We start from the raw sequence: 115,343 nt of genomic DNA on the forward strand, positions 1-115,343 counted from the left end.
GCATGCTGTGGTCGGCGTCGTGAACCAGCGACGCGACATCTGTTTCGACGAGCAGGGAGAACGCCAAGCCGATACTGAGGCTGGGGGTGATGATGTCGGCGCCCACGGCGAGCGGCGCAACGGAAGCCGCCAGGACCGTCTCGGCGATGGCTTGGGCTTCGGCCAGGGTCGACAAGCGGGTGAGGACGATGACGAATTCGTCGCCGCCGACCCGCGCGACGACGTCGTGCGGTCGCACCGATTGGCGCAGTCGCTGACCGAGAACCCGCAGCACCTCGTCGCCTGCCTGGTGCCCGTAGGTGTCGTTGAGGCGTTTGAACCCATCGAGGTCCATGAAGAGCACCGCAATAGCCTCCGCGTTAATGCGGGTGCTGTTGATGGTGTCGAGGGCCTCCTGAAACGCGCCGTAATTGGGCAGGCCGGTGAGCGGATCGGTATTGGCCCGTATGGTGAGGCCGGCCAGATTCTGCCGGACCTGCAGGGCCAGTTCGGCGGTGGCCGCCAGGGCTTGCAGCGCGCGCCGGTCGACGCCGGAGAAGGCGCCGTCCATCGCGTCGCGACGGGCGACGAGAAACCGCAGCTCTCCAGGCTCTAACATGACCGGCACCCCGATCGCTCCGGCCTCGGCGGGGCCGGTCTGCACGGTGATGGATTGCACGCCGACCGCGCTGGCCGCCGCTTCGCACAATACCGCGGAGATGCAGATGTCGGAGTCGGCGTTGCGCGTGGCGCTGAGGATGCTGCTGCCGGCCACGAGGCCGATCAGCCGACGCCGCATGTCCCGAATCGAGCGCACAACGATGATGATCAGCGCGACCGTGAAACTGCCCACGAGCGTGCCAATGGCAGTTTGAATGGCAGTACGGCCCGTTCCAGGTGTGGGAAGGCCGATCTGGGCCCAGTAGGTCGAGAACACGGTCAACACCGCGACTCCGACCAGCAGTGCACTCAGGCGCACGGGCGAGAAAAGTGGTCGGCCGCCCCTGTCGGCGGGGGCATTGATCAGGTGCATCCGCACTACTTCAAGCGTCAGTACGAGCAGCACATATCCGACGGATGCCGCGGCGACCGCTGGCAGCTCGGCCAGACCAGCCAGGCCCAATAGCCAAACGATGAGGAAGTAGACCATGCAGCCCATGCCCGCGAGGCCCGCGCTGTAGACGGACACACTGACCCGGCCGGATTCCACCAGCAACGCCACGATAATTCCGAACATGACCACGCCGATGATCGCTTGGCCGGGCAGCACCGGGGCCAGCGCCGGAACGACCAGAACAGGCAGGCTGATGGCGGGCGTGCGATGGGGCACACTGCCCACTCGAATCCAAGCTATTTCAAGTGCGGCCGCGCACAGTACACCGAAGAGCGCTGCCGCGACTCCGGCGCCCGGATGCACAAGAACAATGGCGACTGCCCCCGAAATGAACACCAGGACCACGGCCGTGAACATGCCAAAAGACACGCGCTGCAATACGCCCGACACCCCAATTAGGCTCACACGATCAGATCTTACGCGACTTGCCGGTCACGACGGAACTCTAGTTCGCGGCGAGATCGGCGGCGATGATCTCAGCGATCTGCACGGCGTTCAACGCGGCACCCTTGCGCAGGTTGTCGTTACTGATGAAGAGGGCCAGACCACGCCCATCCGCTACGCCTTCATCTTGCCGAATACGACCGACAAAGCTGGCGTCCTGCCCGGCCGCCTGCAGCGGTGTGGGGATATCGGTCAGTTCGACGCCGGGGGCGGTTGTGAGCAGTTGCCGGGCACGCGCGACGCTGATCGGCTGCGCGAACTCGACATTGATCGAGAGGGAATGGCCGGTGAAAACCGGAACGCGCACGCAGGTTCCCGAGACCAGCAGCTCGGGCAGGCCGAGAATCTTACGGCTCTCATTGCGCAGCTTCTTCTCTTCATCGGTTTCGAATTGGCCGTCGTCGACGATGGAACCAGCCAGCGGGATCACATTGAACGCGATCGGGCGGGCGTAGATGGTGGGTTCGGGCAGGGCAACGGAACTGCCGTCATGCACGAGCTGCAGGAGATTCTCGTCTTGCGCAGCGACGCGCACCTGGCTGGCCAGTTCGAACGCGCCGGCCAAACCACTGCCAGAGACCGCCTGGTAGGTGCTGACGATGAGACGCGTCAGTCCGGCCTCATCGTGCAATACCTTGAGCACGGGCATGGCGGCCATCGTGGTGCAGTTCGGGTTGGCGATGATGCCCTTGACGGCCTGTTTGATGGCTTCGGGGTTGACCTCGCTGACGACGAGGGGAACGTCCGGATCCATGCGCCAGCCCGATGAGTTGTCGACGACGAGCACGCCGGCCGCGGCGAAGCGGGGAGCCTGCGTCTTGGAGAGCGTGGCTCCGGCCGAAAAGATGGCCACGTCGAGCCCGGTCGGGTCGGCAACCGAGGCGTCTTCCACCGTGATCTGCTCGCCCTTGAAGGTGAGGCTCGTGCCTGCCGAGCGTGCCGAGGCGAAAAACCGAATGTTTTTGACTGGAAAATCGCGCTCCTCGAGCAGTCGACGCACCACGGCGCCGACCTGTCCGGTGGCTCCGACGACGCCGATGTTGATGCCGGCTGTGCTGGCTGAGGTGGTCACGTATGTTTCCTAACGTCGTTCGCCCTCACGGGCATTTCATGCTGCCAAGGATCTGTGCCGGCATAACTTCTGCACTTTGCCAGCCCGAACAAGCACGCCCACGAAATTACGTGGGAGTTGAAAACCATCCGGACAAATTGCAGGAGCTACGAGACGGGAGTGTCGGTGAGGCCGGGCTCCGGGGCCGGCATCTGTTCGGGTGGAGTGCGCCCTAGCGGCCGGAGCCGCCGTGCACGACGGCTTCGATTTCGCCGTCGAGCCCGAACGCGCTGTGCACCACGCGGAGCGCTTCGTTGATGGTGTCGGCGCGGGTGACGACCGAGATGCGAATCTCGCTCGTGGAGATCATCTCGATGTTGATCCCGGCCTCGTAGAGCGCCTCGAACAGTTTCGCCGAGACGCCGGTGTTGGTGCGCATACCGCCGCCGACCAGCGCGAGCTTGGCGATCTGGTCGTCGTACTGCAAGCTCGTGAACCCGATGAGGTCCTTCTCATTGGTCAGCGCGGTGAGCACTTGCTGGCCTTCCGACTTGGGCAGAGTGAACGAGATGTCGGTGAGCCCGGTGGAAGCAGCGGACACGTTCTGCACGATCATGTCCACGTTGGCGTTGGTGCGGGCGACGATCTTGAAGATGAGCGCGGCCTTGCCGGGGATGTCGGGCACGCCGACCACGGTGACCTTCGCCTCACTCAGGTCAGCGGCGATTCCGGCGATGATTGGCTCTTCCACGATTTCTCCATTTTCTCGCGCGGTCGCGGCGTTGTAGACGATGGTGCCGGTGTTGTTGTTGAACGAGGAGCGCACGTGCAGCGTGACGCCGTGGCGGCGGGCATATTCCACAGCACGAATATACAGAACCTTGGCCCCAGAGGCTGCCAGCTCGAGCATCTCCTCGCTGGTGACCCGCTCCAGTTTGCGGGCGCGGGGAACGACGCGCGGATCGGCGGTGAAGACGCCGTCGACATCCGTGTAGATCTCGCAAATATCGGCGCCGAGGGCGGCGGCAAGGGCGACGGCGGTGGTGTCTGAGCCGCCGCGGCCGAGGGTGGTGATGTCTTTGGTATCGCGGTTGAAACCCTGGAAGCCCGCGACGATGGCGACGGCGCCCTCGTCGAGGGCCGATCGGATGCGGCCGGGAGTGACGTCGACGATTCGCGCGGAGCCGTGGCGGGCATCCGTGATCATGCCGGCCTGGCTGCCGGTGAAGGAACGGGCGTCGTAGCCGAGGCTCTTGATGGCCATCGCGAGCAGCGCCATCGAGATACGTTCACCGGCCGTGAGCAGCATGTCCAGCTCGCGCGGGGCGGGCAGCGGGGTGACCTGGTGGGCGAGGTCGAGCAGTTCGTCGGTGCTGTCGCCCATTGCTGACACGGCGACGACGACCTCATTGCCGGCCTTGCGGGTGTCGACGATGCGCTTGGCGACCCGCTTGATACTTTCAGCATCGGCGACGGACGACCCGCCGAACTTCTGCACGATCAAGCTCATGTCACTCCTGAGATGGGGGGTGCGGGCCTGTCGTTCGGGCCGCGTCCAAGTTTCCATCCTAAATGCTGGTGCTCGCGGGCCGCGCCATGTGACGCCGTGCGGCAGTGGGATGGACGGGTTCGCTGAGCGGTGAAGCGGACGCGCATTACTTGGCTGATGCCGGTCACCGCTGCTAGCGCGCTAGTGGGTGACCTCACGACGGCCCTCAAAGGCGCGGCCGAGGGTGACCTCGTCGGCGTATTCGAGGTCTCCGCCGACGGGCAGTCCGGAGGCGAGGCGCGTGACCTTGATCTCGAGGGTCGTGAGCAGGCGCGAGAGGTAGGTGGCGGTGGCCTCCCCCTCGAGGTTCGGGTCGGTTGCGATGATCACCTCTTGCACGGTGTTGTCGGCGAGGCGTTGCATCAACTGGCGGATGCGCAGATCATCGGGGCCGACGCCATCGATGGGACTGATGGCTCCGCCCAGCACATGATAGAGACCCTTGAACTCGCGCGTGCGCTCGATCGCGACGACGTCCTTGGCCTCTTCGACCACGCAGATCGAGGCGGGGCTGCGGCGCGGATCGCGGCAGATCAGGCAGGTGGGCTGCTCGGACACGTTGCCGCAGATGTCGCAGAACCGCACCTTGTCGCGCACCTCGAGCAGCACGTTGGCGAGCCGGGTCACGTCGAATTTCTCGGTCTGCAGAATGTGGAACGCGATGCGCTGGGCTGACTTGGGGCCGATACCGGGAAGCTGACCGAGTTCGTCGATCAGTTCCTGGACGATGCCTTCATACATGGTTTAGTAGTCGTTTCTGGTTCGGGGCGCCGCGGTGTACGGCTGTTCTTCGATGAAAGTGGCACCGAGAATCTCGCGCACGACGGCCTCGCCGTAGCGCTGCTTTTCGGCGAAGGACGGAGCGCGAGACGGCTCTTTCGTGGTTGCGCGCTGACCGGAGGCGTTCGGATGCTGGCGCTGGGTCGGCGCACTCTGCTCGCCGGTGTTCTGGCGGCTGGCGCCGGGCTGCCGACCCTGCGACGGGGTCGGCAGCACGGCGGATGCCTCGGCGCGCGCTGCGTAGTGCGGCACGCGTTCCTCGGCGGGTGCGTCTAGCTCGGGCGGTAGATCGTCTTCGAAGGGTGGCGGCACATCGTCGAACGGCGGCTCGTCGTCGTCCTGCGGCACGGCGGACGGCGCGACGGACGGCACTGCGGGCGGCACGGCTGACGGCCCGGCTGACGGCACGACTGACGGCACGACGGCAGCGTTCGGGAGTGGAGCCGCGAGAATAGCGGCGGGTGGCACATCCGTTGTGTCGTCGGCCACAGCGGGTACCGCCGGACCGTCGGGCGAGCCGGGAATAGCCACGGTGGCCCATCCACTGGTTGAGACCGCCACGGGAGACGCGCCGGCCGTTGATTCCGCTGGGTCGGGGGCGCCCGCGGGCGATGAGGTCGAAACGGGCTCAGCCACGAAGGGCGCCGGCTCAGCTGATGCTGCTGCTGCTGCTGCTGCTGCTGCTGCTGCTGCTGCTGCTGCTGCTGCTGCTGCTGCTGGCGATTTTGCTGCCGGGGCCGCTGGCGCAGGCTCCGCGGCGACGGTCGGCGANGACGGTCGGCGAGTCGGACGAGGATGAGGCGCCGGGCGAGGAGGCCTCACGGCCGGCATCGACGCGGGCGATGAACTTCACCCTTAGGCCGAGCACAGCGACGATCGCCGTGCGCAAGAAATCGCTCGTTCCCATTCCGGGAACCTTCTGCTGCTTGAAGCTGTCGACGTCGGCTTGGCTCGGGAAGGAGAGGGCCAGCACGTCACCGTTCAACCCGAGTACGTGCGCGGTATAAACAACGAGCCACGCCGTGGTCTTCTCGGTGCGCACGGCTTCGAGAATCTCCGGCCAGGCGTCTTTCAGCTGCTGCAGCGAGACCGGGGCCCCGGGAATCACGGCGGGGCGCGCAGCCGAGGTTCCCGCAGTGGCGGTCTCGACCAGCGGCGAGGGCAACGTCGCGGCGGTCGCTCCCGCTGCGGACGAGGCATCCGCTGCAGATGAGGCATGCGGTGCGGATGAAGCACCCGCTGTGGACGAGGCATCCGCTGCGGACGAGGCCTGCGCTGTAGACGACGCAGCGGAGGCGCTCCGCGCAGGGGACAGCGTCGCAGTGGTGGAGCCCGAGCCGGATGGCGATGCTGGGCGCGCAGCCGGCGTTCCCGCAGTGGCGGTCACGACCAGCGCAGAGGGTGCGCCCGCCGCGGCAGCGGCGAAGCCCCCGGACGGCCCGGTGGGCGCAACCGACCGCGCGGCAGGAGCAGTGGCGGCGACGGGCGCCGCTGCAACGCCGTCGACACCGATGCGACGCTCGAGGCGCTCGACCCGGGCGAGTGCACCGCGCGTCGTGTCGTCGGTCGCGGGGATCAGGGCGCGCGCGATCATGAGTTCGAGGTGCAGGCGCGGCGAGGTGGCCCCGCTCATCTCGGTGAGCGCGGCGTTCAGAATGTCGGCGGTACGGGAGAGTTCAGCCGGCCCGAAAGCGGCGGCCTGACCGTTCATGCGCTCCAGTTCGTCTTGCGGTACTCCGCGCAGCACGGCCGCGGCCCCGGCGACGCTCGTGGCCGAAACGATGATCAGGTCACGCATGCGCTCCAGCAGGTCTTCGACGAACCGGCGCGGATCTTGCCCGGTCTGGATGACCCGGTCAACCGCGTCGAACGCGGCGGCGGGATCGCGGGAACCGATGGCCTCAACGGCCTCGTCGAGCAGGGACGCGCTCGTGTAACCCAGCAGCGCCACGGCGCGCTCGTACTCAATGGACTGCCCGTCGGACCCGGCCATGAGCTGGTCGAGCAACGAGAGGGTGTCGCGCGGTGAGCCACCGCCGGCGCGCACCACGAGCGGCAGCACACCGGGGGCAACGACCATCTTTTCGGTGTCGCACATCTGCTGCACGTATTCGAGCATCGGCCCCGGCGGCACCAGCCGGAACGGATAGTGATGGGTGCGCGAGCGGATGGTGCCGATCACCTTTTCGGGTTCGGTGGTCGCGAAGATGAACTTCACGTGTTCCGGCGGTTCTTCGACGATCTTGAGCAGCGCGTTGAAGCCCTGCGGCGTGACCATGTGCGCCTCGTCGAGGATGAAGATTTTGTAGCGGTCGCGGGCCGGCGCGAAAATGGCGCGCTCACGAATGTCGCGGGCATCGTCGACACCGTTGTGGCTGGCCGCATCGATCTCGACGACGTCGAGGGAACCCCCGCCGTCGCGGGCGAGTTCGACACAGCTCGGGCAGACACCGCACGGGGTGTCGGTGGGGCCCTCGGCGCAGTTCAGGCAGCGGGCCAGGATGCGCGCCGACGTGGTCTTGCCGCAGCCGCGCGGGCCGCTGAACAGGTAAGCGTGATTCACCCGGTTCGTGCGAAGCGCCGTCATCAGCGGATCGGTCACTTGGGACTGGCCGATCATCTCGGCAAAGGTCTCTGGCCGGTAGCGGCGATACAGGGCGGTAACCACGTAGTCCATGGTACTTGCCCGCACCGACACTCGCCCGCGCTCGCGCCGCTTTACTGTTCTGTGCCTGCGCGTAAATCAGCTCGATCCACGACCGGCCGTTCGAACGAGCTAGCGCACGGTCGCCAGGGTCTGGCGGGCAATCTCCAGTTCCTCGTTGGTGGGAATCACGAGCACGGTAACGGCCGAGTCGTCGGCGCTGATCACGCGCGCGCCCCGTTCGGCGGCAGCGTTGCGCCCGGGATCGATGCAGATGCCCAGTGCCTCCAGGCCGGCGAGGGACCGTTCGCGCACGAGCGGTGCGTTCTCGCCGACACCGGCCGTGAACGCGATCACGTCGACTCGGCCGAGCTGCGCATAGTACGCCCCGATATAGCCCTTGATTCGATGCACATACACGTCGATGGCCAGCTGCGAGGGCCCGTCGCTGGCAGTGGCGGCCTCCATGACGTCGCGCAGGTCGCCGCGTCCGGTGAGGCCGAGCAGCCCACTACCGCGGTTGAGCAGGGTGTCGAGGTCATCGAAGTCGAGTCCGGCCCTGCGGTGCAGGTGAAAAAGCACGCCGGGGTCGATGTCACCGGAGCGGGTGCCCATGACGAGCCCCTCCAGCGGCGTCATGCCCATGCTGGTCTCGACCGAACGGCCGCCGGCGACCGCGCAGACCGAGCCTCCGTTGCCGAGGTGCAGCACGATCTGGTTGAGCTCCGTCACCGGGCGCGCAAGAAAGTTGGCGGCCTCGCGGGCCACGAATCCGTGGCTCGTGCCGTGAAAGCCATAGCGACGAATGCGAAACCGCTCCGCGAGGTCGGCATTGATCGCGTAGGTGAACGCCTCCGGCGGCAACGTCTGGTGAAACGCAGTGTCGAAGATGGCCACGTGCGGCACGTCGGAGAAGGCTTCACCGGCCGCGACGATGCCCTGCAGCGCGCCCGGGTTGTGCAGCGGTGCGAGCCCGGACAACTCATCGATGTCGCGCTCGACCTGCGGCGTCACCAGGGTCGGTTGGTGAAATCGCGCTCCGCCGTGCACGACGCGGTGCCCGACGGCAATCGGCGCGTGTTTGGTGAGCGACGGCCCGTGGCTCGCGAAGGCCGCGAGCATGACCGCGAATCCGGCCGTGTGGTCGGCAATAGGCAGCTCACGCTGCCATTTCTGATCAGCGGATGTCGAAACCGGCGTTTTCGACGCGGCGTCCGCCTCCGCGGTAGTCGCCGCCGCCGCGGCGACAGAGTGTGAGGCCGCGCCCATGAGCTCGCCGATGCGCTCGACCAGACCGCTCGCCAACGTGGTCTCGGTGTTCATTTCGATCAGCTGGTATTTGAACGAGCTCGAGCCGGAGTTGACGACGAGAACCGCAGTCACCGAGTTGCCCCGGCGGGTGTGGCGTCCACGACAGGAATGCTCTGCGCGCCGCTGTCCGCAGCGGAGGCAAGCCCGGCCGCCTGGATGGCCGTGATCGCCACGGTGTTGACGATGTCCTGCACGAGGGCACCGCGCGACAGATCGTTGATCGCCTTGCGCAGGCCCTGCAACACGGGGCCGATCGCGACCGCGCCAGCGCTGCGCTGAACGGCCTTATACGTGTTGTTGCCGGTGTTCAGGTCGGGAAAGATGAACACGGTGGCGCGGCCAGCCACGCTGGAACCGGGCATCTTGGTGGCGGCGACCGCGGCATCCGCTGCTGCATCGTACTGAATGGGACCTTCGACCAGCAGGTCGGGACGTCGCTCCCGCACGAGGGCGGTCGCGGCGCGCACCTTCTCGACGTCGACGCCCTCGCCGGAAGTTCCGGTGGAGTAGGACAGCATGGCGATGCGCGGCTCGATGCCGAACTGCACCGCCGTCGCCGCCGCCGAGATGGCGATGTCGGCGAGCTGCTCGGCCGTGGGCACTGGGATGACGGCGCAGTCGCCGTAGACGAGCACGCGATCGGCGAGCGCCATGAGGAACACGCTCGACACGACGCCGACGCCGACCTGGGTCTTGATGATCTCGAAGCTGGGCCGAATGGTGTGCGCGGTGGTGTGGGTGGCGCCGGAGACCATGCCGTCGGCCAAACCAAGCTGCACCATCATGGTGCCGAAGTAGCTCACGTCGGTGACGGTTTCGTTGGCTTGCTCGAGGGTGATGCCCTTGTGGGCACGCAGCTGTTTGTACTCCCGCGCGAACTTCAGGCGCAACAGGTCATCGAACGGGCTCAGGACGCGGGCCTTGGAGATGTCGAGGCCGAGGCCAATGGCGCGCGAGCGCACCTCGAATTCCTCACCGAGAATGGTCAGCTCCACCACGTCGCGGGCGAGGAGGGTAGCGGCGGCCCGCAGTACGCGGTCGTCCTCCCCCTCCGGCAGCACGATGTGCTGGCGGTTCTGCCGCGCCCGTTCGAGCAGCGCGTACTCGAACATGAGCGGAGTGACGACCTCGGCCCGACTCACATCGAGCCGGTCGAGCAGCGCCGCCGCGTCGACGTGCGTCTCGAACAGGGCCAGCGCGGTGTCGTGCTTGCGCTGCGAATCGGCGGCGAGGCGCCCGCGGGTGCGGGTGATGCGCAGGGCCGTGTCGTAGGAGCCGAGCGGTGTCATGATGATCGGCAGCGAGGGCGCAAGACCCTCCATCAGGCGCTGGATCGAGTCGGGCAGCTCAAAACCGCCGTTGAGCACGATGCCGGCGATCGACGGGAATGTTGCGGAGGCGTTGGCGAGCAGCACGGCCAACAGCACGTCCTCGCGGTCACCCGGCACGACGACGACGGCGCCCTCGATCAGGCGCGGCAGCACGTTGACCATGGACATGGCGGCCACGACGACACCGAGCGCCTCGCGGGCCAGCAGCGCCGGGTCGCCCTTGATCAGGGTTCCAGCGGTCGCTTCCATGATGCTCTGCATGCTCGGAGCGACGAGGTAAGGGTCTTCGGGAATGGCCCAGATCGGCACCCCGAAGGCTCCGCCCGAGCGCGCCGGCTGGGCGTTGGTCGTGGCGCGCACCGACTCGATGATCTCGGCCAGGGCCGTTTCGTCGGCGCGGTTGACGATGATCGCCAAAATGGATGCGTGTTCATCGCGCAATTCCGCCAGCGCCACGTCGGTCTGCTGGCCGATGTCCACGGCGGAGCGGGCGTCACTCTGGCCGAGGCGTTCACCCTCGCCGGGGCCGACACGGCCACCGAGCACGAGCAGCACGGGAGCACCGAGGTTCGCGGCGATGCGGGCGTTGAAGGCGAGTTCGGTGGGGCTGCCCACGTCGGTGTAGTCGCTGCCGATGACGACGACAGTGTCGCAGTTGGCTTCGACCGCTTTGTACCGCGCAACGATGCGGGCCAGGGCGGCATCGGGATCGGTGTTGACGTCGTCGTAACTGACCCCGATGCTCTGCTCGTAGGTTTGGCTGGCCGCAGCGCCGGGGCCGGCGTTGGCCTGCAGGTGTCGCAGCAGCAACTCGACGACGTAGTCCGGTTCGGTCGCGGTCCGGGCGACCGGACGGAAGACGCCGATCCGCTCCACCAGGTGGGTGAGCGTGTCGAGCACCCCGAGCGCGATCGACGATTTTCCGGTATTGCCTTCTGCGCTGGTGATATAGATGCTTCGAGCCACGTTGTCCATTCAAGCGTATGTAGGGTGTGAGTTTTTCCTAGACGTTGTCGCTGCCGGTCTGGTCGACGCGCGGCGCGGCATCCGCTTGCGACCAGGACCAGTCGGTGACCGCTGGCAGGTCCTCGCCGTGGTCTCGGGTGTATTGGCGCGCGGCCAGGCGGGCGTCCTGCATCCGCTGCCGGAGCAGGCCGGCGCGGGCGGCGAGCCCGGGGGTGCGATCGATGACGTCCATGACGAGGTGATACCGGTCGAGGTCGTTGAGCATGACCATGTCGAACGGGGTCGTGGTGGTACCGATCTCCTTGTAGCCGCGGCAATGCAGGTTCTGGTGGCCGTGGCGCTTGTAGGTGAGCCGATGAATCAGCCACGGGTAGCCGTGATAGGCGAAGATGATGGGCTTGTCGGGCGTGAAGACGGCGTCGAAGGCACTGTCGCTCAGGCCGTGCGGGTGGTCGTCCTCGGACTGCAGGCGCATCAGGTCGACGACGTTGACGACGCGCACCTGGAGATCTGGCAGGTTCTCCCGCAGAATTTTGGCGGCGGCGAGCACCTCGAGTGTCGGCACCTCACCGGCGGCGGCCAGCACGACGTCGGGAGAGTGACCCGCAATTTCGGTGCCGGCCCAGTCGAAGATGCCGAGCCCACGGGTACAGTGCGCGACGGCCTCGGCCATGGTGAGCAGGTTCGGCGCGGGCTGCTTGCCGGCCACGACCACGTTGACATAGTCGACACTGCGCAGGCAGTGGTCGTAGGTGCTCAGCAGCGTATTCGCGTCAAAAGGCAGGTAGACCCGCACGACGTCGGCACTTTTATTGACCACGTGGTCGATGAAACCGGGGTCCTGATGGCTGAACCCATTGTGGTCCTGGCGCCAGACGTGCGAACTCAGCAGGTAGTTCAGGCTCGCAATCGGCGCCCGCCACGGGATGTCGGCGGTCACCTTGAGCCACTTGGCGTGCTGGTTGAACATGGAATCGACGATGTGAATGAACGCTTCGTAGCAGTTGAACAGCCCGTGTCGCCCGGTGAGCAGGTAGCCCTCGAGCCAACCCTGGCACTGGTGCTCGCTCAGCACTTCTATGACGCGGCCGGCGCGCGCCAGGTTCGTGTCACCGGGCCGGATCTCGGCGTCCCACTGTTTGCTGGTCACCTCGTAGACCGGCGGGGCCAGCCGGTTGGAGGCGGTTTCATCCGGCCCGAAGATGCGAAAGTTGTCAGGATTCAAGCGGATGACCTCGGCCAGGTACACGCCGAGCACGCGCGTCGCCTCGGCTTGCGTTGCCCCCGGGGTGGGCACATCGACGGCGAAATCACGAAAGTCGGGCAGGTGCAGGTCGCGGCGAAGGAGTCCGCCGTTGGCGATCGGGTTGGCGCTCATGCGCAGGGGGCCGACCGGGGCGAGGCTGGATATTTCTTTGACCGGGGCACCCTGTTCGTCGAACAGCTCGGCGGGGCGGTAGGAGAGCATCCACTGTTCGAGCAGGGCCGTGTGCTCCGGGGTATCGCGGGCGTTGGCGAGCGGAACTTGGTGGGCGCGCCAGGTGTTCTCGACCTGCACCCCGTCGATGACGGCGGGGCAGGTCCAGCCCTTGGGAGTGCGCAGGATGATCATGGGCCAACGCGGGCGGGCGAAATCTTCTTTTTGGGCTGCGGCTTCGGCGGCTGCAGCCTTGATCGCGGCGACCTGGTTGAGCACCAGGTCGAGCGTTTCGGCCATGCGTGCGTGCACGAGCAGCGGATCTTCGCCGTCGAAGCCGCCGGAGACGATATACGGGGTGTGACCGTAGCCGCGCATGAGGTCGAGCAGCTCGTCTTCGGGGATGCGCGCGAGCACGGTGGGGTTGGCGATCTTGTACCCGTTGAGGTGCAAAATGGGCAGCACGACGCCGTCGTGAATCGGGTCGATGAACTTGTTCGAGTGCCAGCTGGTGGCGAGCGGGCCGGTTTCGGCTTCGCCGTCGCCGACCACAGCGGCCACGAGCAGGTTGGGGTTGTCGAACGCGGCACCGTAGGCGTGGCTGAGGGCGTAGCCGAGCTCGCCGCCCTCATGGATGGAGCCGGGCAGCTCGGGCGAGGCGTGACTCGGGATGCCGCCGGGAAAGGAGAACTGGCGAAACAGCTTCTGCACGCCGTGCGCATTCTGCTCGATGTCGGCGTAGACCTCGGTGTAGGTTCCGTCGAGGTAGGCGTTGGCGACCATGCCCGGACCGCCGTGGCCGGGGCCGGTGATGTAGATGGTGCTCTGGTTGCGCTCCTGGATCGCGCGGTTCAGGTGCGCATAGAGAAAGTTGAGGCCGGGCGTGGTACCCCAGTGACCGAGCGGGCGCGGTTTGACGTGGTCGAGGGTGAGCGGCTCCGTCAACAGTGCGTTGCCGAGCAGGTAGATCTGGCCGACGGCCAGATAATTCGCGGCACGCCACCAGGCGTCGATGCTGGCGAGGGCCGCGGGGCTGAGCGGTGCGGGTGCACGCGTAGGCCAGGTAATGGTGCCGGAATCGTGGATCATCGGTCCTCCGCATCGTCTCGCGGCCACGCAGCCGCACTTCTTCCATCCTATTCAGCTCAGATAATGTCACCAGTGCCAAAAGTCCCGTCGGTCGCGGGTCCGCTGGCTGCAATTGCGTAGATCTATGCCGCGGTCGCCGTCACCCCTTGAGCCGAAACGCTCATCCTGGTACCTATACCCGCGTCCTTGCCGCGTCAATGAGTGCGTCGAAGCTGAGCTCGAGGTGCTCATCTCTGACTTGCGCGTCGGGGTGTGCATCGAACCAGCGGATGGTGTCGCGCGCGCCGAGCGCGAGCGGGGTGGTGCAGACAAAATCGGGCACGAGGGCCTTCACCTTGCTGTTGTCGAAGATGACGGAATGCGCCTTGTCGCCGAGCAGTGCCGGGCCGAGATGCGGCACCGCGGCCGCGATAGTCTCCGATGCCACGTGCACCAGCTCGGGCAGTGGCGCGCCCGCTGCCGCGGCGTAGAGCTCGTAGATCATGTTCCACGGCAGAAATTCGTCGGAGGTGATGGTGAAAGTGTCTCCGATGGCCTGCGGCAGGCCGAACAGCCCAACAAAGGCTTTGGCGAAGTCCGTGCTGTGCGTGAGGGTCCAGAGCGAGGTACCGTCACCGTGCACCAGCACGGGGCGGCCGGCCCGCATGCTGACGATGTCACTCCACCCGCCGGTGAGCGGAATCGCAGTCTGGTCGTAGGTATGCGAGGGGCGCACGATCGTGACCGGGAATCCCCGCTCGCGGTAGGCCGCGACCAACAGGTCTTCAGAGGCAATCTTGTCTCTCGAATACTGCGAGTACGGGTTGCGAAGCGGCGTGGATTCCAGGACCGGCAGTCGAGCCGGCGGCTTCTGGTAGGCCGACGCCGAACTGATGAACACGAACTGGCCCGTGCGTCCCGTGAACAGCTCGATATCGGCCGCCACATGCTCGGCCGTGAAGGCAACGAAGTCTACGACCACATCGAAGGTTCGCCTGCCCACAGCAGCCCGGATCGAGGCCGGGTTGCGTCCGTCCGCGGTGAGCACCTCCACACCGACCGGAACCGGGCGCTGGGTTGTCGTCGCCCGGTTCAGCACCGTGAGGCGGTGCCCGGTCGCGACCGCACGTGCGGCGGCGGCAGCGCTGATCACGCCGGTGCCGCCGATGAACAACACGTCGAGCCCGCGCATCACCATGCGTACTGTTCCGGAGCGGTCTTCTTGCCGGGGAAGATCGCGTCGAGGCGAGCCAGTGCCGACGCATCGAGTTTCACGTCGAGCGCACGGATGCCCGCTGCCAGCTGACCCTGCGTGCGCGGACCGATGATCGGTGCGGTGACGCCGTCTTGGTGCAGCAGCCACGCGAGCGCCACGTCGCCGGGTTCGTGGCCGAGTTCGGCGGCGAAGTCTTCGTACTTTTCGATGGCGTCTCGGTGCGTCGCGAGTGCTTGCACGGCATGGCCGGCGAGGCGACGCTTTCCGTCTCGCTGCTGGCGCAGAACACCGCCGAGCAGCCCGCCCTGCAGCGGGGACCAGGCGATGACACCCAGACCATTGGCCTGTGCGGCCGGCAACACTTCAAGCTCGATATCACGGGTGATCAGGTTATAGATGGACTGCTCACTGACCAGTCCGGTGAAATTACGTCGACGAGCCTCGGCCTGGGCCGTGGCAATGTGCCAGCCGGCGAAGTTGCTGCTGCCGGAGTAGAGAATCTTTCCCTGCGTGACGGCTGTCTCCATGGCCTGCCAGATTTCGTCCCATGGTGTGTTGCGGTCGATGTGGTGAAACTGGTACACGTCGATGTAGTCGGTCTGCAACCGGGTGAGGCTTGCGTCAAGAGCCCGGCGGATGTTCAGGGCCGAGAGCCGGCTGTCGTTCGGCCAGTCGGTCATGTTGCCATAGAGCTTGGTGGCGAGCACGGTCTTCTCGCGGCGCTCGCCGCCCTGGGCGAACCAGTCGCCGACGATTTTCTCCGTCGCGCCGTGGCCGAGTCTGCCACCGTAGACGTTGGCGGTGTCGACGTAGTTGATTCCCGCAGCTTGGGCGGCGTCCATGATGGCGAACGATTCAGTCGGGTCTGTTTCCGGGCCGAAGTTCATGGTGCCGAGGCAAAGCCGAGAAACCGTGAGGCCGGAACGGCCAAGTTGGGTGTATTCCATAGCCTTAGGCTGGTCCCGCAGCGGTCAACTGTCAAACAGCAACCGCGGATACCGCTGTTTACCTGCGCTTTTGCATCGAAACCGGCACAGAAAAGACTCCTCCCGCACCTCGGCACACGGGCGCGGTCCCGGTACAGAAAAGACTCCTCGCGCACCCGCCAGAGCCCGGTTACCCTTGCTACGTTTCCGTCCTGGGGGAATTGGCCAAGGTGGCGCCACGCGAGGAGCCAAACATCAGTTTAGGGCACGACGCCGGGTGGCACCAACCGAGCGCGGTCCGCGTGGGTGGCGGCAGCATCCCCTGGAAACAGGTAAGATTTGGGCTGTCGTTGTTTTATTGAACGGCGACCAGGAGAATTCGCCTAGTGGCCTATGGCGCACGCTTGGAAAGCGTGTTGGGTGAAAGCCCTCGGGGGTTCGAATCCCCCATTCTCCGCCAAACTAGTAGTGCGCAGCGTCGCATCCCCATTCTCCGCCAAACCAGCAGTACAGCGTGTTGGGTGACGCATAGGTCAGACGCCCGCGCGATCGGCGAGACCGCGCACGAAGGCGGCCTGACCGGCGTGCTGCAGGTCGTCGGAGAGTACGCTCGCCAGGCGCACGCCCACCGTGACGGCCGGGGTCCAGGAGTCGTCGACGACCCGGTCGAGATCGGCGTCGGCCAGGGTATTCAGGTAGGCGACGGTCCCGGTGTGCACCGCCTCGTAGTAGCCGCGGAGCAGGTCGGCGTCGGCGCGCACGGCCGCGACGTCGGCGGATTTATGCCCGTAGCCGATGGTCGCCGGCCCGAATGGCAGGTCGAATCGTTCCGCCCACCCCTGGCTGGTGTACACCTGCGGTCTGCCCGCCAGGTCGGCGATATGGTCGTCCTGCAGGCGGGACAGGTGCCAGATGAGCCAGGCAATGGTGTTGGCGTCGGCATCCGCTCGAAAGGTGAGGGTGGCGAGGGTCGCGTTCTTGAGAACCCTGGCGACGACGCTGTGGATGCGGGAAAACTCTTCGAGGAGCAGTTCGGTCGGGGTCATGGGTCTCCTTGGTCGTTCTGCCACCGTACCCCCGTGCTACGCCGCGATCCTGCTGGGACTAAAACGCATCCGAGGGATGCTGCCCCTCCGCCAGCTCGAAACACGGGGAGAAGGAGGTGATTTTTAGTTCGGTGCCGGGAGCCCAGATCGATGCGCTGTAGAAGTCTCCCTGCGTACCCGTCATATCCACCCGCGGTGCCCCCTGCCGGGTGCTGCGTCTCTCCACGACCACTCCGTCTTTCTGCTCCCACGCAGCAGCAATGACGTCGATCATCGCCTCCGCATCGACATCTCCCAGCAGAGTGACCGTCGTTCGACCGGACCACTTCAACTGGTCATCCGCGCACCCCAACAGATGCGCAGTCTTCAGCTGCGTCTGGTCGCCGACGTTCTCGGGTGGAACGAGAGCGGCAGCCTCATCCTCCATCGCCATCGCGATGCCCTTCGCCGTTTGAAGATCCATGGTCTCACTTCCCTGATTCGTCGACGCGCACGAGGCCAGCACTACTGCGAGAGCGATCATTCCGACGAGAGCCGCCAGTTTTCCCTGGGGATTCATCCGTAGATCAGCTCCTCGAGGTCGACGAGCACGTCGTCATTGTTCACATCATCGGTGGCGACGCGGTTGTGATTGTCCATGAGCACCTTGAAGTCCAATATTGGTGCTCCCTGCCAATCCTTCGTGTAGGTGGGCTCAGGGCCCTGATAGAACGCACCATAGTCGAAGGCGTCGCTGAACCGCGGATTGTTGCCTCCTCCGACGACACCGGAGCCCTGGGCGATCTGCAAGATATCTTCATAGGAGAAGTCTGTGTAGTTCGTCTCCGGGTTGGGTGTCCACTCTTTGGGCATCCACGCGCCCGAGAGTGAGACTACCGAGTGGTACTGGGCCCCGGACACTTCCGCCGCGGTGATGTTGGCGAGCCCCCAACTATGGCCGATGGCCGTCGACGTGGCATCGGTGAGCAGCGGATCCAACGCCAGGCCCGCCTCGAAGTCAGCCAGTACCGGACCGGACCGTTGGGCGAATTCTGCCGAATTCGCATCCACTATCCCGGCCGCCAACCCACTCCGGGTGCCGCCCGAGTCTCCGGGAAAAAGGCCATCCTTGTAGACAAACGCCACCGAGTCAGGATGCCATCCGACGAACAAGGTCGGTAATCCTTGCAGTGAGCCGTCATAGAACATGTCCATATTGCTCATCGTGCCTGGCACGTACGTGATGCGCTGCCGCGTCTCACTCGACGGCGTTCCGAACATCTCGACGATGCGGGCGTTCTCACGGTCATAGAGATAGAGCTGATTCTTGCCGTCGACCGTTCGCTGCAGATAGGTGAGCTCGGCCTCCAGCACTTCGTGCTCTCTGGCGATTTCGTCAGCCCTGGCATAACTCTGCTCCCATCGCGCTCTCGTCCGGTCCAAACCGGCGATTTCGGCGTTGAGCCTGGCGGATTCGGCGTCGATCTCGGCGATCCGGGTGCTGACATTGAGCCGGTTGGCGGCGACGCGCGCGAGGGCCGGCAGCCCGTTCAACGAACCGAGCAAGGCCGGACTTCCCGCGATGAGGGCGAGTTGCGCCGGTTGCGCCAACTGCTCCCACCGCTCGTGAACGGTCTCCGGGTTTGCCGTGAACAATCGCTTGACCAGTTCGGGATCTGTGGCGATCAATACGGCGAGATCGGTGGATGACAGCGTATTCAATCGAGCGATCAGATCGTCGACAGATGCCCCCGCTGCCCAGGTCGTGGCGAACCAGGCAGTCGCACCGAGCACCTGATCCGACGCCAGGTCGCGCACACATGCGGCATCGGCGGCGCGACGACGCTGCAACAATTCCTCCCACAGCACATCAATAGCGGCAATCCGCGCCGTGACGACTTCGAAGGCTTCCTCCCGACGGGCATTCCGATCGACGGAGGGCATGAAAACGAACGTGTCGTTCGGCAAGGTGAAGTTGGTTTTTCCATACTGAAGGTCGTAGAGATCAGTGTCGGCCGCGTTGCGCCGCGCCTCCAGGATGCGCTGATCACCCTGAATCTCGTCGAGGAGCAGGGCATACGTCTCGAGGGCTTTCGCCTGCGCGTCCAACCCTCGAATCAGCAGGTCGATCTCGGGAGTCAGGGCCACCAGGCGCTCGACGAAGGCCTCGCGCGACACGGCGGTCCACCCGGTCGTTTCGGCGTGGGCTTGCGCGCGGGCCAGCGTCGTCAGCAACGTGCGGAGAGCATCCGCTTTGCCGGAGCGAATTCTGGCCTCGGCCAGGATGCCGTGCGTCTCACCCGAACCCGGATTCGCGATGGTCCACACGATCAGGTCACCTCCCGGCTCAGGAAGGAATCGGTCGCTCGAAACTGTTCGGCCACGGTCGCCGGAAAGTCGCAGAGCGCGGTCAGCGCGAGCGCGGCCAAATCAGCCCGTTCGACCTGTTGTGATGTCGTGTCCCGCAGGGCCGCCGCGACCGTATCGCTCTGCAAAGCCCCCTCGGGCCACCGAAAGGCCCACTGGGAAAAGCTCAGCTGCGCCGCAGTGCCCGACAGCGTCGTCGACAAATCATCGAGGACCGAATCCGTCACCCGTAGAGTCGACATCAGCATCCCCCTGCCACGATCCGTGCCGCCAGTGGCCCCCAGGGAACCGCACTGAGTCGAGACTACAGACGTTAGCGACGGTAGGCACTCACATCGGTGGCCTTGACCGAAAGCCAGACCGCCCCGCCCACCTGCAGGCCGAGGTCGGCAACCGCAGCGGGGGTGAGCTCCGCGATGGCCTCGGCGGTCGTGAAATCCATCGCCCCTTGCCTGTTTTAGAGCCTCTTGACGACGACTCCGTGCTTCTTCTCCTAGGCAGAGGCCATGACTTCGGTCATCGGCGCAGCCCAGCAGATGCACCGTCTTGAACTGCATCGCTACACCGCGGACGCCCGCATTGCCGATTGCATGATCACCGCAGCACCGAGTCGCACCCCACTTCGATCTGCTGGACCTCTCGCAGATTCAACACTGGAGTATGCACAGCTTCGAGCTCTCCGTGCTCGGCGTCAGCGCCCAACAGATATAACCGCGTCGTTGATGATTCCCCCGGGGCCAACTCCACCGCCACCTGACTCACGGGATAGCCCGTATCCGACGCCGGGTGGTAAGGAATCGGCTCCCCCCCTCGCGCGTATCGAGGAACGTAGTCATCTTCGCCCCGGTCGCGTCGTTGAAATACACCCCAAACCTTTCAGCGGATACGTCACTCACTGGCAAATCGCCGGTTAGGGTCGCATCTTCCAGCAATTTCTGGTCATTTTCATGCGCGCTCCAGATCAGAATGCGTCGCTCGTCGCCGGCCTGCACTGAAGTCGAGATGAGCGATGAGGGGTCGGCCAGCGCGGCAAACACCGCGGCGGTCGCAGAAGCAAAGAGTGCATCTTGATCTGCCGGATCGTCGTAGTTCGCGTAGACATCGGTGAGCAGCAGATGCACCGCGTTGTCGCTTGTCAGCACCTCACCCGTCGCCAGCGTTATCGTCCCGGTGGCGCGCAACAGATAGCCCAGGGCAACCGGGTCGAGCGAGATGACGCCGTCGACCTCTGTGCCGTAGGTTCGTTTCCACATCTCGCGCGTCAGCGCACCCGTTACCGGAAACTGCGGAGTGAGCGTTACATCCCCCAGGAACGTACTCACCAAGTCGGAGTAGATGCCGCGGGTCTCTTCCGGCAGGGCAAGAACCGGTTCGTCAAACACGATTCCAGAAGCCGACCCCTGACGAATAATTTGACATTCTCCGTCGAGATTTCCGCGAATGCGCCGGGCAGCCCGCCGGTCGCCCTCACCTCCGGATTGTTTTGAAAAAGCAGGAGATAGCTGCGCTGCCCGTCGGCCCCCAACATGGCCGGCAGCAGTTGTACCGCCCGATTCACGCCAGCTACTTTTTCCTCCGTCGAATCAATTGTCTATGACAGTTGTATAGTCGCGGCGCGCACCTGTTCCAAAACATTGGAAGTATCGATCGCCGCCACATCGGCTGGCGCTCGTGCCAAAGTCGCGTCCACTCCGGCCAGGTCAGGTTGCGCCTGTACGAGGGGGCTAAGTTCGAGAGCGCCGCCGACAGGGCTGAACCCACCAAAATCATTCTTCTCGGTAAGCGAGATCAACGGCGTCACCGCATTCTCGCTGATGTCTTCAACGACCTGCGTGAGCTGCCGGACAGCCGTGTGGTTCGTCCCGAGACACGGAACCTCTTCCATCGCCCGGCGTGCCTCATCGGGGTTGCGGCTTGCAATCGCCGCGCGCACGGGCTTGTGGTGCACGATGGCGTGTTCTTGCACCTCGGTGAAAGCGGATGTCTCCCGCCGCAGCGTATACAACAGCTGTCCAAGCTGACCCATCAGGGCGGGCACGAAGGGATTGCCACTCGCTGTGAGGACAATGTCATGGAATGCGAGGTCGTTGCGGGTGAGACGGTCGAGGTCGCCGTTTTCGTAGGCGGCTTCCATCTCTGCGATCGTCGCATCGAGCGACACCAGGTCGCTGGCGTGGTGGTTGCACGCAGCCAGCTCGGCGGAGCCGGTCTCCACCATGCGACGAACCTTGAGGAGCCGCAGCGGAACCTCGGAACCGCCCAGGTTGTGCGCCGCTGCGCGCAAGATCGTGTCGAGGCTCGACTAGCCCGAGGGCGAATTGACGAAGGTGCCGAGCCCACGCCTGACGGAGACGATCTTTTGAGCCTGGAGGCTCTTGATCGACCCGCGCGCCGTCAGGCGGCTGACTCCAGCTTCCTCGGCCAAAACCGCCTCCGGCGGAAGCATCGCCCGCTTCGCGAACACCCCCGAAGAATTCGGTCGAAGAGGCTCTCCACTAGATCATCGACCAGCGACGTTCGACTCATGAGACCTATTCTCTCGTACCGGCGCGGCGTCGGACGTGCGCGACCACTCAGGTTCGTAGGCGTAAGTTTTGCTAGGCCAGAGGAGTCCCGGCAGGCTCAACCAACCAAAATTAGTCGGTTGGCAAAGCGAGATGGCGAGTATCGGGAAGCATCACTGTCGCACTGGCGGGCGACCGCACCAGGTGCGCAGTCTCTTTTCAAATGAGCAACTGTTGCGTCCGGCGGCGTAGGTGCGATCAGTCCCGCCCGGTCACATTCCGCTTGTTCGGCGGCTGGGCTGGAGCCGTGCCAGCACCGGTAAAGACGGTGCCGAGCGGTGTTCGACTGACGAAATATGCGAGTGCCCACGACACCACCAGAACGACGGGGAATACCAGGACCGCTGGTATGTCAACTGGAAGTTTGCTCAGCAACAAGATGAATGCGCTGTGGGTCAGCACGACCGCGAGCCCAACAGTGGCCGCGCTCGTAACGACTCTGGCAACACCTGGCGTGATGGATGCAAACACCCATTGCACCAGGAGGACGAGACCCGCAGAAATGGCGCTGGCAATCACGACGCTGACCACGGGTGTGCCGAAGTCACTCTGCTTCATGTCTAGTGGCTGCGATACGCCGGTCACGATGAGGGGTGCCGAGCCGGCCAGGAGTACAACGGACAGCCCGACCCGCGACCTGAGTCGCGGGGCGATACGGCAGAAAGAAATGCCAGCGAGGATAAAAATCATTCCTGGGACGGCAACGCCCAGCGAAAAGGGTACAGCGGTCAACAGATCGGGGGCGAGGTAGGCGACAGCCAACCCGGCGACAGCCACGGCCCAGGGTATCCAGTCTGGAAAGCGTTGAAGCGCACGAAGGGACAGGCATGCGGCGAAGAGCGCGGTGACGAACCAGAAGGCGAAAAACGGTGCGCCCATGTAGGAACCGCCGAGCAACACGTTGACGAATTGTAGAGTCTGCCCATTCGCCCACAGGTATGCACCGTAGACGGCACCAATGGATAAGAGCCACGCGGCGTACGGCACGAGCAGGGCGCGTACCCGCTTGGCGAATTCTGCGCCGAGCGACCGTTCATTCGCCCAGAAGTAACCACTTAGAAAAAAGAACACGGGAACGTGCCAGGTATAAAGGCCCATGCGGGCGATGTCATTGCTACGGTCCGACCAGACGTGTCCAGCCACGATGGCCACAATCCCGAAAACGCGCAGGCCATCGATCCCGGCCGAGCGCAGTCTTGTGTTGTCCACGTGGCGAAGCCTACGACTCCGTGCCTCCGGCTCACCTGGGAAACAACGCCCCCGCCCTATTTTTCTGGCCGTCTGCCCGGAGAGCAGGAGGGCGGCGCGGGTTTGCGTGGCCCCTCGAGGGGCAGCTCGCACTCGTCACCGATAGTCGGGTCGCCCTCGCGGCGGCTGGTGCGTTGTTCGGGCTAGTCGCAACGTCGATCAGCGAGGCGAGCCACTGAGCAGGCGCTGCCTCGTGAGGTCGAGCCCGAGGGCAACGACGCGCGCCGAAAGGCCCACGGGCCCTTCGGCGAGCGCCCTCACCTCGAGCGCGTGCTGCAGCACCGACGCACTTCGGACGGGGAGCGCGCGCCAGATGTCAGCAACTGTGTGGCACAACGAGATCGAGCCGGTGGCGCTGGTCACCGACCATCCCGCGGCGAGCGCCGCGATGCGGGGTGCGCCGGGCACGCCGGCACACACGGAGGACACCGTTTGCGCCACCAGAATGCGATTTCTGAGGGTGTGTTCGTTGCCCATCACCGGGTCGGGGTAGACCGTCGTGCCGCATGCTCCGCACATTTTTGGTTCCTGACTGACCTGACGGCCCGAGTTACTGCATCACGTCGCCGGAGTTGGGCCCGAGGGTCTGCCCCACATAGAGGTTTCCTCCCGGCTCACTCGCAAGCAGCAGCGCCGTCGGGGCGACTTCGGCTGCAACGCCGAACCGCCCGAGCGGCAATTCGGCGCGCTTGGCACTCTTCCAATCTTCGGAGATGCCCTGCACGAGCGGAGTCTCGATCGGGCCGGGAGCGATGCTGTTGACGAGCACGTTGTCGCTGGCAATTTCAAGCGCCAGCGACTTAGTCAGAGCCACGACCCCGGCCTTGGCCGCCGAATAGTGGCTCAGGCCGGTGCCACCCTTGATGGCGAGCTGGGAGGCGATATTGATGATGCGGCCCCATTTCTGTTGGCGCATCTCCCCCACCACCTCCCGGCAGCACAGGAACACCCCGGTGAGGTCGACCGAGAGAGTCTCGTTCCACATGGCGAGTGTCATGTCTTGCAGTGGCGACTCGGTGAGCAGGCCAGCACTGTTCACCAGAACGTCAATGGTGCCAAGCCGTTGGCGAGCGGTCGCGAAGGCCGCGCGCACGCTGTCTTCCTGCGACACGTCAACAATGATCGCGCCAATGTCGGTGCCCGCGCGATCGAGTACGACCACGCGGTCGCCGTTGGCGACAAATGCTTCGGCGATCGCTCGCCCGATTCCGCTACTGCCGCCGGTGACGACGACTCCGCGGCCGGTGGACGCGCGATGGTGCGGGGTCATTTCTGTTCCATATCTATGCGCGCATTTTCACGGTGAGTCCGCCGTCAACGATGAGGGACTGCCCGGTGACGTACCCGGCCTGCGACGAAGTGAGAAACGCGATAACACTGGCTACTTCTGCCGGCGTACCCACCCGACCCCAGGGGATGTCCTTGCCGGCTCGGGCGAGTCCGTTTGGTCCCAGCGAATTTACCGGGTCGAGTGACTGCGGAGTTTCGATGAGTCCGGGAATGACCGCATTGGCCCGAATGCCCTGCGGCCCCAGTTCAACAGCCACACTGCGAATCAGACCGAGCACGCCGGCTTTCGCCGCAGCGTAGTGAGCATGACCCTCCCACCCGTAGACCGCGCCGGCGATCGAGGAGACCGCCACCATGGCGCCGCCCTCGGTCATGCGTTCGGCTCCGGCACGCAGTGTGCGCAGCACACCGGTGAGATCGACATCGAGCATGTCGTTCCACCGGGCATCCGTCATGTCGGCGAGCGATGAATGACGCAAAATGCCCGCGTTGGCGACGGCGTAGTCGAGGCGGCCGTACTCGTCGACCGCTCGTTGGGCGAAAGCGTCAACGGATGCCGTGCTGCGCACGTCGACCTCGTGCACGACGGCTTCGCCACCGGCGGCGCGCACCAGCCGCAGTGTTTCCTGCGGGTCGTGCGGGTCGCCCGGAAACGTGCCGATGACGCTGCGCACCCCCTCGCCGGCATAGTGCACGGCGAGGGCCCGACCGATGCCGCTAGCGGCTCCGGTGATGATGGCGACGTGGGATTTAGGCACGCTGGGCTTTCAGCTCGGTTTCCGGTGCGACAGCGAGCGGAGCTTCTGCCATGGGCTTGGCGGCGAACATGAGCACACCCGAGATGAGAATGCCGAGGGCACCGACCCAGAGCGCGGCGGTTCCCGTGTTGGCTCCGGCGGCGACGGCGGTGAACAGCGCGCCGCCGATAACGATGCCGGGCTGGCTCATCGCGCCGATGAACGCCGTGCCGGTGGCGCGGCAGCTCACCGGGTAGCACTCGGCCATGAAGTACTGAATAGCCGCGTACGGGCCCACGAGAAAGAACAGGCCGGCGCCAAAGCTCGCGACGATGGTCACGGGGCTGTTCGCGAGGGGGCTCAACATGATGGTGAAGGCGACCGATGCGAGAATCCAGCCGCTGATGATGGTGCGCTTGCGACCGATCTTGTCGCCGAGCCACCCGTGAAATACGTAGCCGAAGTAGGCCAGGGCGTTGATGACAATGAGCATCCAGAAGGCATCGGAGAGTTCGATGCCCTTGGCGTTCTTGAGAACGGAGCTGCCCAAAATGCTGAAGATCATGATGCCAAAGAAGTTGAAGATCCAGGCGAGCGAGAACACGATCGTGTTACGGCGCAGCTTCGGCTCCCAGATGAGCTTGAGTGGTGCGGTCGAGGAGTGCTCGACGCCATACGACCCGGCGAGCAGGTGGGCTTCTTCGGTGCGCCCGGCCTTCTCGAGGCGGCTGAGTTCACTGTGCAGTTCGAACTGAGGAGTTTCTTTGAGCTTGCGTGCGATGGCCCAGACGATGAGCGCTGCGGGGATGGTGGCCATCAAGTACAGGGCACGCCAGCCGAGGGTCGGAAGAAAGGCCAGGGCGAGCGCACTGGCGAGCAAAAAGCCGAGCGGCCAGCCGCCCTGAATGAAGGAGTAGCTCAGACCCGGGCGCTTGCGCTTCTTCTCGTCTTCGGTGACCTGGTAGACCTCGTTCATGTAGGTCGCGTTGACGGCCTGCTCGGAGAACCCCAGACCGCCAAATGATCGAACGATCACAAGCAACCCACTGCTGAGGAAGGCCATTCCGGTGGGGATGATGGCGGTGAGGCCGGAGACGATGGCCGTGCCACCGACGGTGACCATCATGCCCTTGCGTCGTCCGAGGCGGTCGATGACCGGGCCGACGCCGAAGCAGACGATCGCGGTGCCCACTGCGATCCAGGTGTTGATCGCGTAGGCTTCCGGCGCGGTCCAGCCGAAGGATTCCTGCATGGCGGGAAGAAGCGTGCCGAACAGTCCGTAGTCGAAGACGGCAACGGTCCAGGCCAACAGCGCCAGAATCGTGGCGGTGCGGGTCTGCTTCACGGTGAAGGCGGGAAAGCGACGTTTCTCGTTGACGGTCGCCGCCGTGAGATCGAGGGTGGGAGATTTCAGTTTCATGCGGAGAGAACCTTTCGGGGGGAACGGGCGAGGAACGAATCTGCAATCTGGTCGAAGGTGTTCCAGCTGACGCCTTCGTGGGAGTTGAAATGCTCGATGAGGCGCTCGAGCATGAGGAGCACTTGCGGGCGTCCGGAGACGTCGGGGTGGATCGTCATCGTGAAGACGGCCTGATCCATTTCGCGGTAGACCCAGTCGAACTGGTCTTTCCACATCTGCTCGATATCGCGCGGATTCACGAAACCGTGCGAGTTCGGGGCGGCCTTGATGAACATCATCGGCGGCAGGTCATCGAGGTACCAGTTGGCGGGAATCTCCACGAGGTCGGTCTCGATGCCGCGCACGAGCGGCTCCATCCAGGTCTGGGCGTTCTGGGCGTAGTCGATCTTTTTCCAGCTGTCACCGACACGCACGTAGTACGGCTCGAAGTCATTGTGCATGAGCGAGTGGTCGTACTTGATGCCGCGTTCGAGCAGAATTTCGTTCGTCACCGGCGAGAATTCCCACCACGGGGCGACATACCCGGTGGGGCGGCGTCCGGAGACATTTTCGATCAGTTCGATGGATCGGTCCAGGATCGTGGTCTCCTGTTCGCGGGTCATCGCGATCGGGTTCTCGTGGGAGTAGCCGTGCACGCCCATCTCGTGGCCCGCGGCAACAATCATGCGGGTAAGCTCGGGAAAGGTCTCGATGGAGTGCCCTGGAACGAACCAGGTGGCGGGTAAGTCGTACTTGTCGAACAGGCGGATAAGACGCGGCCCACCGACCTCGCCGCTGAACATGCCGCGGGAGATGTCGCACGGGGAATCTTCGCCGCCGTAGGAACCGAGCATGCCGGCGACAGCGTCGACGTCTACTCCAAATGCAATCTGGATATCTTTTTTCATATCTGTGCCTTTCGTTGCACTAACAAATTTGGGCCGGCTCGGTGATGGCTGCCCCGTACAGGGCGAAGGCGTCGGCGATCTCGTCATGGTTGCGATCGAGCTGCAGCAGAAGGCTGAGCAGAATCAGCGATTGCGAGGGCCGCAGCAAACCAGTGGGGATGGCGCCGGCCGCGACGAGGTCTCGTCCTCCGCCGGCGCCGTAGACCGGGATGACCGGGCCGGCACCCACCCGGGTGCTCGTCACCACGACGGTGCCGGCCGCGGCGGCCGCGGCGATGGCGGCGCACAGGACGGGGTTGCCGTTGCCGCTTCCCGTCGCTTGCAACACGATTCCGCTGGCCCCGGCAGCCACGGATGCCTGCAGCAAGATTTCGTCTGCCCCCGGATAGGCAGACACCACGTCGACGCGCCTGGCCTGGCGGGGCGGGAGGGGCGGGAGCGGGAGCGGGGGCATCCGCTGGTTATGGCGGGTGATGACGACGTCACCGGTGGCGGTCAGGAAACCGGCCGAGCCAAAGTCGGGGTTGGTGAAGGCATGGAGCGCGAAGGTCTGTGCTTTGCGCACGCCGCGGGCGGGGAATATCTCGCCGGCGAAAACGATCAACACGCCGAGGCCTGCTGCCGCAGGTGATCCAGCGACCGCGATGGCATCGGCGAGATTGCCGGGACCGTCGGGGTCGGCGGCGTCGGCGGATTTCTGCGCCCCGGTGAAGACCACCGGGCTCACGTGGTCGTGGGTGAGGTCGGCCAGGTAGGCGGTCTCTTCCATCGTGTCAGTGCCGTGCGTGACGACGACCCCCCGCACCGAGGGGTCGGCGAGGGCAATCTTGATCTGCGCGCAGATCGCGATCATGTCGACGAGAGTGAGCAGGTAGGACCCCTCACAGGCGACGTCGACGACCCGCACAGGGTAGGCCGGGGCTGTGGCCAGACCGCCGAGAACCTGTGCACCGGCGTCGGCGGCAACCGCCGCGCCGCCTTCCGCAGGGCGGGCGCGCGACGAGATTGTTCCACCGGTCGCCAGCAACACCACGTGGGTGCCGGCACGATCTGTCATTATTTTCTCCGGGGGTCGGTACCCAAACGATTGGGTTTCTTGATGCAAGAGTAGATACCCAATGTTTCGGCCGACTGCACGCGTCATTGCGGGTACGTAACGTTCACTACCCAATCGTTTGGGTAGTGAGGTCGTCAAACTATAGAATGAGATCGACAGGCAAGTCAAGCTTCGTGTCCGGCTTTCTCGGATCACGGAAACTGGAGACAGCGACATGACAGGCATCAGACCGGGGTCCGTCACCCTGAAAGATCTGGCCGCCGAACTCGGCCTGCACCCGTCGACCGTGTCACGGATCCTGCACGGGAAAGCTGACACGGCACGCGGCGCCGCCGCGCCGGTCACGGCCCAACGTGTGCGTGACCTCGCCAAGAAGGTGGGCTACTCCCCCGACCCCCAGGCCACGAGTCTGCGCACCCGGCGCACGCATCTTCTCGGAGTTATCGTTCCGCGTCTTTCCGACCTCGTGCTTGCGGTTATGTACGAAGGAATCGACGAGGCAGCCGACGACGCCAACTACTCCACATTCGTCATGAACTCTCGTGACGATACATCGATACAGCGGCGCAAGATGGAAATAATGCTGTCTCGGCGGGTAGACGGCCTCATCATCGGTGACGCGCACCTTGACGGTAATATTCTTGACGAGCTCACCGAACGCAAGGTGCCGTTCGTGCTCATGAACCGCGCCATTGCCGGTTTTGTATCAGCTACCTGCGATGACACCCTTGGCGGCGCTCTGGTGGCGCAGCATCTATGGGACCAGGGCCACCGCGATGTTTCCATCATCGCTGGTGAACCCTATGCCAGTACCGCAGTCGATCGCACCCAGGGCTTCGTCTCCCGGTTTCGCGCGCTCGGCGGAACGATCCCCGAGAGCGCCATCGTGTGGTCGCGCTTCGACACAACGGGCGGGCACACCGCAGCGGATAACATTCTGCGAGGCACACATCGACGCCCCAGTGCGATCTTCGCGGTCAACGACTTCGCGGCCATCGGCGCCATGGGCGCGGCAAATTCTCACGGATTGCACGTGGGCCGCGATCTGGCAATTGTCGGATTCAATGACACGTCGCTGGCCGCGCAACTGCCCATCGCGCTGTCGTCGGTGCGATCGCCGATGCTCGACATCGGCCGGGTCGCCGTGAAGTTGCTCCTCGACGTGCTGAACGGAGAGGCCGTGGAGTCGGTTAAACTCGTGCCTGTTTTGTGCGTGCGAGACAGCAGTGATTTCACGTGGACGGCGCGGTAAGAGGCGGTTACTGCCCGAAACGGTGAGGGTGGCCAGACAGGCGTATCCGAGCGGGGCTGGGTCAGGGGACTGTGGGGGGCCAGATGCCGTCGCATCCGCTTTGCTGACAGACGAACTGCCAGGAGTCGCCGCCGGGACCGATCTGCATGGGCATGAGGCCCCGAGGACGATTGGGCGTCGCGCCTCGGCCGGAACGCTGCTCGCCAGCTCGACCTCGGAATAGGGCGAGCCGAAGTAGAGCTGCGTGCCGGGCGTAACTCATGCGCCGTTCTAGAGCCAGCTGCGGCCGGCGTCGGTGCGGTGGAGACCGGGTAGATGTCAGCGAGCAGGAACAGGCCGACGGCGATGTAGATCCAGACGCGGCGCAAGGAGTCGCGCGGGGCTGATCGGCGAAAACGGCGCATATCAGTGCCCCCGCAGGGCGGGGCCAGGGCCGCCGCGATCGTCGTGACCGAGTCGTCGATAAGGGCAGCCGCGCGGGTGTGCACGGCCGCCGACTGCCGGTAAGGGTCGTCGATGTCGTCGAGAGTGGGTGGATTCGGCGATCTTGGGGCTACGCAGGTCGGCGTCGACGAGCAGAAAGCGAGCACCCGCGTCAGACCGGGCGATGGCCAGGTTGGAGCTCGTCGTGCTCTTGCCTTCACCGCCGGTGGAAGGCGCGACGACAAAGGAGCGATCGGCGCGGCCGAGATCAGCTTTTCTTGAACACAATGAGGGTCCCCCCGGGTACTTGGATGGTTGCCACGTCAAAGTTGACGCTCTCCGGCACATCATCTTGAAATACCCTTTTTCTCAACGTTGAGCGCCGTCCCTGTTGCCCGGAATATAGACGTTAGCGACGGTAGGCACTCACATCGGTGGCCTTGACCGAAAGCCAGACCGTCGAGCCCACCTGCAGGCCGAGGTCGGCAACCGCGGCCGGGGTCAGCTCCGCGATGACCTCCGGGTCACCGCTCGTACGCAGGCGCACTCCGCCGCTGCCCGGCTCAATGCCTCGCACCCGGGCCGACCAGACGTTGCGGGGGCTGGCGTGCCGGGGCTGTTCCGTGTGCACGACAACGGATGCCGGGCGAAAGACGGCCGCGGCGGGCGCGGGGGCCTCTGCGCCGGGGGTTGCGGGCGACAGGGCTACAGCATCCGCTGGGCGCACCCGGAACGTGCGGCCGTCTGGGGCGACGACCGCGCCGCTCTGCGCGGTGCCCACCACGAGATTGACTCCGGCGAGGGCAGCGACGAAGGGGTTCTGCGGGGCCGCGAGCACCGCTGCGGTCGTGCCTTCGTCGATGAGCGCGCCGTGGTGCAGCACGGCGACGCGGTCGGCGAGCACGACGGCGTCGACGATGTCATGGGTGACGATGATGGCGCTGGTGCCGGTTTCGGCAAGCTGCTCGCGGATGAGTTGACGGATGAACGGCGCTGTTTCCGCGTCGAGAGCGGCCATCGGCTCGTCGAGCAGGAGCACGCGCGGGCCGGCCGCGAGGGCTCGGGCGAGGGCGACACGCTGCTGCTGCCCCCCGGAGAGGGCGCCGGGCAGGCTGCTGCCGAGGCCGGCCAGGCCGACCCGGTCGAGCCAGCGGTCGGCCTGCACCCGCGCCGGGGCGGCGTTCAGTCGCGCTTCGCCGAACCGGAGCGCGAAGGCTACGTTGGCGCGGGCGCTCAGGTGCGGAAAGAGCAGGGGCTCTTGTCCGAGCAGGCCGATAGCACGATTCTCGGGTGCCACGAGCCGGCCGGGCGCGGTGAGGGTCGCGCCATCGAGGGTGACGGTTCCGGTATCGGGGGTGACCAGCCCCGCGAGCAGGTCGAGCACGGTCGACTTGCCCGAGCCGTTCGGGCCCAGGAGGGCCAGCACCTCGCCGGGCGCGAGCGTGAGTTGCACGTCGAGGGTGAACCCGCCTCGGGTGAGCTGTAGGGTCGCGGCGAGAAGTGCGGTGACGACGTCTCGGCCGAGGGTGGCGGTCACGAGAGTACGCTCGCCCGGCGGGTTCCGACCAGCACGAGGATGATCACGGCGACCGCGATCAACAGCAGCGACAAGGCGACAGCCTGATCGGTCGTCACACCCGAGCCGTTGAAGGCGGTGTAAATGGCAAGGGGCATGGTGCGGGTGACTCCGACCTGGTTGCCGGCAAAGAGGGCGGTCGCACCGAATTCGCCGAGCGCGCGGGCGAAGCTGAGAACGGTGCCGGCAAGAAGTCCGGGGCCGACAAGCGGCAGCGTGATGCGCGCGAAGACCGTGCCACGGCCGGCACCGAGGGTCGCGGCCACACGCTCGTAGCGGATGCCGGCGGTGCGCAGCGCCCCCTCGACCGCGATCACGAGAAACGGCAGGGCCACGAAGGTTTGCGCAATGACGACCGCCGCGGTCGTGAATGGAATGCGCAGTCCGGCAAGTTCGAGGGTGTTGCCGAGTACGCCGCCGCGTCCGAGCAGGGAGAGCAGTGCGATACCGCCAACGAGCGGCGGCAGCACGAGCGGCACGGTGACGAGCGCCCGCAGCAGACCGGCTGCACGCGGCTTCGACCGCGCGATGACGACGGCGAGCGGCACGCCGAGCAGCAGGCAGAGCAGCGTTGAAACAGATGCCGTCACTAGCGACAAACCCAGCGGCTGCAGGGCCTCGGGTGAAAGCAGCAGGGCGGGCAGGGCGGCCCAGTCGACCTTGAGCAGGAGACCGGCGAGCGGCAGCACGAGCAGGGCCAGGCCGATGCTCGCGGGTAGATAGAGGAGGCGCGGAATCACGGGCGCAGGCCGCGCGGGCCGCGCCGGGCGCAGATTCGATGGCCGGGCGCAGGCTCTATCGTGCGCCCAGCGGGCAACGCTGCGCCCGGGCGCGTTCCCGCGCCCTGCGGGGCGTTCACTGGGCGTTCACGGGGCGGTCACGGGGCGAGAAAACCGTGGGCGGAGAGCACGGCCTGGCCGGCCGGCGAGAGCACGAGGTCGACGAAGGCCTGCCCTGCCTCGGCGTGCGCGCTGCCGGCCACGACCGCGATCGGGTAGTGCCCGACGACTTCGCTGGCTCCGGCCGGGGTCACGCCGTCGATGCGGCCGGGGTTGGCGGCGACGTCGGTGGCGTAGACGAGGCCCGCATCCGCTTCGCCGCTGGCGATCTTGGTGACCACGGCCGTCACATTCTGTTCCTCGCTCGCGGGGCTGAGAGTGACGCCGGCGTTGGACAGCAGGGCAGCGGATGCCGCACCGCACGGCACCTGCGCCGCGCACAGCACGGTGATCACGCCGGCCCGGGCGAGATCTGCGAGGTTTTCGATGCGCAGCGGGTTGCCGGGGGCGACCGCGATACGTAGCGTGTTGCCGGCGAACAGGGTGGCCGGACCGACCAGTGCGTCGTCGGCGAGCGGCTGCATGTTCTTCTGGTCGGCACTGGCGAACACGTCGGCGGGGGCGCCGGCCGCGATCTGGGTGGCCAGGGTGGAGGATCCGTCGTAGCTGACCTGCACGTCCACGGCCGGATTCTCGCGTTCGAGCAGGGCGGCCATCTCGTCGAAGGCGCCGGTGAGAGATGCGGCAGCATAGACGCTGAGGGTCTGGGGCTCGAGCCCCGTAGCGGTCGGCTCAACGGTGTCCGCGGCGTTCGATGGCGCACAGCCGGTGAGGGCTAGGGCGAGCACAGCCAGAACGGCCAGGGCCTGCGGGAGGCGGCTCACGGCATCCGTCCCGGAGTTTCGACGATCACATTGGTGGCCTTGATCACGGCGACGCTGAGCGAGCCGATAGCGAGGCCGAGTTCGCGCACGGCCTCGCTCGACATGAGCGAGACCACGCGGTGCGGGCCGCACTGCAGTTCGACCTGGGCCATGACCGTGTCCATGGTGATGGCGGTGACGATGCCGACGAATCGATTGCGGGCGCTGCGGCCCACACTCGACGGGTCGCTCGGGGCGTTCGCCTGCTCGACCGCGAAGGCGGCGAGCGCGGCTCCGTCAACGGCGAGGCGACCGGAGGCGTCGGCAGTCGCGGCAAGGCGACCACCGTCGACCCAGCGTCGCACGGTGTCGTCGCTGACACCGAGCAGCTCGGCGGCCTCACTGATCCGATATTGCGTCATAAACAGCAGAATAGCACCGCATCTGCGGGCGTGATCGCTCGGCTGTTTCGCAAACCTCGACGGGCTGGCCCGGAAACCTCGCGGGGCTGGCCCGCCCTGCGCATAACTCCTGCAAATTGCTCATCCCTGCTACTACATTCCGCTCAGATGGGGGCATAGCGACGGCGGCAGCGACAGATTGCAGGAGTTATGCCGCCGTGCAGCTCGGTTCGGCGGCAGTCTCCCGTCGAGCTGGTGGCCGCGAGGCCCTGCAACGCTTAGCGTTAAGCCATGGCTATTCCTCCCCTCGTCGAGCCCATTGATCGGCTCACCGCCTCCGAATCCGTGCGTACCGCCCGCCAGCGTCGCCTCCCACAGCTCAATGAACTCGGCCAGCGCCGCCTCGCCAACGCCCGGGTGCTCGTACTCGGCGCCGGCGGGCTCGGCTCCCCCGCCCTGCTCTACCTCGCAGCGGCCGGCGTGGGCACCATCGGCATCGTCGACGATGACGACGTGGAACCGAGCAACCTGCAGCGCCAGATCGCCCATGGGCAAGCGGATGTCGGCCATCCCAAGGTCGACAGCGCCGCCGAGCGCATCGCCGAGATCGCCCCGGAAACCACGGTCATCCGGCACGCCGAGCGACTGGTGGCGAGCAACGCGGCCGAGATCATCGGCGGCTACGACATTGTCATCGACGGCACCGACAATTTTCCGACCCGGTTCCTCGTGAACGACACCTGCGCGCGGCTGGGGCTGCCGCTGGTGTGGGCATCCGTTCTGCGCTTCGACGCCCAGCTCTCGGTGTTCTGGGCCACTCCGCCGGCCGCTAGCGGCATCACCGGCGTGCACCTGCGCGACCTGTTTCCGACGCCGCCAGCCGAGGGCGAGGTACCCAACTGCGCCGATGCCGGTGTGCTCGGCGCGCTGTGCGGCCAGGTCGGGTCGCTCATGGCGACCGAAACCATCAAACTCATCACCGGAATCGGCTCGCCGCTGATCGGACGGGTGCTCGTGATCGACGCGCTGTCGGGCCGGTTCAATGAGATTCCGCTGCTCGGAACCGGCATTGCCGCCGAACCGACCGCCGCCGAGATCGCCGCTGAGCGTTCTGCCGAGCTCGCCCAGGCGGCCAGGGAGAGCACCCCCGAGGTCTCGAGCGTCGAACTCGCCGGGCGCCTCGCCGCCCAGAGCGCCGGCACCGACAGCTTTCTGGTCCTGGACGTGCGCGAGCCGAACGAATACGCCGAAAGCTCGATTCCTACGGCCCAACTGCTGCCCATCGGTGAGCTCCTCACCGATGGCGTGCTCTCGGACAGTGGCCGCGCCGCGCTGCCCCAAAACACCCCGCTGATCGTGCATTGCCACGCCGGCGGCCGGGCCGCCCGGGCCGCGAACGCGTTGCGCGAGGCGGGATTCACCGATGTTTCGGTGCTGACCGGTGGAATCCTCGCTTGGGATGACCTCGTCACGGCCGGGCGTGCTCCCGGACTCGGCAGCAGATGGCCGTCGCCCGAGCCCGCCCTGACCGCGCCAGACGCGTCGACCCGCGATGACGCCGGCAGTGCCAGCCCGTCCGACAGCCTGGTCTAGCCGGTGACCGACACCGAACGACCCGATGCCGGCGCGCGTGACACTGCGCCAGGCGATCACGCGAACCACTCGCACACGCGGACGGATGCCTGCGCGCCCGCCGCATCCGCGCGCACCGTTGCCGAGCAACTCGCGATCGTGCTCGCCAGCGTCGCTCCCCTGCCGCCCGTGCGCGTGGAGCTCGACGCGGCCCGCGGTCTGGTGCTGGCCGAAGATGTGCTCACCGTGACCGATACGCCTCCCTTCGACAATTCCGCGATGGACGGCTACGCCGTCATCCGCTCCGATCTGCTCAGCGCCTCGCCCCAGAACCCGATCACCCTGCCCGTCGTCGCCGACCTCGCCGCCGGCACCGCGGAGAACCCGCGCCTCGTGCCCGGGCAGGTCGCGCGCATCATGACGGGCGCGCCCATTCCCGACGGAGCAAACGCCGTCGTTCCGATCGAGGACACCGACCAGGGCATCGAACGAGTCGCCATCGTGCGGGCGCCCGGCGCCGCGGCGCACGTGCGCCGGGCCGGCGAAGACGCCCACGCCGGCGACCGGGTGCTGCGCGCGGGAAGTGTGCTCTGGCCCACCCGGGTCGCCGCAGCGGCGAGCGCCGGAACCAGCTCGGTGCTGGTACACCCCGCTCCGCGCGTGGCCGTCATCTCGACCGGAAGCGAACTGGTCACGCCCGGCAGCCCGACCCGTCGCGGCCAGATTCCCGACTCCAATTCCTTTCTGCTTTCGGCGGCCGTCGCCGAGGCCGGCGGCATAGCCGTGCGGATCGGCGCCGTACCGGACGACGACGACGTGCTGCGCGCGCTATTGGACGAACTGGCCGGCTCGGTCGACGTGATCGTGCTCTCCGGCGGCGTGAGTGTCGGCGCGTACGACGTGGTCAAGGCCGTGTTGAAACCGCTCGGCACCGTGGACTTCGGGCCGGTCAAGATGCAGCCCGGCAAGCCGCAGGGTTTCGGGCGCTGGCCCGCCACCGAACAAGCATCCGGACCGCTCATCTTTGCCCTGCCCGGCAACCCGGTCAGCGCCTACGTGTCCTTCGAGGTGTTCGTGCGGCCCGCACTCCAGCGCCTGCTCGGCCAGCCGATCCTGAACCGGCGCACCGTCACGGCGACCGTCGTCGACGGCTGGCGCTCCCCACCCGGACGCGCCCAATACATGCCCGTCATTGTCACGCACCGCACCGACGGCACCGAAAACGGCACCCTGACCGAGGCACGCCCAGCTTCCCGGGGCGGTTCGGGCTCGCACCTCGTCGCCGGCCTGGCGCAGGCATCTGGACTCGCCATCGTGCCCGAGGATGCCACTCACATTCGCGGCGGCGACCTCATCACTGTCATGCTGACATCATGACGCACACCCCCGACACGGCCGGCGCGGCCGTACCCGCCCAGCTTTTCACCCACCTCGACTCGGCAGGGCAAGCCCGTATGGTCGACGTGACCAACAAGGTCCCGACCGTGCGCAGCGCCACCGCCGCCGGTTTCGTGCGCTGCGGGGCGACGGTGATCGCGGCCCTCCGCGACGGCACCGCGCCCAAGGGCGACGTGCTCGCCGTGGCCCGCATCGCGGGAATCCAGGGTGCCAAGAAGACCGCCGACCTGCTTCCGCTGGCCCATGTGATCGGCGTGCACGGCGCCGTCGTCGACCTCGCGGTCGAGGATGACGGCGTGCGCATCACCGCCACGGTGCGCACCGCCGACCGCACCGGGGTCGAAATGGAGGCGTTCACCGCCGTCTCGGTCGCCGCCCTCGCCGTCGTCGACATGGTCAAGGGCCTCGACAAATCCGTCACGATCGAGAATGTGCGCCTGCTCGCCAAGAGTGGCGGCAAGAGCGGCGACTGGCTGCGCGCCGAAATCTAAGCGGATGCTGCCGGTTGACCTCATCGTGCTCGCGGGCGGCCGCGGCAGCCGTCTCGGCGGCGTACTCAAACCCGCAGTCGAGGTGGCCGGACGTACCCTGCTCTCCCGCGTTCTCGATGCCCGCCCGGTCGCTCGGCACGCCGTCGTGGTCGGCCCGCCAGCCGCCCAGCCGGCGGCAGCCCCACCGGTCACCGCGCCCGTCGCGCACACCCCGCTGATCTGGGCGCTCGAAGACCCACCATTCGGCGGGCCGGTGGCCGGCCTCGCCGCCGGCCTCACCGCGCTCGACGCCCACGCAGCCCTGGCAACGAACGTACCGCTCGACACGAACGAAGACGGCCCTGAACCACCCGTCGGCTGGCTGCTGGTGCTCGCCTGCGATCTGCCCTGGGGAGCGGATGCCGCGCGCCTGCTGGTCGCTGCAGCATCCGCTCTCGAGAAAACGGATGACCGGCAGGACGGCGTGCACCTCGTCGACAGCAGCGGCCATGCGCAGTGGCTCGCTGCGATCTATCGGGCACCCGCTTTGCGCGCGGCCGTGGCCCGTCTCGGCGACCGCGTCGACGGCGCCAGCATGCGACAGCTGCTCGCCGGTTTACAGCTCGACGGGCTGCAAGACGAAGCCGGAGCCGGTATCGACGTGGACACGTGGCAGGATGTTAAGAGTAGTACCGTGCGTTTGACCGACGCATCCGTACCCGACCATTCAGCCCGACCAGAGGAGTGAACCCGAATGAGCTCTGCACCGCTGCCTCCCGAAGCGCTCGACGACTGGCTCACCGCCCTCGCCGACCGACTGCAGCTCAACTCCGAAGACGTGCCCGTGGGCGGCTTGCTCGACGTGGCCCGCGACGTGGCCCACAACGTGGCGCGCCCGGCCGCGCCGCTCAGCACCTTTCTGATCGGACTCGCCGCCGCGAAGAATGGTGGAACCACCGCCGATATCGAAGCGGCCTGCGCCACCGCGACCGAACTCGCCCTCGCCTGGACCCCCGGCACACGCTGATGGCGACCCTACGCTTTTTCGCCGGCGCGGCCGAAGCCGCTCAGACCGAAACGGCCACCCTCGATGCGGGAACAATCGGCGAACTGCGCACCGAACTCGGCGAGCGTTACGGCAACGAGTTCGTGCACGTGCTCGGCCTGTGTTCCCTGCTCGTGAACGGCGCCCGCGCTACGGATGACGCGGTCGCGCTCTCGCCGACCGATGCGATCGACGTGCTCCCGCCTTTCGCGGGCGGGTAGTACTCCCGACAGGCCTACAAACCGACCCAGGAATGGCTGCCGTCGACCTCGTACTGCTTCTTCCAGATCGGCACCTCCGCTTTCACGGTCTCCACCAGGCTCTCGCAGGCCGCAAAAGCGTCGCCGCGGTGCGCGCTCGCGACCGCCGCGACGAGGGCGAGGTCGCCCACGTCGAGGTGACCGATGCGGTGGCTGACGGCCAAGACGACAAGCGGATGCTGCGCCCGCACCCGGTCGGCGATTTCGCCGATGATGCGCCCCGCGTCGGGGTGCGCGCTGTAATCGAGGCCCGTGACACGTCCGGCAGCATCCGGATCGTGATCGCGTACCTGCCCGATGAACGTGACGACGGCGCCGTGCGTGGCGTCGGACACGGCGGTCACGTGCTCACCGACGTCGAGCAGCGACTGGGTAACCTGGGCAAACCCGGCCCCCATCAGTGGTCACCGCCGTCGAGCTGATCGATGATGTGCCGCACGAGCGGCGCGAGAATAGCGACGCCGTCACGCACCGCGCCGACCGAACCGGGCAGATTCACCACGAGGGCGCCGTTGTTACCGACCGAATCGGCGATTCCGGCGATCCCGCGGGACAGCATCGCGGTGGGGATCGTGGCAACGCTCACCGCACGTATCCGCTCGGAGATGCCCGGCAGGTTCGTGCGCAACAAGGGCGCCGTTCCCTCGGGGGTCAGGTCCCGCGATGACACTCCGGTGCCACCGGTCGTCACCACGAGGCGGGCGCCATCCCCGAGTGCGGCGGCGATCGCGCCGGCCACGCTCTCGATGCCGTCGGGCACAACCCGCGGCTGCGCACACGGGATCCCCACTTCGGCGAGGGCATCAACGGCGGCCGGCCCCGATCGGTCCTCGCGTTCTCCGCGCGAACAACGATCAGACACGGTGATCACGACGGCCCCGAGTTCGGCCCCAAGCTTGAGCTGAGTTTTCACCTTTCCACATTACCGTGACCGTCACGAGCCTCCCCGCATCGGCTTTCACCGGAATCATTTTTCACGGTGTTTGACCGATGCACCCCGCCCGACAAGCGAACAAGCTGGCTACCAAGCGGGTCGAACGCCCGACCAAAAGACGAGGAAGCCATGTCAACCGTCTCACCACCACGCGTCGTCTCCACGCTGAAGTCGGACCTTTCCAACTGGGATCCGGAACACGACGAAACGTGGGATTCGCACCTCGCCTGGCGCACCCTGTGGATCACCACCTTCAGCATGACGCTCGGGTTCGCAGCCTGGTATCTGGTCAGCGCGATCGCCCCGCGTCTCAATGACATCGGCTTCGACCTGAGCACCAGCCGGCTGTACTGGCTCGTCGCCCTGCCCGGCCTCGCTGCGGGACTGCTGCGGCTTGTGTTCATGTTCCTACCGCCGATTCTGGGCACCCGAGTGCTCGTCGCCCTCTCGAGCGCGCTGCTCTTGCTGCCGATGATCGGCTGGACCCTGGTGGCCCGTGACACGTCTACGCCCTACTGGGTACTACTCGCCCTGTCGTTCGCGGCGGGCATCGGCGGCGGCAGCTTTTCTGGCTTCATGGCCTCGACCAGCTATTTCTTTCCCAAGCGCCTGGCCGGCACAGCGCTTGGATTGCAGGCAGGACTCGGCAACTTCGGCATCGGCCTCATTCAGCTGCTCACCCCGTGGGTCGTGGGGTTCGGCCTGCTCGGCACCGCAGTGCTCACCCCGGAGAGCGATTCAAACGGCGAGTTGGTCTGGCTGCACAACGGCGGGCTCGTGCTCATTCCCTGGGTGATCCTCGCGGTCATCCTCGCCCTCCTGTTTCTGCGCCGCGTGCCGATCAAGGCCAACTTCAGGCAGCAGCTGGACATCTTCAAGGTCAAGCACACCTGGATCATGACCGCGATCTACCTCATGAGCTTCGGCGCGTTCAGCGGCCTCGCCGCCCAGATGGGCCTCATCATTCTCAACGTCTACGGCGACTTTCCCGACGCGCCCAACCCGCTCGCCTTCGCCTTCATCGGTCCGGTCGTCGGCGCCCTGGTGCGCGCAGCCTCCGGCCCGCTCTGCGATCGGTTCGGCGGCGCTATCTTCACGTTCATCGGCGGCGCCGGTATGGCGGTGGGCACCACCGTCACCGTGTTCTTCCTCACCCCCACGGACGTCTCGGAGTTCAACGGGTTTCTGACCGGAATGATCATCATTTTCTTCTTCTCGGGCTTGGCCAACGCCGGCACGTTCAAGCAGATGCCGATGATTTTCCCCAAGCGCCAGGCTGGCGGGGCCATTGGCTGGACGGCCGCGATTGCCGCTTTCGGACCGTTCATCGTTGGTATGGCCCTCACCGGCATGAGCCCGTCCACCTTCTTCATCGGCTGCGCCGTGTTCTGCGCGCTGTGCACCGCGCTCGCCTGGTTCTATTACGCCCGTCCTGGCGCGCCCAACCCGAGCTAACGCTCCCTCCCACGACCCGAAGCCCCTACTCCTCCAGCGGGGGCTTCGGGTTTCTTCCTGCCGACGGGGTCATACTGAAACGAGGAGGTCACCGATGACCGAATACGACGCAATCGACGAACCCCTCGGCGGCGACCCGATCTGCTGGCTCGAACAGGTCTGCCCGGAGTGCGGCGCCTACGTCTCCGGTGAGCTGCCAGCCCGGTGTTGGCGCTGCGACATCCTGGTCTCGCCGTCCTGACCCGCCTCCGCCCACGCGATGCCCCTCAAAACATACCGCCCGATCCACGAACTGCGCACAAGTCACCCCTCGCCCAACCGGGCAAACCCTCGTACAGTCGGAGCACGCCCACGGAAGGACAATGCCATGGCCGACCAGCAAAGTTTTGTGATCGTGGGGGCCTCCCTCGCGGGTGCGAGCGCAGCCCGCATCCTGCGTGATGAGGGTTTCAATGGAGAGATTCATCTGATCGGCGCGGAGGAGCACCATCCGTATATCCGCCCGCCGCTGTCGAAGGACTATCTCGCTGGCACCGCTGAGCGAGACTCCGTCTTTGTCGAAAGCCGAAGCTGGTATACCGACCGCGACGTGCAGTTTCACCCCGGAACCCGCGCGGTCGACCTCGACCTTGCGGCACACCTGGTGAGCACCGACGACGGCGAGTCGCGGCGCTATGATCGGCTACTGCTGGCTACCGGCTCCCGCCCCCGCCCCCTGACCGTGCCGGGCACCGACCTCGGCGGGGTGCATTACCTGCGCACCCTCGACCACGCAGAGGCGTTGCGCTCCCTGTTGGTCGGCGGCGACAAACGGCTCGTGGTCGTCGGGTCCGGATGGATTGGCATGGAAGTGGCCGCGACCGCCCGAACCCTCGGTAACGAGGTGACCATCCTCGAGCGCGGTGCGGTGCCGCTTGCGGCGGTGCTCGGCGACGAGCTCGGCAGCCTGTTCGCGACCCTGCACGAGGAGCACGGGGTGGTCGTGCGCCGATCCGTGGTGGTCGAGAGCCTCGTCGGAACCGACGGCCAGGTCACCGGGGTGCTCCTCGTCGGCGGTGAAACAGTGCTCGCCGACCTCGTGCTGGTGGGCATCGGTGCGGTTCCGAACGTGGAACTCGCCCAGAAAGCCGGTCTCGACGTCGACAACGGAATCCTGGTCAACGCGAGCCTCACAACGAGTGACCCACACGTCTTTGCAGCGGGGGATGTCGCCAGCGCGGAGCATCCGCTGATTCAGCAGCGCCTGCGCAGCGAGCACTGGGCGAACGCCTTGAACGGCGGCCCGGTGGCGGCGCGGGCGATGCTCGGCCAGAGCGTGTCCTTCGACGCCATCCCATACTTCTACACCGATCAGTTCGACCTCGGCATGGAGTATTCCGGCTTCGGCCCGCTCACCCGCGACGCCGAACTGGTCTATCGCGGCAACCCGGGAGCCCGAGAGTTCATCGCGTTCTGGCTAAGCGCCGGCCGGGTCGTCGCGGGCATGAACGTGAATGTCTGGGATGTCAACGACGCCGTGCAGGGCCTGATCCGACACGGCCGACCGGTTGATCCGTCTCGGCTGAGCGACGAGACCATCCCGCTGGGCAACGTCTAGTACCCCGAGTGCGTTTCAACACTCACCGGCGAGCGGAGGCGGCACGAGCCGCACTCGCCTCCGACGCCGGTGGGAGATCAAACCCGAGTGTCGACCAACGTGCTCGGCGCTGATTGCGTGGATTCCTCAGAATCGTCCGTGAACGGCTGGGCCGTGCGCGGGGCGTTGTAGAGAGTCTCATTCAGGATTCCCTGGCGCTTAGCCACAATCGTGGGCACGAGCGCCTGGCCCGCCACGTTGACGGCCGTACGACCCATGTCCATGATCGGGTCGATGGCCAAGAGCAGGCCGACGCCGGCCAGTGGCAGTCCAAGCGTCGACAGGGTGAGTGTCAGCATGACGACGGCGCCTGTCGTGCCGGCCGTGGCTGCAGAACCCAGGACTGAGACGAGTACGATCAGCAGGTACTGGCTGAGGTCCAGCTGGATACCAAAGAACTGGGCGACGAAAATCGCGGCGACGGCCGGGTAGATGGCCGCGCAACCGTCCATCTTGGTCGTTGCGCCCAGCGGTACGGCGAAGGATGCGTAGCCGCGGGGCACCCCGAGGCTGCGTTCGGTCACGCGCTGGGTCAGCGGAAGGGTTCCGATGGACGAGCGCGACACGAAGCCCAGCTGAACGGCCGGCCACACGCCGGAGTAGTACTGCTTGACGGAGAGCCCGTGGGACTTGATCAGAACGGGGTAGACCACGAACAGAACCAGAATCAGGCCAATGTAGATGGTGACTGCGAACTTGCCCAGTGACCCCATGGTGTCCCAGCCGTAAACCGCTACCGCGTTTCCGATCAGGCCGATCGTGCCCAGCGGTGCGATGCGGATGATCCACCAGAGCACCTTCTGAATGACCGCGAGGGCTGACGCGTTGAGGTTCAGGAACGGTTCGGCCGCCTTGCCCACCTTCAACGCGGCGATGCCCACCGCGATGGCGATGACCAGAATCTGCAACACGTTGAAGCTGATGTTGGTGGTCGCGATGCCGTCGACGACGTTGGTACTGGCGCCCAGTCCGAGGAAGTTCTTCGGGAAGAGCCCGGTCAAAAAGGCCCACCAGTCACCGGTCTTGCCGGAGTACTCGGCGTTATCGGCGATACCGGTGCCGGCCCCCGGCCGCACCAGCACACCCAGCCCGATTCCGATCAGAACGGCGATCAACGCGGTGATAGCGAACCAGAGCAGTGTGTTCCAGGCGAGCTTTGCCGCGTTGGACACCTGACGCAGGTTCGCGATGGAACTGACTACGGCCGTGAAGATGAGCGGCACGACGGCCGCCTGCAGCAGCGAGACGTAGCTCGAGCCGATAATTTTCAGGGTGGCACTGAGGCCGTTGGGGTTTGCTTCGGTGCTGCCGGTGTATTTGGCCACGAGCCCAAGGCCCAGACCGACGATGAGTGCTGCGATGATCTGCACCCCGAAGGAGCGCACCCACTTGTGAAGTCTGCTGTGGCTGGTGCTGACGGGAATTACTGAAGACACTGGTTCGACACTTTCTGTTGTCATTTGTGTTACACGCTGACGCCCCCTGACCCGCATGCGACGCCCCCTGACCCGCATGCTGGGAGCCCCTCGAGATTCCCCTCCACGTGCGGGCGCTCTAGACCCAAGGCCGAAAGCTGGCTCAGTATTCCTTCGCGCGAATTGTGGACCTGTGCGTCGACTATTCCTGTAGGTATTCGGCGAGCACCCGCGCGTGGTTCACCTGCGGGTCCTTGGCCCCGTAGATCAGAGTCGTGACCTGCGACCCCGCGGCGAGCGCACGCAGCTCCTGGACGGCCGCCTGGGTTGGCGCGTTGCCGTCGAGTTCGGCGCGGTAGCGCAGCGCGAACTCGTCCATTCGCTTCGGGTCGTGCTTCCACCATGTGCGCAGCGCGGGCGACGGTGCAACGTTTTTCAGCCACTCGTCGAGCGCGGCATGCTCCTTGGAGACACCGCGTGGCCAGAGTCGGTCAACCAGCACCCGGCATCCATCGGAAGCGGATGCCGCCTCATACGCTCTTTTAATTCGTAGTGTCATGCAGCCAGTATCGTGCCATTATTTGCGCGAGCGCTCGAGCGGGCGCTCGCTCTTTTCCCAGCCGCGCCGCGGCGGGCGCGATCCGGCACCCCGAGGGGCGTCCCGCGAACGGTAGACCACGTAGGGGCGCACGAGATAGCCGAGCGGCGCCGAGAACACGTGCACCAGCCGAGTGAAGGGCCACAGCAGAAACAGCGCGGTCGCCGTGAGCACGTGCAGTTGAAAGAAAAACGGTACACCGCTCATGAGCGACGGGTCGGGCTGAAGACTGTACAGTGAGCGGATCCAGGGTGAGATCGACCCTCGATAGTCATACCCGCCGCCGAAGATTTGGTACAGCACGGTGGCCGTCGTGCCAAAGGTGATCGTGCTGGCCAGGCACACGTACATGACCTTGTCCATCACCGTTGTCACGAGCAACACCCGTTTGGTCAGGCGGCGGCGGTAGATCAGAATGGCGAGCCCGGCAACGGTGAGCACGGCCGCGAAACTGCCCAGCCAGGTAGCACCGAGGTGATACAGGTGCTCGGTCACGCCGAAGAATTCAAGCCACGGCTTAGGAATGAACAGGCCGACGACGTGCCCGCCGATCACCATGAGGATGCCGTAGTGGAACATGGGCGAGCCCCACCGCAGCAGCCGGTTCTCGTAGGTCTGGCTGGACCGGCTCGTCCAGCCGAACTGGTCGTAGCGGAAGCGCAGCAGATGCCCCACCACGAATACGCCAGAGGCGGCATAGGGAAAAGCGACCCAGAGCAGGTAATCCCAGGCGGTCATACTCTCACATCTTCATTTGCGTGCGCGGAAAACGGTTTCAGATTGCCGAGGTAGGTCATTCCGACCGTCTCGGTCGGCGGCCCCTCGTTGACGAGGTTGAGGTAGCGTTCGCGGGTCTCGTCGTCGATCATGGGCAGCGACAGGCACACCGCCTCCACGAGGTGGGCGTAGGGACTGTCGAACTTCTCGAGCGCCGAGCGCAACACCTCGATACCGTCGCGGTGCGCGGCGAGCAGTTCCTGCGCGATCAAAGAGTCGGAGAGCGCTGAGAATTCCAGCACCATCGGCAGGTAGTCGGGCAGTTCGTCGGCGTCAACCTGCCAGCCCGCGGCCCGGTATGCCTCGACGAACCGCACGAGCGCCATGCCGCGGCGGCGGGTATCCCCGGCCGCATAGTAGGTGAGGTACGGGCAGCACTTGCGTTTCAGGTCGAAGGTCGCGGTGAAGTGCGTTTCGAGCTGCTGCTGGCTGAGCGTGTTCACCGCGGTGAAAAACGCCTGGAAGCTGCGGCGCAGCTCGCCGGGCAGATCCGCAACGGATTCCTCCACCAGCGAAAACTGCGCCCGCCGTTCCGGCGTGGGGTAGTCGAGCAGAATCGACGCCGCCATGTGCGCGATCACTCCTTGCTCGGGCGTCAGCGGAACGGCCGCAATCGCTCGCGGAGCCGTCTTGGGCGCCCGAAAGCCGAAGTTCATCCGTGCGCCGAGGGTGCCGACGTTCACGCGGGGCTCCCGGCATCCGCTATCGGCGGGAACATGCCCTGGGGCGCTCCATTACCGTTCCAGTTGAGCAGGTTGACCCGGCCCGGGGTGGTCGGCGCGGTCGCACTCGGGCGCCCGGTCATCGTGTTGTAGTTGTCGACCGTGGCGCCGAGCGGCATGCCGACGGTGTTGCCGTAGGGGCCACTGTGCCCAGCGGAGCCGGGCCCGCCCATGCCGGGGCCGCCGTCGGTGTCGAGCGAGCAGCCGAGCTCTTCGAGCTCCCGCGCGGTCTCGACGTGGGCCTTGGGAATGACGTAGCGATCTTCGTACTTGGCGATTGCCAGCAGCCGGTACATGGCGGTGATGGTCTCACCGGTCATGCCGACCGCGTTCGGAATGCGCTCGTCGGGCTCGTTGCCGAGATTGATGTCACGCATGTAGGCGCGCATCGCGGCGAGCTTGCGCAGTGACAGCTCGACCGGAACGACGTCGCCGGCCGAGAACAGTCCGGCGAGGTATTCCACGGGAATGCGCAGCTTGTCGATCGCGGCGAACAGGGTGCGGGCGTCTTCCCCGTCGCTACCCGAGTTACTCACGACGTCGACGACCGGCGAGAGCGGCGGGATGTACCAGACCATGGGCATGGTGCGGTATTCCGGGTGCAGCGGCAGGGCGATCTCGTACTCGGAGATGAGCTTGTAGATCGGGCTGTTCTGGGCGGCTTCGATCCAGTCCTCGGCCATGCCCTCCGCCTTGGCGGCGGCGATGACCTCGGGGTCGAACGGGTCGAGAAAGCAGGCGCGCTGGGCGTCGAGCAGGTCCTGATCATTTTCGATCGAGGCCGCGGCGAGCACCGCGTCGGCGTCGTAGAGCATGAGGCCCAGGTAACGCAGGCGTCCGACACAGGTTTCGGAGCAGATGGTGGGCTTACCCTGCTCGATCAATGGATAGCAGAGCGTGCACTTCTCGGCCTTGCCCGTTTTGTGGTTGAAGTACACCTTCTTATAGGGGCAGGCGGAGACGCACATGCGCCAGCCGCGGCATCCGTCTTCGTCCACGAGCACGATGCCATCTTCTTCACGCTTGTACATGGCACCGGAGGGGCAGGCCGCCACGCAGGCGGGGTTGAGGCAGTGCTCGCAGATGCGCGGCAGGTAGAACATGAAGGTCTTTTCGAACTCCATCTTCACGTGCTCGCTCATCGTGGCGAGAATCGGGTCCTGCGCGGCAGTTTCCTGCGAGCCGCCGAGATTGTCGTCCCAGTTGCCCGACCATTTGATGTCCATGTCCTGGCCGGTCAGAAGCGACTTCGGGCGTGCGACCGGGCTTTGTGTGCCGGCCGGGGCGGTGGTGAGCATGTCGTAGTCGTAGGTCCACGGCTCGTAATAGTCGTCGATTTGCGGCAGATTCGGGTTGTTGAAGATCTGCGAGAGCTTCTTCAGGCGTCCGCCGGCCTTCAGCTGCAGCCGACCCCGCCTGTTGCGCACCCAGCCGCCCTTCCACTTCTCCTGGTTCTCGTACTCGCGCGGGTAGCCGATACCGGGCCGCGTCTCCACGTTGTTGAACCAGGCGTACTCCACACCGGTGCGGTTGGTCCACACCTGCTTACAGGTGACGGAGCAGGTGTGACACCCGATGCACTTGTCGAGGTTCATGATCATCGACATCTGGGCCATAACACGCATTAGTAGTCCACTTTCTGGCTGCGACGACGAATCACGGTGACCTCGTCGCGTTGGTTCCCGGTCGGGCCGAGGTAGTTGAAGGCGAAGGACAGCTGGGCGTAGCCGCCGATCAGGTGGCTGGGTTTCAAGAGGATGCGGGTCAGCGAGTTGTTGGTGCCGCCGCGCATGCCGCTGGTTTCGGCGACCGGCACGTTGATGGTGCGGTCCTTCGCGTGGTACATGTACACGGTGCCTTCCGGCATGCGGTGCGAGACGATCGCTCGCGCCACGACGACGCCGTTGCGGTTGTACGACTCGATCCACTCGTTGTCGCGCACCCCGATCTTGTCGGCGTCCTGCGGGCTCATCCAGATGGTCGGCCCGCCGCGGGAGAGCGACAACATGAGCAGGTTGTCCTGGTATTCGGAGTGGATCGACCACTTCGAGTGCGGGGTCAGGTAGCGCACGGCGACCTCGGCATGACCCGCAGAACCCGTCGCCCCGGTCGCGGTCGTGGCGCCGACGATCGAGTCATCGAACAACCGGTGCATATCCAGCGGCGGCCGAAAAATGGGTAGCTGTTCGCCCAATTCGATCATCCAGTCGTGGTCCAGGTAGAAATGCTGACGGCCGGTGAGGGTGTGCCAGGGCTTCAGGTGCTCGACGTTGATGGTGAAGGCGCTGTAGCGGCGGCCACCGTGCTCGGAACCGGACCATTCCGGGGAGGTGAGCACCGGAACCGGCGCCCCCTGCACATCCAGGTAGCTGAATCGGCGGCCCTCGTTGTCGCTGGCGAGGTGGGCAAGCTTGACGCCCGTACGTTCCTCGAGCTGCCGAAAACCCTGCGTGCCGAGACGGCCGTTGGTGGTGCCGGAGAGGGCGAGTACCATTTCACAGGCGTGGATCGCGGTCGACAGGCGTGGGCGGCCAGCGGCCGGCCCGCTGGGCACCAGGCCGTTCTTCTTGCCGAGGTAGTCGACCTCCACGTCGGGGTTGAATTTCACACCCTTGGTGACCATGCCGAGCTTCGCGGTGAGCGGGCCGAGCGCGCCGAGCTGCGCGGCGAAGGCCGGATAGTCGCGTTCGACGACGACGAGCCTCGGCATGGTGACGCCGGGAATGAGCGGCTGATCGTTCAAGACCGTTCCGTGCGGGGTGACCATGGCGTCGGGCGTGTCATGTTGCAGCGGCGCCGCGACGAGGTCTTTACGCACGCCGAGGTGGGTCTGTGACATTTCGGAGATCTTCGCTGCTAGCACGTGAAAGATGTCGAAGTCGGTCTTGGCCTGCCACGGCGGCGCGATCGCCGGGTTGAAGGAGTGGATGAACGGATGCATGTCCGTCGTCGAGAGGTCATTCTTCTCGTACCAGGTGGCCGGCGGCAAGACGACGTCGCTGTAGATGGTCGTCGAAGTCATGCGGAAGTCGCTCGTGACCATCAGGTCGAGCTTGCCTTCCGGCGCGCTTTCGTGCCATTTCATGGTTTTCGGGCGGCGAGCCGGCATCGACTCGACGGCGCGCACGGCGGAGGGCGCCCCGAGCAGGTGCTTGAGGAAGTACTCGTTGCCCTTGCCGGAAGAGCCGAGCACGTTGGCCCGCCACACCACGAGCACGCGCGGAAAGTTCTCGGGCGAATCCGGGTCTTCACACGAGAACTCCAGCGAGCCGTCCCTCAGCGAATCGACCACGTATTCCGCTGGCTCCCGGCCCGCGGCTGCGGCGTCGTCGACGAGGTCGAGCGAGCTGCGGTTGAAGGTGGGGTAGCTGGGCATCCAGCCGCGCTTGGCCGATTCGACCAGGCAGTCAGCGGTGGTGCGGTCCGCAAACGTGCCGCTACCGAGCGGGCTCGCGAGGGTGTCGGCGGAGAGTCCGTCGTAGCGCCACTGGTCGGTGGCGAGGTAGAAGAACCCGGTGCCGATCATCTGGCGCGGCGGGCGTACCCAGTCCAGGCCGAAGGCGTACTGGCCGTACCCGGTGAGGGGGCGCACCTTCTCCTGGCCGACATAGTGGGCCCAGCCGCCGCCGTTGACGCCCTGGCAGCCGGTCATGGTGGTGAGCGCGAGAAACGCGCGGTAGATGGTGTCGGAGTGGAACCAGTGGTTGGTGCCGGCACCCATCAGAATCATCGAGCGCCCCTGCGAGTCCTCGGCATTCTGCGCGAACTCACGACCGATGCGAGCGGCGGCCTGCCACGGCACCGAGGTGATCTCTTCCTGCCAGGCCGGGGTGCCCGGCGTCGACGCGTCATCGTAGCCGGTGGGCCAGACGCCGGGCAGGCCGGGGCGGCCGACGCCGTACTGCGCGAGCAGCAGGTCGAATACCGTCGTCACCAGCACACCAGCGACGACGCGAACGGGCACGCCGCGGCGTACGATTCCGGCCGCTCCAGCGTGTTGTTGACCCGCAGTATCGTGCTCGGCGTCGGGCGTGACGTCGAAGCGGGGCAGGTCGATCGCAACGGAGTGACCGTCGTAGTCGGGGGCATCCGCTATCGAGAGCAGCGGGTCGCGCCCCTCGAGGTCGAGGTTCCACTTGCCCTTGTCGGCCTCGCTGAACCGGTGTCCGATCGAGCCGTTCGGCACGAAGGGCTCGCCATTCTCATCCAGCATGACGGTCTTGAAGGCCGCACTCGACACGGATGCGTCGGTGCCGGGCAGTGCGTCGGCCGTAAGGAATTTGCCGGGAACCCAGGCGTCCTGGCGCGGGGTGAGCGCGATCAGGTAAGACGAGTCGCTGAATTTCTTCATGTACTCGACGAAGCGCGGCGTGCGCCGGTCGACCAGGAATTCCTTGAGCACGACATGGCCCATGGCGAGGGCGAGGGCGCCGTCGGTACCGGGATGCACGGCGAGCCACTCATCGGCGAACTTGGAGTTGTCGGCGTAGTCGGGCGAAACGGTGACGACCTTCTGGCCGCGATAGCGGGCCTCGACCATAAAGTGAGCGTCGGGGGTGCGGGTGACGGGAACGTTGGAGCCCCACATCATGAGGTAGCTGGAGTTCCACCAGTCGGCGGACTCCGGCACATCGGTCTGGTCGCCGAACACCTGCGGGCTGGCCACCGGCAGGTCCGCGTACCAGTCGTAGAACGAGAGCATGGTGCCGCCGAGCAGCGAGATGAATCGGTTGCCGACGCCCTGCGACACGATCGACATGGCCGGAATCGGGCTGAAGCCGACGACCCGGTCCGGGCCGTAGGTCTTGATGGTGTGCACGTGGGCGGCGGCGACGATTTCGGCGGCTTCGTCCCAGCTGGCACGCACCAGTCCGCCCTGGCCGCGGGCGCTCTTGTACTGCCGTGCGGTCTCGGGGTTGCCGGTGATCTCCGCCCAGGCGAGCACCGGGTCGCCCAGGCGGGCCTTTGCCTCCCGGTAGAGGTTCAGCAGCACGCCGCGCACGTAGGGGTAGCGCACCCGGGTGGGCGAGTAGGTGTACCAGCTGAACGCTGCGCCGCGGGGGCAGCCGCGGGGTTCGTATTCGGGGCTGTCCGGGCCGACACTGGGATAATCGGTCTGCTGGGTTTCCCAGGTGATGATGCCGTCTTTGACGTACACCTTCCAGGAGCAGCTGCCGGTGCAGTTCACTCCGTGGGTGCTGCGCACTTCCTTGTCGTGCGTCCAGCGGTCACGGTAGAACGTGTCGGCGCCGCGACCGCCGTCCTTGAAGACGCTGCGCAGGTCTTCGCTGGTTTCGCCGCGGCGCAGAAAACGACCGAGCTTGAGCAGCGAGTCGGCGACTGGACCATCGGTGCCTGGCTTGGTCGAAATGCTCTTTGAGATGCGTGTGTTTGTGCCTGTGCGCGTTTTCACGACTGCCCCTTGCCTGGTGGGGAGTGCCGCAGCGGCACCCACCCTCACATCAAGCTTCGCCGCCCACCCAAACGCCTACAACCGCAAACGACCGTGAATAATATTTCCCCGCCCAGTAGAGCCCACGAGAGCGACGGAAGCGCCGCTAGGCACCCGCTCCGGGGACACTCTTGACGTTCTCGCGCTCGATTGACGCGGCCACCACGTCGATCACGCAGAGGTGGGGGGCATCGATCAGGTTGAGGCCGACCGCGCGCAACGGACCGTCGGCCTGCTGGAGTACGCCCTGAATCAGCCGGTAGTGCACACCGCAGACCTCAGGGTGCTCCTTGACCATCTCCGAATACGGGCAGTCGTGCAGGTTCAACTGCTCGCCGTCCGCGGATCGGCTGGCGTCGAAGCCGGCCTGGTCGAGGTGGTCGTCGAGCGCGTCGAGCTGCCGCTGCACGTCGGGACCAAAGCAGCCGGCTGGCGCTGGCTGGTTACTCTGCAACAGCGGAAGCATCTTTCGCAGCTGTTGGGCACGTTCCTGCGCAGCCTCGATTTTGCGCGCTCGAATCGACCCGAGTTCAATACTGACCCCGCCCGCGGCGCTGTACAGCATCTTCGGGCGGCCCTTGCTCTCGCGCGTTTCCGGCGAGCACGTGACGAAACCGTCGTTGATCAGCCGATCGAGGTGTTCCCTGGCCGTGTTGTGGTGCAGGCCGGCGGCCTCGGCCAGGTCATTCACCGTCATCGTTCCACGACTCTGCAGCTGATACAGCAGGTTCATGCGACTCAGACTGGCGAGCGTCTTGTAACTCGGAGGTTGGGCGGCCATGACTCCATTATGTCTTCCCACAATGGGTGACACCCAGAACGACGAGTTTGCTACCCCTCTATCCACTCCCAGTTTGAAAGGAAATCTTTGCAAACAAAGCGTTAGGCTTAACGGACGTAGTCAGCAGGAAAGTGGGACCACATGGCGACCAAAGCCCGCACGCGACCGAAGCAAGTCGACGCTCCGGGCGGTGACCCCGCCGGTACCCTGCGTGACTATTACGAACAGATGTCACTGGTGCGGGCCTTCGAGCTGCGCTCCGGTGAGATGTATGCCCGGGCCAAGATCGGCGGCTACTGCCACCTGAACCTCGGCGAGGAAGCCACGGTGGTCGGTCTGATGGCCGCCATCGAAGCCCGAGATTACCTGTTCACCGCCTATCGCGACCACGGCTACGCCCTGCTACGCGGTCTCTCACCCGAGCGCGTGATGGCCGAGCTGTTCGGCAAAACCAGCGGCGTGTCGGGCGGACGCGGCGGCTCCATGCACCTTTTCGACGCCGAAACGCGACTGTTCGGCGGCTACGGCATCGTCGGCGGCCAGATTCCCCCGGCAACCGGTGCCGCGCTCGCCCTAAAATATCAGGAATCGGCCGGCCCCGATGCAGCCGCCGTGATGTGCCTGCTCGGCGACGGCACGACAAACATCGGCGCGTTCCACGAATCGCTCAACCTCGCCGGCCTCTGGAAGCTGCCGATCGTGTACGTGATCGTCAATAATGGGCTCGGTATGGGTACGACGGTGGAGAAGGCATCCGCTGAACCGGAGCTGTACAAGCGCGCCGCCTCGTACCGCATGCCCGGTCTGCGGGTCGACGGCGACGATGTCCTCGCCGTACGCGACGCCGCCCGCGATGCGCTCCAGCAGGCCCGTGAGTTGCGCCAGCCGGTACTACTCGAGGTCATGTGCTACCGCCTGCGCGGCCATTCTGTGGTCGATCCAGCCCGCTATCGCTCCCCCGAAGACACCACGATCGCCCGGCAGTCCGACCCGGTGCCGAGTTTTCGCGCCGAGCTGATCGCCTCTGGCGTGCTCAGCGAAGCGGATGCCACCGCCATCGACGAGGCCGCCGATGCGCGGGTCACCGAGGCGGTCACCTTCGCCGAGGACAGCCCGGAGCCCGACCCCGACGACCTGTTCGCGTACGTGTACGCGACCGCGGTGGCGAATGCGCCATCCGCTTTGCCCGGAGAACCCGTTATGGATGCACTGTGAATACCTATACCGAGAACACTGAAGCCGTGACCACCCGTACGATCACCTACCGCCAGGCGCTCAATGAAACCCTGCGCGCGGAGCTGGAGCACGACGAGAAGGTCTTCCTCATCGGCGAAGAGATCGGCGTGTTCGAGGGGTCGTACAAGATCACCGCCGGACTGCTCGAGGACTTCGGGCCCGACCGGGTGCTTGATGCTCCGATCGCCGAGGAGGGTTTCGTGGGCGCTGCGCTCGGCGCCGCGATGCTCGGCATGCGGCCTGTGGTCGAGATCATGACCATCAACTTCAGCCTCATCGCCATCGACCAGATCGTGAACCATGCGGCCAAGATGCGGTCGATGTTCGCCGGCCAGGTCTCCATTCCCCTGGTCATTCGTATGCCCGGCGGCGGCGGTCAGCAGCTCGCCGCGACCCACTCACAGAACCTCGAGGTCTGGTACGCACACATTCCCGGGCTCAAGGTCGTCGCCCCATCGACTCCAGCCGACGCCAAGGCCCTGCTCACCGCGGCCATTCGCGACGATGACCCGGTGATCTTCTTAGAGAACCTGTCGCTCTACAGTGCCAAGGGCGAGGTGCCGGACGGCGAACAGATCGCCGAGATCGGTAAGGCCGCTGTGGTCAAGACCGGCACCGACCTCACCATCGTGAGCTACTCGCGCGGCACCACGACCGCCCTCGAGGTGGCTCGCCAGCTCGAAGCCGAGGGCCTGTCGATCGAGGTCGTCGACCTGCGCAGCCTGCGGCCGCTCGACCGCGACACCATTTGCGCCTCGGTGCAGAAGACCGGCCACGCCGTCGTCTTCGAGGACGACTGGCTCAGCTATGGCATCGGCGCCGAGATATCGGCGACCATCGGCGAGGGCGTGTTCGACTTTCTCGACGCCCCGGTGCGCCGCGTCGCCGCCGCCGAGGTGCCGTTGCCCTACGCCAAATCACTCGAGCGCGCCGCGCTGCCCAGCGCAGCCGATCTCGCCCGCGTCGTGCGCGAGGTACTCAATCTCGCCCCCGCTACATCTACCTCGAACGACAAGTAGGAGCCGGCCATGCCCGACGTCATCATGCCCCGCCTCTCCGACACCATGGAGGAGGGCGAACTCAGCCGCTGGATGAAGCAGGTCGGCGACGAGATTCACAAGGGCGACGTGCTCGCCGAGATCGAGACCGATAAGGCGACGATGGATCTCGAAGCCTTCGACAACGGGATCCTCGAGCAGCTGCTCGTCACTGCCGGCGCCCTCGTGCCGATCGGCGCGCCGGTCGCGCGCATCGGAGACGGCAGCAATATCGTTGCCGACGGCGCGGCGCCCGCAGCACCAACGACAGCACCAACGACAGCACCAACGGACGCACCCACGGCAGCGCCAACGGACGCACCGGCGGTCACCCCCGCTCCCGCCACCGCAGCTCCCACTTCCCCGGCAAGGCCCACCGGCGAACTGCGCACCTCACCGCTCGCCCGCAAGATCGGCCGTGAGCACGGCCTCGACCTGCACACCATCGTCGGCACCGGCCCCCAGGGCCGCGTCACCCGCACCGACGTGGACGCGGCGATCGCCAAGCAGGAGACGGCCGTCAGCACAGCGGCCAGCGCGCCCGTATCCGCTCCGTTAGCCGTCATTCCTCAGCCAGCCACCACCTCGACCGGGTCGACGGACTCCGTCGCCGTGCCCGTCAGCCGCATTCGCGCCGTCACGGCTCGCCGACTCACGGAGAGCCAGGCCGTGCCGCACTTCTTCCTCACGAGCGTCGTCGACGTCGAGCGCCTGATCGCGTTCCGCGCCGACGCGAATGCCTCGCTCGCCGCGCTCGGCACCAAGGTCAGCCTGAACGACCTGTTCGTGCGCGCCAGCGCCGTCGCGCTGCGCGCCCACCCCGAAGTCAATGCGTCCTGGGGCGACGGCGTCATCCTGCGCCACAGCCACGTCAACGTTGGCGTGGCCGTCGCGACCGATGACGGACTGCTCGTTCCCGTCGTCACCGACGCCGACCAGAAGTCCCTTGGCGCCATCGCCACCGAGACCCGCGCCCTGGCCGGCCTCGCCCGCACGGGCGGTCTGTCTCTCGCCCAGATGTCGGGCGGAACCTTCACCATCAGCAATCTCGGCATGTTCGGCATCGACTCCTTCACCGCCGTGTTGAACCCTCCCGAGGCTGGCATCCTGGCGATCGGAGCGGCGAGCGACGTGCCGGCAGTGCGTGACGGTGCTCTCGTGACGGTGCCAACGGTGAAGATCACCCTGACCGTCGACCATCGAGTGCTCGACGGCGCCGTCGCGGCCGCGTTCCTGCGTGACCTCACCACCCTGCTCGAAGAGCCGCTGCGCATCGTTCTCTAGCCCCGCAGCCCGTCGCAGCTTTAAAAGCACACCACTGCTCCAAATCAGGGTTATTCTTTAACCGTGGAATTCGAAGAACGCAGTCCCGGCTGGCACGCAGCACTCGCGTCGCCAATTCGGCGCAGCGTGCTCGAGTTTTTAGTCGAATCTGGCGAGCCGCTCGACGCGCCTGCCGTCGCCGCCCAGATGAATCTGCACGTCACAACGGCGCGGTTTCACCTGGAACAGCTGCTGGGCGCCAAGCTCATTCGACGCGAACCCGACCGGTCAGGCCAGCGCGGCCGCCCACGCATCCGCTTCACCGCCGTGAGGGCAGCAGCGCGCGGCGACGCCCGCGATCAGCTCGGCCACGCCCTCGCCAGCGTGCTCGCCGAAGACGACGACGGCGGCCGGGCCCGGGCCATTCGGGCCGGCGAAAAATGGTCGGAAGCCTTCGCCGGCGGCCTCACGGCGTCAACCAGCGCGGGCGCCACGCCGCTCGTCGAACTCCTCGACCAGCTCGAATTCGCCCCGCAACTCGATGAGGCCGGTCGGTCCATCGCGCTCACGGCCTGCCCGTTCCGCGAGGCGGCCCGCGCAAACCCAGGCGTGGTTTGTGCCGTGCACCTGGGGCTTATTCAACGGGTCGCCTTGACGCTCGGCCACGACGACAGCGCGGTCGAGCTGCGCCCCTTCGTTGGGCCGCACCTCTGCGTCGTCGACCTCGGCACCGACTGGAATGCCGCTCCGCATGACCCGAGCTAGGTCTATCGCGGTCGTCGCTGCGGCGCGGGCGGCACTGCCTTCGCGGCAACGACGTCACTCATCGCGAGCGTGACCAGTCCCCGCTTGGTCTCCACCGAAACGGATGCCGCGCTGCGGCCCCGCAGAAAGCCCAGCGCATCGGTATACCCACCTGCAATTCGCGTGCGGACGACGACACGGGTGCCGAGCGGGGCATCCGCAAGAAAAGCGAAGGGACCGCTCATCGCATCAGGCTGTACTCTTCGACCCGCGTCGACTCACCGGCGATCAGAATGATGTCGCCGTCTTCGATCACCGTGTCGAGCGACGTGTAGCTCCAACCGGCGCCGGGGCGGTGGAAGGCCGTGACGGTAATGCCGTAGCGGGCGCGCACCTTGGCCTGACCGAGCGGTACGCCGATGAGCGCGCGCGGCGGGGCCGTCTTGACCAGCGCGAAGTTCTCGCCGATCTCGATGTAGTCCTGCATGGCACCGCGCACCAGGTGGGCAACTCGCTGCCCCATATCTTTCTCCGGGTAGATGACATGGTTGACGCCGAGCTGGGTGAGAATCTCACCGTGCGGGTCGCTGACCGCCTTAGCCCAGATGTTTGCAATGCCCAGCTTGAGCAGCAGCGAAGCGGTGAGAATGTTCGCCTGGATATCGCCGCCGATCGCCACGACCACGCTCGAGAAATCGGGCACCGAGAGCTCTCGCAAGGTCGCTTCCTTGGTGGAGTCGGCACGCACCACATGGGTGAGCAGCCCGTTGTGCATCTGCACCACCTCTTCGTCGCCGTCGATGCCGAGCACCTCGGTGCCACTCTTCATGAGTTCGAGGGCGAGGGCGCTGCCAAACCGGCCCAGACCGATGACGACGACCGATTCAGCTTCGGCGAGGCGCGCAGGGTCGCTACGCCCGAACAACGAATATTTAGCCAATGATCGGCCTTTCCTTGGGAAGTTCGTAGGTGGTGTGGCGCTCTCGCAGGGCGATGGCCGACGCGAAGGTGATCGGTCCGAGGCGGCCGATGAACATAAGCAGAATCAGGATGACCTGCCCTCCCCAGGGCAGCCCCGAGGTGATGCCGGTCGACAGTCCCACCGTCGCAAAAGCAGAGATCGTCTCGAACAGCAGGGCGTCCAGTGAGATGTCCGTCATGAGCATGAGCACCGCCGTCGCAGCAATGATGACGCCAACGGCCAGCAGGGCGATCGTGATCGCCTCGCGGTGTACCGCCCGGGACAGACGCTTGCCGAACACGTTGACGGCGACCTGGCCGCGCACCTCGGTCCAGAGGATGAAGAACAAGACGGCGAAGGTCGTGATCTTGATACCGCCGGCGGTTCCGGCCGGGCCGCCACCGATGAGCATCAAAACGTCCATGCCGAGAAGGGTGGCGGAGTCGAGCTGGGCGATGTCGACGCTGTTGAAACCGGCGGTGCGGGTCTGAACCGCCTGGAAGAAACCAGCGAGGAGCTTGCCGGGCCAGTCCAGCGGGCCAAGGGTATTCGGATTGGACCATTCGACGGCGGTGATGTACGCCGTTCCCAGGACCAGGAGCGCGATCGTGCCGGCGATCACGATGCGGGTGTTCATAGTCCAGGTGCGAATCGACCAGCGGAACGGTTGCCGCACCTGCGCCCGCAGCTGTCGCCGCAGTTGCACGATGACGGGAAAGCCGAGTCCACCGAGAATGACGGCGGCGCAAATCGGCAGGCAGATCCAGGCATCCGTTGCGTAACCCATGAGGTTGTCGCTGAACAGGGCGAAGCCGGCGTTGTTGAAGCTCGACACCGAGTGGAACACCCCCAGCCAGACGGCCCGGCCAACGGGCTCGCCGTAACCGATCATAAAACGTAATCCCAGCATCAGCGCGACGGTGGCTTCGATAGCCAGAGAAATACGCACAACGCCGACAACAAGCCCCTTCACGTCTTCGAGACCGACGCTCTTGGTCTCCGCAGCCGCTGTCATGCGCGAGCGCAGCGAGAGCTTGCGAGCGATCGCGAGGCCCACCACTGAGGCGAACGACATGATCCCGAACCCGCCGATCTGAATGAGAAACAGGATCACGATCTGGCCGAAGGGGGTCCAGTACACCGCTGTATCCACGACGGTCAGCCCGGTGACGCACACGGCGCTCGTCGCCGTGAACAGCGCCTCCAGAAACGACGCCGCGCCGGGCCCGACCCGGGCGTTCGGCAGCATCAGCAACGCCGTGCCAACAAGAATGGTCAGGGCAAAACCAGAAACGACGACCTGCGCCGGATGCAGCCTGTTCCGCTTCGTTGTGTTGCCGCGTTCGCGGACGGCCCGTGAGTGCACGCAGCCAACTCTACGCTGGGCACGCTGACCGGGTCCACACGATGGCTCGCCATCCGGTCGTACTCGATTGAGACAGCTCTGTCTACCCTGGAAGGCTGTGCGGATTTTCCGACCGAAGTGCGGGATACTGTCACCGGGGGGAACAGAACACATGGTGGGTGAGGGGATCAAACCGGTAGAACCGGAGATTTTTCGGCCCCGGCGAATGCTGGTCGCACGGTCGATCATCGCGGCCCTGTCTCTATCGGTGCCGCTGCTGGTCGTGCTGTACTGGCTCACTATCCCCCGCGGCACGTGGATTATTGTGGCGGGGGTGCAGGGTGGGCTGACCCTTCTGGCTGTCGTGGCCGTGTTCGCAGTCCGCAGAATCCGTGTATCCGTCACCCCGCACAGCCTGGAGAGCCGAAACCTGCTGGGCCGGGTGACGGCCTTGGGCACGACCGATATCGCCAGTGGTGTGCTCGTCGACCTGTATCAAAGCGGATCCGTCGAGACTCTCCCGCATCTCTATCTGCTCGACGCCGACGGCGAAGTTCTGCTGCGTTTCCGGGGTCAGATCTGGCCGCGTTCGGGCCTGGAAAAGCTGATCGACACGCTCGGGGTCGCTGTTGCGCGCCTGACCGACCCGCTCACCGTGGCTGAACTCGGGCGAATACACCCGCAGCTGGTACACCGTCGCACGCGCCAGGCCGCCCGAACCGGCGTCTAGTGGCCCCGACCCGACACGACGTCGGCCACCCGCGCGAGCGGTGATGTGGTGCGACGACCGGTCAGCTCAGCTCGATCAGCCAGGGAATAGGCCCGGTACAGCGCGGTGACGGCGAGCCAGCGCAACGGTTCGGGCTCCCATTTTCGCACCCGATGGTTCACCCAGGGCAGCTCTGCGAGGCTGCTGTCCCGGCCGAGAATCAGGTCGGTGAGTGTGCGCCCGGCCAGGTTCGTGGTTGCGACCCCGGTGCCTACATAGCCGCCGGCCCACGCCAGTCCGGTCTGTGGGTCGAGACCCACGGTCGCCGCCCAGTCCCGGGGCACGCCGAGCACACCAGACCATGCATGATCGATCCGGGCTGCGGCCGTCGCTGGAAAAAAGCGCACGAGAATGTTGCGCAGAGCGTTGATCGTGGTCTGCGGCGTCTGCCCGTCGGCATCCGTTCTCGAACCAAATCGGTAAGGTACGCCGCGCCCGCCGATCGCGATGCGGTCATCGCTCGTACGCTGCGCGTACATGTAGGCGTGCGCCATATCACCCAGGGTCTCCCGGCCCGCCCAGCCCATGCTTTCCCAGACGGATGCCTGGAGCGGCTCGGTCACGATCAGCGACGAATTCATGGGAAGCCAGGTTCTGCGCAGCCCCTTGAGGCCGGCCGTGAACCCCTCGGTCGCACGGACGACAAACGAAGCCTCGACGGTACCGGCCGCGGTCAGGGCCCGATGCGGCGCGATCTCACTCACCGGGGTATTTTCGTAGATCTCCACGCCGAGCGCTTCGACCGTGCGGGCCAGTCCGGCCACGAGGGCGGCCGGGTTGATGCGGGCGCAGTGCGGATGCCACATGCCGCCGGTGGTGCCCGCCACGTTGATGCGGTTCTGCGCCGCGGTGCTGGACAGCAACTCAACGTCGGTGTGCGCCCAGGACTGCTCGGCCCGGGCGACCTGCTCCAGACGGTGCTGTTGCGCGTTGTCGTAGGCCACCGTGAACTCGCCGCCCTTGACTATCCCCGCGTCGATGCCCTCGTCAGCGGCGACCCGAATGACCTCATCGACCGTGTCGTTCATGGCGGCCTGAAACTGTTCGGCGGCGGGGCGACCGTGGCTTTTCACGTACTGCTCACGGCCGCCGGTGACCGAGTTGGTCAGCCAGCCGCCATTCCGGCCGGAAGCACCGAATCCGGCGAAGCGCGCCTCCAACACGACGATCCGCAGGTGCGGCGCCGCCTTCTTGAGGTAGTAGGCCGTCCAGAGCCCGGTGTAGCCGGCGCCGACGATGACGACATCGGCTCGGGTCGATCCGGGCAGGGCTGCGCGCGGGGCCGGCTGACCGAGCTGGTTCCACCAGAACGAGACCTTCCCGTTCTGCCGCGGCTCGTGCGGCGAGCTTGTCATGACGTGACCGTTCTCTGCCGCTTCCACTGTCGTTCGAGCCGCCGCCGGGCGCTGATTTCACGTTCACCATCGAGCTTGGCGGCAACCGGAGCCCACAGCACGATGGCGACACCGGCGCCGAGCAACAACCCGCCGATGGTATCGGTGAGCCAGTGCGCACCCAGGTAGGTACGGCTGAGCAGCATCAGTATCGTGTACGCGGCGCCGGCGAGCGCCACCCAGAGCCGCGGAAAGATGATGGCGAGGCACACCGCCATGGTCGCCGCGTTGGCGACGTGGCCAGAAGGAAACGACCCGAAATCAGACGTGACCAGTATGTCTTCAGGCCGAGCCCGCCCAAAGGCCTGTTTGAGCAGTTGCACGCAGCCCGCACTGAGCACGGTCGCCACGAGGTAATACCCGGCTGCCCACGGCCGTTTGATCAGCACGATCACAAGAGTGATGACGAGCGGCACGACAAGAACGCCGAACAGGCCGCCGCCGAGGGCGTTCATGAACAGCGACGGAATCTCCCAGATCGGCGAGCGGTGCTCGATGATCTCGCTCATCCACTCGGTGTCAGCCTCGAGGGCGAGGCTGTTGGCCCGCACGACAACGACGAGGCCGACCAGAGCAGCCAGCACCATGGCGGAGAGCCCGCTGATCACCGGCCAGCGGCGCGACACGCGGCGAGCAGCGGGATTAGCGGCACGTTCCGGAGGCGACGGGTTAGTCATCCCGCCATCGTAGGACAGCCCGGTACGTAAAATCGGAAGGATTTAGCCCGCGGCAACCCCAGAATGCGGCGTGACATGAAATCTACGGGTTCTACGTACCCGACTCGGCGCAGACCGCCAGCGGCGCGCGCCCCGTCAGTGGCCGAGTGCCAGCACGCTGCGCGGGCGCACGACAAGCCAGAGCGCAAGAATCGAGATCACGGCGGTGACACCCATGACGGATGCCATCGGTATCGCCGTGCCCACGCCGAGCAGTCCCACAATCGGCGAGATCAGTCCGGCCACACCGAAGTTGGCAGCGCCGAGCAATGACGCCGCGGTTCCGGCCTCGTGTCCGTGGGTGTTGAGCGCGATGACCTGCACACTCGGCAGCGTAAAGCCGCAGGCCGCGATGAAGAACCAGAGCGGCACCAGCGTGCCCCACAGCCCGATCCCGGCCAGGTCGAGCAGCACGATCGCGGCAGCCGTGATCACCAGCACAACGGTGGAGACGGAAAGAATCCACTGCGGCCCAATGTTGTACCGGTGCATCAGGCGCGAGCTCAGCTGCACCCCGGAGACGACACCGAGCGAGTTGACGGCGAACAGCAGGCCGTACTCCTGCGGACTGAACTGGTAGACGTCCTGAAACAGAAATGGCGAGGCCGACAGGTAGGAGAACAGCCCGGTGAATGTCATCGCCCCGATGATCGCGACGCCCACGAAGGTGCGGTCGCTCAGTACCGCTTTGTACCGCTGCCCGAGGGTGCTGTGCCCGTTCGCGTGTCGTTCACTCTCGGGCAGGGTCTCGACGATCCAGAAGGCGACGGCCAGAATCACGATGACGCCGTAGGCGGCAAGTACCCAGAAGATGCCCCGCCAGTTCATGACGAGCAGCAGCTGCGAGCCGATCACCGGCGCCAGCACCGGCGCGAGGCCGCTGACGAGCGCGAGGCGGGAGAGCATCTTGACGAGCGGCTTGCCACCGAACAGGTCGCGCACCATGGCCATCGCGACGACAGCGCCGGCCGCGGCGCCGAAGCCCTGCAACACACGGAAGATGGCGAGCACGATGATGTCGTTCGACAGGGCGGCGCCGACACAGGCGAGAATGTGCACACCGGTCGCGAGCATAAGCGGCAGCCGGCGCCCGACCTTGTCGCTCCAGGGGCCCACGACCAGCTGCCCGAAACCGAAACCGATCATGGTGCCGGTCAGGGTGAGCTGGATGACCGACGGCAACACGCCGAATTCGCTTTCCAGAGTCGGAAACGCCGGCAGATACAGGTCGATGGTGAACGGGCCGAGCGCCGTGAGCGCACCGAGAATGAGAATGTAGGCGATGCGCTGTCGCCGAGTCAGTTTGTCCCCGGGGTGCACGGCGGTGGAGGCGAGTTGCGCGGCGCTAACCACGGGGATACTGGCAGTGATCACGAAAACGGATGTCCTTGGCTGGTCTAGAGAGGCTGGGTGGCGGCGAGCGGTGCGATTTCGGGCGACACGGCCGCGGTGACACTTCCGGCCGCCCTTACGCCAAGCGGGGAGGGATCCGCAGTATTCCCTGGACCGCACTATGGGTCGAGAAGCAGCGCTTCGAAGACCAGCTCGGCGGCACCGATCAGGAGCAGATTCGAGCCGAGGAGGGCGGGCGCAATCCGCACCTCGTCGAACGCAGCCCCCAGCGTCAGTGCGGCCACCGCGCGGGTGAGCCGCCCCGGGTCGACCCCGTAGAGCGCGGCGAGAAAGCCGCCGAGCACGATGAGCTCTGGGTTGAGGATGTTGACGGCGCCGGCCAGGGCGACGGCCAGAAAATCGAGCTGCCGATCTACTTCGGCGCGTACCGCGGGTGCGTCGGAGGCGAGCAGTGCGCGTTCGAGGGCGTCGGCATCCGTGTCACCGGCCCGCAGACCGAGCACCGCGAGGAGCGCGCCGCGGGTTACCTCGGCTTCGAGGGTGCCGGCGATGCCGGCTGAGTCGGTGCGGCGGCCCGCGCTCACCCTGGTATGCCCGAATTCCCCCGCGTAGCCCGTGCGCCCGCCGGCCGCGACTCCCCCGACGACGAGGCCGCCACCGATGCCGCTGGAGCCGCCGTTGAGATAGATGAGATCGGTCATTCCCCGTCCCGCACCGAAATAGCGTTCCGCCGTGACGCCGAGGCTCGCGTCGTTGGCGGCCACGACGGGCAGGCCGGTGACCGCGGCGAGCATCTCGCAGAGGGGTTCATCGACCCAGCCGAGATGTGGGGCGTTGCGAACCAGACCATCGTGTGCACGCACCAGGCCCGGCACGGCCACACCCATTCCGATTATGGAATATTCTCCGTATTCGCGCCGCAGGTCGGTGACAATGCCCGCCGTGATGGTGACCGCCTCGGCGGCCGTCGGCGTGGTCGGCGTCGCGAAGCGGATGCTCCGATGCACGACGCCGCTGAGGGCGACGACTCCCACGGTGATCGCGTCGATTTCAGGATTCACAGCAACGGCCACAACTCGGTCGCTCGCCGCCACGATCGGGCTCGGGCGCCCGGCGAGTTTGGTGGGGGTGGGAGTTCGTTCCTCGACCAGGCCGCGTTCGACCAGTTCTCCGACCAGCGCGCCTATGGTCGACCGGTTCAAGCCGGTCAGGCGGGTCAGCTGGGCGCGCGACGCCGCGCCTTGGCGGTGCACGAGGCGCAGGATGGTCGACAGGTTGTGCCGGCGTACATCGTCATGGTTGTTGCCCTGCATGGCGTCCAGCCCTCGGCTTCCAGCTCGCTTTTTTCGGTCAAAAGTCAGGTTACTGCGCCGGATGCGCTTGATGGATGATACGTTGCCAATGTCAACAAATCATCGAGGGCGCTGACAGATAAGGACATCATGGAGTTTCGATATCTAGGCAACAGCGGATTGAAAGTCTCGGAAATAACCTACGGTAACTGGCTCACCCACGGGTCCCAGATCGAGAACGACACCGCGACGGCCTGTGTGCGCGCGGCCCTCGACGCCGGAATCAGCTCGTTCGACACCGCGGACGTCTACGCCAATACCGTCGCCGAACAGGTACTGGGGGATGCCCTGCGCGGTGAACGCCGACAGTCCATCGAAATCTTCACCAAGGTATTCGGCCCGACCGGCCCCAAGGGACACAACGACACTGGCCTCTCCCGCAAGCACATCCTCGAGTCGATTGACGGCTCGCTCACCCGACTGCAAACGGATTACGTCGACCTCTACCAGGCGCATCGTTACGACGTGGAGACCCCGCTCGAGGAGACGATGCAGGCTTTCGCCGATATCGTGCGTCAGGGCAAGGCCCTCTATATCGGGGTGAGCGAGTGGAACGCCGAGCAGCTGCGCGCCGGCCACACCCTGGCCCGCGAACTGGGCTTCCAGCTCATCTCCAACCAGCCGCAGTACTCGATGCTGTGGCGCGTGATCGAGTCCGAGGTGGTTCCGGCCGCCGAGGAGCTCGGCGTCTCGCAGATCGTCTGGTCCCCGATTGCGCAGGGCGTGCTCACCGGTAAGTATCTGCCGGGTCAGGCGCCCCTCGCGGGCAGCCGGGCAACGGATACCCAGGGTGGCGCCAACATGATCAAGCGTTGGATGAGCGAGCCGGTGCTCACCGGGGTGCAGAAATTGCGTCCGATCGCCGACGAGCTCGGCTTGACCATGGCGCAGCTCGCGCTCGCCTGGGTGCTGGCCAATAAGAACGTCGCATCCGCCATCATGGGCGCGTCCCGGCCCGAGCAGGTCGCCGACAACGTGAAGGCCGCCGGTGTGCATCTCGACGCCGACGTGCTGACACGAATCGATGCCGCCGTGCGCGACCTGGCCGAGTTCGACCCGCGCAAGACCACCTCGCCCGAGCAACGCGAGGCGTGATGCGGCCGCGTCAGCATCCGCTGGTGCAATCTTTCGCTCGACCGATCAAGGAGTACTCATGAGAATCGCCGTCACCGGTGGCAGCGGCAAGCTCGGACGCAGCGTTGTCGCACGCCTGGCGAAGGAGGGCCACGCCGTCACCAACCTCGACCGCGCGGGACCTCGGGGTTCAGGATTCACCACGATCGACCTGACCGACTACGGCCAGGTCATCGACGTGATGTTCGGCATCGACGACCGCACAGCCGGATTCGACGCGCTCGTGCATCTCGGGGCCATCCCGGCCCCTGGCCTGCTGCCCGATGTGGCCACGTTCCACAACAACATGCTCGCAACCTTCAACGTCTTCCAGGCCGCCCGCCGGGCCGGAATCAAGACGATCGTCTATGCCTCGAGTGAGACGACCCTCGGCCTGCCATTCGACATCGACCCGCCCTACATTCCCGTCGACGAGGAGTACCCGGCCCGCCCGGAGAGCACCTATTCGCTGGTGAAGCACCTCGAGGAGCAGATGGCCATCCAGCTCGTGCGCTGGGATCCACTGCTGAGCATCACGGCGCTACGCTTCTCCAACGTGATGGACGAGGAGGACTACGCGGCCTTCCCCGGCTTTGACGCTGACGCCACCCTGCGCAAGTGGAACCTGTGGGGCTACATCGACGGTCGCGACGGCGCCCAGGCCGTGCTGCGGGCGCTCGAACAGGCCCAGCCAGGGTTCGAGACGTTCATCATCGCGGCTGCCGACACCGTGATGAGCCGCTCCAGCGCGAGCCTCGCCGCCGAGGTCTTCCCGAACGTCACGCTCACCAAGACGGTCGGTGAGCACGAGACCCTGCTATCGATCGACAAGGCGCAGCGGATGCTCGGCTTCGCCCCCGAGCACAGCTGGCGCGACCACGTAGCGGGTCAGTAACCGCTTCCTGCGATCAGACGCGTAGTCGAGCGCCGACATCTCAGCGATGTCGGCGTTCGACTACCTCGGCGGCAGTGATGACCGAAGCGCGACGCGTCGATCGGATGCACGTACGCGACTTACCAGTTGCCGGGCACAACGCCTTCGGGAACGAGCTCCGGTCGCACCATCGTGCTGCTCAGCTCAACAACAGAATGATCGTGGCCGGCCCGCAATATGGCGTCCATGATCTCCAGGACGTGAAAAGCCAACTCGGCCGATGCTCGGTGCGGACGATTGGCCGCGATCGCCCGCGCCATGTCGGCTAGCCCATATCCGCGCCCGGCTTCCGCATACCCGGCCACTGCCGGAACCTCGCGCCATTGCCGGTCGTCGCTCGTGAAGAGCTCGGTCACATCGCTGAACCGGTTCGGATCCGGCACAGCGATCGTGCCGAGGGTGCCGTAGATCTCGATGCGCGGCAGCCGGGCCGCCCACACATCGAAACTCATCATGACGGTCGAAGTGACGCCGGAGGCGTGCTCCAGCAGCGCAGACACGTGAGTGTCGACATCCACTGAAATACTCGTGCCTTCAAGCGGCCCGGTCGCGACTGTGCGCTCCCGCCCGGAGCGCCCGACGCTGCCCGACACGCGCACGACCGGTCCGAGCAGGGTGACCAGGGCGCTCAGGTAGTACGGCCCCATATCAAACAACGGCCCGCCACCCTCCGCATAGTAGAACTGCGGGGCCGGGTGCCAGAGCTCATGCCCCGGCGCGGTCCAGAAAGCCGATGCCGCCACCGGCGTTCCGATGCGGCCACCGTCGAGCAGTGCTCGGGCGGTCTGCACGCCCGTGCCCAACACGGTGTCGGGAGCCGATCCCACCCGCAGCCCGCGTTCGTCGGCGAGCTTGAGCACCGGGGCGGCCTCGTCGGGATTGAGCGCCAGGGGCTTCTCCCCGTAGACGTGCTTGCCGGCGGCCAGCGCTCGCAAGGCGACCGCAGCATGGGCCGCGGGAATGGTGAGGTTGAGCACCGCGTCGACCTCGGGCGAGGCGATCAGCTCGTCGACCGTCAACGCCAGAACGCCCTGCTCGGCGGCGACGGCTGTGGCCCTGGCCACATCCAGGTCGGCGACGGCCACGAGTTTCAGGCCAGGAAGCTTGGGAAACTCGGCGAAATACTGCTCGCTGATCTTTCCGACGCCGATAATTCCTATTCTCAACGGGCCGCCCATAGCAATCCCCTTTCAATCATCGTGCGCACGCTGGAGTTCTGCAGGATGTCGACCCGGTGCCCGGGCGTCGAGACGAAGATGCGACCCTGCCCCCACTGCCGGGTCCAGACGGCCGGCGACGTGATCGGACGGTGCCACGGGTCCCACGGGCGCACGGCCTGCGTCGTCGTGGCCAGCACATCGTTGTAGTCGTCGTGTAATATCCAGTACTGCTCACTAATGAGGTCGAAATCCTCGATGCCTTGGGTGATCGGGTGATCGGCGGCCGCCGGCAGCATGTTGATGCGGTACGGAACGTAGTTGTCTGACTGTTCCCCGATGCGCTCAGCGGGCGCCTTGCCAGGGTGCGCGGCAAATTGCCCGCCGATCAGCTGCAGATAGTCCACGTTGTTGCGGTAGGAGTCGGCGATGCCGCCGTGCCAGCCGCCAAGCCCCGTGCCGTTCTCGATAGCCGCGCGCAACCCCAGGAATTCGTCCTTCTCGATCGTGGTCATGGTGTTGGTCTGCACCACAAGGTCGACATTCGCCATGTAGTCGGAATCCGCATACGGCGCAGGCGTCTCCTCGACGCGTACAGTGAACCCGTTCTCCTCCAGGAAAGGAATGAACAGATCTGTCGTCTCGACGGGCTGGTGGCCGTCCCATCCTCCGCGCACGACGAGTGCGTGGCGAAGAGCGAGGGTTGCGGTGGTCATGAAAATCCTTCCAGGTTTGCACAAATGAGGTGTTATTCGCTGAATCCTGCCGTCGTGCCATTGAGCAACTGTCGACGACCGAGCACGTGGAGCACAAAGATGGACAACGTCGACAGCGTGATAAAGCGCCTCTGCTTCCTTCCCCTTGACGATTAGGAGGTGATGGTCCAAGCGCTGCCTTTTTCGGCGCTGTTCTCGATCGCGTCAAGCACACGTTGCACCTGGAGGCCGTCGGCGAACGACGGTTCGGGGGCGCGATGCTCCGCAATGTCGAACACCAGATCGCGAACCTGGTGCGAGAACGGGTGCTCGTAGCCGATGGTGTGGCCGGTTGGCCACCAGGCTGACATGTACGGATGCATTAGCTCCGTCACCAGAATGCGGCGAAAGCCACGCAGGCCGGCTAAGTCGGTTTCGTCGTAGAAGTCGAGCTCGTTCATGCGTTCGAGGTCGAAGGCCAGCGCTCCCTGGGATCCGCTGATTTCGATGCGGAAGGCGTTCTTGCGGCCGGTGGCGAAGCGGGTAGCCTCGAAGGTACCTAGCCCGCCGCCGCTCAGTCGCGCCGTGAACAGGGCCACGTCGTCGACCGTGACCGCGCCACGCTCCGTCGATGCGACCCCGCTGAGGCCCACCGCTTCGCCGAGCAGCGGCCGTTCGGTGACGAAGGTGTGCAGGGTTCCGCTGACGGCATCGAGGGTCTCTCCGGTGATGAACTGCACCGCGTCAATCGCGTGGGCACCAATATCGCCGAGCGACCCGGAACCGGCCAGCGCTTTGTCGAGCCGCCAGGTCATCGGCCCCTCCGCGTCGACGAGCCAGTCCTGCAGGTACTGCGCGCGCACCTGTCGAATCTCGCCCAGGCGCCCCTCTGCCACGATCTGCCTGGCAAAGGTGATGGCCGGCACGCGGCGATAGCTGAAGCCCACCATCGAGCGGATGCCGCGGTCGTTCGCCGCGTGGGCCGCGTCGGCCATCCGGACAGCGTCGGCGACACTGTTCGCCAGCGGTTTCTCACATAGAACGTGTTTGCCGGCTTCGAGCGCCGCGATCGCTATCTCGGCATGAGTGTCGCCGGGCGAGCAAATGTCGATCAGATCGATGTCGGGATTGTCCACGACTCGCCGCCAGTCGGTTTCGGCGTGTGCCCAACCGAACTTCTGCGCCGCGGCAGCCGTGCGGCCGGTGTGCCTGCCGACGATCGTGTGCATTCTCGGTTCAAGGGGCAGATCAAAGAACCGAGGAGCCACTCGCCACGCCTGCGAGTGGGCCGCCCCCATGAATCCGTAGCCGATCATCGCAACGTTCAGGCGGGGCATCCGGTGACTCCTTCGTCGGCGGGCCAGTCTGAGCTAGCCGCTACCCAACGCTATAGGTGTCGCAATAAATTACGCAACATGTAAGCTATTTATCAGAAACTTTCGCAGTTAATTACCGCACGCCGCCGTACTAGCCCGCTGCACGAGGTTGACCGCAAGATCGAGCCTGATGTTCTCGGTGTGCCGGTCTGTGCGCAGTTTGAGTACGAGTCTGGTCGCCTCCTCCGCCATTTCAACGAGCGGCTGCCGCACGGTAGTCAAGGCAGGATCGACCCATTGGGCCACGGGGAGGTCGTCGTATCCCACGACCGAAAGATCGCGTGGAATCTGCAGATCCAGCGCCCGCGCTGCCTCGTAGAGCCCGATCGCCTGTAGATCACTGCCGGCGAAGATGGCGGTCGGGCGGTCCGGGCGCGCCAGCAGCTCGCGTCCGAGGCTCACTCCAAGCTCGCGGTGAAAGTCGCCGGTCTTGACGAGGCTGGCGTCAAACGGGATGCCAGCCGCCTCAAGCGCCGACCGGTAGCCCGAAAGGCGAGCTAGCGAACACAGCATGTCCTCTGGGCCGGTAATGATGCCGATACGGCGGTGCCCGAGCTCGATCAGGTGCCGGGTGGCCAACAGCCCGCCCGACCAGTTGGCCGAGCCGATGGATGGCACGTCCATGGCCGGGTCTCCGGCCGGGTCCACCACGACGAAGGGAATGTTGCGCGTGTTCAGCTCACGCTTATGGTCAGCTGACAAATCGGAGAAGACCAGAATCACCCCGAGTGGTTGACGCTGCAACACGCCCTTGATCCAGTCTGGCGCGGGCGAGTGGCGGTCGCCGCTCTCGGTGAGAATGACGCTCAGGCCGTTCTGCCGCGCGACCCGCTCGACGCCCCGAATGATTTCGAGCGACCAGATGCTGCCTATGTCGCTAAAGACCAGCTCGATCAGGGTGCTTTTTGAGTGCTCGGATCCGCGCCGGTTGTACCCGGAGGAAACCAACAACGCCTGCACCCGCACTCGGGTCGCTTTCGATACACCGGTTCTGGCATTAAGCACCTTGGAGACCGTAGACATTGACACGGATGCGTCGTGAGCAATTTGAGCCAGGGTGGCCCGGCCATTTTCTCGGTCGCGAAATGTTTCCTGAGTCATAGTGCTAACTCTAATCAGCGGGTCGAGCGGCTTCGCCAGAGGATTACCCGAGCCGCCGGCTTTGGCCCCTAGTTATTTTCCACTACATAGCGCCACAGTCAATGCTGGCTAGCCCGACAAAGAGGAACTGGCATTCTCGGCAGCCACCGCCCACCCCGCTCTGTCGCATGCCTAGCGACTGACGGGCTCGCTGCGTCCCAGGGTTGCGAGTTCGCTGCGGCGTGGCATGCCCTCCCAGTCCCCTGAAACCAGGCAGGCGTACGCGCCCACCGTCACGGCGGTGGTCAGTCGGGTGGCCACGTCGCGGCCCAGCAGGTATTCGGCGAGGTAGCCGGCCACGAAACCATCCCCGGCGCCCACGGTGTCGAGCGCCGCGGTCGGAATGGCCGCCCGCTCGTATTCCCTCCCCTGCACGACGGCGACGGCGCCGCGCTCGCCCAGTTTCACCACGGCCTCACCAGCCCCGGCCTCGATCAGCCGCTGCGCCAGCAGCAGCGGGGTCGCCGCCTCGCCCACCGCGATGGCCGCCTCGTCGTCGCCGGCGAAGACCACGTCGACAAGCGGCAGGATGCGGCGGTACACGGCGCCGGCTTGCTCCGGCGACCAGAGTTTTCCACGAAAATTGAGGTCGAATGACACCGTGACCCTGGCCTCCCTGGCCACCCGCATCGCCTCAAAAACAGCGTCGGCAGCGGTGTCCGAGAGCGCGGGGGTGATGCCCGTGAGGTGCAGCAGCGACGCCGAGCGAATGAGTTCCGGATCGATGTCGCCCGGCGCCAGCCGCGACCCGGCGTTGCCACGCCGGTAGTACCAGACGCGCGTGTCCCGGCTCGTGCGGCGCTCCTTGACCATGAGCCCCGTCGGCGCCTCTGAATCGCGGATGCCCACCACCTGCACGCCCTCCGCGCTGATTTCGCGCAACACCATGTCGCCGAGAGAGTCCTCTCCAACTCGGCCGATCCAGGTGACCGGCGTACCGAGGCGTCGCAGCGCGATGGCCACGTTACTCTCGGAACCACCAATGCCGAGAGTCATCGCCCGAGAGTGCTGCAGGGGCCCGAACGAATCGGAGCTCATCAGGGCCATAGTCTCGCCGAAGGTGACGACCGACTGTGCAACGGCTGCGGCGCTCATCGCTGCGCCAGGGCATCCGCTGCGAGGCCGGTGACCCGCTGCGCCCGCTCGGCAAGTGCAACGAGCGACCCACCTTTCAGCGCGTCGCCCACGAGCGGACCGCCGAGGCTCACGGCGAGGGCGCCGGCGTTTAGCCAGCGCGGAATGTCATCGAGGCCGATTCCGCCGGAGGGTACGAACTCGAGATCGGGAAACGGCCCGCGCAGGTGCGAGCCATACTGCGGCCCCACGGTTTCGGCCGGGAAGATCTTCACAGCCGTGGCACCGGCGGCCCAGGCGCCGTAGAGTTCTGTGGGCGTCAGCCCACCCGGGAACACTGGAATACCCTCGCGCACGGCGAGCGCGATCACGTCGAGGTTCACTATCGGCGTCACCAGATAGTGGGCCCCGGCCGCGAGGGCAAATTCGGCCTGCCCGACGGTCACGATGGTGCCGATCCCCACTTCCACGTCGTCACCCAAGCGTTTCAGCAGGGCCGGCAGGTGCTCGAAGGTGCCGGGCGTGCTGAGCGTGAGTTCGATCGAGCGCACGCCGTTCTCGGCGAGTACGTCCACCACGGGGTCGTAGTCGGACGCGGCGCTGGCGCGTAAAACGGCGATGATCGGGTGCTGGCGCAGCCGAGCGGATGCCGGCACGCGGGTCGATGAAGGGGCGAGGGTCACGATGGCTCCGGAGTCTTTTCTTCACGAGGGTTGAGATCGACGGCGGCTCTCGCCGTCGACCGACGCACAATGAGGCGGGTGGGGACGCTGCCGTTCTGCTTCGATTCGGGATCGAGCACGGCGGCCGCGGCAAGGGCCCCGAGGGCCCGGCTCGAACTGTCAACGGTGCTCAGCGCTGGCCAGGCAAGGCCGTCGGGGAGGGAATCATCACAGCCGATAACGCTGATGCGGCCGGGAACGTCTATTCCGCGGGCACGGAGGGCAGCGAGCACTCCGAGGGCGACCTGGTCGTTGAAAGCGAGCACCGCGGTGGCCTGGTCGGGGTCGAGGTCGGTGCCCGCCGCGAGTCCAGCGGTGAAGTCTGGCCGTTCGATGCCCACGATGGTCAGGTTCAGCCCGAGCGCGCCGCAGACCCGGGTGAGGACGGCCCGTTTCTGACGCGCCGACCAGGAACGGGCGGGGCCGTCGAGGTAGGTGAGTCGGCGGTGGCCGAGTTTGTACAGGTGGGTCACGGCCGCCGTAAAGCCGGCGTCCACGTCAATGACCATCTGACTCAGCCTCGGCGGCATAGCCATGTCGTCGCCGAGCCGCCGGTTGGCGAGCACGATGGGCAGCCGGCCGGCCGCAGCCACGATCTGTTCGTCGGTCAGTCTGCTGGAGGTGAGCACGAGGCGGTCAACCTGGGTGGACATCTGGCGCACCAGGGCGTACTCGCGATCGGGGTCCTCGTGGGAATCGCCGATCACAATACCCAGGTCGTGCGCGCCGACCAGCGACTCGACTTCGGCCAGGAACGAGGTATAGAAGGGGTTGGTGATGTCGGGGAAGATCAGGCCGATGTTGCCGGTCGTGCCGGTCACGAGGCCGCGCGCCAGGCGGCTCGGGGTGTAGTCCAATGCAGCGGCTACTCGTAAAACACGGTCTTTGGTCGCAGGCACCACGGCATCGGATCCGCTCAGCGCTCGAGACGCGGTGGCGATCGACACCCCGGCAGCCTCTGCAACCTGTCGAATGGTTGTAGCCACTTGACCCGCCCGTCGGAAAGAATGAGAATGGGGAATGAAATCGTTTACATTCACCTTATAGCAGCCACAAGGATCCCGCCAGATGCCCACCAGAGTCTTGCTCCGCGACGTTGCCCTGCACCTGAATGACCGGGACGAGGTGGCCATCGCCCTGCATCCGCTACCCGCCGGCACCGTGATAGATCTCGGCAGGGGCGGCGCTGAGCTAACCCTCCCTGCCGACATCTCGCGCAGCCACAAGTTCGCCCTGGTCGCTATCGCCACGGGCGCACAGGTGCACAAATACGGGCAGTCCATCGGCCGCGCGACCACGATGATCGCTGCCGGCGAGCACGTGCACAGCCACAACCTTGGCATGGACGACACCGGGCGCACCCACGAGTTCGGCACCAGCCGCACCGACCTCGCGGTGCCGAGCGAGCCGATGCCCACGTTCCTCGGCTACCCGCGCGCCGACGGTCGGGTCGGCACCCGCAATTACGTGGGCATTCTCACCTCGGTGAACTGCTCGGCCACGGCCGCGAACCTCATCGCCGAGGCCTTTCGCGGCTTCGCCCTCGACGAGTTCGAGAACGTTGACGGCGTGATGGCTCTCACGCACCAGAGTGGATGCGGCCTGGTCCCCACCAGCGAGGGTGGCCAGGTTCTGCTTCGCACCCTCCGCGGTTATGCGGCCCACCCCAACTTTGGTGGCCTGCTGGTGGTGGGACTCGGCTGCGAAATGGTTCCCGTTGAGTCCCTCGTCGAGGGCTACGACCTGCCGAGCGACACCCTGGTGTCCACCATGAATATTCAGAGCGAGGGCGGCGTGCGGGCCACCGTCAAGGAAGGAATTGCCCGCATCCGGGCCATGCTGCCCGAACTGAACCAGCGCAGCAGGGTTCCGGTTCCGGTGTCAGAACTGGTTCTCGGCCTGAACTGCGGCGGTTCAGACGGTTTCTCCGGCATTACCGCAAACCCGGCTCTCGGAGTGGCGTCCGACCTCCTCGTGGCCTATGGGGCGACATCCGTTTTGGCCGAGACTCCAGAGGTGTTCGGCGCAGAGCACCTACTCACGAGCCGCGCGGTCTCGCCCGTGGTGGGGCAGCGGCTGCTCGACCGCATCGAGTGGTGGCAGGGCTACGCGAAGCAGGGTGGGGGCAGCCTCGACAACAATCCCTCCCCTGGAAACAAGGCTGGCGGGCTGACCACCATTTTGGAGAAGTCCCTCGGAGCCGTCGCCAAGGCCGGGCAGGCCGACCTGTCCGCCGTGTATGAGTACGCCGAGCGCATCACCGAACGCGGACTCGTCTTCATGGACACCCCCGGCTACGATCCGGTTTCGGTGACCGGCATCATCGCCGGTGGCGCCACGGTCGTGTGCTTCACAACCGGCCGAGGCTCGGTGTTCGGCTCCAAGCCCACACCCTCGATCAAGCTCGCCACCAACTCGGACACATTCAACCGGATGCCCGATGACATGGACCTTAACGCGGGCCGCATCGTCGACGGCACGGCCACCCTCGCCGAAGTCGGGGCCGAGATCTTCGACTTAATCATCCGAGTGGCGTCGGGCGAACAGACCGTGAGCGAAGAACTCGGCGTTGGCCAGGAGGAGTTCATCCCCTGGCAATTCGGCACCGTCACCTGAGCGCTTCGGCTGCACCTTCCCGGCGCATAACTCGTGCAAATCGAAACAGCCGAGCCGGACTACCGCGTCATCCCGGGGCCGAACTATAGTCAGCCCCGGATCTGCAGGAGTTACGCGCCAAGGCCGGCGGAGATGTCCCGTTGACACTCGGCGGATAGGGTCGGGCTACCAGTCGTGCATGGTCCCGTCGCGCTGCAGCCTGTTCACCGGCAGGTACGCCGGCGTGTAGTCGAAGGTTGCGGCGAGCGCCTCGTCGTACTCGACGCCGAGGCCGGGGTTGTTGCCCGGATGCAGCAGCCCGTTCTCGAAGGTGTAGCTGGTCTGGAACACAGAGAGGGTGTCCTCCGAGTGCTTCATGTACTCCTGGATACCGAAGTTGTGGATCGCGAGGTCCAGGTGCAGAGCAGCGGCTTGGCCGACCGGCGAGATATCGGTCGGTCCGTGAAATCCAGACTTGATCTGGTAGATCGCCGCGAAGTCGATGATCTTTTTCAGCGCGCTAATGCCGCCGGTGTGAGTGACGGCGCTGCGCACGTAGTCGATGAGCTGCTCGGTGATCAGGGTCTGATAGTCGAAAACCGTGTTGAAGACCTCGCCGATGGCCAGAGGCGTCGTCGTCTGCGCACGCACCCGTCGCAGGCTCTCCTGGTTTTCGCCGGGGGTGCAGTCCTCGAGCCAGAACAAGTCGTAGGGCTCGAGCGATTTACCGAGGATGGCCGCCTCGTTCGGCGTGAGCCGGTGGTGGCCGTCATGCAGCAGCGGCAGGTCGTAGCCGAATTCCTCACGCACGGCCGCGAAGATCGTCGGGATGTGGCGGAGGTACGCGCGGCTGTCCCACTGCTCCTCGGTAGGAACCGAGGTGCGCTTGGCGGGTTCGTAGTCGTAGCGTTCGCCGGGCTTCTGGTTCGTGGCCACACCGTAGACCTGACCGAGGCCCGGCACTCCCGTTTGCACGCGGATGGCCTTGAACCCCTGGTCGAGGTGGTTCTGAATGGAGTTGAACAGCGACGGCAGATCCGATCCGGACGCGTGCCCGTAGGCGAGGGCGCCCGTGCGGGAGGCCCCACCGAGCAGCTGATACACCGGCTGGCCGGTGACTTTGCCCTTGATATCCCAGAGGGCAACGTCCACTGCGGCGATCGCCGCCATCGTGACGGGACCGCGACGCCAATATGCCCCACGGTACAGGTACTGCCAGGTGTCTTCGATCGACTGCGGGTCGCGGCCGATCAGCAGCGGCACGATGTGCTCCTGCAGGTAGGCGACCACCGAAAGCTCACGCCCGTTAAGGGTCGCATCACCGAGGCCCGTCACGCCATCCGACGTGGTGATCTTCAGAGTGACGAAGTTCCGGCCGGGGCTCGTAACGAAGACTTCTGCATGTTCGATGACGCTCATAGTGCGGCTCCTTCTGGGGTTACAGAGACTGGTGCGGCAGCGTCTGGTGCGATAGCAGCGGATGCGTCGTCGCGGCGCGCGTATGCCGCCAGCGGCAGGGTGTAAGCGAGGTCGATGGCTGTCTCCGTTGCCTCGTCGAGGGTGAGTCGGTGTTCGGCGACGAGCTTGGAGAGGTAGCCGGCGTCGATGCGTCGGGCAAGGTCGTGCCTGGCCGGAATCGACGCGAACGCCCGGGTATCGTCGACGAAACCGCTCGTGTTGTAAAAGCCAGCGGTCTCGGTGACGAGCTCACGGAACCTCGCCATGCCTCCGGGCGAATCGAGGAACCACCAGGGCGCACCGAGCCGCACCGAGGGGTAGGCCCCCGCGATCGGGGCAAGTTCCCGCGAATATACGTTCTCGTCGGTCGTGAACAGGATGATGCGAAACCGCGGGTCAAGACCGAAGGCGTTGAGCAGCGGCTGCAGCCCGCGGGTGTAGTCCACCTGGCGAGGAATGTCGAACCCGTTGTCCGGTCCGAAGGCGGCGAAGATCTGGTCGGAATGGTCGCGCTGCACCCCCGGGTGCAGCTGCATCACGAGCCCGTCTTCGACCGACATGCGAGCGCTTTCGAACAGCATGTTGGCTGCGAAGGCCGCGCCGGTGGCCGCATCGACCGGCCCGGTGAGCGCCTGGTCAAAGATGCGCTGGGCATCCGCTGCGGAAAGTGGGGTGGTATCGGCGGAGAGGTGGCCATGGTCGGTGGCCCGGGCGCCGGCCGCCACGAATGCGAGCCGTCGTTCCTGCACGGCCACCAGGAAACTCGCGTAGTCCGTGATCTCGGTGCCGTTGCGGGCGGCGAGCGCGCGCACGGAGGCCCGCCATGCTGCGCGGTCGGGGTAGAAAATTCCGTCGGGCCGGAAGGTGGGAACGACGCGCTCGCCCCAGCCGTCTGCGGCGAGCGCTGCATGGTCGGCCAGGTCGGAATCCGGCGCATCCGTTGTGCTGAGAATCTCGATATTGAAACGGTCAAAGAGTGAGCGGATGCGCCACGACGGCGTGGCCAGTGCGGCCGACAGCTGGTCGTAAATCGCGTCAGCCGTGGCGGCGGAGGGTTCTTCGGTAATGCCGAAGACCTCGACCAGCTCGTGTTCCATCCAGTACCGGGTGGGGGTTCCCCGAAACAGTTTCCACATGGAGCAGAAGCGCCGCCAGACGAGGCGGTGGTCGGTTTCGTATGCGTCGCCGTTCAGGGGCCGAACGCCGAGATCTTGTTGACGGTAGCCCTGGGACACGAGCATGCGCACGAGGTAGTGGTCTGGAATGATGAACAGTTCGGCCGGGTCGCCGAAGGCATCGTTGCGCCGGATAGCCCTGGCATCGATGTGCCCATGCATCGAGACGATCGGCAGTGCGGCGACGCTCTGGTAGAGCTCACGGGCGATCCCGCGCTGGGTCGGTTCGGCCGGGAGCGCCCGGTCAGGGTGAAGTTTCCATGGCGTTTTGGCCATTTTCTGCCTCCTCGTTGAAACAAAATGAATGTTGTTGCAGTCGGTCGCGCCTGATGAACGCGTCTTGGCCGGGTCCGTTGAGACCACTATATGCAGGTAAGTAGGACTAACGGAACTGTCGTGGTTGTCAATAATGCAAACTTTCTCTCGTTATAAAACTGAGACTTGACGAAACACTGCAAAGGTTTGCAGAATGTAACCACGGTCCGTAAACGCTCGGGCCCTTACACAGGGTGGTGGTGCGCATGGTCGTGTCTATTCGCGATGTGGCCCGCGCCACCGGCGTATCGATCTCTACGGTCTCGCGGGCGCTGGCCAACCCTGAGCAGGTCGCCGAGGCCACCCGCCTGCACGTGCAGGAGACGGCACGAACCATGGGCTACCGCCCGAACCGCGCCGCCAGGGGGCTCGTCACCGGGCGCACGGGCAGCATCGGTCTGGTTGTTCCCGACCTTGAAAACCCGTTTTTCGGCTCGATTTGCAAGGGAGTTCAGGCGCGCGCCCGCGCTGCCGGCTACGCGGTGTTCATCGCCGATACCGACGAAGATTCGCTCCTCGAAGACGAGGTCGTGCGTGGCCTGACTAAGCAGGTCGACGGCGTTATCCTCTGCTCGCCGCGTGGCTCTGACGAGGCCGTTAGCCGAGTTGCCGAGGAGAGTGCGCTCATTCTCGTCAATCGAGCCCTGCCCGGCGTCCCTTCGATCACGTTCGACAACGGCGGCGGAGCCCGCGCCGTGATGCGGCACCTCGTGGCGCTCGGTCACCGCAGGATCGCCTACGCGGCAGGCCCGATCACCTCGTGGTCCAACCAGGAACGCGACCTAGCGCTACGCGAATTCGCCGAACAGTCCAACGATATCGAGTTGATCGAACTGGGCAACTTTTCGCCGGTGTTCTCCGGCGGAACCCAGGCGGCTGACCTCGCCCTCGCGAGCGGCGCCACGGCCATCGTGGCCTTCAACGATCTGGTCGCTGCCGGGCTCGTCGATCGGCTGCGGCACCGCGGCATCAACGTGCCAGCCGATATCAGTGTCACCGGATTCGACAACGTGCCAATGTCCACCCTGGTCTGGCCCAACCTCACGACCGTTGATTTTCCCCGGATCCAGATGGGGCGCGCGAGCGTCGACGCGCTACTCGACACCGTTCTGGGCCGTTCAGCCGGGCCACGCCCCAACCTCGAGATCCCGGTCGAACTCGTCGTGCGGCAGTCCACCGGCGTCGTGCCTGCCGGCCCGGCGTCATCCACTCAATCGGCACTGGCCCCATCTTCCAAACGCAGCCGTTTGGTTTGAACAGAAGGAATGAAATCGATATGAGAGCTTTCACCCGCACCTATGTCATAGCGGCAGTCGCCGTGGCAGCCCTCGTTCTCACGGGGTGCACCGCACCGAACTCCGGCGCAGCACCGGCCACACCGGTGGCCGACGCCTCCGATGTGCCCGATAAGCCATCGGCCCCCGTGACGTTGAACATTCTCGACGTGGCCGGCAACCAGAAGCTCACCGGTCCCATGGTCGACGCCTTCGTGGCGGCAAACCCCGACGTGATCTCCGCGGTCACCTGGGAGAGCGCCGGCGCGCCGGACCTCGTGGGTTCCATCAAGCCGCAGGTCGACAGTGGAAGCTTGTCCATCGACATGGTCATGACCGGAACCGACGGACTGTCTGCCGGTATCGGCCAGAACCTTTGGGTTCCGCTTGTCACCGACTACGGCGACCGGCTGTCGAACCAGGAAGATTACATCGAGCCCGCCGCCAACATGCAGAAGCTCGCCGAGGGCTTCGGCGTCGTCACGACGTACTACCCGTCCGGCCCGCTACTGCAGTACGATCCCGCCGTGGTAACCGACGTTCCCACCACCCCGGAGGAGGTACTCGCCTGGGCGCAGGCCAACCCCGGCAAGTTCGGCTACGCCCGCCCGGCCAACTCGGGCCCCGGCCGCACCTTCCTGCAGGGCCTGCCGTACATCCTCGGCGACTCCGACCCGACCGATCCCGTGAACGGGTGGGACAAGACCTGGGCTTACCTGAAGGAACTCGGCCTCACCATCGACAACTACCCCACCGGTACCGGCCAGGTCATTACCAATATGGCCGACGGCACCTGGGCCATGATCCCCACCACGACCGGCTGGGACATCGAACCCCGCGCGACGGCCAAAATGCCCGCAAGCATCGAAGCTGCCCCGTTCGACGACTTCACCTGGGTAACGGATGCCCACTACGCCGTGGTTCCGAAGGGCCAGACCGCTGACAAAATGTCCGCCATCCTGCTACTGCTGCAAGACATCCTCACGCCCGAGACCAACGCCATGGCGTATGACACCGGCTATTTCTACCCCGGCCCGGCCATCGAGGGCGCCACGCTCGACAAGGCGCCCCAGGCCAGCCAGGACGTCATCGCCGAGTTCGGCCGCGACTGGTACGACGACCTGATCGAGGAGATGCCCAAGACAACTCCGCTCGAGCCTGCCGCACTGGTGCAGGCATTTGATATCTGGGACCGCGAAGTCGGTTCGGGAAAATTTGAGGCGAAGTAACTCATGACACGGTCGACCAATACATTTGACACCCTCGAACTGAAGAACGTCGGTCGCAGCTTCGGCGGCCAGAATGCGTTGGTCGACCTGAATCTCACGGTTCGGGCGGGCGAATTCATCGCCCTGCTCGGACCGTCGGGATGCGGCAAGTCCACCGCACTCAACTGCCTCGCGGGACTCCTCCCGCTGACACACGGTGAGATCCTGATCGACGGCAAGCGCATCGACGTGCTGCCGTCCGAGAAGCGCGACTTCGGCATGGTTTTCCAGAACTACGCGCTGTTCCCCCACTTGTCCGTGGAGAAGAACATCGCTTTCGGGTTGCAGATGCGCAACCTGCCCAAGCCCGAGATCGCCCGGCGGGTCGCTGAGGGCCTGGCCTTGGTGAAGCTGCAGGAACAGGCGAAGAAACTGCCAGGCCAGCTGTCCGGCGGCCAGCAGCAGCGCGTTGCCATCGCCCGCGCCGTCGTGCTCGAACCGCGCCTCGTTCTCATGGACGAGCCGCTCTCCAACCTCGACGCCAAGCTGCGCCTCGAGATGCGCACCGAGATTCGTCGCCTGCACCAGTCCCTCGGACTCACCACCATCTACGTCACCCATGACCAGGAAGAGGCTCTTTCCCTCGCCGACCGGCTCGTGGTTCTGCGGGAGGGCCGGGTGCAGCAGGTCGGCACGCCGGAGCAGCTGCACGACAACCCCGCCAATTGGCACGTCGCCGATTTCATGGGTTACCGCAACATCGTCGACCTCGAGGTCGAATCGGTCGTGGGCGATCTCGCCAGAGTCTCCGGCCGTGGCATCTCGATCATGGCCACCCTCGCCCAGCCGGCGGCCGTCGGGGACACGGTTCGCGTCGCCATCCGCCCCTCCGACCTTGTCGTGGTCGGGCCGGATACACCGCCCGGTCGCGCTACAGTTCAGGCCACCGTCAACGTCGTCGAGTACCAGGGGCGCGAGTTCGCGGTCGAGGTCACGACCACCCAGGGCCAGAATCTTTTCGTGCACGCCTACACCGCGCTCGTTCCCGGTTCGACCGTGCAGCTCACCGTCGATCCGTCCCGGGCGCTCGTCTACCGCACGAGCCTCGACGGAGTCGACGCGCCCCGGGAACTCTCGGCGGTGCGATGATGACGTCCGCGACCAATACGGGCTCGCGGGCCCGGGGCTCGGCCAGCCTCAAACACCGGCTGGCCGAACGCGGAGTCGACACGAAGCTCTTGTTGCTCGCGCCGGCCATCGTGTTCGCGCTCCTGCTATTCGTATACCCGTTCGCCTACGGCATCGGGCTCACCTTCCAGCCACTCGCCGCCACCCAGGAGCAGTGGGGCGGCGGACTCTTCGCCAATTACGTGGCGTTCTTCAGGGATGCGTTCATCTTTGACTCCGTCTGGATCACGCTGCGGCTCGCCCTACCCGCCGCGCTGTTCAACGTGCTCGTCTCGATCCCGATCGCATTCAAGCTCCGCAGCAAATTCCGGGGCAAGCGGATGCTGCAGACCCTGCTCGTGCTGCCGATCACGCTGGGTACCGTGCTCACCGCGCAGGGCCTGTTGATCTTTGCCGGGCGTCAGGGCTGGCTCAACCGGTTCCTGCTGGAAAACGGCATCATCGACCAGCCGCTCCAGCTCGTCAACAACTACCTCGGTGTGATGCTGTCGCTGATCATCTCCGGCTTTCCGTTCGCGTACCTGCTGATCTCGTCGTATCTCTCTGGAATCGATCCCTCGCTCGAAGCTGCGGCGAAGACCCTCGGCGCTAACTGGAAGCAGCGCTTCCGACGAATCACGCTGCCGTTGCTCGCGCCCGGACTGGCGACGACGTTCATCCTCACGTTCGTGCTCGCCTTCAGTGTGTTTCCCTCGGCCCGGCTCGTCGGTGACGCCTCGGGTGAGACCCGGGTGCTCGCGCTGATGGCGTACCGGGCGTTCTCGGAGCAGCTGGATTACAGCATGGCTTCCACGATCGCAATCATGATGGGGGTGGTGGAGCTCATTGTGATCGCGTTCGTGTTCCTGGGCCGCTCCTTCCTCTACAAGGGTTCAACGGGAGGGAAGGGCTGATGTCCAACTCAAGGCTCAAGGCTGCTCCACCCACCGAAGTGGTCAACATCGTCAAGAACCGCAATCGCGGCAAGCTGGCTCCCGGGGAGAAGTCCCTGGCGGCCTCGCCGGGAACCTGGTTCGTCTGGTTTGGCATCGCCGCGTTCTTCATCTTTCTGTTCGGCATCGTGCTCAGTGTGCTCGTAGACTCGCTCGGAAAGCCCTGGTTCAACACCTGGCTGCCGGAGAACTTCACCCTGGGCTGGTACCAGGAATCCTGGGCCCGATTCGACCTGGCGCACATCATCGGGGTCACGCTTCTGGTGGCTTTCTCCGTGATCGTCATCTCGGTCATCATCGGGGTGCCGGCCTCTTACGTGCTCGCCCGCAGTAACTTTCCCGGCAAGAAGCTCGTGATGCTGCTGTTCCTGCTGCCCATCCTGATTCCGCCGATCACCTTCGGTATTCCGCTGGCCACCGTGATGTACAACTTCGGCCTCGGCCGCACCGTGCTCGCCGTCATCCTGGTGAACCTCGTGCCCTCCGTGCCGTTCGTGATCATCACGATGACGCCGTTCATCGAGCAGATCAACCCGTCAATCGAGAATGCTGCCCGCATGTGCGGGGCCAGCATGTATCGGGTCTTCACGAAGATCCTGGCTCCCCTTCTAATCCCGGGAATCCTCGCCGCCAGCATCCTCGTTCTCGTTCGAACGGTCGGCATGTTCGACCTCACCTTCCTGGTATCCGGTCCGACCTCCGACACCCTGGTGGTCGCCATCTACCGGGCCATGACGAGCGCCGGTGGCGGTGAGGCCCGACAGCTCATCTCCTCGATGGGCGTGATCTACACGGCGATGATGCTGCTGATTCTGATCATCGCCCTCCGTTTCATCAATCCCACCCAGCTGGTGGCCCAGGTCAAGGACTCGCGTGAAGACTGACACAACAGAACGACTGTCGCTCGAGAACATTGCTGGCGTTCACCCGGGGGGAGCCACTGGCCCGCGCGTCGACCCGGCCGCTCTCACCATCGGCATCGTGCACTTCGGAATCGGGGCCTTCCACCGAGCGCATCAGGCCGTGTTCACCGAAGACGCCGCCGCGGCCACGGGCGACACCCGTTGGGGAATCCTCGGTGTCACCGGGCGAACCGATTCCGTGGTCCGGCAGCTGCAACCGCAGGACTGCCTCTACGGCGTGTTGCAGAAGGGCGCCACCGCGACCGCGCTCCGCATCGTGGGCACGGTTCGCGACGTCGCCTGGCCGGCTCGGGACTCCGAGAAGGTCACCGCCACGCTTGCGCAGGGGACGACCCACATTGCGACGCTGACGATCACGGAAAAGGGCTACCTGCGGGCCGGCGGCAGCATCGACTTGAGCCTTCCGGTCGTGCAACAAGACCTGGCTCTGATCGGGCGAGAGCTCGACGGTGAGGGCGATTTGCCGGCCTCCGGCAGTCCGATCGGGCTGCTCGTTCGCGGCCTCGCCCGGCGGTTCCGCCGGGGCGCCGAGCCGTTTACGGTGCTCTCCTGCGACAACCTCGTCAACAATGGCGCCTTGACCCGGGCGTTGGTATTCTCGCTCGTGGAAGCGCTGGCGCCGGGCGCGGGGCGCGACGATCTGCTGGCGTGGCTCGCGGCATCCGTTTCTTTTCCCTCGAGCATGGTCGACCGCATCGCCCCGGCGACGACGCCGGGCGACCGGGCCGAGGCGTTTGCGCTGCTGGGACTTCGCGACGAAGCTCTCGTCGTGGCCGAGCCCTTCATGCAGTGGGTCATCGAAGACGATTTCGCCGGGCCGCGGCCCGCCTGGGAGTTGGCCGGAGCGATCCTGACCACCGACGTGACTCCGTACGAGCGGGCCAAACTGCGCATACTCAATGCAACGCACACCCAGCTCGCCTACCTCGGAGCTCTCAAGGGGTATGCAACCATCGCGCAGGCGATTGCGGACCCGGCCCTTCGTTCGGTAGCGCGCCGCACGATTGACGCAGACATCCTGCCGACCCTCGACGTGCCTTTCGGACTCAACCTTGAGGAGTATCGCGACAGCGTTCTCGAGCGCTTCACCAACCCGAACCTGCCGCACACGACGTTGCAGGTGGGCATGGACGGTTCCCAGAAGTTGCCCGCCCGTATCCTGGGCACGGCCTGGGACCGCTTGAATGCCGGCCACACGCCCGCCGGCCTCGCCTTGACCGTGGCCGCCTGGATCACCTTCGTCGCATCCACTCTTCAAACGGATGGCCCAACCCTCGACGACCCGCTGGCCGCCCGCCTGCAGCGAGCCGTCGGGTCCGACGATGCCGCGGTGACAGGGCCGGCCGCCCTCGTTGACCGATTCTTCACCCTGGGTGACGTCTTTCCGCCGCACGTCAGCGCCTCTGCCGCGTTCCGTGCTGCCGTCGTGGAGCAGCTCGGTGAGGTGCAGCGGCTCGTTCGAACCTCGGCCTGAGCCGCGGCCTTGGCGCAGGTTTCGGCCGACGCGCACGCCCGTGCAGAGGCCGATTCCGTGCGTGTTGGCCTTCCCGGCCACTGGCCCAGATGGTACGCATTCGGCGAGCGGACGCTGCGGCATCGCCCGCCCGCCACTTAACGTTTCAGGGCGCTCACGCCGTTGCTTTTCCTCGCAAGACTCGGCGGCCGGCGCCGGCCAACTCGGTGGCCCGATCACCTTCGGCCTGGCCGTCGGCAATCACGACGGCATAGGAGAATTTCAGTGTCTCCCCCGGCGCGAAATCGTATTCCTCGCTGAAGAACGGCGCGGGGTTAAGACAACCGTAGTTCTCGCTGCGGGCAAACCACTGCGGCGGGTGGCGCAGGTTGTCACGTTCATCCACGATCACGATCGACGAGAATCCGGTGGCCGCATCGTTGTGTCCGGTGAGGCCAAGCCACTCATGCCGAGTGCCGCGAAGTTCCTCGCCGCCGGTCCCGTCCGGGCCAAAGAGCGTGCCGTCGGTGAACGAGCGTGGGCCTCGCCAAAACAGACCGCCGTACCCGGCATTGTCCCGGCCCTCGGTGGTCGGCGACCCAATCCGAACGGATATCCCGGAGACGTTAGTCATCTCGGTGTCCCAGCGCAGTACCCAGGCGTCTGGCACGTCTGCAATGGACACCGTCAGTCGGCGGCGCTCCTGCACGAGTTCGTCACCGGTTTGGCTGCGCCAGATCAGGTCGTGAGCGAAGGAGGCCTGAGCGTCGTCGACGGTCGTGTCGACGATGGCGTCGTGGGTCATGCTGCCGTTGTTGGGCAACTGCTGGTAGCCGCCGTCACGTCGATAGGTGACTCCGCCCCAAAAGTTGTCTTCACCGAAGTTGGGCAGCGACCAGGTGATCCCCTTGTGCCAAACGTGGTCGTGGGGGCGCAGCAAGCTCACGAGATTGCCGCCGAACGTGTACACCGGGTGCACATACGGGCGCGGAGATTCCATCTGCGCGTCGGTGGCGCGGTAGGTATATGTCATAAGCGGCTGGCCGCGCCAAGTCACGCTCACCTCGGATTCCGCCGTGTGAATGAGATTCAGGTCAGACCCGGACTGAGGGTTCATGCTTAATTTTTACCTTCGTGTTCATCGTCGTTGACTGCCACGACCCGGAAGTGCGCACAATCAAGCCTAGGGCGAGTCTACTCTTCGGGCAAACGCTTTCCTTGCATCGGACTTGCTGTCAGACTGAGCCGGATGATCCCCCGACAGATACCCAATGCCCCGGCTATCTTTGCGATTGTAGGTGGCGGGTTTCGCGCCGTAGCGTTCCTGCGCGTGGCCCGTGAATTACCGGAGTACTTTCGCGTGTGCGGGGTCGTCGCGCGACGCGCCGCCACAGTGCGTGCCATCGAGGCAGACTGGAACGTGCCCACCTTCGGTACCGTCGAAGAACTGCTAGGCAACTGCTCCCCCGACTTCGTGGTCGTGGCCGTGATGCCGAGCGATGCCCCAGAGCTCATCACCGAGCTCGCTCGCCGCAAAATTCCCGTACTCACCGAGACCCCGCCCGCTCCCGACATTCCATCACTCCTCCCGCTGCTCGACCTCGTGCAGGACGGGGCCCTCATTCAGGTGGCCGAGCAGTATCACCTGGAGCCGCTGTTGACCAGCCAAATCGCGGTCGCCCGGTCAGGGATTCTGGGAACAGTGGGTGAGGCATCCGTTTCCGTCTGCCACGACTATCACGGCATGAGCGTGCTGCGACGGATACTCGGAATCGGTTTCGAGAACGCCACGATCACGGCGCACGAGCGCGTTGCCCCGCTCGTCGCCGGCCCCACGAGGGCGGGTGACCCGCACGCGGAGCACCTGCTGAACGAAACTCACACGAGCGCGCGGCTCGATTTCGGCGATCGCCTCGGGTGCTACGACTTCAGCTCCGACCAGTACCGATCATGGCTTCGGTCACACAGCATGCTGGTTCGCGGCGACCGCGGCGAACTGCGCGACGAACAGGTGCGCACCCTGGATCGGAACGGTGCGCCGTTGCATCGGGGGATCACCCGAGTATCCGCCGGCGGCGCCGGCAACCACGAGGGGCTATTTCTGCGCGGGCTCACCCTCGGCGACGAGTGGACCTACGTGAACGAGTTCGCCCCGGCCCGACTGGCCGACGACGAGCTCTCGATCGCCGCCCTGCTCGTGGGTATGAGCGACCACGTGATGGGTGGTCCCGCGGTATACAGCCTCGCCGAGGCCGCGCAAGATCACTATCTTCAGCTTGCGATCAAGCGCGCCGTGGTCTCCGGAGAGACCGTGCGCACCGAAACTCAGCCCTGGGCGACTAGCGCGTTGGGCCGGTCACCGCGACAATCTCGTCATACGATCCGTTCAGAACGTCCGTGAAATCCACGGCGCGGCCCACCGTGGCCGAGACGTAGATGGCACGAACCAGTGCGAGAGCGGATGCCGCCTCCCGCACTCCGACGACCGGCTCCACACCACTTCTGATCGCCGTGACGACGTCGGCGTACTGGCGCTGGTGAGCCGACTGCAGATCGTCGGCCCCGCTGGTATTTTCGGAGGACTCCCGCTCCCCTACCTCCTCGGCGGCTTGATTGCCGAGCCCGGCCAAACCATACGACGAGCCGGATTCGGCGTCATCCCCGGCGGCATGAAAGTACGACAGTCGATCGTTGTCGAGAACGGCAGAACCCCGATCGCCATGCACCTGCAGCCTCGCGGTGAGGCCAGGGTAGGCGGCCGTGGTGCAGTGAATGACGGCGAGGGCACCGGACTCAAAGCGCACGGTGGCCACGGCGGTATCCTCGACCTCGATGCGTTCGTGCGCCGAGAGCGCGGTGTGGGCGTGCACCTCGACCGGCGTGCCGAGAAACCAGAGCAGCAGGTCGATGGTGTGCACGCCTTGGTTCATCACTGCACCACCACCATCGAGTTCCCAGGTTCCGCGCCAGTCCCCTGAATCGTAGTAGTCCTGGGCACGCCACCACGCGAGCGATGCTACCGCCGACGTCACCCGGCCAAACCGGCCGCTCTCGATGGCGCGCGATACAGCCACGCTGCCGGCGTCAAACCGGTGCTGGCTGATCACGGAGGTGACCTGCCCGCGCAACCGGGCAGCATCCGCCGCGCTCATCACGGCACGGGCGCTGGCGAGGTCGACGTCGATCGGTTTCTCGATGATGACGTGCGCGCCGGCCTCGAGGGCGTGCACGGCGAGCGCAGCGTGCAGCCCGCTCGGTGTGCAAATGGCCACGAGGTCGATGGCCTCGTGCAGCAGGGCGGTGGCCAGGTCGGCGTAGATCTCTGGCCGCGGATGCCCGTCGGCCCGCACCGAATCAGCGAGCGCCGTGCCCACCATTGGCAGCGGATCAATGACGACGACGAGTTCAAGGTCGGGATTGGCGGCCACGACGCTGGCGTGTTGTCGGCCGATGACTCCGCAGCCCACGATGGCCACGCGCAGAACCGGCGCGCTCATTTTGTACCGACCCCGGCTTCAAGCAGCATGCGATCGAAGGCACGTCCGGCCACGCCGAACGCGACCGGACCGGAGAATCCGCCGAGCTGGTGGGTGTCGGCCAGGTGGGGTTCGAGCGAGGCGAAACCGTCGAAACCGTCGTCCCGAAGCGCATTGATCGTCTGCTGAATCTCACCGTCACCCTCCCCGGCCGGAGTAACCTGCTGATCACTCATGCGGGCATCCTTCACCTGCAGATACTCCAGGTAGGGCCGCAGTTTGGCGTAGCCCTCGGTGAATGGCTTGACGCCCACCTGCACGAAATTCGCGGCATCCCAGGCGAGCCTGAGTGCCGGGGAGTTCACGCTCTGCACGATGTCAAGCACCCGGTCGGGAATGTCGCCGAAGATGTCCTTCTCGTTTTCGTGCAGGAGGATCACCCCGCTTTTCTCCGCCTCGGCCGCGAGGGCGCGCATGTGCACCATCACGGCGTCGCGGATGGATTCGGGTGTCGTGCCTTCTGCTCGATAAAAGGAAAAAATACGAATGTATCGGGTACCGAGCACCTGCGCGGCCCGGATGGCACGTTTCAGCCGCCCGACCTCCACAGCTATGGGCTCGCTCACGTCCACCTTGCCGATGGGAGATGCGATGGCCGAGACGCCCATGCCGCCGGCCCGCAGGATCGTGTCGAGACGCGTCAGTTCAGCCTCGCTCAGGTCCACGATATTAATGTTCCAGGCGCTCCGCACCTCGATATGACGGGCTCCGAGCGCCTGCAGCACGGCGATCTGTACCACCGGGTCTGGGCTGATCTCATCGCCGAATCCGGAGAGGGTCCACTCGGTGGTCGTTGTGCTCTTAGTCATGCTTCCCTGGACACTTCGGGTGACTGAATAAACCGGTAGCCGAATGCCGGAAGCACGAAGCTCTCGACGTTCTCGCCGGTGAGCAGGTCGGTGCCGACGACGGTCACGGAGACCGGCGTGCTGTCGTGGTTGATCACGGTGACGACGTCGCCACGCCGGGCCACCTCGACACTGGTCGGCAGGCCAGCAAGCACCGGGTCAATACCCGCTTCCGTGAACAGGTAGGCCAGCAGACTGCCGGTTCCCACAGCATCCGGAATCGTGGCGAGATACCACGCCCGACCCGACCCGACGGAGTTCACGGTGAAAGCGGGTCGCCCGTTCAGACGGCCCCCCACGAAGGTGCCGACAATCGTCGCGTCGCTGGCGTGGATCTCCTCGGCCAGCAACGTGCCGACAATTTCGCCTGCGGGCGAGCTGATCGGCGCCTGCGACTGGCCAGGTCCCGCGGAATCGGGTGGCACCAGCGCGCCGAAATCCTCGACGCCGACGCCCAGCAGACCGCCGAGCTGGGTGAGGTAACCGCCGGGCCGAAAGCGGTCGAATTCGTCAACCACGTCGCTGAACGCGGTCATTAATAGCTGCCCGCCGGACGAAACGAAGTCGCTCAGATTTGCCGCGCCGTCGTCGCGCAGCAGATACAGCTGCGGCGCGATAACGAGCCGGTAGCCGGTCAGATCAGCGGATGCCCGCACCAGGTCCACCTGCACGTGCTGCCGGTGGGCAGCCGCGTACCAGCGTTGCACGAGCGCAAGGTAATCGAGCACCACAGGGTGATCGGGGCTTTCGATCGCCCACCAGTTTTCCCAGTCGAAGACGATGGCGACCGTGGCGTCACGGGCGCCGACGGGGAGGTCGGGGAGATCCCCGAGCTCCGCGCCGAGCGCGACGACTTCACGCCAGGTGCGGGTGTCCGTTCCGGCATGCGGGAGCATGGCCGAGTGAAATTTCTCTGCCCCCGACCGGGACTGACGCCACTGAAAGAACAGGATGCCGTCGGCACCGCGCGCGACGGCTTGCATGCTGAGGGCAGCCATCTGCCCGGGCGCCTTGGGCGCGTTCGTCGGCCGCCAATTCAGCGCATTGCTCGCTTGCTCCATGAGCAACCAGGGAACGTGCGGCTTGAGCGAGCGCATCAGGTCGCGCTGGAAGGCCGCGGCCCGAAAACTCTCCGGGTCGTTCGGGTCGGGGTAGCAGTCGTCGGTGATGACGTCCATCTCCTGCGCCCACCGCCAGTAGTCGGCCGGCTTGAACGCGCCCATGAAGTTCGTCGTGATCGGCTGGGTGGCCCCGCTCGCCCGGATGATGCGTTTTTCCATCAGGTAGCACTCGAGCAGGGCGTCCGACGTGAACCGCCGAAAATCGATCAGTTGGGCCGGGTTATGGCTGTATGGGGCCTTGCGCGGCGGAAAGACCTCGGCGAACGATGAGTACCGTTGCGACCAAAAGTAGGTGCCCCAGGCTTCATTAAGCTCGGCGATCGTGCCAAAGCGGTCCTCGAGCCAGACGCGGAAGGCGTCGCGGGCGGCGTCGGAGTAATCGAGGTTCAGGTGACAGCCGTATTCGTTGTTGACGTGCCACATCGTGACGGCCGGATGCGCCGCGTAACGTTCGGCGAGCCGGGTCACCAACTCCGCGGCGAGCCGCCGGTACACCGGCGAGGTCGGTGCAAACTGCTGGCGGCTGCCCGGCCAGTACACCGCGCCGTTCTCATCAGACGGCAGCAGTTCCGGGTAGATGGCCGAGGCCCAGGGCGGCGGAGAAGCCGTCGCGGTCGCCAGGTCCACGGCGATGCCGCCCTCGTGCAGCAGGTCGATCACGCGATCGAGCCAGCCGAAATTGAAAACCCCCTCGGCCGGTTGAATCCGCGACCAGGCGAAGATACCGAGGCTCACCATCGTGACGCCAGCCTCACGCATGCGTGCGACGTCGTCCGGCCACACCTCTTCCGGCCACTGCTCGGGGTTGTAGTCGCCGCCGTATTGCATCATCGCTTGACGCGATCAGGGTTGTGGTTCAAGAAATACCTCCTGGGCAATCGTCTTTGATCTCCGTCAACGGGAAAGCGTTGTCCCGCTGTTTTGTCTTGTTTATCATCACTCGACGCTCCCGCGCAAATGGACTCATGCCCACCGCTTGACACAGAAGGGACATCCCCGACATTGCTCCCGCGCGCTGGGCGAAATCCCCTGACGAACACCACGGCGGCGAGCGACACGGCGACCACCATAATCGCTGCGGTCGGCAGGGGCGTTTGAACACCAAAGTGACCGGCGAGGGGCGCGAGGCCGGCCGCGAAGCTCATGTTTGAGGCGCCCAGAACGGATGCCGCCGTGCCTGCACGAGTACCGTGCGGCCCGAGGGCCACAGCGCCCAGCGCCGGGTTGGCGAGCCCGAAAGCCGTCGTGAACCCCATCAGCGGGCCGAGAAACCCCCAGAAACCGAGCTGCGGAATCAGCGCCACGCTCACGAGCAGCAGCACAGCGCAGGTCACGAGCCCGGTCAGCCCGATAAACAGGACGCGCCGGGCCGTGAACGCGCGGGCGAGCCGGGCGCCGACCTGGGCGCCCACGATCATGAGGGCACCGTGGGTACCGAATACGATCGCATACCCGGTCGCGGTGAGCCCGAAGACGTCCTGGAACACGAACGAACTCGACGCCATATACGCCATCATGCCGCCGAACAACAGGCCGCCGCCAAGCACGACGGAGCGAAAGTGGCCGTCGGAGGCGAGCGCCAGATAGTCGTCACGCAGGCGAACCGTCTGGCGCAGCGCTCGCCGGGTCGGCGAATTCGTTTCGTGACGCAGCAGCACGGTCGTCACGATCACCACGAGGAGCAGTCCGTAGCAGACGAGACTCCAGAACAGGCCACGCCAGTCCATGAAGGTGAGCAGCTGCGCGCCGAGGGCGGGCGACCCCACGACGAATACGCCCGAAATGAGCGAGAGCCGGGCGAGCAGAATGAGCATCCGGTCACCGGAGGCGACATCACGCACGATCGCTATCGAGATGACGGCGCAGGCGGCCGAGGCCATACCCTGCAAAAACCGGGCGCCAATCAGAAGCGTGATCGTGGGTGCCAGGGCGCAGGTGATCGATGCGAGGCCATACAGCACGACCACAACCACGAGCGGGCGGTTGCGACCGATGGCATCAGAGATCGGTCCGGCGATGAGTTGCCCCAGTCCCATACCGATGAACGCGGCGGTGAGGGTCAGCTGCACCATCGCCGGAGTAGTGCCGAATTCCTCCCCGAGCTGCGGAAACGAGGGAAGGTAGAGGTCCATCGTGAGCGGCCAGATCGCCCCCAGCAGGCCGAGCGCGAGAATCAGCAGCGCGGTGCTTCGTCCCGCCAGTACAGACGGCACCCCTGTCGCCTGCGTCAGCCCGTTGCCAACCATTGCGGTGTCCTGCATCTGGTGCTCCTTATATATGGGGGCGTCTCGTATGAGGGCGCTTCAGAGAACGGATGCCGCTGGCCGGGCACCGCTCGAGGCCCGAGCCACGAGGGAGGGTTCAAAGGTCACCGCGCGCGGGCGATACTCGGCGGGGTGGCGCAGGTGGTCGATCAGGGTCGCGGCGGCCCGCTCCCCCATGGCACGACTGGGCTGGCGCACGGAGCTGAGCGGCACGCCGGCCGCAGCAGCGAAGACGATGTCGTCATAGCCGATGATGGCTACATCCTCCGGCACCCGCACTCCACCACGAACGAGTCCCTGAATGAGGCCGAGCGCGAGCATGTCATTCGCCGCGAAGACAGCGTCCGGTCGCTCATGCACTGGCCGGTCGGCGAGCTCGGAACCGATCGATAGCCCGAGCTCGGCGGAGAGGGTCTGCGTCCACTTCACGTCGAGGGTCACGCCCCGCGCGGCGAGCACTGCCTCCTGGCATCCCTCGAGGCGATCGCGCATCTGGGAGACCGCTCGCGGGCCGCCCACAAAGAGCAGTCGCGTTCGTCCGTTCTCGATCAAGTGACGGGCGGCCAGTCGTCCGCCCGTCACGTTGTTCGCTGAGACGGAGGAGAAGGCGCCACGGTCGTCGAGGCTGTCGATGAGCACAGCGGGGATTCCGCGCTGGCGCAACTGGTCGAGCCGTTCGAGCATGTTTCCGGCCGACGCGACCAGCACGCCATCGACGCGGTGCCGTTCGAACAGGTCGAGGGTGTCGGCCTCGTGGCCGGGTATTGACGAGCTCGTGGCCAGAAGCACGGAATAGCCGGCCGCGGCGGCGGCCTGCTCAACGCCGGTGGCGATGGCGGCGAAGAAGGGGTTGGAAAGGTCGAGAACGGTGAGCCCGAGCGTCTCGCTGCGCCCGGTTCGCAGCTGCCTGGCCGCTTCGTTGCGCACGAAACCAAGTTGCGTGATCGCCTCGGTGACCCGGGCGGCAAGTTCGGTCGCCACCCCGTCCGGCCTATTGACAACGTTGGACACTGTGCTCACCGACACCCCGGCCAGTCTGGCGACGTCGCGCATACTGACTGCGGTCATAGTCTTACATCCTCTGCTCGCGTGCAACGTTACACGAAATTGTCCGTATCACCGTCTAGGACAGTTATTCGGCATAGTACGCTGGCGTGTATCGTTACACGATAGGCTGAATGGCGAGCGCGGATGCTCCGTGCGCGACGGGAAAACGCCAGTGACCAGTGACAACACGAACAGTGTCAACACGACCGGCACGGACATCTACGGAAGCGCAGCATCGCGGGCGTCGTACGGCCATGCCTTCGACTGGGTGCGACGCCAGATCAACGGCAAACGGCTGCCCACCGCGGTGCTCGGTGTCGCGACTTCTGCGGGAGTCGCCGAACTCGACGCCTTCGGGGTGCAAAACGGTCGCTCGACGACCGTCACCGATCACTACCCGCTTTTCTCCATCACTAAGCCGCTCGTCGCACTCGTGGCCCTGCGCGCCGTGGAGCAGGGACAGCTCTCACTGACCGCGCCGGTGGCGCAGGCCCTCGAAGCCTTCGGCGCGAACCGCACCGACACCGTGCGCCTGCAGCACCTGCTCACGCACACCGCGGGAATCGCCGAGCCCCCACTCGAGACACCGGGCGGTCTCGAGCACGCGCTCGTCTCCGGGGCGGCCGACTTCGCCGCCGGATCGATGACGCGCTACTCGAGCATCGCCTTCGCAGGTGTGCAGGCCCTCATCGAACACGCCACCGGGCGCAGCCTCGATGCCGAGCTCGCCGACCTGGCCGAGGTCGCCGGCATGCCGGGAGTCACCTTCGATATCGCATGCAACCCGCATCCGGTTGTGGACGCGGCCGCCTTGGGACTGGACTATGCCGCTTTTCAGGAACTGCGGCATCCGGGGGCTGGCCTGTACGCCCGTGCAGACGACCTGCTCGCCCTCGGCAGTGCGCTACTGCGTGGTGGCGACGACGTGGTGCACCCGGCCACGGTCGCGGCGATGCTGCGCCCATGCACGGCGGGGCTGCCCAAGCTGGCTCCGTACCCGGTAGAGGCTGGCCAGGATTGGGGTCTTGGTTGGAATCTGCGCCATGCTGCGCCCGGCCTGCTGGAGCAACGCGTCTACGGGCACGGCGGCTGGGCCGGCACCGAATTCTGGATCTATCCCGAACGTGACCTGTGTTTCGTACTGCTGACGAACATCGCGAGTCCGTCCCGACTCGGCCTCGACAGCGATCAGCTGCACAACGCCGTCGTGGGCGGTTCGCCACGGGCCTAAGCGTGGTGGCCTCCGGGTCAAAACGCGGGCCCGGCCGATAATATCGCCCGGGCCCGCGTACTGGTCACTCGATTAAATCGCTCGCATCCCCCCGTGCGGGCCCGCAGGAGGTCCCTTCACCGTGACCTTGTCCCAGCCGAGCAGCCCACCCGTGCCATCGAAAACAACGAACGTGTTGTCGCCCGGCCCTGTGCTCGCCGGGGTGGTCACCACCAGGGTTCCATCCGCTGACGCGTGGTGCCACCCCAGTCCAGCTTCATTGAGATACACGTAGAACCACTCGCCGGCAACGAGATTCTGAAGCGTCACCTCGGAGTCGCCGCGCGGCAGTTTCTTCTTGTTCAGCCCGAGGTCAATTTCATTGCCCTTCTTGAGGTCATTCTTGTCGGCCGCCTCCGGCACGAAATCGGGTTCCGGGTTCACCAGCTCACCGAGTCGTTCCGCACCGGTGTAGGCAATGTGTGGCGCGGACGGCGCCGTCATTCCTTCGCCCAGGAAGTACGAGGTGTGTGGCGGCTGGTTGTACGACGTGTTCTGCCACGCGACGCCCAATCGGTAGACCGGGTCGGACTGCAGAGTACGCAACCGCTCATCGGTCAGATCCACCGTGGTGGCGATCCGCAGGGCCGTCGAGTCGTCCACACGGGTGATAATCTCTTCGCGCCAGTCGCCGAAGAGATCGGCCTGCAGAGCGGGCGTTCCCTTGGTGTCATTGTTGGTCACCGTGCCGGTCGCCCGGTACACCTGTGCCACCGAGTTCGTCTCCCAGTTCCACTTCGAGACGGTCGGCACGCCGGTACGGGTGGCCTCGTCCCAGTCGTGATCGGTGATCTCCCGAAGCAGGTCACCGTCCCACCAGGTGAGGAAGTTGGCCGCGGGGATATCTTCGGAAACAAGCTCCCCCGAGGCAGACCTCAGCTGACCGGTCGGCGAGTTCCATGCTGCGCTTCCGCCGATCGCCCAGCCCTCTGCGCCTGCATGACGTGGGTCGATGTCGCCGGCCGCCGCGCGTCCGGTGTCAACCGTCGCCGGGATCGACCAGAGCACCTCACCCGTTGCGGCGTCGCGGAAGGTAGCGCCGATACCCTTCGCACTCGGTGCTTCCTCGTGCGCAGCGAACACCTCGAGGCCGGGCCGGGACGGATCCAGGTCGCCGACATGAAGCGCGTCCCCGTGGCCGAGGTCGGTGTTGTAGAGAACCGAGCCGTCGTCGTCGATGGTCATGGACCCGAAAACGATTTCATCTTTCTGGTCGCCATCGACATCGGCCACCGAGAACTGGTGGTTCCCCTGGCCTTGATATTCGTCTCCGGAGACATCCGAGTCGAAGCTCCACCGCTGGGTGAGGGTGGTGCCATCAAAGTCATAGGCCGCCAGTACGGTGCGGGTGTAGTAACCACGGCTGAAGACCACGCTCGGGTGCTCGCCATCGAGGTAGGCCACTCCGGCCAGGAACCGGTCGACCCGGTTGCCGTAGCCATCTCCCCACGCGCCGACATCGCCGCGCGCCGGGGTGTAGTCGATCGTGTCGACCGCCGCTCCGGTCGCGCCGTTGAAAACGGTGAGAAATTCCGGTCCGGTCAGCACGTAGCCGCCCGAGTTTCGGTAGTCAGCGCGCGCGTCGCCGATGACGACGCCGGTTCCGTCGACAGTTCCGTCGGCGGTCTTCAGCGTGACCTCCGCGGTGCCGTCGCCATTCAGGTCGTAGACCTGGAACTGCGTGTAGTGCGCTCCGGCCCGGATGTTCTGACCCAGGTCGATCCGCCACAGCCGGGTACCGTCAAGCTCGTACGCGTCGATAAACACCGTGCCGGTGTACCCGCGCTGGGAATTGTCCTTGGAGTTGGATGGATCCCATTTGAGGATGATCTCGTACTGGCCATCGCCATCGACGTCGCCGATCGAGGCGTCACCGGCGCGGTAGCTGTACGGCTGACCGTCCTTGGTATAAGCATCCGCCGGCTTGTCGAGCGGCACGTCGAGCGTCTGGGAATCCCAGACGGTGAACGAGTCGGTCGCCCAGCGCTCGACACCGTTGACCACGGTGCTGATCCGGTAGCTGGAGGTCGCGTTTCCGTCGGCGTCAAGCAAGTTGGTGCTGGCGGTCACCGGCTCAGTCGTGATCAGTTCGCCGTCACGAAAGACGTTGAAAGCGATCGAATCCGGGTCGAGTCCGAGCATGCGCCAGCCGAGATATACGCCGGTGTCGCTCGCCACGGCAACCGGCGAACGGTCAAGCCGCTCCGCCTGTCGCACCAGCGTGGTGACGGCCGGCGAGGTTACCGTCTCTGACTTCTCCGAGATACCGCCGGCATTGACCGCCGCAACCGCGTAGCCGTATTCGACCGTGGTCAGAACATCCGTGTCGGTGTATCTTGCCGTGTCCGCACGCGCGATCAGCTCGAGATCACCAACGGAGCCGTCCGACTTCGGAATTGCTCGGAAGACGTGGTAGAACAGAGCGCCCTCTGACGGTTGCCAACTGATCGTCACATCGTTCTTATTCACCTCACCCAGCGTCAGACCGGCTGGAACCGGCGCCTTCGCCACGTCGGCGTCAACCGTGGTCAGCTCGAGGGTGTTCGACGGCACGGACTCGACGCCGGCCGCGTCGAGAGCGACCACCGTGTACAAGTAGTCGAGGCCGACATCCGCTGTGGTGTCACGAAACGAGGTAACTGCGACGTCGCCCAGAACTACTGCCTCCGTCGCATCGGCATTCTGGCGATAGACCCGGTAACCGACCGCTTCGTCCGTGCCCTGCCAGCGCAGCGACACAGCGACGGCACTGCCATCGATGGTGATGTCATCGAGCGTCAGCTCCGTCGGTGCGATCAGCAGTGGAGTGATTTCCAGTCCGTTGAACCATCCAGTCGGGATGATGTTCAGCTGCCCGTCCGTGACCAGGACCGGCTGCAGGACCTTTTCGGCAACCGTACCGCGGGCAGCGTTGGCCGAGCCGTAGTCCTTACCTTCGGCCACCAGGCCCAGCCTGCCGCTACCTAGCGGATCGCCGTAGTAGGCCTTGAGCGCATACGAGCCGTTTGGCACGTCAAAGACGAGCTCGTGCGCCGCACCGCCCGGCAGCAGGAAGTCCCGCTGCAATGCCGTCGGCACTGGAACGAAGTTTGTACCTCGGTCACGCCCACCCAGCCCGTCGACCGCGAGGAATCCCCACCCGATCTCGGGTGTGTACAGGCTCGTCTGGTCGAGTGCCGTGTAGCCGGGCATGAGTTCGTTGCCCAAGAGCTGCAAATCAAACTTGTACAGCGGCGCCTTGGTCGTGACCCGAACGACATCCGACGGGGCGGAGTCGCCGCGTCCGTTCACCGCAACGACCCGCAGATCATAGGAGGAGCCTTCGACCAGGCCACTCACAGCGGCCTGCGGAATCGCTGACGTCGTCACGAGGGCGTAGGTGTCATCTGCGGCGTCGGCGTCCTTGCGGAACACCTTGTAGATGTCCGCGCCCGTCGACGCGGTCCAGGTCAGCTGCGCTCCGGCGTTCGAGACGCTGCCGGCCACTAGTCCATCCGGCGAGGCGGGCACTGATGCCGGCGGCTCGACGGCGACGATCGCATCGGCCAGGGGAATGTCCAGGGCGGCGACGTCGGTCGCGACGAGGCGGGCCATCTGGATCGCGCCGTACTCCTGGAAGTGGGTGTCGTCCGCCGTTCCGTTCGGGCGACCGGGGTAGACCCCGGCCGGCACGTGCAGGTACACAGAAAGCGCCCCCTCCGGCCCGATTTCATTCAGGTACGACCGGCTGGATGCTGACAGGTCGACTAGAGCGGTTCCGGTTTCCGTGGCGAGGCCGGTAGCTGCCTGAACGTATTCGGGAAAGGATACATTCGCCACGCCGCTCGCGTCGAAGGACCGTCGCGACACCGGCGTCATGAGCACGGGCGTTGCGCCCCGCTGCAGCGCACCGTCCACGAAGGTGCGCAGATACTCTGCGTAGTCGCCCGGGGCTGCGAACCTATCATCGACGCCGTAGCTGGCGTCGTTGTGACCGAACTGAACGAACAGGGAATCGCCAGGACGAATGGCCAGGAGCACCTCGTCGAGCCGACCCTGGCTGATGAAGTTCTTCGCGCTGCGGCCGCCGATCGCCTTGTTCTCCACGGTGACGTCATCGGTCAGGAAACGCTCGATCATCTGGCCCCAGCCAGCCTGCGGTGCGTAGCCGGAAGTGTATGTCTGCGCCGTCGAGTCGCCGGTGACCCAGATAGTCGGTTCGATACCTGCCTCGCGGGCACTGTGCGCGGTGAGAACGAAGGAGTTGAGGTTGGCTGCTGTTCCAGCGAATTCGAGGTTGAGCTGGCCGTCGACGACGGCAATGTTGAAGGACATCTCCAGGTAAGCGCCTGCCGCCTTCGCGGTCTGCTGCACCTTGATCATTCGTTCTGCGGTGATGGCAATGTCCGTGGCGCCCTCGGCGTCGCCCGCGATCAGGGTGGCTGTGTAGTTGCCGCTTGGAAGGTCGACGATCAATTCGGTGTCACCGACGGTGACGAAGTCCGAACGCGTAGCGTCGTCCCCGCCTCGGTCGGTGGCTGTGACGGCCGCGACGTCAACGAAGCCCGCGCGCATCGAGGCCGAGTACGCGCTCGTGGCGTCCAGGCGCGTCGCCCCGGGGGCGGTCTCGCCGCTGCCGAGGTCAAAGGTGAGCACGCCATTGTCCGGCAGTATCGGAACCGCACCGGTCAGTGAGGAGACGGTAGCGGCCGATGGTGAAGATAGACCGGCGTCATCGCGTGCCTGTACCCGGTAGTAGTGGAGCGTCGACGTGTCGACGGCTTCATTGGTGACGTAGACGTCGCCGCTCGTTTCCGCGACCTGCGCGTATTCGCCGTCGATGGCCTCCGCCCGACTGATCACGTAGCCGGTGGCGCCGCTGACTCCATTCCAGCGCAGCGACACGGCGTCGGCGCTAACGTGCGACATGCGCACTGACTCCGGCGCTTCCAGCGACGAACTGGGCTCAGGAGTTGGCGTTGGCGTCGGCGTCGGCGTCGGCGTCGGGTCTGGCAGGGCTTCGACCTTGCTGACGACGAGTGCGTTGACGTAGCCGCCAGAACCGGTGCCCGTGATGTCGATGGTCAACTGGGAATCGGTGACGCTTGCTTGCCAGGTGCTCTCCGCCACTGATTGCCGGGCCTGAAGAGTGCCGGCAACGACACCCTCCAACGCGATAGTCGTCTTGGTCGTGCTGGTACCGGTGAGCTGGTCGCCCGAGTAGACGTGCACGGCATACGTTCCGTTCGGAACGTCAAGGGCGAAACCCCAGGCGGTGGCCAGCACGAAGTCGTTTGCGACCGCGTCGGCCGTGGCACCCGTCCGATTGCGCGAGACGGGCGCGATGCCGTCCACGGGAACGATGCCGAAACCGGCCTCCGCGGTGTACCGGTTGGACTCGGACACTCCGGTCCAGCCCTCACCGACTGGGCTCCCCGCAGTGCCGAAGTCAAACGACCAAGCCGCCGGATCCGGGACCTCGGCGGCGACGGCGGGAGCGCCGCCGAGGGCGAGGCCCAAAATCACCCCTCCGACGAGGAGTGGACGCGTTGCGCGCGTGAGTGGGTGGGGGGAAGTCATGGCATCACACCTTCTGGTTTCTGCACTGAAAACGGGGTGTTGATCGCTGATCCGGCAGTAGAGTGCGCCGAAACCGCCGAAGGATTGAACCGATTCAGCGGCGCGAACTGCGGCCAGCCTATCGACGCGTCGAGGACGAATCAATACTTTGGACCGAATTGGGGAAAGCGTTTGCCCGCTGACGGGCGTGACGGCACAGCGACGGGTGGCCGCTATGCCGTCACCCAGATACTGGCTACTTCACCGGCACGTCGGCAAAATCCATGTCCGAAGCCAAGTAATAACTGGTGTACGCCGGCTGGTTGTATGCCGTATTTTGACGGGCGATCTCAACACGATACTGAGGGTCGTGCATGAGCGTCGTCAGCTTATGTCCGGTCACCTCGGTGCTGAGGTACATCCTGATGGCACTACTGTCGATTGTGCGAACGAGCAGTTCCTCCCGCCAGTCACCGAAGACGTCGGCCACCAGGCTGGGATTTCCCTTGGTCGAGTTGTTCGTACGAGCGCCCTCGACCGTCAGCAGGCGTCCGCGGCCGAGGTCGTCGATCGTAGGCGTCTGAGTGCCGGATCCGTTGATGATTTGAGTTGTCATGTCTGCGGCCCACCGTATGCTCATGTTCGATCCCGGTGCCGAAGAAGGCAGTTTCTGCCCGCCAGCGGACCAGAGACCGACCGCCCAGGTTTCAAGACCAGGGACGTTCGGGTCGACGTCACCGATCATGCCACGGCCGGTGTCCCTTCCGGAATAGGCCCCGTAGAGCACCTCTCCGGTGGCCGCGTCGCGCAGTGCGTAACCATATGGCGCACCGGCGGCACCCTCGTGCACAGTGAAGATCTCCAGGCCCGGCCGTGCCGGATCGATATCTGTCACGTGCATTGCGTCACCGTGGCCCAGACGTGCGCTCTCACCAGGTGCCGCACTGCCCGCCGGCAATTCGTCGAAGGAGCTGTAGAGCAAGGAACCATCGTCATCGATCGTGGCGGAGCCGTAGACGATTTCCTGCTTGCCGTCACCATCCACATCCGCTGCGCTCAGGGAGTGGAATCCCTGCGTGGTGAGGGTGGCGAATTCAGGATCGGTCCCATCCCTGCCGTGCGGGGAGTCGTTGAACGGATTGGTCATCGGCGTCCATCCGCTGTCCACGTTCCACACTTCCTTGAGCTTCTTGCCATCCCAGTTGTAGGAAACCAGTGTCGCGCGTGTGTAGTAGCCACGGGCGAAGACCGCGGAAGGCTGCTTGCCATCCAGGTAGGCCACTCCTGCCAGGAACCGGTCTACTCGGTTGCCGGGTTCGATCCGGGACATCGCGTAGTCGCCCCAGATCAAGCCGTCGTCGTGACGGGCGGTTGCGAAGGGGATCGTTTCCAGCTCGGCGCCGGTGGCACCCTCAAAGACGGTGAGATATTCGGGCCCGGTGACGATGAAGCCCTCGAACTCACGCAGTTTGTTGTTGGTACTGCGGCCGGGGGCATATACGTCCAGGAAATAGTCGGTCGTGGCCTCGGCATCCGCGTGCGAGAGCGGGTAGTCGTAACGCTGGTCAATTCCAAATGCCGCTTCCAGCGTTTGGGGCCAGTTTCCCGCCTTCACCTCGGGGTGGTCCTGCCAGGCCTCGAAGACTGCGACCATGTGGTCGTAGTAGTCCGGAGCGCTCATCCGGTAGTCGTCTGTGTGGCTGTAGCCGGCCTTAACGTCCTTCTTCGGCATCGTGACGTAGCGCTCACCGGTGACGTTGCCATCCTTATCGTATGAAATGGTCTTGGTCCCGGGAGCCGTCTTGAACATCATCTCCGAGCGCCCATCGCCGTCAAAGTCGTACGAGAGGAACTGGGTGTAGTGGGAACCCGCACGGATGTTCACACCAAGATCAATGCGATGGAGCAGAGTGCCCTCGGCCGTATAGGTGTCAATGAATGTTTTGCCGGTATACCCGCGCTGCGAGACATCTTTGGAGTTCGATGGGTCCCACTTGACGATGTACTCGAATTGCCCGTCGCCGTCCACGTCGCCCAGGCTCATGTCATTGGCGGAGTAGGTGTACGTCTCCCCCGCCGGGGTCACACCGTCGGCCGGCTTGCGCAGCGGCAGCTCGGCGTAAGCCTCTGACCAGGGCGTGACCTCTTCGCTTCGGTCGAGTTCGCTTCCATCGACGACGGCTGCAACGGCGTACCGGCCCCCCTCGACCGCGTCGGGATCCAGGAAATTGGTACTGTCGGCAACGGTTGCGATGCGCTCACCGTCACGATAGACGGTGAAGTCCGTGCCGGTGAGCCCGGTATCGGACGCGCCGTTTGCTTCACCGCCCAGAAGCCGCCAGCTCAGAAACACCCCCTCTGACGTTGCGGAGCCGACCAGCCCACGATCCAGATGCTCCAGTTGAACGCTCGACTCGGGTTTGTCCTTATGGCCGGCTGCGGTTGCCGGGGCGCTGAGTGCACCGAGGGCCAGGACCGCGCCCGTGGCCAACGCGAGTGAAGCGCGGCCGATGGTCTTCGTGCTGGGAATCATCGTTGAATCCTTTCCGTGGAAATCGCTTTCCCTTCGACGTTATGCGTGAACCATGTCCCTGTCAAGACGCATGCCGCCAACCACGAATACGTGAAATATCGGTTTAACGGTGAATGACCGCCTGGGCGATCGAGGTGCTGGCACTCACTGCGCAGTGTTCTCGGTCCAGCGGAACCATTCGACGAGTTGAATGCCGTCTAGCGCGTGCAGCAGGCTTCTGGATGGTGCTGGCGAGTGCGACGAACGTGCCTTCCGCCGCCGGGATGCTCCGGCAATGGTTCGTGGGGTTGATGCCTCGTCACGAAGATGAAGGCGCTCTGTCCATCACTGCGCAGCGCCCAGCGCAGCGTCTCGCGATCGTGGAAACCGACAGGCAAGGCGTCCGGCAAGCTCGAGGGCATTTCGGCGAGGCGGTCACCGAATGCGGCGAGGAAGGAATGTTGTCGGCGGCGCGGCCAGTCGCTTCGATCAGGGCGTGAAAGTCGTAGTCGAACACCGGCATGTCGTTCGGGTACGCGGTCGCCTGCGATTCCTGGAGGCCGCTGCGCGGGTTACGGCCGCCGGCGAACATGTAGTAACCGTGCCAGGTGGAACCATTGCCTATTTTGTTGTGTGCCACGGCAGCAATATCGAGAGCGTGCGGCCTTGGCCGGCGCTGATAAGCAGTGGCCATGTACCCGCCCAGCTCACAGAGTCGCGGTCTTTATGGTCGATGCTTCTTTCATTGCCGATGCTCCACCAAATCGTATGAGGCCGGTCCCGGAAACAAGACCGATCAGCGCAGCGCTTGCACGGTGCTCTGTGCAGGGCGGCGTTCGGGAATGGCCACGATCGCCAGTGCCACGCAGCCGAGCGCCGGCATGATGAGCGGTGCGAGCTGCCAGGTGACAATTACCGTGAACCCGGCGGCCGAGAGCAGATAGGCGGCCCCAACCAGGTCGGCACGCAACGAGGCGATACCCACTCTGATCGCCGTGCGGCCGGTCATGCCCGGCGCCCACGCCCCCGCATAGCCAAGCACAACGAGGGCCAGCGCGGCGAGGCCGACCCAGCCGACGACTGCTACAAGGGCACCTCCCGGCAGCGCGCCGGTGCCCGCCAGGTCCAGGTCGAGCAGCAGCACGACGGCCAAACCCAAGACCGCCAGACCAAACAGAAGCTTGGCGCCAAACCCGTAGCGGATGTCGGCCCAGAACAGGGACAGCCTGGCATCGTCCGACGCGAGGAAGCGCCGCACGTGCCGCACCCCGGCGGCCAGCGCGAGCGGCAGGGTGATGATCGGGAGGGACACCACCACAACGAGGATTCCGACCAACATCACCTCGCCGAACAGCGGGAACTTCCTTGCCGCTCCCGGCCACCGCACTGGCAGAGCCTCATTCCGGGTAGGACCGCTTCCTGATTCTGCCGCTCGCTCGAAGGCGCGCTTTGCGCGACGCAGCTGTCGATCAGACACAGTCACCTAGCCCTTGAGACCCTGCGTCGCGACACCGGCAATGAGGAACCGTTGGAACACGATGAAAAAGATCAGAATGGGTAGCAACGCCAGGAACGAGACGGCGAAGGTCGCTCCTAGGTCCGACCCGCTCGTGGCGTCGTTGTAGAGCCGCAGCGCGACCGGCAGCGGATACTGCTCCGGCGAGTTCACGTAGAGAAGCGGGCCGAGAAAGTCGTTCCAGCTGCCGATGAAGGTAAAGATGGCCGTCGTCACGAGCGCCGGCCGAATCAACGGCAAAATGATCGAAAAAAAGATCCGCGCATGCCCGGCGCCATCCAGGCGCGCGGCTTCATCCATGTCTTGGGGAATGTTACGGATGAATTGCACGATCAGGAAGATGAAGAAGGCCTCGGTTGCCAGGAACCGGCCGAGCAGCAGGGGCACGTAGGTATCAATCAGGTCAAGCTTCTGAAAGATGATGTACTGGGGAATGATGATCACGTGGAACGGCAGCAAGAGGGTGCCGATCATGGCGGCAAAGAGAATCTTCTGTCCCATGAATTTCACCCGAGCGAAGGCGTATGCGGCCATCGATGACGAGACGATGGTGCCAACGACGCTCATAACGGCGAGAAAAACGGAGTTGGCGAAGAAACGCCAGAGCGGGATCCCGGCGATCCCGTCCAGTACCTTGACGTAGTTCTCCAATGTGGGGTTCTGCGGGAACATGCCGGGGTTCTGACCGAACTCACCGGCCGGCTTGAAGGTGGCCAGGAACAGCCAGACCAGCGGGTAGAGCACGACGATCGTGAGCCCCAGCAGCACAACGAACCAAACGACTGTGTTGACGGCGCCGCGCTTGGGCCGGGGGCTCCGGCCAGGCACGGGCGCCAGCGCGTTCTGCACGTACTCGCCCTTCACCGCTTCGGTGGTATTGCTCATTTGTTATCTCCCGCGTAGTGAACCCAGCTCTTGGAAGTCTTGAACAGGATGAGGGTGATGACGGCCACGACAACAACCAGCGCCCAGGCCATCGCCGAGGCGTAGCCCATCTGCAGGTCGGCAAATCCGCGCTTATAGAGGTACAGGGTATAAAAGTTGGTCATTCCGGCGGGACCGCCCGTTCCGTTGGAGATGATGTACGCCGACGCGAAGACCTGGAAGGCCGCGATCATCTCGAGCAAAAGGTTGAAAAAGATCACGGCGGAGAGCATCGGCAGCGTCACGCTGCGGAACTTGCGCACGGGGCCAGCGCCGTCCATCTCGGCCGCTTCATAGAGCTCCTGGGGAACCTCTTTCAGCCCGGCCAGGAAAATGATCATCGGTGCCCCGAACTGCCACACAGCGAGCAGGATCATCATGGGAATGATGAAGTCAACGTTACCGACCCAGCCGCCCAGGTTGATGCCGAAGACGCTCAGCGAGCTATCGACCGGGCCATCCGTGCCGAACATTGCACGCCAGACAATGGCCACACTCACGCTCGCCCCGATCAGGGACGGCGCATAAAACGCGGAACGGAAGAAGCCGGATCCCTTGTTGCGGTAGTTGAGCAGCATGGCCACAGCTAGAGCCGCCGCCAGCTTGATCGGCGTGCCGATGAGCACATAAAGCAGGGTGATCTGAACCGACTTGATCCAGACCGGATCCTCAGTAAACATGCGGGCGAAATTATCCAGGCCCACCCATTCCGGCGGCGTGAAAAGGTCGTAGTCGGTGAAGGACAAATAGAGGGACACCAGCATCGGGCCGATCGTGAGGCCCAAGAACCCGAGCAGCCAGGGCAGCAAGAAGATATAGCCTGCCCGGTTTTCACGTCGGGAAATGCTGTTCTTCCGCGGGCCCCGGCCGCTCCCGCCCGACCGGCGCATGGCCGGGCGGGCAGAAGCGGCCTCAACGGCGCTGGTCTCGCGAGCACGAGGGTCCGTTTGCGTAGTCACGTGTCTTCTCCAAATATTTCAGGGGCTAACGACTTCGTGGGATCGAACTAGTTCAGGACGACGTCCATCTCCGCGAAGAACTGCTCAACGGCCTCATCCACGGTGATCGTGTCGTACCCAAGCTCCTGGCCGATCAGGAGGAACTTGTTCTCGAGCGTGCCGAAGCCGGTGATCGGCACCGGAGGCGCGTCACCGAGGCGATCGGCGATTGTCGCCTCATAGTCGCGGATCTGAGCGTCGAGGCCGGCGAGCTCAACGCCGGCCAGCTGGGTTTCGGAGGCGGGGAGTCCGCGGTTGGTACCGAAGATGGCACCGGCCTCTGGGCTGTTGATCAGGAAGTCAACCAGGATGGTGGACGCCTCAGGGTGCTCGGTCGTTGCGGCCACGGCGTGCAGCATCGACGGCTTGAGGTATAGGTCGGCGGAGCCTTCCACGGTAACCGGCGGTGCGACCAGGTCGAGCTCCGTGTAGCTCTCCCCCAGGCTGCCGAGGTAGCCGGAACCGAAGTTGTCCCAGGTGAGCTCGCTCGTGGCGACCGCCGAGGCAAATGGGCTCAGGGGCATGAGCTCTTCGACGCGCTGTGCCGGGATGCCGATTTCCTCGCGAACGGGGGCGCCTTCATTCCAGAATTCAGCCAGGCGCTCCTTGTCAAAGCCTGCTTTACCAGCGTCATCGAACAGGAACGAGCCCTCGGAGCGCAGCTGGATCTCGAAGTTCTGGATGCGCCCGGTCCAGTCCGAACCGCCGTAAACGCCCGCCTCAGCACCGGCGGCGGTGGCTGATTCCATCCAGTCCGAGTAGTCCTGCCAGCTTCCGCCGCCCTCGTACGGTTCAACCCCCAGGCTGTCCATCAGTTTGGGGTTAGTGAACATACCCCACGCATTCGTGGAGGTGGGGATGGCCGTTGTCACGTCGTTGACGACGCCGATCTGCAGGATGCCCTCGCTCAGGCCGTCGGTCGCGATCGTGTCGCCGAAGTACGGTTCCAGGTCGAGCAGGAGGTTCGATTCGGAGTACTGGCGCAGGTAGGAATAGTCGAACTGCATCACATCGGGCAGCCCACCGCCAGCGGCCTCGGTCTGACGCTTTTCCCAGAAGGCCGGGAAGTCGAGGAAGGTGGAGTTGACAGTGATGTTGGGGTGCTCGACATTGAACGCGGCGATGGCCTGCGTGTAGAGGTCGGCCCGTACGTCGTTGCCCCAGAACGCGAAGTTGAGGGTGACGTCGGCATCGGGATCAAATGCGCCCGAGCCGGCGTCGGCTCCACCGCCGCTGCAGGCGCTGAGGGCGAGTACGCCGCTCAAGGCAAGTGCGGCGGTCGCGATTACCGCTTTGCGTTTGCTGGATCTGAACATCTGTGTCCTCCGAAAACATCTTTGTCTGCTGGATACTCTCCGCCCGGGAAAGCGGTTACCACAATTTATCCCGCCGCCGAGGTTGCGGTCAAGTTAATCCTAGTAAATCGTTTCAACTCATGACCCAAGCGTGGTCTTTGGTGAGGGGTGCAGCCTGATCGGGGTTGGGTCGTTGCGGTCGCACGCGAGGTAATCCTCGACAAGCCGCAGAATGACGGCCTGAATCGCGCTCACCCGCGCGGCGGCGCCGACGCCGGTACCCAACTCGGAGCCGTCCCAACCGGGATGGGTGAAGTAATAGAGCACGGCCAGCCCGTCGTCGACGATAACGTCTCCCTGCCGACCGAATGTCGCATCCGTTCGTCGCGTGCCCGGCTCCCCGAGAAGCACCGCATCCGGGCTGCCCTGCCGCGCCCAGGTGCGGGCGTCGGTGGAACGGTAGACGGCCATGCCGCGCCACTCGTCGACAATCATCCAGCACCAACCGCCCAAGGAAAACACGTTCGGCCCCTCGTGCGCACGGCCGGAGATGGCCACCCCCTGCACCTGCCAGTCGGCCAGGTCGGCGCTCGTCGCCACCCAGGTTGTGGAGCTGCGAGCCTCGTCCTTGTACCAGAGGCGCCACAGCCCATCGGGGCAGCGCTCAACGCAAGCGTCGATCACGCGGTCGCTGCTCAGATCGAGCTTCCGCACCCGCGTCCAGTTCCACAGATCAGCGCTATGAAACTCTACGATGTGGCGAGTGTGCCCGGCCCACTCCTGCGGTATCCCGTCGATCATGGTGAGGTACATTCGGTACCGCTCGCCGTCCCAGATCACTTCCGGCGCCCAATGCGTATTTGTCCCGGGTACAACGCCGACGGCATCCAAGCCGTCGAGTACGCCCCGATAGGTCCAGTCATCGCCGGTATCGCTGACCGCGACTCCGATGCGGCTGCCGTGCACCCACGCGACCCCCGGTTCGTCGACGGCGGCCCGGCGTTGAGTGTAAAACATCCACCACTGGCCGCTTGCCTCGTTCCGAATCACTGTGGGGTCGGTGGCCCCGTCGAAGATTGGGTCTCGAAACAGCGGAGCCTTAGGCACCAATGCTGCGCAGATCGGTCACGGGACTTTCGAGGCTCGCACAGCGTTCCACATCATCACGCAACGTCTCCGGGGTCACGACCCGACCGGTTGCGGCCGAGGAGTACAGGGCCGTCGCGATTTCGAAAGCGCGCGCCGGGGTTCCGGCGACGGACGGCAGGGGCTCACCGACCCGGAGTGCGTCATAGATGTCGCGCAGCAGCACGTCGTGACCGCTGGCCTCCTCGAACTCCGGCAGTGCCCACGCGGAGGCCTCTGCGGCGTCGACGTGCGGGGCCGGCGTGATCGACCAGTTGTCGTGGCCGTGGCCATAGAGATGGTCGACCGTGATGGTCGCCTTCTCGGTGTCGATTCGAATCGAGCTCACCTCCCTCGGTGACAGCGCGCTCGTAATGACGGATGCGACGGTACCGTTTGCGAAGGTTAGGACCGCGGTCGAAACGTCTTCGGTCTGCACGTCGCGGCCGAGGCGCCACAGCTGCCCCTGCACGCTCGCCCAGTCGCCCAGTAGCCAAGCAAGCAGGTCGATCTGGTGGATGCCGAGGCCGAGGGTGGGGCCACCGCCCTCGGTAGCCCATTTGCCACGCCACGGAACCTCGAAGTAGGCCGGGTCGCGGTACCAGAGCGTCTGGCAGGTGGCGACGAGCGGGCGGCCGAACGCGCCACCCATGAGCAGGGCGCGAACCTGTGCGGCGGCGGTGCCCGAGCGCTGTTGAAAGACCACGGCGAGCTCGCGGCCATTGCGGGCTGCGGCATCCGTCATGGAGTCGAGCTGCGCGAGTGAGAGCGCCGGCGGCTTCTCCACCACAACGTGGGCACCGGCGTCCAGAGCCCGGATGGTTTGCTCGGCGTGCAGGCCGGGCGGGGTGCACACGTGCACCACATCGAGGCGGCCGGCTGCGAGCAGTTCATCGATGCTCGCGTGGGTCGCCGGGATGTTCCACTCTCGGGCAAACTCGGCGGCTCGCTCGGCGCTGATGTCGACGGCGGCGACAAGCTCGGCATCCGCATAATTGGCGATCGCCTCTGCGTGCAGGGCGGCAATCGAGCCGGTGCCCACGATAGCGACACGAAGGGGTGAACTTGTGGCGGTCACGGTGCTACTTTCCATTGCTGTGGTGAGTGCTGGTGTTGAGGGTGTCGATCACGGGCGCATCCCGCTGGCAGCGTTATTTGACGTTCTGCACAACGGCCACTTCCAGCGTGGAGATGAGCACGGGCTGGCCGGTTCGCAGGGACTCATTACCGGCAATACCGACCGACACTGCGCGTACACCATCGGCGTAGCCGGCCACTCGGCCGAGCGGTTCGTCGACCTGCACCCGGTGGAACAGGTGCTGCAGCAGGTAGGCGTCGCCGCCACCGTGGCTGCCGATACCGTCGGGAATCGGCACCTCCGTGGCACTCTCCCAATGCCTCTGCAGTACGAGTCGTTCGCGATTGGGACGCACGGTGTCGCTTGTCAGGCCTTCGGGAGTGGCGCTCGGGTCGACAACGACCGTGCCGTCGTCGCCGATCAATACGGCGCCGCGCTCCACGACTTCGAGCTCGGCGCGTCCGGCGGTCCCGTTCACCGTGACGCGGTAGCCCTCCCAGGGGCTATGAGCGTTGAGCGAATAGCTCATCGAGGCACCCGAATCGTAATCCACCAGCAGGGAGAGGTTGTCCTCGATGCTGATGCCGGCGTCGAAGACATCACGGTCGCGCAGGTAGCCGTCGTAATGCTCGGCGTCGAGGTAAAGCTCTTTCATGCGGGCATCCGCTGCCAAATCGAGCGCGAACGGATCGCCGACAACGCCAGTGCCGCGGGCCGGCCGGGGGCCGAGGCCGCGCGCTGCCGCGTTCGCCGCGCCGTAGAATCGCAGCCCGCCGCTCGCGAACACGCGCACCGGAGCGGCGGAGATCCACCAATTGACGAGATCAAAGTGGTGCGACGCCTTGTGAATCAGCAGGCCGCCGGAGTTTTCCTTGTTGCGGTGCCAACGCCGAAAGTAGTCGGCGCCGTGTACCGTATCGAGCGCCCACTCGAAATGCACCGAAGTCACGTCGCCGATGGCGCCGCTGCCGATCACGTCACGCAGAGCGCTATTGCGAGGGCTATACCGATAGTTGAAGGTCGTGATGACATTGCGGCCACTCTCGTCTATTGCAGCCGCAATCTGGCGCAAGCCCGCGGCGTTGATGGTGAGGGGCTTCTCCACGACAACGTCCGCCCCGGCGAGCAGCGCCCGGGCGACGAGGTCGGCGTGCGTGTAGTCGGGCGTCGTGATGATGACGCGATCGAGTCGTTCGATGCGGATCATGGTCTCGAGCTGGTCGGGTGTGTAGCGCACCGGAATTCTCGCTCCGATCGCCGCAAGGTCGCGCTCGTAAACGTCGAGCCGGGCCGGGTTAATATCGCTCCAAGCCACGAGTTCGGCAACATCCGAGTGCTCCCCGGTGATCGCCTGAATGTACATTCCTGCGCGGCTGCCCGTGCCGATCAAACCGTAACGTTCGGTGTGCGTCATTGCCCTATCCTCGCTCGTCGATGTCGCGCACGATTCCAGCGAGGTGGTCATTGCACGGTTCGCGGCGACGAAATAACTCTGTCACAGAGTACGGGAAAGCGCTATCTCACCGGTGTTGCCGCCTGATTCCAGGACTGGGAGCGCACCCCGGGTCGGGAGGCGCCTCCCGAGGAGGCCGGGAAACCGTGTGCCCGAATGCTAGGATCGAGGCCGACGGTCGGCGCTGGTGCAGGGCGCGGTCGCCGCAACCCTTCGGAAAGAGCCATGACGACACCAGCCCGCACTAGCCCGGTCACCCTGCAGGACGTGGCCGCCGCCGCCGGGGTGTCGCTCGCCACCGCGTCGAGGTCCCTCAACGGAAGTTCGCGCAAGGTCAACGAGGAATATCGCGAGCGCGTGGCGGCCGCAGCCACGCTGCTCGGTTACACGCCGAACCTCTCCGCTCAGGCCGTGGCCAAGGGCGCCACTTCTACCGTGGCTCTCATGGTCAGTGACATCGCGGACCCCTACTTTTCGAGCATCGCCGCCGGCCTCATGCGTGCTGCGGAACAGGCCAGACTCATCGTGACAATGGCCGTGACCGACCGCGATGCAGAGCGGGAGCTCGAACTCGTGCGCACGCTGCGCGGACAGCGCCCCCGCGTGTTGATTCTCACCGGTTCGCGCTTCGTCGGGTCAGAACTGGAGGAGGCTCTGGTGAAGGAGCTGCGAGCGTTCGAGGAGACCGGCGGGCGTGTTGTCATCGTGTCCCAGGCCGGGCTGCCTTTCGATACCGTTGTGACGAACAACTATTCGGGTGCCAAACAACTCGCGCTCACCCTCGTCGATCAAGGCTATCGGTCCTTTGCGGCCATCACGGGAGCTCCCGACTTGATGACGTCTCGCGACCGCCTGCGCGGGTTCGCCGATGGTCTGGCCGAGCGGGGCCTCAGCATACCGAGCGCTCGCATCGTGGAAGCCGGCTTCACCCGCGACGGAGGCAGCGCCGGGGCCGATATGCTGCTGGACCGCGGTACCGCCGACATCGAGCTGGTCTTCGCGGTAAATGATGTGATGGCGATCGGAGCCATGTCACGGTTTCGGGAAGCCGGTCTCAGCATTCCCACGGACCTGGCGATGGCAGGCTTCGACGACATCGCTACGGCACGGGATGTCTCCCCCGCACTGACAACAGTGCGGCTCCCACTCGAGGCCATCGGCCGCGCTGCACTTGAGCAGGCGCTGACACCCCGCGATGGCGAACGTCGGAATACTCTCGCCGTCGATGGCGAAGTCATTCTGCGCGGCAGCACTCCACCGCGCTAGCCGCGTCGCGGCATCACTACGCATCCGTCTGACGCATTCGACCTGGCAACACCTGACGCCGGCCCGTGGACCAGAGTGCGTCTGCCGCCGATGACCGCGCGCCGGTCAGGGCGAGTGTGTCGTTTCATTCCCGGGCGAATTCAGGACATCGGCCGCATGAGACGGCCGCCAGCGCACTGGTCCGGCGATTCCGTTGCCGCCGACGACCGGATCTCCTGAAATAGCCCCCGATCCGGCACATCCGGCGCCAACGGCAGGGCGAGACCAGCTTGGATGCTGCTGGCCCGTCCCGAATATGTCAATACGTTGCGCCGCACTGCAATCTGACCTACACTTGGGTAAACGCTTTCCCATCTCGGCGAGTGACCGTCGACCCTCCCCAGAAAGAGGCAACCGTGTCAGAGACGACAATCGGCATCATCATGAACGGCGCCACCGGGCGTATGGGCTACCGCCAGCATCTCGTGCGTTCGATCCTCGCCATCCGCGAGCAGGGCGGCGTGCTGCTCAAGAACGGTGACCGCCTGCAGGTCGAGCCCATCCTCGTGGGCCGCAATGAGAAGACCCTTCGGGAGCTCGCCGCCACACACGGCATCGAGCACTACACGACCAACCTCGACGAGGCCCTCGCCGACCCGCGCTGGCAGATCTACGCCGACTTTCTGGTGACCAAGGCCCGCGCCTCCGCCCTCCGCAAGGCCATCGCGGCCGGCAAGGCGATCTACACCGAGAAGCCCACAGCAGAGACCTTCGAAGAGGCCCTCGAACTGGCCGCCCTCGCGCAGGCCGCCGGCGTGAAGAACGGTGTCGTGCACGACAAGCTCTACCTTCCCGGCCTGCAAAAGCTCAAACGCCTCATCGATTCCGGCTACTTCGGCCGCATCCTCTCGGTGCGTGGCGAATTCGGCTACTGGGTGTTCGAGGGTGACTGGCAGCCCTCCCAGCGGCCGAGCTGGAACTACCGCAAGGACGATGGTGGCGGCATCATTGTGGATATGTTCCCTCACTGGAACTACGTACTCGAGAACCTGTTCGGCCGGGTTGAATCGGTCTACGCCCGCGCCATCACGCACATCCCCACCCGGGTCGACGAGAGCGGCGATCTATACGAGGCCACCAGTGACGACTCCGCCTATGCCATCTTCGAACTCGAGGGCGGTATCATCGCCCAGCTCAACTCGAGCTGGACCGTGCGCGTCAATCGCGACGAGCTCGTCGAATTCCAGGTGGACGGCACCCTCGGCAGCGCTGTCGTCGGCCTCTTCGGTTGCAAGATTCAGCCGCGCAACGCCACGCCGAAGCCGGTCTGGAACCCCGACCTGGCCGAAACGCACGACTACGCGACCGACTGGCTCGAGGTGCCCGACAACGACGTGTTCGAAAACGGCTTCAAGACCCAGTGGGAGCAGTTCATCCGCCACGTCGTCGAAGACGGCCCCAACGAGTTCGACCTACTCTCCGGCGCGCGCGGCGTGCAACTCGCCGAGCAGGGACTGGTGAGTTCGGCAACCCGCCGTCGCATCGACCTACCCCTCGTCACCCTGCCCGAAGTAGCCCCGAGCCTCGTCCAGTCATGACCGACCTCGTACTGCTCGACGCGCACGGGGCTACCCGGCGCACGCCGGTGCATCCGTCCCCCGCGTTCACGAAGCCACGCGCGCCGCTCACCTCACGCGTGGCATACGCCGCGGCACACGTCATTCCACGGAACTGGGCCGACAACGTTCCGGGTTCCCCCGCCGACATCGACTGGGACGCGACCCTCGCCTTTCGTCACCATGTTTGGTCGTGGGGGCTCGGCGTCGCCGATGCCATGGATACCGCACAGCGCAACATGGGTCTCGACCCTGCCGCGACTCGCGAACTCATCACGCGGAGCGCCGCCGAGGCCAGAGCGGTGGGCGGCAAGCTCGTGGTCGGGGTCAACACCGACCACATCGAAGACGAGCAGATCTCCCTCGACGCCGTCATTGACGCCTACAAGCAGCAACTGCACTTCACCGAGGATGCCGGTGCCGGCGTCGTCTTGATGGCCAGCCGTCACTTGGCCCGCGCCGCGACATCCGCTGACGACTATCGCCGCGTGTATCGCGAGGTACTGGGGGCGGTGGGCACGCCGGTCACCCTGCATTGGCTCGGCACGGCTTTCGATCCGCAGCTCGCCGCGTACTTCGGTTCGGCCGACAGCGCAGCGGCCTCCGAGACCGTGCTGGCGATCATCGAGGAAAATCACGAGCACGTGGCTGGCATCAAGATGAGCCTGCTCGATGCCGATGCGGAGATCGCCGTACGCTCGCGTTTGCCCGCGTCGGCGCGCATGTTCACCGGCGACGATTTCAACTACGTCGGTCTCATCGCCGGCGACGGCACTGCCCATTCCGATGCCCTGCTCGGCGCCTTCGCCGCTGTCGCCCCAAATGCCTCCGCGGCCATCCAGGCGCTGGATGCCA

99 protein-coding genes, 1 tRNA gene, 1 other RNA gene and 2 pseudogenes (2 of these 103 cut by a window edge) are annotated in these 115,343 nt (G+C 65.4%); 30 read left to right on the top strand and 73 right to left on the bottom strand.

The window, feature by feature from the left end; all coding sequences use genetic code 11:
• From E3N85_RS07365 to ffs, 12 genes and pseudogenes are all read right to left on the bottom strand, one after another.
• Nucleotides 1–1,498, bottom strand: partial view of a bifunctional diguanylate cyclase/phosphodiesterase gene (locus tag E3N85_RS07365; RefSeq protein WP_134461482.1) — the 5' portion only. Its footprint begins 881 nt before the window's first position; only the first 1,498 of its 2,379 coding nucleotides appear in the window; it begins with the start codon at nt 1,496–1,498; the stop codon falls past the left edge of the window.
• A gap of 40 nt (nt 1,499–1,538) precedes the next feature.
• Complete coding sequence (locus E3N85_RS07370) at nt 1,539–2,609, bottom strand: aspartate-semialdehyde dehydrogenase (protein ID WP_134461485.1); 1,071 nt, start codon at nt 2,607–2,609, stop codon at nt 1,539–1,541.
• A 211-nt stretch (nt 2,610–2,820) separates the two neighbouring features.
• The gene (locus tag E3N85_RS07375; RefSeq protein WP_134461488.1) at nt 2,821–4,098 is read right to left on the bottom strand and encodes an aspartate kinase; all 1,278 of its coding nucleotides are present in this window, start codon (nt 4,096–4,098) and stop codon (nt 2,821–2,823) included.
• Nucleotides 4,099–4,278: 180 nt separating this feature from the next.
• Complete coding sequence (recR, locus tag E3N85_RS07380; RefSeq protein WP_134461491.1) at nt 4,279–4,878, bottom strand: recombination mediator RecR; 600 nt, start codon at nt 4,876–4,878, stop codon at nt 4,279–4,281.
• 3 nt (nt 4,879–4,881) lie between these two features.
• Nucleotides 4,882–5,553: a hypothetical protein gene (locus E3N85_RS17135; RefSeq protein WP_198412072.1), complete on the bottom strand. Its 672-nt coding sequence runs from the start codon at nt 5,551–5,553 to the stop codon at nt 4,882–4,884.
• A 166-nt stretch (nt 5,554–5,719) separates the two neighbouring features.
• Nucleotides 5,720–7,594, bottom strand: a pseudogene (locus E3N85_RS07385) (DNA polymerase III subunit gamma and tau); the annotation flags it as partial.
• 99 nt (nt 7,595–7,693) lie between these two features.
• Entirely contained in the window at nt 7,694–8,944 is a 1,251-nt protein-coding gene (locus E3N85_RS07390; RefSeq protein WP_134461494.1) for an acetate/propionate family kinase, read from the bottom strand.
• Nucleotides 8,941–11,169, bottom strand: a complete 2,229-nt coding sequence (gene pta, locus E3N85_RS07395; RefSeq protein ID WP_134461497.1) for a phosphate acetyltransferase — start codon at nt 11,167–11,169, stop codon at nt 8,941–8,943. The genes E3N85_RS07390 and pta overlap by 4 nt, the downstream gene beginning before the upstream one ends.
• Nucleotides 11,170–11,206: 37 nt before the next feature.
• Complete coding sequence (locus E3N85_RS07400) at nt 11,207–13,675, bottom strand: phosphoketolase (RefSeq protein ID WP_134461499.1); 2,469 nt, start codon at nt 13,673–13,675, stop codon at nt 11,207–11,209.
• 172 nt (nt 13,676–13,847) lie between these two features.
• Nucleotides 13,848–14,846, bottom strand: a complete 999-nt coding sequence (locus tag E3N85_RS07405) for an NAD-dependent epimerase/dehydratase family protein (protein WP_134462180.1) — start codon at nt 14,844–14,846, stop codon at nt 13,848–13,850.
• The gene (locus E3N85_RS07410) at nt 14,846–15,817 is read right to left on the bottom strand and encodes an aldo/keto reductase (RefSeq protein WP_134461502.1); all 972 of its coding nucleotides are present in this window, start codon (nt 15,815–15,817) and stop codon (nt 14,846–14,848) included. Before E3N85_RS07410 ends, E3N85_RS07405 begins: the two co-directional genes overlap by 1 nt.
• A 135-nt stretch (nt 15,818–15,952) precedes the next feature.
• Nucleotides 15,953–16,049: signal recognition particle sRNA small type (gene ffs / locus E3N85_RS07415), an RNA gene on the bottom strand.
• A gap of 119 nt (nt 16,050–16,168) precedes the next feature.
• Here ffs and E3N85_RS07420 point away from each other — a divergent pair.
• Nucleotides 16,169–16,256, top strand: a tRNA-Ser gene (locus E3N85_RS07420).
• A 73-nt stretch (nt 16,257–16,329) separates the two neighbouring features.
• Here the strand turns inward: E3N85_RS07420 and E3N85_RS07425 are convergent.
• The 15 genes and pseudogenes from E3N85_RS07425 to E3N85_RS07500 all read right to left on the bottom strand — a co-directional run bounded on the left by E3N85_RS07425 (nt 16,330) and on the right by E3N85_RS07500 (nt 28,391).
• Nucleotides 16,330–16,842, bottom strand: a complete 513-nt coding sequence (locus E3N85_RS07425) for a DinB family protein (RefSeq protein WP_134461505.1) — start codon at nt 16,840–16,842, stop codon at nt 16,330–16,332.
• Between the two features lie 58 nt (nt 16,843–16,900).
• Nucleotides 16,901–17,365: a hypothetical protein gene (locus tag E3N85_RS07430; RefSeq protein WP_134461508.1), complete on the bottom strand. Its 465-nt coding sequence runs from the start codon at nt 17,363–17,365 to the stop codon at nt 16,901–16,903.
• A gap of 32 nt (nt 17,366–17,397) precedes the next feature.
• Nucleotides 17,398–19,149: a hypothetical protein gene (locus E3N85_RS07435; RefSeq protein ID WP_134461511.1), complete on the bottom strand. Its 1,752-nt coding sequence runs from the start codon at nt 19,147–19,149 to the stop codon at nt 17,398–17,400.
• A 2-nt stretch (nt 19,150–19,151) separates the two neighbouring features.
• Entirely contained in the window at nt 19,152–19,415 is a 264-nt protein-coding gene (locus E3N85_RS07440) for a hypothetical protein (RefSeq protein ID WP_134461513.1), read from the bottom strand.
• Nucleotides 19,416–19,501: 86 nt separating this feature from the next.
• Nucleotides 19,502–19,630, bottom strand: a complete 129-nt coding sequence (locus E3N85_RS07445) for a TOBE domain-containing protein (protein ID WP_134461516.1) — start codon at nt 19,628–19,630, stop codon at nt 19,502–19,504.
• A 316-nt stretch (nt 19,631–19,946) separates the two neighbouring features.
• Nucleotides 19,947–20,716 (bottom strand): annotated as a pseudogene (locus tag E3N85_RS07450) (DUF4012 domain-containing protein).
• A gap of 63 nt (nt 20,717–20,779) precedes the next feature.
• Nucleotides 20,780–21,472, bottom strand: coding sequence for a FadR/GntR family transcriptional regulator (locus E3N85_RS07460; RefSeq protein ID WP_255453869.1), 693 nt, complete (start codon nt 21,470–21,472; stop codon nt 20,780–20,782).
• An 18-nt stretch (nt 21,473–21,490) separates the two neighbouring features.
• The gene (locus tag E3N85_RS17140; RefSeq protein WP_370289142.1) at nt 21,491–21,652 is read right to left on the bottom strand and encodes a GntR family transcriptional regulator; all 162 of its coding nucleotides are present in this window, start codon (nt 21,650–21,652) and stop codon (nt 21,491–21,493) included.
• Nucleotides 21,653–21,950: 298 nt separating this feature from the next.
• On the bottom strand, nt 21,951–22,961 hold the full coding sequence (locus tag E3N85_RS07470; protein ID WP_166783894.1) for an acyltransferase family protein: 1,011 nt from the start codon (nt 22,959–22,961) through the stop codon (nt 21,951–21,953).
• 198 nt (nt 22,962–23,159) lie between these two features.
• Nucleotides 23,160–23,519, bottom strand: a complete 360-nt coding sequence (locus tag E3N85_RS07475; protein ID WP_134461534.1) for a hypothetical protein — start codon at nt 23,517–23,519, stop codon at nt 23,160–23,162.
• A gap of 31 nt (nt 23,520–23,550) precedes the next feature.
• On the bottom strand, nt 23,551–24,270 hold the full coding sequence (locus E3N85_RS07480; RefSeq protein ID WP_134461537.1) for an SDR family NAD(P)-dependent oxidoreductase: 720 nt from the start codon (nt 24,268–24,270) through the stop codon (nt 23,551–23,553).
• Between the two features lie 13 nt (nt 24,271–24,283).
• The gene (locus tag E3N85_RS07485; RefSeq protein WP_134461540.1) at nt 24,284–25,048 is read right to left on the bottom strand and encodes an SDR family NAD(P)-dependent oxidoreductase; all 765 of its coding nucleotides are present in this window, start codon (nt 25,046–25,048) and stop codon (nt 24,284–24,286) included.
• Nucleotides 25,041–26,447, bottom strand: a complete 1,407-nt coding sequence (locus E3N85_RS07490; RefSeq protein ID WP_134461543.1) for an MFS transporter — start codon at nt 26,445–26,447, stop codon at nt 25,041–25,043. Before E3N85_RS07490 ends, E3N85_RS07485 begins: the two co-directional genes overlap by 8 nt.
• Nucleotides 26,444–27,334 carry a polysaccharide deacetylase gene (locus E3N85_RS07495; protein WP_134461546.1) on the bottom strand — a complete coding sequence of 297 codons (891 nt, stop codon included), beginning with the start codon at nt 27,332–27,334 and terminating at the stop codon, nt 26,444–26,446. The genes E3N85_RS07490 and E3N85_RS07495 overlap by 4 nt, the downstream gene beginning before the upstream one ends.
• 19 nt (nt 27,335–27,353) lie before the next feature.
• Nucleotides 27,354–28,391 (bottom strand): asparaginase, encoded by a 1,038-nt coding sequence (locus E3N85_RS07500; RefSeq protein ID WP_166783895.1) that lies wholly within the window; start codon nt 28,389–28,391, stop codon nt 27,354–27,356.
• Between the two features lie 214 nt (nt 28,392–28,605).
• On the opposite strand from E3N85_RS07500, the gene E3N85_RS07505 reads away from it, so the two are divergent.
• Nucleotides 28,606–29,643, top strand: coding sequence for a LacI family DNA-binding transcriptional regulator (locus tag E3N85_RS07505; protein WP_134461549.1), 1,038 nt, complete (start codon nt 28,606–28,608; stop codon nt 29,641–29,643).
• A 405-nt stretch (nt 29,644–30,048) separates the two neighbouring features.
• Here the strand turns inward: E3N85_RS07505 and E3N85_RS17145 are convergent, their stop codons facing one another.
• The 5 genes from E3N85_RS17145 to E3N85_RS07530 all read right to left on the bottom strand — a co-directional run bounded on the left by E3N85_RS17145 (nt 30,049) and on the right by E3N85_RS07530 (nt 33,823).
• Nucleotides 30,049–30,417 (bottom strand): P-loop NTPase, encoded by a 369-nt coding sequence (locus E3N85_RS17145; protein ID WP_134461552.1) that lies wholly within the window; start codon nt 30,415–30,417, stop codon nt 30,049–30,051.
• A 58-nt stretch (nt 30,418–30,475) separates the two neighbouring features.
• Complete coding sequence (locus E3N85_RS07515; RefSeq protein ID WP_134461556.1) at nt 30,476–31,603, bottom strand: sulfate/molybdate ABC transporter ATP-binding protein; 1,128 nt, start codon at nt 31,601–31,603, stop codon at nt 30,476–30,478.
• Nucleotides 31,600–32,382, bottom strand: coding sequence for an ABC transporter permease (locus tag E3N85_RS07520; RefSeq protein ID WP_241978363.1), 783 nt, complete (start codon nt 32,380–32,382; stop codon nt 31,600–31,602). Before E3N85_RS07520 ends, E3N85_RS07515 begins: the two co-directional genes overlap by 4 nt.
• A 137-nt stretch (nt 32,383–32,519) precedes the next feature.
• Nucleotides 32,520–33,305, bottom strand: a complete 786-nt coding sequence (gene modA / locus E3N85_RS07525; RefSeq protein ID WP_134461562.1) for a molybdate ABC transporter substrate-binding protein — start codon at nt 33,303–33,305, stop codon at nt 32,520–32,522.
• On the bottom strand, nt 33,302–33,823 hold the full coding sequence (locus E3N85_RS07530; protein ID WP_255453875.1) for a molybdopterin-binding protein: 522 nt from the start codon (nt 33,821–33,823) through the stop codon (nt 33,302–33,304). Before E3N85_RS07530 ends, modA begins: the two co-directional genes overlap by 4 nt.
• A gap of 153 nt (nt 33,824–33,976) precedes the next feature.
• Here E3N85_RS07530 and E3N85_RS07535 point away from each other — a divergent pair, with 153 nt between their 5' ends.
• The 6 genes from E3N85_RS07535 to E3N85_RS07560 are packed head-to-tail and all read left to right on the top strand — an operon-like array spanning nt 33,977 to nt 38,391.
• Nucleotides 33,977–35,278, top strand: a complete 1,302-nt coding sequence (locus tag E3N85_RS07535; RefSeq protein WP_134461568.1) for a ThiF family adenylyltransferase — start codon at nt 33,977–33,979, stop codon at nt 35,276–35,278.
• 3 nt (nt 35,279–35,281) lie between these two features.
• Nucleotides 35,282–36,634 (top strand): gephyrin-like molybdotransferase Glp, encoded by a 1,353-nt coding sequence (glp, locus tag E3N85_RS07540; RefSeq protein WP_134461570.1) that lies wholly within the window; start codon nt 35,282–35,284, stop codon nt 36,632–36,634.
• On the top strand, nt 36,631–37,146 hold the full coding sequence (gene moaC / locus E3N85_RS07545) for a cyclic pyranopterin monophosphate synthase MoaC (RefSeq protein WP_134461573.1): 516 nt from the start codon (nt 36,631–36,633) through the stop codon (nt 37,144–37,146). Before glp ends, moaC begins: the two co-directional genes overlap by 4 nt.
• 4 nt (nt 37,147–37,150) lie before the next feature.
• On the top strand, nt 37,151–37,873 hold the full coding sequence (locus E3N85_RS07550; protein WP_134461576.1) for a molybdenum cofactor guanylyltransferase: 723 nt from the start codon (nt 37,151–37,153) through the stop codon (nt 37,871–37,873).
• Nucleotides 37,874–37,879: 6 nt separating this feature from the next.
• A complete protein-coding gene (locus E3N85_RS07555; RefSeq protein ID WP_134461579.1) occupies nt 37,880–38,152 on the top strand; it encodes a DUF6457 domain-containing protein in 273 nt (90 codons plus the stop codon).
• The gene (locus E3N85_RS07560) at nt 38,152–38,391 is read left to right on the top strand and encodes a MoaD/ThiS family protein (protein ID WP_134461582.1); all 240 of its coding nucleotides are present in this window, start codon (nt 38,152–38,154) and stop codon (nt 38,389–38,391) included. The genes E3N85_RS07555 and E3N85_RS07560 overlap by 1 nt, the downstream gene beginning before the upstream one ends.
• A gap of 14 nt (nt 38,392–38,405) precedes the next feature.
• On the opposite strand, the gene E3N85_RS07565 is transcribed toward E3N85_RS07560, so the two are convergent.
• Nucleotides 38,406–38,828, bottom strand: coding sequence for a molybdenum cofactor biosynthesis protein MoaE (locus tag E3N85_RS07565; protein WP_134461585.1), 423 nt, complete (start codon nt 38,826–38,828; stop codon nt 38,406–38,408).
• Nucleotides 38,828–39,343 carry a molybdenum cofactor biosynthesis protein B gene (locus E3N85_RS07570; RefSeq protein ID WP_134461588.1) on the bottom strand — a complete coding sequence of 172 codons (516 nt, stop codon included), beginning with the start codon at nt 39,341–39,343 and terminating at the stop codon, nt 38,828–38,830. Before E3N85_RS07570 ends, E3N85_RS07565 begins: the two co-directional genes overlap by 1 nt.
• A 150-nt stretch (nt 39,344–39,493) precedes the next feature.
• Between E3N85_RS07570 and E3N85_RS07575 the strand changes: the two genes are divergently transcribed.
• The 3 genes from E3N85_RS07575 (at nt 39,494) to E3N85_RS07580 (ending at nt 42,416) form a co-directional block, all read left to right on the top strand.
• The gene (locus E3N85_RS07575; RefSeq protein WP_134461591.1) at nt 39,494–40,819 is read left to right on the top strand and encodes an MFS transporter; all 1,326 of its coding nucleotides are present in this window, start codon (nt 39,494–39,496) and stop codon (nt 40,817–40,819) included.
• A gap of 94 nt (nt 40,820–40,913) precedes the next feature.
• A complete protein-coding gene (locus E3N85_RS16290; RefSeq protein WP_166783896.1) occupies nt 40,914–41,060 on the top strand; it encodes a hypothetical protein in 147 nt (48 codons plus the stop codon).
• 126 nt (nt 41,061–41,186) lie between these two features.
• Nucleotides 41,187–42,416, top strand: coding sequence for an NAD(P)/FAD-dependent oxidoreductase (locus E3N85_RS07580; RefSeq protein ID WP_134461594.1), 1,230 nt, complete (start codon nt 41,187–41,189; stop codon nt 42,414–42,416).
• A 77-nt stretch (nt 42,417–42,493) separates the two neighbouring features.
• Here E3N85_RS07580 and E3N85_RS07585 read toward each other — a convergent pair whose 3' ends face one another.
• From E3N85_RS07585 to E3N85_RS07615, 7 genes are all read right to left on the bottom strand, one after another.
• Complete coding sequence (locus E3N85_RS07585) at nt 42,494–43,915, bottom strand: dicarboxylate/amino acid:cation symporter (RefSeq protein WP_134461597.1); 1,422 nt, start codon at nt 43,913–43,915, stop codon at nt 42,494–42,496.
• A gap of 157 nt (nt 43,916–44,072) precedes the next feature.
• Nucleotides 44,073–44,429 (bottom strand): DUF488 domain-containing protein, encoded by a 357-nt coding sequence (locus E3N85_RS07590; RefSeq protein WP_134461600.1) that lies wholly within the window; start codon nt 44,427–44,429, stop codon nt 44,073–44,075.
• 18 nt (nt 44,430–44,447) lie between these two features.
• Nucleotides 44,448–45,206, bottom strand: coding sequence for a respiratory nitrate reductase subunit gamma (gene narI, locus E3N85_RS07595; RefSeq protein WP_134461603.1), 759 nt, complete (start codon nt 45,204–45,206; stop codon nt 44,448–44,450).
• A complete protein-coding gene (gene narJ, locus E3N85_RS07600) occupies nt 45,203–45,928 on the bottom strand; it encodes a nitrate reductase molybdenum cofactor assembly chaperone (protein WP_241978365.1) in 726 nt (241 codons plus the stop codon). The genes narI and narJ overlap by 4 nt, the downstream gene beginning before the upstream one ends.
• On the bottom strand, nt 45,925–47,592 hold the full coding sequence (gene narH, locus E3N85_RS07605) for a nitrate reductase subunit beta (RefSeq protein WP_134461606.1): 1,668 nt from the start codon (nt 47,590–47,592) through the stop codon (nt 45,925–45,927). The genes narJ and narH overlap by 4 nt, the downstream gene beginning before the upstream one ends.
• Nucleotides 47,592–51,380, bottom strand: a complete 3,789-nt coding sequence (locus E3N85_RS07610; protein ID WP_241978366.1) for a nitrate reductase subunit alpha — start codon at nt 51,378–51,380, stop codon at nt 47,592–47,594. The genes narH and E3N85_RS07610 overlap by 1 nt, the downstream gene beginning before the upstream one ends.
• 145 nt (nt 51,381–51,525) lie before the next feature.
• Complete coding sequence (locus E3N85_RS07615) at nt 51,526–52,200, bottom strand: metalloregulator ArsR/SmtB family transcription factor (protein ID WP_134461609.1); 675 nt, start codon at nt 52,198–52,200, stop codon at nt 51,526–51,528.
• A gap of 141 nt (nt 52,201–52,341) precedes the next feature.
• Here E3N85_RS07615 and pdhA point away from each other — a divergent pair, with 141 nt between their 5' ends.
• The 4 genes from pdhA (at nt 52,342) to E3N85_RS07635 (ending at nt 56,501) form a co-directional block, all read left to right on the top strand.
• A complete protein-coding gene (pdhA, locus tag E3N85_RS07620) occupies nt 52,342–53,415 on the top strand; it encodes a pyruvate dehydrogenase (acetyl-transferring) E1 component subunit alpha (RefSeq protein ID WP_134461611.1) in 1,074 nt (357 codons plus the stop codon).
• On the top strand, nt 53,412–54,455 hold the full coding sequence (locus E3N85_RS07625; protein ID WP_241978367.1) for an alpha-ketoacid dehydrogenase subunit beta: 1,044 nt from the start codon (nt 53,412–53,414) through the stop codon (nt 54,453–54,455). The genes pdhA and E3N85_RS07625 overlap by 4 nt, the downstream gene beginning before the upstream one ends.
• A 9-nt stretch (nt 54,456–54,464) precedes the next feature.
• Nucleotides 54,465–55,757 carry a dihydrolipoamide acetyltransferase family protein gene (locus tag E3N85_RS07630; RefSeq protein ID WP_134461614.1) on the top strand — a complete coding sequence of 431 codons (1,293 nt, stop codon included), beginning with the start codon at nt 54,465–54,467 and terminating at the stop codon, nt 55,755–55,757.
• A gap of 63 nt (nt 55,758–55,820) precedes the next feature.
• Nucleotides 55,821–56,501: a metalloregulator ArsR/SmtB family transcription factor gene (locus E3N85_RS07635; RefSeq protein WP_134461616.1), complete on the top strand. Its 681-nt coding sequence runs from the start codon at nt 55,821–55,823 to the stop codon at nt 56,499–56,501.
• A gap of 2 nt (nt 56,502–56,503) precedes the next feature.
• Here the strand turns inward: E3N85_RS07635 and E3N85_RS07640 are convergent, their stop codons facing one another.
• Genes E3N85_RS07640 through E3N85_RS07650 form a run of 3 tightly spaced genes read right to left on the bottom strand, consistent with a single transcriptional unit; the run spans nt 56,504 to nt 58,807 of the window.
• Nucleotides 56,504–56,725 (bottom strand): ferrous iron transport protein A, encoded by a 222-nt coding sequence (locus tag E3N85_RS07640; protein WP_134461619.1) that lies wholly within the window; start codon nt 56,723–56,725, stop codon nt 56,504–56,506.
• Nucleotides 56,722–57,420 carry a TrkA family potassium uptake protein gene (locus E3N85_RS07645; RefSeq protein ID WP_134461622.1) on the bottom strand — a complete coding sequence of 233 codons (699 nt, stop codon included), beginning with the start codon at nt 57,418–57,420 and terminating at the stop codon, nt 56,722–56,724. The genes E3N85_RS07640 and E3N85_RS07645 overlap by 4 nt, the downstream gene beginning before the upstream one ends.
• Nucleotides 57,413–58,807: a TrkH family potassium uptake protein gene (locus E3N85_RS07650; protein WP_241978368.1), complete on the bottom strand. Its 1,395-nt coding sequence runs from the start codon at nt 58,805–58,807 to the stop codon at nt 57,413–57,415. Before E3N85_RS07650 ends, E3N85_RS07645 begins: the two co-directional genes overlap by 8 nt.
• Nucleotides 58,808–59,012: 205 nt before the next feature.
• On the opposite strand from E3N85_RS07650, the gene E3N85_RS07655 reads away from it, so the two are divergent.
• Entirely contained in the window at nt 59,013–59,516 is a 504-nt protein-coding gene (locus E3N85_RS07655; protein ID WP_134461627.1) for a hypothetical protein, read from the top strand.
• Here the strand turns inward: E3N85_RS07655 and E3N85_RS07660 are convergent.
• The 4 genes from E3N85_RS07660 to E3N85_RS07675 form a co-directional block, all read right to left on the bottom strand.
• Nucleotides 59,513–60,910, bottom strand: a complete 1,398-nt coding sequence (locus tag E3N85_RS07660) for an FAD-binding oxidoreductase (protein ID WP_134461630.1) — start codon at nt 60,908–60,910, stop codon at nt 59,513–59,515. The genes E3N85_RS07655 and E3N85_RS07660 overlap by 4 nt on opposite strands.
• The gene (locus E3N85_RS07665; RefSeq protein WP_241978369.1) at nt 60,907–61,626 is read right to left on the bottom strand and encodes a phosphatase PAP2 family protein; all 720 of its coding nucleotides are present in this window, start codon (nt 61,624–61,626) and stop codon (nt 60,907–60,909) included. The genes E3N85_RS07660 and E3N85_RS07665 overlap by 4 nt, the downstream gene beginning before the upstream one ends.
• Before the next feature lie 135 nt (nt 61,627–61,761).
• Entirely contained in the window at nt 61,762–63,039 is a 1,278-nt protein-coding gene (locus E3N85_RS07670; RefSeq protein ID WP_241978370.1) for a multidrug effflux MFS transporter, read from the bottom strand.
• Nucleotides 63,040–63,176: 137 nt separating this feature from the next.
• Entirely contained in the window at nt 63,177–64,331 is a 1,155-nt protein-coding gene (locus E3N85_RS07675) for an ROK family transcriptional regulator (RefSeq protein ID WP_134461633.1), read from the bottom strand.
• Between the two features lie 129 nt (nt 64,332–64,460).
• Between E3N85_RS07675 and E3N85_RS07680 the strand changes: the two genes are divergently transcribed.
• The gene (locus tag E3N85_RS07680; RefSeq protein ID WP_134461636.1) at nt 64,461–65,465 is read left to right on the top strand and encodes an aldo/keto reductase family protein; all 1,005 of its coding nucleotides are present in this window, start codon (nt 64,461–64,463) and stop codon (nt 65,463–65,465) included.
• 58 nt (nt 65,466–65,523) lie between these two features.
• Complete coding sequence (locus E3N85_RS07685) at nt 65,524–66,378, top strand: NAD(P)-dependent oxidoreductase (RefSeq protein WP_134461639.1); 855 nt, start codon at nt 65,524–65,526, stop codon at nt 66,376–66,378.
• A 119-nt stretch (nt 66,379–66,497) separates the two neighbouring features.
• Here the strand turns inward: E3N85_RS07685 and E3N85_RS07690 are convergent, their stop codons facing one another.
• The 7 genes from E3N85_RS07690 to E3N85_RS07720 form a co-directional block, all read right to left on the bottom strand.
• Nucleotides 66,498–67,595, bottom strand: a complete 1,098-nt coding sequence (locus tag E3N85_RS07690) for a Gfo/Idh/MocA family protein (protein WP_134461641.1) — start codon at nt 67,593–67,595, stop codon at nt 66,498–66,500.
• Complete coding sequence (locus E3N85_RS07695) at nt 67,580–68,290, bottom strand: ThuA domain-containing protein (protein ID WP_134461644.1); 711 nt, start codon at nt 68,288–68,290, stop codon at nt 67,580–67,582. Before E3N85_RS07695 ends, E3N85_RS07690 begins: the two co-directional genes overlap by 16 nt.
• A 152-nt stretch (nt 68,291–68,442) precedes the next feature.
• Complete coding sequence (locus E3N85_RS07700) at nt 68,443–69,606, bottom strand: Gfo/Idh/MocA family protein (RefSeq protein ID WP_241978371.1); 1,164 nt, start codon at nt 69,604–69,606, stop codon at nt 68,443–68,445.
• Nucleotides 69,607–69,714: 108 nt separating this feature from the next.
• On the bottom strand, nt 69,715–70,746 hold the full coding sequence (locus E3N85_RS07705) for a LacI family DNA-binding transcriptional regulator (protein WP_134461647.1): 1,032 nt from the start codon (nt 70,744–70,746) through the stop codon (nt 69,715–69,717).
• 171 nt (nt 70,747–70,917) lie between these two features.
• Nucleotides 70,918–71,880, bottom strand: coding sequence for a sugar kinase (locus tag E3N85_RS07710; protein ID WP_134461650.1), 963 nt, complete (start codon nt 71,878–71,880; stop codon nt 70,918–70,920).
• Nucleotides 71,877–72,542 (bottom strand): bifunctional 4-hydroxy-2-oxoglutarate aldolase/2-dehydro-3-deoxy-phosphogluconate aldolase, encoded by a 666-nt coding sequence (locus E3N85_RS07715; protein WP_241978372.1) that lies wholly within the window; start codon nt 72,540–72,542, stop codon nt 71,877–71,879. The genes E3N85_RS07710 and E3N85_RS07715 overlap by 4 nt, the downstream gene beginning before the upstream one ends.
• The gene (locus E3N85_RS07720; RefSeq protein ID WP_166783897.1) at nt 72,539–73,567 is read right to left on the bottom strand and encodes a LacI family DNA-binding transcriptional regulator; all 1,029 of its coding nucleotides are present in this window, start codon (nt 73,565–73,567) and stop codon (nt 72,539–72,541) included. Before E3N85_RS07720 ends, E3N85_RS07715 begins: the two co-directional genes overlap by 4 nt.
• An 82-nt stretch (nt 73,568–73,649) precedes the next feature.
• Between E3N85_RS07720 and E3N85_RS07725 the strand changes: the two genes are divergently transcribed.
• A complete protein-coding gene (locus tag E3N85_RS07725; RefSeq protein ID WP_134461656.1) occupies nt 73,650–75,197 on the top strand; it encodes a UxaA family hydrolase in 1,548 nt (515 codons plus the stop codon).
• A gap of 165 nt (nt 75,198–75,362) precedes the next feature.
• Here E3N85_RS07725 and manD read toward each other — a convergent pair whose 3' ends face one another.
• Together manD and uxaC are read right to left on the bottom strand one after the other, a co-directional pair.
• Nucleotides 75,363–76,595: a D-mannonate dehydratase ManD gene (manD, locus tag E3N85_RS07730; RefSeq protein ID WP_134461659.1), complete on the bottom strand. Its 1,233-nt coding sequence runs from the start codon at nt 76,593–76,595 to the stop codon at nt 75,363–75,365.
• Complete coding sequence (uxaC, locus tag E3N85_RS07735) at nt 76,592–78,085, bottom strand: glucuronate isomerase (protein WP_134461662.1); 1,494 nt, start codon at nt 78,083–78,085, stop codon at nt 76,592–76,594. The genes manD and uxaC overlap by 4 nt, the downstream gene beginning before the upstream one ends.
• Nucleotides 78,086–78,330: 245 nt before the next feature.
• On the opposite strand from uxaC, the gene E3N85_RS07740 reads away from it, so the two are divergent.
• From E3N85_RS07740 to E3N85_RS07765, 6 genes are read left to right on the top strand one after another with little or no spacing between them, the layout of a single operon-like run.
• Nucleotides 78,331–79,380, top strand: coding sequence for a LacI family DNA-binding transcriptional regulator (locus E3N85_RS07740; protein ID WP_134461665.1), 1,050 nt, complete (start codon nt 78,331–78,333; stop codon nt 79,378–79,380).
• Nucleotides 79,381–79,400: 20 nt separating this feature from the next.
• A complete protein-coding gene (locus E3N85_RS07745; RefSeq protein WP_134461668.1) occupies nt 79,401–80,627 on the top strand; it encodes an extracellular solute-binding protein in 1,227 nt (408 codons plus the stop codon).
• Nucleotides 80,628–80,630: 3 nt separating this feature from the next.
• On the top strand, nt 80,631–81,755 hold the full coding sequence (locus E3N85_RS07750; protein ID WP_134461671.1) for an ABC transporter ATP-binding protein: 1,125 nt from the start codon (nt 80,631–80,633) through the stop codon (nt 81,753–81,755).
• On the top strand, nt 81,752–82,687 hold the full coding sequence (locus tag E3N85_RS07755; RefSeq protein WP_134461674.1) for an ABC transporter permease: 936 nt from the start codon (nt 81,752–81,754) through the stop codon (nt 82,685–82,687). Before E3N85_RS07750 ends, E3N85_RS07755 begins: the two co-directional genes overlap by 4 nt.
• Nucleotides 82,687–83,610 (top strand): ABC transporter permease, encoded by a 924-nt coding sequence (locus E3N85_RS07760; protein ID WP_134461677.1) that lies wholly within the window; start codon nt 82,687–82,689, stop codon nt 83,608–83,610. Before E3N85_RS07755 ends, E3N85_RS07760 begins: the two co-directional genes overlap by 1 nt.
• On the top strand, nt 83,600–85,123 hold the full coding sequence (locus tag E3N85_RS07765) for a mannitol dehydrogenase family protein (RefSeq protein WP_134461680.1): 1,524 nt from the start codon (nt 83,600–83,602) through the stop codon (nt 85,121–85,123). The genes E3N85_RS07760 and E3N85_RS07765 overlap by 11 nt, the downstream gene beginning before the upstream one ends.
• Nucleotides 85,124–85,277: 154 nt before the next feature.
• Here E3N85_RS07765 and E3N85_RS07770 read toward each other — a convergent pair whose 3' ends face one another.
• On the bottom strand, nt 85,278–86,219 hold the full coding sequence (locus E3N85_RS07770) for a PmoA family protein (protein ID WP_134461683.1): 942 nt from the start codon (nt 86,217–86,219) through the stop codon (nt 85,278–85,280).
• Between the two features lie 132 nt (nt 86,220–86,351).
• Here E3N85_RS07770 and E3N85_RS07775 point away from each other — a divergent pair, with 132 nt between their 5' ends.
• Complete coding sequence (locus tag E3N85_RS07775) at nt 86,352–87,503, top strand: Gfo/Idh/MocA family protein (RefSeq protein WP_134461686.1); 1,152 nt, start codon at nt 86,352–86,354, stop codon at nt 87,501–87,503.
• Here the strand turns inward: E3N85_RS07775 and E3N85_RS07780 are convergent.
• From E3N85_RS07780 to E3N85_RS07800, 5 genes are read right to left on the bottom strand one after another with little or no spacing between them, the layout of a single operon-like run.
• A complete protein-coding gene (locus tag E3N85_RS07780) occupies nt 87,442–88,599 on the bottom strand; it encodes a Gfo/Idh/MocA family protein (protein ID WP_134461689.1) in 1,158 nt (385 codons plus the stop codon). The two genes, E3N85_RS07775 and E3N85_RS07780, sit on opposite strands and share 62 nt — an antisense overlap.
• Nucleotides 88,596–89,447, bottom strand: coding sequence for a sugar phosphate isomerase/epimerase (locus tag E3N85_RS07785; protein ID WP_134461692.1), 852 nt, complete (start codon nt 89,445–89,447; stop codon nt 88,596–88,598). Before E3N85_RS07785 ends, E3N85_RS07780 begins: the two co-directional genes overlap by 4 nt.
• Nucleotides 89,444–91,438: a beta-galactosidase gene (locus E3N85_RS07790; RefSeq protein ID WP_241978373.1), complete on the bottom strand. Its 1,995-nt coding sequence runs from the start codon at nt 91,436–91,438 to the stop codon at nt 89,444–89,446. Before E3N85_RS07790 ends, E3N85_RS07785 begins: the two co-directional genes overlap by 4 nt.
• Nucleotides 91,435–92,868 (bottom strand): multidrug effflux MFS transporter, encoded by a 1,434-nt coding sequence (locus tag E3N85_RS07795; protein WP_134461694.1) that lies wholly within the window; start codon nt 92,866–92,868, stop codon nt 91,435–91,437. Before E3N85_RS07795 ends, E3N85_RS07790 begins: the two co-directional genes overlap by 4 nt.
• Nucleotides 92,869–92,910: 42 nt before the next feature.
• Nucleotides 92,911–93,939, bottom strand: coding sequence for a LacI family DNA-binding transcriptional regulator (locus E3N85_RS07800; protein WP_134461697.1), 1,029 nt, complete (start codon nt 93,937–93,939; stop codon nt 92,911–92,913).
• Between the two features lie 151 nt (nt 93,940–94,090).
• Here E3N85_RS07800 and E3N85_RS07805 point away from each other — a divergent pair, with 151 nt between their 5' ends.
• Entirely contained in the window at nt 94,091–95,149 is a 1,059-nt protein-coding gene (locus E3N85_RS07805; protein WP_241978374.1) for a serine hydrolase, read from the top strand.
• A gap of 72 nt (nt 95,150–95,221) precedes the next feature.
• On the opposite strand, the gene E3N85_RS17150 is transcribed toward E3N85_RS07805, so the two are convergent.
• From E3N85_RS17150 to E3N85_RS07855, 10 genes are all read right to left on the bottom strand, one after another.
• Complete coding sequence (locus E3N85_RS17150) at nt 95,222–100,747, bottom strand: fibronectin type III domain-containing protein (protein WP_134461699.1); 5,526 nt, start codon at nt 100,745–100,747, stop codon at nt 95,222–95,224.
• A gap of 235 nt (nt 100,748–100,982) precedes the next feature.
• A complete protein-coding gene (locus E3N85_RS07815; RefSeq protein ID WP_134461702.1) occupies nt 100,983–103,259 on the bottom strand; it encodes a rhamnogalacturonan lyase in 2,277 nt (758 codons plus the stop codon).
• A gap of 298 nt (nt 103,260–103,557) precedes the next feature.
• Nucleotides 103,558–103,932, bottom strand: a complete 375-nt coding sequence (locus E3N85_RS07820; RefSeq protein WP_241978375.1) for a hypothetical protein — start codon at nt 103,930–103,932, stop codon at nt 103,558–103,560.
• Nucleotides 103,933–104,034: 102 nt separating this feature from the next.
• Complete coding sequence (locus tag E3N85_RS07825) at nt 104,035–104,625, bottom strand: hypothetical protein (protein ID WP_241978376.1); 591 nt, start codon at nt 104,623–104,625, stop codon at nt 104,035–104,037.
• Nucleotides 104,626–104,721: 96 nt separating this feature from the next.
• Nucleotides 104,722–105,639, bottom strand: a complete 918-nt coding sequence (locus E3N85_RS07830) for a carbohydrate ABC transporter permease (RefSeq protein ID WP_134461705.1) — start codon at nt 105,637–105,639, stop codon at nt 104,722–104,724.
• Nucleotides 105,636–106,568, bottom strand: coding sequence for a carbohydrate ABC transporter permease (locus E3N85_RS07835; protein ID WP_134462216.1), 933 nt, complete (start codon nt 106,566–106,568; stop codon nt 105,636–105,638). The genes E3N85_RS07830 and E3N85_RS07835 overlap by 4 nt, the downstream gene beginning before the upstream one ends.
• A gap of 116 nt (nt 106,569–106,684) precedes the next feature.
• Nucleotides 106,685–107,992, bottom strand: a complete 1,308-nt coding sequence (locus E3N85_RS07840) for an ABC transporter substrate-binding protein (RefSeq protein WP_134461708.1) — start codon at nt 107,990–107,992, stop codon at nt 106,685–106,687.
• Nucleotides 107,993–108,109: 117 nt separating this feature from the next.
• Nucleotides 108,110–108,988, bottom strand: coding sequence for a hypothetical protein (locus E3N85_RS07845; protein WP_198412074.1), 879 nt, complete (start codon nt 108,986–108,988; stop codon nt 108,110–108,112).
• A gap of 82 nt (nt 108,989–109,070) precedes the next feature.
• Complete coding sequence (locus E3N85_RS07850; RefSeq protein WP_241978377.1) at nt 109,071–110,174, bottom strand: Gfo/Idh/MocA family protein; 1,104 nt, start codon at nt 110,172–110,174, stop codon at nt 109,071–109,073.
• A 73-nt stretch (nt 110,175–110,247) separates the two neighbouring features.
• Nucleotides 110,248–111,588: a Gfo/Idh/MocA family protein gene (locus tag E3N85_RS07855; RefSeq protein ID WP_241978378.1), complete on the bottom strand. Its 1,341-nt coding sequence runs from the start codon at nt 111,586–111,588 to the stop codon at nt 110,248–110,250.
• Nucleotides 111,589–111,852: 264 nt separating this feature from the next.
• Here E3N85_RS07855 and E3N85_RS07860 point away from each other — a divergent pair, with 264 nt between their 5' ends.
• From E3N85_RS07860 to E3N85_RS07870, 3 genes are all read left to right on the top strand, one after another.
• The gene (locus E3N85_RS07860; RefSeq protein WP_134461719.1) at nt 111,853–112,893 is read left to right on the top strand and encodes a LacI family DNA-binding transcriptional regulator; all 1,041 of its coding nucleotides are present in this window, start codon (nt 111,853–111,855) and stop codon (nt 112,891–112,893) included.
• Nucleotides 112,894–113,315: 422 nt separating this feature from the next.
• Nucleotides 113,316–114,470, top strand: a complete 1,155-nt coding sequence (locus tag E3N85_RS07865; RefSeq protein WP_134462219.1) for a Gfo/Idh/MocA family protein — start codon at nt 113,316–113,318, stop codon at nt 114,468–114,470.
• Nucleotides 114,467–115,343, top strand: partial view of a dihydrodipicolinate synthase family protein gene (locus E3N85_RS07870; RefSeq protein ID WP_134461722.1) — the 5' portion only. The gene runs 284 nt beyond the window's last position; only the first 877 of its 1,161 coding nucleotides appear in the window; the start codon lies at nt 114,467–114,469; its stop codon lies off the right edge, out of view. Before E3N85_RS07865 ends, E3N85_RS07870 begins: the two co-directional genes overlap by 4 nt.

This window comes from Cryobacterium sp. Hz9, assembly GCF_004402825.1.
GTDB lineage: Bacteria > Actinomycetota > Actinomycetes > Actinomycetales > Microbacteriaceae > Cryobacterium > Cryobacterium gelidum.

Coding starts and splice junctions, on each gene's coding strand:
- E3N85_RS07375 (WP_134461488.1), bottom strand. CDS start 4,098: ATGAGCTTGATCGTGCAGAAGTTCGGCGGGTCGTCCGTCGCCGATGCT.
- recR (WP_134461491.1), bottom strand. CDS start 4,878: ATGTATGAAGGCATCGTCCAGGAACTGATCGACGAACTCGGTCAGCTT.
- E3N85_RS07400 (WP_134461499.1), bottom strand. CDS start 13,675: ATGATCCACGATTCCGGCACCATTACCTGGCCTACGCGTGCACCCGCA.
- E3N85_RS07405 (WP_134462180.1), bottom strand. CDS start 14,846: ATGCGCGGGCTCGACGTGTTGTTCATCGGCGGCACCGGCGTGATCAGC.
- E3N85_RS07410 (WP_134461502.1), bottom strand. CDS start 15,817: ATGGAATACACCCAACTTGGCCGTTCCGGCCTCACGGTTTCTCGGCTT.
- E3N85_RS07425 (WP_134461505.1), bottom strand. CDS start 16,842: ATGACCCCGACCGAACTGCTCCTCGAAGAGTTTTCCCGCATCCACAGC.
- E3N85_RS07430 (WP_134461508.1), bottom strand. CDS start 17,365: ATGATCGCTCTCGCAGTAGTGCTGGCCTCGTGCGCGTCGACGAATCAG.
- E3N85_RS07445 (WP_134461516.1), bottom strand. CDS start 19,630: ATGGATTTCACGACCGCCGAGGCCATCGCGGAGCTCACCCCCGCTGCG.
- E3N85_RS07475 (WP_134461534.1), bottom strand. CDS start 23,519: ATGTGCGGAGCATGCGGCACGACGGTCTACCCCGACCCGGTGATGGGC.
- E3N85_RS07480 (WP_134461537.1), bottom strand. CDS start 24,270: ATGACCCCGCACCATCGCGCGTCCACCGGCCGCGGAGTCGTCGTCACC.
- E3N85_RS07490 (WP_134461543.1), bottom strand. CDS start 26,447: ATGAAACTGAAATCTCCCACCCTCGATCTCACGGCGGCGACCGTCAAC.
- E3N85_RS07495 (WP_134461546.1), bottom strand. CDS start 27,334: ATGAAAAAAGATATCCAGATTGCATTTGGAGTAGACGTCGACGCTGTC.
- E3N85_RS07500 (WP_166783895.1), bottom strand. CDS start 28,391: ATGACAGATCGTGCCGGCACCCACGTGGTGTTGCTGGCGACCGGTGGA.
- E3N85_RS07505 (WP_134461549.1), top strand. CDS start 28,606: ATGACAGGCATCAGACCGGGGTCCGTCACCCTGAAAGATCTGGCCGCC.
- E3N85_RS17145 (WP_134461552.1), bottom strand. CDS start 30,417: ATGATGTGCCGGAGAGCGTCAACTTTGACGTGGCAACCATCCAAGTAC.
- E3N85_RS07535 (WP_134461568.1), top strand. CDS start 33,977: ATGGCTATTCCTCCCCTCGTCGAGCCCATTGATCGGCTCACCGCCTCC.
- moaC (WP_134461573.1), top strand. CDS start 36,631: ATGACGCACACCCCCGACACGGCCGGCGCGGCCGTACCCGCCCAGCTT.
- E3N85_RS07550 (WP_134461576.1), top strand. CDS start 37,151: ATGCTGCCGGTTGACCTCATCGTGCTCGCGGGCGGCCGCGGCAGCCGT.
- E3N85_RS07555 (WP_134461579.1), top strand. CDS start 37,880: ATGAGCTCTGCACCGCTGCCTCCCGAAGCGCTCGACGACTGGCTCACC.
- E3N85_RS07560 (WP_134461582.1), top strand. CDS start 38,152: ATGGCGACCCTACGCTTTTTCGCCGGCGCGGCCGAAGCCGCTCAGACC.
- E3N85_RS07565 (WP_134461585.1), bottom strand. CDS start 38,828: ATGGGGGCCGGGTTTGCCCAGGTTACCCAGTCGCTGCTCGACGTCGGT.
- E3N85_RS07575 (WP_134461591.1), top strand. CDS start 39,494: ATGTCAACCGTCTCACCACCACGCGTCGTCTCCACGCTGAAGTCGGAC.
- E3N85_RS16290 (WP_166783896.1), top strand. CDS start 40,914: ATGACCGAATACGACGCAATCGACGAACCCCTCGGCGGCGACCCGATC.
- E3N85_RS07580 (WP_134461594.1), top strand. CDS start 41,187: ATGGCCGACCAGCAAAGTTTTGTGATCGTGGGGGCCTCCCTCGCGGGT.
- E3N85_RS07585 (WP_134461597.1), bottom strand. CDS start 43,915: ATGACAACAGAAAGTGTCGAACCAGTGTCTTCAGTAATTCCCGTCAGC.
- E3N85_RS07590 (WP_134461600.1), bottom strand. CDS start 44,429: ATGACACTACGAATTAAAAGAGCGTATGAGGCGGCATCCGCTTCCGAT.
- narI (WP_134461603.1), bottom strand. CDS start 45,206: ATGACCGCCTGGGATTACCTGCTCTGGGTCGCTTTTCCCTATGCCGCC.
- narH (WP_134461606.1), bottom strand. CDS start 47,592: ATGCGTGTTATGGCCCAGATGTCGATGATCATGAACCTCGACAAGTGC.
- E3N85_RS07615 (WP_134461609.1), bottom strand. CDS start 52,200: ATGGCCGCCCAACCTCCGAGTTACAAGACGCTCGCCAGTCTGAGTCGC.
- pdhA (WP_134461611.1), top strand. CDS start 52,342: ATGGCGACCAAAGCCCGCACGCGACCGAAGCAAGTCGACGCTCCGGGC.
- E3N85_RS07630 (WP_134461614.1), top strand. CDS start 54,465: ATGCCCGACGTCATCATGCCCCGCCTCTCCGACACCATGGAGGAGGGC.
- E3N85_RS07640 (WP_134461619.1), bottom strand. CDS start 56,725: ATGAGCGGTCCCTTCGCTTTTCTTGCGGATGCCCCGCTCGGCACCCGT.
- E3N85_RS07655 (WP_134461627.1), top strand. CDS start 59,013: ATGCTGGTCGCACGGTCGATCATCGCGGCCCTGTCTCTATCGGTGCCG.
- E3N85_RS07660 (WP_134461630.1), bottom strand. CDS start 60,910: ATGACAAGCTCGCCGCACGAGCCGCGGCAGAACGGGAAGGTCTCGTTC.
- E3N85_RS07665 (WP_241978369.1), bottom strand. CDS start 61,626: ATGACTAACCCGTCGCCTCCGGAACGTGCCGCTAATCCCGCTGCTCGC.
- E3N85_RS07675 (WP_134461633.1), bottom strand. CDS start 64,331: ATGCAGGGCAACAACCATGACGATGTACGCCGGCACAACCTGTCGACC.
- E3N85_RS07680 (WP_134461636.1), top strand. CDS start 64,461: ATGGAGTTTCGATATCTAGGCAACAGCGGATTGAAAGTCTCGGAAATA.
- E3N85_RS07685 (WP_134461639.1), top strand. CDS start 65,524: ATGAGAATCGCCGTCACCGGTGGCAGCGGCAAGCTCGGACGCAGCGTT.
- E3N85_RS07690 (WP_134461641.1), bottom strand. CDS start 67,595: ATGGGCGGCCCGTTGAGAATAGGAATTATCGGCGTCGGAAAGATCAGC.
- E3N85_RS07695 (WP_134461644.1), bottom strand. CDS start 68,290: ATGACCACCGCAACCCTCGCTCTTCGCCACGCACTCGTCGTGCGCGGA.
- E3N85_RS07700 (WP_241978371.1), bottom strand. CDS start 69,606: ATGCCCCGCCTGAACGTTGCGATGATCGGCTACGGATTCATGGGGGCG.
- E3N85_RS07705 (WP_134461647.1), bottom strand. CDS start 70,746: ATGACTCAGGAAACATTTCGCGACCGAGAAAATGGCCGGGCCACCCTG.
- E3N85_RS07710 (WP_134461650.1), bottom strand. CDS start 71,880: ATGAGCGCCGCAGCCGTTGCACAGTCGGTCGTCACCTTCGGCGAGACT.
- E3N85_RS07725 (WP_134461656.1), top strand. CDS start 73,650: ATGCCCACCAGAGTCTTGCTCCGCGACGTTGCCCTGCACCTGAATGAC.
- manD (WP_134461659.1), bottom strand. CDS start 76,595: ATGAGCGTCATCGAACATGCAGAAGTCTTCGTTACGAGCCCCGGCCGG.
- uxaC (WP_134461662.1), bottom strand. CDS start 78,085: ATGGCCAAAACGCCATGGAAACTTCACCCTGACCGGGCGCTCCCGGCC.
- E3N85_RS07740 (WP_134461665.1), top strand. CDS start 78,331: ATGGTCGTGTCTATTCGCGATGTGGCCCGCGCCACCGGCGTATCGATC.
- E3N85_RS07745 (WP_134461668.1), top strand. CDS start 79,401: ATGAGAGCTTTCACCCGCACCTATGTCATAGCGGCAGTCGCCGTGGCA.
- E3N85_RS07750 (WP_134461671.1), top strand. CDS start 80,631: ATGACACGGTCGACCAATACATTTGACACCCTCGAACTGAAGAACGTC.
- E3N85_RS07755 (WP_134461674.1), top strand. CDS start 81,752: ATGATGACGTCCGCGACCAATACGGGCTCGCGGGCCCGGGGCTCGGCC.
- E3N85_RS07760 (WP_134461677.1), top strand. CDS start 82,687: ATGTCCAACTCAAGGCTCAAGGCTGCTCCACCCACCGAAGTGGTCAAC.
- E3N85_RS07770 (WP_134461683.1), bottom strand. CDS start 86,219: ATGAACCCTCAGTCCGGGTCTGACCTGAATCTCATTCACACGGCGGAA.
- E3N85_RS07775 (WP_134461686.1), top strand. CDS start 86,352: ATGATCCCCCGACAGATACCCAATGCCCCGGCTATCTTTGCGATTGTA.
- E3N85_RS07780 (WP_134461689.1), bottom strand. CDS start 88,599: ATGAGCGCGCCGGTTCTGCGCGTGGCCATCGTGGGCTGCGGAGTCATC.
- E3N85_RS07785 (WP_134461692.1), bottom strand. CDS start 89,447: ATGACTAAGAGCACAACGACCACCGAGTGGACCCTCTCCGGATTCGGC.
- E3N85_RS07790 (WP_241978373.1), bottom strand. CDS start 91,438: ATGATGCAATACGGCGGCGACTACAACCCCGAGCAGTGGCCGGAAGAG.
- E3N85_RS07795 (WP_134461694.1), bottom strand. CDS start 92,868: ATGCAGGACACCGCAATGGTTGGCAACGGGCTGACGCAGGCGACAGGG.
- E3N85_RS07800 (WP_134461697.1), bottom strand. CDS start 93,939: ATGACCGCAGTCAGTATGCGCGACGTCGCCAGACTGGCCGGGGTGTCG.
- E3N85_RS17150 (WP_134461699.1), bottom strand. CDS start 100,747: ATGACTTCCCCCCACCCACTCACGCGCGCAACGCGTCCACTCCTCGTC.
- E3N85_RS07815 (WP_134461702.1), bottom strand. CDS start 103,259: ATGATTCCCAGCACGAAGACCATCGGCCGCGCTTCACTCGCGTTGGCC.
- E3N85_RS07820 (WP_241978375.1), bottom strand. CDS start 103,932: ATGGCCACTGCTTATCAGCGCCGGCCAAGGCCGCACGCTCTCGATATT.
- E3N85_RS07830 (WP_134461705.1), bottom strand. CDS start 105,639: ATGAGCAATACCACCGAAGCGGTGAAGGGCGAGTACGTGCAGAACGCG.
- E3N85_RS07835 (WP_134462216.1), bottom strand. CDS start 106,568: ATGCGCCGGTCGGGCGGGAGCGGCCGGGGCCCGCGGAAGAACAGCATT.
- E3N85_RS07840 (WP_134461708.1), bottom strand. CDS start 107,992: ATGTTCAGATCCAGCAAACGCAAAGCGGTAATCGCGACCGCCGCACTT.
- E3N85_RS07845 (WP_198412074.1), bottom strand. CDS start 108,988: ATGTTTTACACTCAACGCCGGGCCGCCGTCGACGAACCGGGGGTCGCG.
- E3N85_RS07855 (WP_241978378.1), bottom strand. CDS start 111,588: ATGACGCACACCGAACGTTACGGTTTGATCGGCACGGGCAGCCGCGCA.
- E3N85_RS07860 (WP_134461719.1), top strand. CDS start 111,853: ATGACGACACCAGCCCGCACTAGCCCGGTCACCCTGCAGGACGTGGCC.
- E3N85_RS07865 (WP_134462219.1), top strand. CDS start 113,316: ATGAACGGCGCCACCGGGCGTATGGGCTACCGCCAGCATCTCGTGCGT.